Source organism: Pararhizobium qamdonense, from assembly GCF_029277445.1.
In the GTDB taxonomy this organism is placed as follows: domain Bacteria; phylum Pseudomonadota; class Alphaproteobacteria; order Rhizobiales; family Rhizobiaceae; genus Pararhizobium; species Pararhizobium qamdonense.
The window spans coordinates 435,050-548,550 of the sequence record NZ_CP119568.1; the positions used below are offsets into that span (position 1 = coordinate 435,050).

At 57.8% G+C, this 113,501-nt stretch carries 108 protein-coding genes and 12 pseudogenes (1 of these 120 cut by a window edge); 74 read left to right on the top strand and 46 right to left on the bottom strand.

Translation table 11 applies throughout. The features are described from left to right. The 4 genes and pseudogenes from PYR65_RS27535 to PYR65_RS27550 form a co-directional block, all read left to right on the top strand. On the top strand, window positions 1-248 hold the 3' portion of the coding sequence (locus PYR65_RS27535) for a DMT family transporter (RefSeq protein WP_276121953.1). It extends 697 nt beyond the left edge of the window; 248 of the gene's 945 nt are visible here — the last part of the coding sequence; the start codon falls outside the window, past its left edge; the stop codon is at window positions 246-248. A 1,459-nt stretch (window positions 249-1,707) separates the two neighbouring features. Continuing rightward, window positions 1,708-1,905: pseudogene (locus PYR65_RS30645) on the top strand (hypothetical protein); the annotation flags it as partial. Continuing rightward, a complete protein-coding gene (locus PYR65_RS27545) occupies window positions 1,894-2,091 on the top strand; it encodes a hypothetical protein (RefSeq protein ID WP_276122345.1) in 198 nt (65 codons plus the stop codon). The pseudogene PYR65_RS30645 and the gene PYR65_RS27545, both read left to right, overlap by 12 nt. Window positions 2,092-2,720: 629 nt before the next feature. Further along, window positions 2,721-2,897, top strand: coding sequence for a hypothetical protein (locus PYR65_RS27550; RefSeq protein ID WP_276121955.1), 177 nt, complete (start codon window positions 2,721-2,723; stop codon window positions 2,895-2,897). A 77-nt stretch (window positions 2,898-2,974) separates the two neighbouring features. Here the strand turns inward: PYR65_RS27550 and PYR65_RS27555 are convergent, their stop codons facing one another. The 6 genes and pseudogenes from PYR65_RS27555 to ku (PYR65_RS27580) all read right to left on the bottom strand — a co-directional run bounded on the left by PYR65_RS27555 (window position 2,975) and on the right by ku (PYR65_RS27580) (window position 7,476). Then, window positions 2,975-3,346, bottom strand: a complete 372-nt coding sequence (locus PYR65_RS27555; RefSeq protein WP_276121956.1) for a response regulator — start codon at window positions 3,344-3,346, stop codon at window positions 2,975-2,977. Between the two features lie 198 nt (window positions 3,347-3,544). Then, a complete protein-coding gene (locus PYR65_RS27560; protein WP_276121957.1) occupies window positions 3,545-3,703 on the bottom strand; it encodes a DUF6894 family protein in 159 nt (52 codons plus the stop codon). Window positions 3,704-4,645: 942 nt separating this feature from the next. Continuing rightward, window positions 4,646-4,858: pseudogene (locus PYR65_RS27565) on the bottom strand (UvrD-helicase domain-containing protein); the annotation flags it as partial. Between the two features lie 526 nt (window positions 4,859-5,384). Further along, window positions 5,385-5,624 (bottom strand): DUF6894 family protein, encoded by a 240-nt coding sequence (locus tag PYR65_RS27570; protein WP_276121958.1) that lies wholly within the window; start codon window positions 5,622-5,624, stop codon window positions 5,385-5,387. 139 nt (window positions 5,625-5,763) lie between these two features. Beyond that, window positions 5,764-6,585, bottom strand: coding sequence for a non-homologous end joining protein Ku (ku, locus tag PYR65_RS27575; protein WP_276121959.1), 822 nt, complete (start codon window positions 6,583-6,585; stop codon window positions 5,764-5,766). A 3-nt stretch (window positions 6,586-6,588) separates the two neighbouring features. Further along, a complete protein-coding gene (gene ku, locus PYR65_RS27580; protein WP_276121960.1) occupies window positions 6,589-7,476 on the bottom strand; it encodes a non-homologous end joining protein Ku in 888 nt (295 codons plus the stop codon). A 214-nt stretch (window positions 7,477-7,690) separates the two neighbouring features. Between ku (PYR65_RS27580) and PYR65_RS27585 the strand changes: the two genes are divergently transcribed. The 4 genes and pseudogenes from PYR65_RS27585 (at window position 7,691) to tnpA (ending at window position 11,373) form a co-directional block, all read left to right on the top strand. After that, window positions 7,691-7,999 carry a hypothetical protein gene (locus tag PYR65_RS27585; RefSeq protein ID WP_082546863.1) on the top strand — a complete coding sequence of 103 codons (309 nt, stop codon included), beginning with the start codon at window positions 7,691-7,693 and terminating at the stop codon, window positions 7,997-7,999. Between the two features lie 58 nt (window positions 8,000-8,057). Next, a complete protein-coding gene (gene ligD / locus PYR65_RS27590) occupies window positions 8,058-10,712 on the top strand; it encodes a DNA ligase D (RefSeq protein WP_276121961.1) in 2,655 nt (884 codons plus the stop codon). A 27-nt stretch (window positions 10,713-10,739) separates the two neighbouring features. Beyond that, window positions 10,740-11,087, top strand: a pseudogene (locus tag PYR65_RS27595) (DUF4334 domain-containing protein); the annotation flags it as partial. Between the two features lie 76 nt (window positions 11,088-11,163). Next, window positions 11,164-11,373, top strand: coding sequence for an IS66 family insertion sequence element accessory protein TnpA (gene tnpA / locus PYR65_RS30650; protein WP_407951371.1), 210 nt, complete (start codon window positions 11,164-11,166; stop codon window positions 11,371-11,373). A 213-nt stretch (window positions 11,374-11,586) separates the two neighbouring features. Here tnpA and PYR65_RS27600 read toward each other — a convergent pair whose 3' ends face one another. Further along, window positions 11,587-12,510 carry a LysR family transcriptional regulator gene (locus PYR65_RS27600; protein WP_276121962.1) on the bottom strand — a complete coding sequence of 308 codons (924 nt, stop codon included), beginning with the start codon at window positions 12,508-12,510 and terminating at the stop codon, window positions 11,587-11,589. 136 nt (window positions 12,511-12,646) lie between these two features. Between PYR65_RS27600 and PYR65_RS27605 the strand changes: the two genes are divergently transcribed. Both PYR65_RS27605 and PYR65_RS27610 read left to right on the top strand, forming a co-directional pair. Continuing rightward, window positions 12,647-12,976, top strand: a complete 330-nt coding sequence (locus PYR65_RS27605) for a nuclear transport factor 2 family protein (RefSeq protein ID WP_276121963.1) — start codon at window positions 12,647-12,649, stop codon at window positions 12,974-12,976. Continuing rightward, entirely contained in the window at window positions 12,973-13,752 is a 780-nt protein-coding gene (locus PYR65_RS27610; protein WP_276121964.1) for an SDR family oxidoreductase, read from the top strand. Before PYR65_RS27605 ends, PYR65_RS27610 begins: the two co-directional genes overlap by 4 nt. Window positions 13,753-13,780: 28 nt before the next feature. Here the strand turns inward: PYR65_RS27610 and PYR65_RS27615 are convergent, their stop codons facing one another. Continuing rightward, on the bottom strand, window positions 13,781-14,248 hold the full coding sequence (locus PYR65_RS27615; protein ID WP_060640072.1) for a MarR family winged helix-turn-helix transcriptional regulator: 468 nt from the start codon (window positions 14,246-14,248) through the stop codon (window positions 13,781-13,783). A 144-nt stretch (window positions 14,249-14,392) separates the two neighbouring features. On the opposite strand from PYR65_RS27615, the gene PYR65_RS27620 reads away from it, so the two are divergent. Both PYR65_RS27620 and PYR65_RS27625 read left to right on the top strand, forming a co-directional pair. Then, window positions 14,393-15,181 carry an alpha/beta fold hydrolase gene (locus PYR65_RS27620; RefSeq protein ID WP_276121965.1) on the top strand — a complete coding sequence of 263 codons (789 nt, stop codon included), beginning with the start codon at window positions 14,393-14,395 and terminating at the stop codon, window positions 15,179-15,181. 198 nt (window positions 15,182-15,379) lie between these two features. After that, window positions 15,380-17,010 (top strand): annotated as a pseudogene (locus PYR65_RS27625) (GMC family oxidoreductase). Between the two features lie 852 nt (window positions 17,011-17,862). On the opposite strand, the gene PYR65_RS27630 reads toward PYR65_RS27625, so the two are convergent. Then, window positions 17,863-18,882, bottom strand: a complete 1,020-nt coding sequence (locus PYR65_RS27630) for a LacI family DNA-binding transcriptional regulator (RefSeq protein WP_276121966.1) — start codon at window positions 18,880-18,882, stop codon at window positions 17,863-17,865. 295 nt (window positions 18,883-19,177) lie between these two features. Here PYR65_RS27630 and PYR65_RS27635 point away from each other — a divergent pair, with 295 nt between their 5' ends. The 11 genes from PYR65_RS27635 (at window position 19,178) to PYR65_RS27685 (ending at window position 31,265) form a co-directional block, all read left to right on the top strand. Further along, a complete protein-coding gene (locus PYR65_RS27635; protein ID WP_276121967.1) occupies window positions 19,178-20,794 on the top strand; it encodes an extracellular solute-binding protein in 1,617 nt (538 codons plus the stop codon). Between the two features lie 79 nt (window positions 20,795-20,873). Continuing rightward, window positions 20,874-21,734 carry a carbohydrate ABC transporter permease gene (locus PYR65_RS27640; RefSeq protein ID WP_276121968.1) on the top strand — a complete coding sequence of 287 codons (861 nt, stop codon included), beginning with the start codon at window positions 20,874-20,876 and terminating at the stop codon, window positions 21,732-21,734. Then, entirely contained in the window at window positions 21,731-22,702 is a 972-nt protein-coding gene (locus tag PYR65_RS27645; RefSeq protein ID WP_276121969.1) for a carbohydrate ABC transporter permease, read from the top strand. The genes PYR65_RS27640 and PYR65_RS27645 overlap by 4 nt, the downstream gene beginning before the upstream one ends. A gap of 3 nt (window positions 22,703-22,705) precedes the next feature. After that, complete coding sequence (locus PYR65_RS27650; RefSeq protein WP_060641043.1) at window positions 22,706-23,800, top strand: ABC transporter ATP-binding protein; 1,095 nt, start codon at window positions 22,706-22,708, stop codon at window positions 23,798-23,800. 1 nt (window position 23,801) lies between these two features. Then, the gene (locus tag PYR65_RS27655; protein WP_276121970.1) at window positions 23,802-24,860 is read left to right on the top strand and encodes an ABC transporter ATP-binding protein; all 1,059 of its coding nucleotides are present in this window, start codon (window positions 23,802-23,804) and stop codon (window positions 24,858-24,860) included. Between the two features lie 26 nt (window positions 24,861-24,886). Then, window positions 24,887-25,981: a Gfo/Idh/MocA family protein gene (locus PYR65_RS27660; protein WP_276121971.1), complete on the top strand. Its 1,095-nt coding sequence runs from the start codon at window positions 24,887-24,889 to the stop codon at window positions 25,979-25,981. A 22-nt stretch (window positions 25,982-26,003) separates the two neighbouring features. Continuing rightward, the gene (locus tag PYR65_RS27665) at window positions 26,004-26,918 is read left to right on the top strand and encodes a sugar phosphate isomerase/epimerase family protein (protein WP_060641041.1); all 915 of its coding nucleotides are present in this window, start codon (window positions 26,004-26,006) and stop codon (window positions 26,916-26,918) included. A gap of 78 nt (window positions 26,919-26,996) precedes the next feature. Continuing rightward, complete coding sequence (locus PYR65_RS27670; RefSeq protein ID WP_276121972.1) at window positions 26,997-28,175, top strand: aldose 1-epimerase family protein; 1,179 nt, start codon at window positions 26,997-26,999, stop codon at window positions 28,173-28,175. Next, entirely contained in the window at window positions 28,175-28,972 is a 798-nt protein-coding gene (locus tag PYR65_RS27675; protein ID WP_060641039.1) for an SDR family NAD(P)-dependent oxidoreductase, read from the top strand. The genes PYR65_RS27670 and PYR65_RS27675 overlap by 1 nt, the downstream gene beginning before the upstream one ends. Before the next feature lie 158 nt (window positions 28,973-29,130). Beyond that, entirely contained in the window at window positions 29,131-30,222 is a 1,092-nt protein-coding gene (locus PYR65_RS27680; protein ID WP_060641038.1) for a lactonase family protein, read from the top strand. A 53-nt stretch (window positions 30,223-30,275) separates the two neighbouring features. Further along, window positions 30,276-31,265 (top strand): LacI family DNA-binding transcriptional regulator, encoded by a 990-nt coding sequence (locus tag PYR65_RS27685; RefSeq protein ID WP_244490289.1) that lies wholly within the window; start codon window positions 30,276-30,278, stop codon window positions 31,263-31,265. On the opposite strand, the gene PYR65_RS27690 is transcribed toward PYR65_RS27685, so the two are convergent. The 6 genes from PYR65_RS27690 to PYR65_RS27715 form a co-directional block, all read right to left on the bottom strand. Beyond that, the gene (locus PYR65_RS27690; RefSeq protein ID WP_060641036.1) at window positions 31,266-32,384 is read right to left on the bottom strand and encodes a M24 family metallopeptidase; all 1,119 of its coding nucleotides are present in this window, start codon (window positions 32,382-32,384) and stop codon (window positions 31,266-31,268) included. It abuts the gene before it with no gap. A 10-nt stretch (window positions 32,385-32,394) separates the two neighbouring features. Further along, complete coding sequence (locus PYR65_RS27695; RefSeq protein ID WP_276121973.1) at window positions 32,395-33,351, bottom strand: ABC transporter permease; 957 nt, start codon at window positions 33,349-33,351, stop codon at window positions 32,395-32,397. Then, the gene (locus tag PYR65_RS27700) at window positions 33,348-34,325 is read right to left on the bottom strand and encodes an ABC transporter permease (RefSeq protein ID WP_060641034.1); all 978 of its coding nucleotides are present in this window, start codon (window positions 34,323-34,325) and stop codon (window positions 33,348-33,350) included. Before PYR65_RS27700 ends, PYR65_RS27695 begins: the two co-directional genes overlap by 4 nt. Continuing rightward, a complete protein-coding gene (locus PYR65_RS27705; protein WP_276121974.1) occupies window positions 34,322-35,083 on the bottom strand; it encodes an ATP-binding cassette domain-containing protein in 762 nt (253 codons plus the stop codon). The genes PYR65_RS27700 and PYR65_RS27705 overlap by 4 nt, the downstream gene beginning before the upstream one ends. Next, window positions 35,073-35,903, bottom strand: coding sequence for an ATP-binding cassette domain-containing protein (locus PYR65_RS27710; RefSeq protein ID WP_276121975.1), 831 nt, complete (start codon window positions 35,901-35,903; stop codon window positions 35,073-35,075). The genes PYR65_RS27705 and PYR65_RS27710 overlap by 11 nt, the downstream gene beginning before the upstream one ends. Before the next feature lie 80 nt (window positions 35,904-35,983). Beyond that, window positions 35,984-37,180, bottom strand: a complete 1,197-nt coding sequence (locus PYR65_RS27715) for a substrate-binding domain-containing protein (protein WP_276121976.1) — start codon at window positions 37,178-37,180, stop codon at window positions 35,984-35,986. A 236-nt stretch (window positions 37,181-37,416) separates the two neighbouring features. On the opposite strand from PYR65_RS27715, the gene PYR65_RS27720 reads away from it, so the two are divergent. The 6 genes from PYR65_RS27720 (at window position 37,417) to vapC (ending at window position 42,709) form a co-directional block, all read left to right on the top strand. Beyond that, complete coding sequence (locus PYR65_RS27720) at window positions 37,417-38,610, top strand: CaiB/BaiF CoA transferase family protein (RefSeq protein WP_060641031.1); 1,194 nt, start codon at window positions 37,417-37,419, stop codon at window positions 38,608-38,610. 2 nt (window positions 38,611-38,612) lie between these two features. Further along, a complete protein-coding gene (locus PYR65_RS27725; protein ID WP_276121977.1) occupies window positions 38,613-39,761 on the top strand; it encodes an ABC transporter substrate-binding protein in 1,149 nt (382 codons plus the stop codon). A 9-nt stretch (window positions 39,762-39,770) separates the two neighbouring features. Further along, on the top strand, window positions 39,771-40,541 hold the full coding sequence (locus PYR65_RS27730; RefSeq protein ID WP_276121978.1) for an enoyl-CoA hydratase/isomerase family protein: 771 nt from the start codon (window positions 39,771-39,773) through the stop codon (window positions 40,539-40,541). Window positions 40,542-40,643: 102 nt separating this feature from the next. Then, window positions 40,644-41,789: a fumarylacetoacetate hydrolase family protein gene (locus tag PYR65_RS27735; RefSeq protein ID WP_060641028.1), complete on the top strand. Its 1,146-nt coding sequence runs from the start codon at window positions 40,644-40,646 to the stop codon at window positions 41,787-41,789. A gap of 288 nt (window positions 41,790-42,077) precedes the next feature. Then, window positions 42,078-42,308: a type II toxin-antitoxin system VapB family antitoxin gene (gene vapB / locus PYR65_RS27740; RefSeq protein WP_276121979.1), complete on the top strand. Its 231-nt coding sequence runs from the start codon at window positions 42,078-42,080 to the stop codon at window positions 42,306-42,308. Then, a complete protein-coding gene (vapC, locus tag PYR65_RS27745; RefSeq protein WP_060637099.1) occupies window positions 42,308-42,709 on the top strand; it encodes a type II toxin-antitoxin system tRNA(fMet)-specific endonuclease VapC in 402 nt (133 codons plus the stop codon). The genes vapB and vapC overlap by 1 nt, the downstream gene beginning before the upstream one ends. 307 nt (window positions 42,710-43,016) lie before the next feature. On the opposite strand, the gene PYR65_RS27750 is transcribed toward vapC, so the two are convergent. Further along, complete coding sequence (locus tag PYR65_RS27750; RefSeq protein ID WP_276121980.1) at window positions 43,017-43,661, bottom strand: BA14K family protein; 645 nt, start codon at window positions 43,659-43,661, stop codon at window positions 43,017-43,019. Between the two features lie 308 nt (window positions 43,662-43,969). Further along, the gene (locus tag PYR65_RS27755; protein ID WP_276121981.1) at window positions 43,970-44,779 is read right to left on the bottom strand and encodes a DUF1206 domain-containing protein; all 810 of its coding nucleotides are present in this window, start codon (window positions 44,777-44,779) and stop codon (window positions 43,970-43,972) included. A gap of 446 nt (window positions 44,780-45,225) precedes the next feature. Between PYR65_RS27755 and PYR65_RS27760 the strand changes: the two genes are divergently transcribed. Next, window positions 45,226-47,397 (top strand): putative bifunctional diguanylate cyclase/phosphodiesterase, encoded by a 2,172-nt coding sequence (locus PYR65_RS27760; protein ID WP_276121982.1) that lies wholly within the window; start codon window positions 45,226-45,228, stop codon window positions 47,395-47,397. Between the two features lie 590 nt (window positions 47,398-47,987). After that, window positions 47,988-49,184, top strand: coding sequence for an IS256 family transposase (locus PYR65_RS27765; RefSeq protein ID WP_276121983.1), 1,197 nt, complete (start codon window positions 47,988-47,990; stop codon window positions 49,182-49,184). Window positions 49,185-50,159: 975 nt separating this feature from the next. Here PYR65_RS27765 and PYR65_RS27770 read toward each other — a convergent pair. Both PYR65_RS27770 and PYR65_RS27775 read right to left on the bottom strand, forming a co-directional pair. Beyond that, a complete protein-coding gene (locus PYR65_RS27770; RefSeq protein WP_276121984.1) occupies window positions 50,160-50,987 on the bottom strand; it encodes a Hint domain-containing protein in 828 nt (275 codons plus the stop codon). Between the two features lie 356 nt (window positions 50,988-51,343). Further along, complete coding sequence (locus tag PYR65_RS27775) at window positions 51,344-51,595, bottom strand: hypothetical protein (RefSeq protein ID WP_276121985.1); 252 nt, start codon at window positions 51,593-51,595, stop codon at window positions 51,344-51,346. Between the two features lie 869 nt (window positions 51,596-52,464). On the opposite strand from PYR65_RS27775, the gene PYR65_RS27780 reads away from it, so the two are divergent. Then, the gene (locus tag PYR65_RS27780; RefSeq protein ID WP_276121986.1) at window positions 52,465-52,896 is read left to right on the top strand and encodes a hypothetical protein; all 432 of its coding nucleotides are present in this window, start codon (window positions 52,465-52,467) and stop codon (window positions 52,894-52,896) included. Window positions 52,897-53,589: 693 nt separating this feature from the next. Here the strand turns inward: PYR65_RS27780 and PYR65_RS27785 are convergent. The 3 genes from PYR65_RS27785 to PYR65_RS27795 all read right to left on the bottom strand — a co-directional run bounded on the left by PYR65_RS27785 (window position 53,590) and on the right by PYR65_RS27795 (window position 56,350). Next, window positions 53,590-53,991 (bottom strand): DUF1236 domain-containing protein, encoded by a 402-nt coding sequence (locus tag PYR65_RS27785; RefSeq protein ID WP_276121987.1) that lies wholly within the window; start codon window positions 53,989-53,991, stop codon window positions 53,590-53,592. 314 nt (window positions 53,992-54,305) lie between these two features. Further along, window positions 54,306-54,953, bottom strand: coding sequence for a response regulator (locus PYR65_RS27790; RefSeq protein WP_276121988.1), 648 nt, complete (start codon window positions 54,951-54,953; stop codon window positions 54,306-54,308). Beyond that, window positions 54,950-56,350, bottom strand: coding sequence for a sensor histidine kinase (locus tag PYR65_RS27795; RefSeq protein ID WP_276121989.1), 1,401 nt, complete (start codon window positions 56,348-56,350; stop codon window positions 54,950-54,952). The genes PYR65_RS27790 and PYR65_RS27795 overlap by 4 nt, the downstream gene beginning before the upstream one ends. 421 nt (window positions 56,351-56,771) lie before the next feature. Between PYR65_RS27795 and PYR65_RS27800 the strand changes: the two genes are divergently transcribed. Further along, window positions 56,772-57,200: a hypothetical protein gene (locus PYR65_RS27800; protein WP_276121990.1), complete on the top strand. Its 429-nt coding sequence runs from the start codon at window positions 56,772-56,774 to the stop codon at window positions 57,198-57,200. Window positions 57,201-57,203: 3 nt separating this feature from the next. Here PYR65_RS27800 and PYR65_RS30655 read toward each other — a convergent pair. From PYR65_RS30655 to PYR65_RS27830, 6 genes and pseudogenes are all read right to left on the bottom strand, one after another. After that, window positions 57,204-58,121: pseudogene (locus PYR65_RS30655) on the bottom strand (ATP-binding cassette domain-containing protein); the annotation flags it as partial. A gap of 317 nt (window positions 58,122-58,438) precedes the next feature. Continuing rightward, window positions 58,439-59,110, bottom strand: a complete 672-nt coding sequence (locus PYR65_RS27810; RefSeq protein WP_276121991.1) for a hypothetical protein — start codon at window positions 59,108-59,110, stop codon at window positions 58,439-58,441. Between the two features lie 987 nt (window positions 59,111-60,097). After that, window positions 60,098-60,346 (bottom strand): DUF982 domain-containing protein, encoded by a 249-nt coding sequence (locus PYR65_RS27815; protein WP_060640604.1) that lies wholly within the window; start codon window positions 60,344-60,346, stop codon window positions 60,098-60,100. Between the two features lie 201 nt (window positions 60,347-60,547). Next, a complete protein-coding gene (locus tag PYR65_RS27820; protein ID WP_276121992.1) occupies window positions 60,548-60,883 on the bottom strand; it encodes a hypothetical protein in 336 nt (111 codons plus the stop codon). 160 nt (window positions 60,884-61,043) lie between these two features. Next, entirely contained in the window at window positions 61,044-63,017 is a 1,974-nt protein-coding gene (locus PYR65_RS27825; RefSeq protein ID WP_276121993.1) for an OmpA family protein, read from the bottom strand. 294 nt (window positions 63,018-63,311) lie between these two features. Beyond that, on the bottom strand, window positions 63,312-63,761 hold the full coding sequence (locus PYR65_RS27830) for a BA14K family protein (protein WP_276122346.1): 450 nt from the start codon (window positions 63,759-63,761) through the stop codon (window positions 63,312-63,314). Window positions 63,762-64,254: 493 nt separating this feature from the next. On the opposite strand from PYR65_RS27830, the pseudogene PYR65_RS27835 reads away from it, so the two are divergent. The 5 genes and pseudogenes from PYR65_RS27835 to PYR65_RS27845 all read left to right on the top strand — a co-directional run. Then, a pseudogene (locus PYR65_RS27835) lies at window positions 64,255-65,050 on the top strand (transglycosylase domain-containing protein); the annotation flags it as partial. Then, complete coding sequence (locus PYR65_RS30530; protein WP_328518521.1) at window positions 64,972-65,598, top strand: IS66 family transposase; 627 nt, start codon at window positions 64,972-64,974, stop codon at window positions 65,596-65,598. The pseudogene PYR65_RS27835 and the gene PYR65_RS30530, both read left to right, overlap by 79 nt. Then, a pseudogene (locus PYR65_RS30535) lies at window positions 65,559-65,842 on the top strand (IS66 family transposase); the annotation flags it as partial. The gene PYR65_RS30530 and the pseudogene PYR65_RS30535, both read left to right, overlap by 40 nt. Before the next feature lie 72 nt (window positions 65,843-65,914). After that, on the top strand, window positions 65,915-66,073 hold the full coding sequence (locus PYR65_RS30540; protein WP_328518528.1) for a transposase domain-containing protein: 159 nt from the start codon (window positions 65,915-65,917) through the stop codon (window positions 66,071-66,073). A 15-nt stretch (window positions 66,074-66,088) separates the two neighbouring features. Continuing rightward, window positions 66,089-66,316 (top strand): hypothetical protein, encoded by a 228-nt coding sequence (locus PYR65_RS27845; protein ID WP_037103395.1) that lies wholly within the window; start codon window positions 66,089-66,091, stop codon window positions 66,314-66,316. 323 nt (window positions 66,317-66,639) lie between these two features. Here the strand turns inward: PYR65_RS27845 and PYR65_RS27850 are convergent, their stop codons facing one another. Next, a complete protein-coding gene (locus PYR65_RS27850) occupies window positions 66,640-67,755 on the bottom strand; it encodes an IS110 family RNA-guided transposase (protein ID WP_276121994.1) in 1,116 nt (371 codons plus the stop codon). Window positions 67,756-68,238: 483 nt separating this feature from the next. Then, window positions 68,239-68,541: a hypothetical protein gene (locus tag PYR65_RS27860; protein WP_276121995.1), complete on the bottom strand. Its 303-nt coding sequence runs from the start codon at window positions 68,539-68,541 to the stop codon at window positions 68,239-68,241. Window positions 68,542-69,353: 812 nt separating this feature from the next. Here PYR65_RS27860 and PYR65_RS27865 point away from each other — a divergent pair. The 3 genes from PYR65_RS27865 to PYR65_RS27875 all read left to right on the top strand — a co-directional run bounded on the left by PYR65_RS27865 (window position 69,354) and on the right by PYR65_RS27875 (window position 70,774). Then, window positions 69,354-69,662: a PepSY domain-containing protein gene (locus PYR65_RS27865; protein ID WP_276121996.1), complete on the top strand. Its 309-nt coding sequence runs from the start codon at window positions 69,354-69,356 to the stop codon at window positions 69,660-69,662. Window positions 69,663-69,695: 33 nt separating this feature from the next. Then, window positions 69,696-70,316: a general stress protein gene (locus PYR65_RS27870; RefSeq protein WP_276121997.1), complete on the top strand. Its 621-nt coding sequence runs from the start codon at window positions 69,696-69,698 to the stop codon at window positions 70,314-70,316. A 257-nt stretch (window positions 70,317-70,573) separates the two neighbouring features. Beyond that, the gene (locus PYR65_RS27875) at window positions 70,574-70,774 is read left to right on the top strand and encodes a hypothetical protein (protein WP_276121998.1); all 201 of its coding nucleotides are present in this window, start codon (window positions 70,574-70,576) and stop codon (window positions 70,772-70,774) included. Window positions 70,775-71,244: 470 nt separating this feature from the next. Here PYR65_RS27875 and PYR65_RS27880 read toward each other — a convergent pair. Continuing rightward, a pseudogene (locus PYR65_RS27880) lies at window positions 71,245-71,587 on the bottom strand (class I SAM-dependent methyltransferase); the annotation flags it as partial. A gap of 679 nt (window positions 71,588-72,266) precedes the next feature. On the opposite strand from PYR65_RS27880, the gene PYR65_RS27885 reads away from it, so the two are divergent. Further along, entirely contained in the window at window positions 72,267-72,815 is a 549-nt protein-coding gene (locus tag PYR65_RS27885; RefSeq protein WP_328518522.1) for a cytochrome c oxidase assembly protein, read from the top strand. After that, a complete protein-coding gene (locus PYR65_RS27890; protein WP_276122000.1) occupies window positions 72,812-73,321 on the top strand; it encodes a CopD family protein in 510 nt (169 codons plus the stop codon). Before PYR65_RS27885 ends, PYR65_RS27890 begins: the two co-directional genes overlap by 4 nt. Here the strand turns inward: PYR65_RS27890 and PYR65_RS27895 are convergent. After that, window positions 73,291-73,800 carry a DUF2231 domain-containing protein gene (locus PYR65_RS27895; RefSeq protein ID WP_276122347.1) on the bottom strand — a complete coding sequence of 170 codons (510 nt, stop codon included), beginning with the start codon at window positions 73,798-73,800 and terminating at the stop codon, window positions 73,291-73,293. The genes PYR65_RS27890 and PYR65_RS27895 overlap by 31 nt on opposite strands. 45 nt (window positions 73,801-73,845) lie before the next feature. Here PYR65_RS27895 and PYR65_RS27900 point away from each other — a divergent pair, with 45 nt between their 5' ends. From PYR65_RS27900 to PYR65_RS27910, 3 genes are read left to right on the top strand one after another with little or no spacing between them, the layout of a single operon-like run. Beyond that, entirely contained in the window at window positions 73,846-74,505 is a 660-nt protein-coding gene (locus PYR65_RS27900; protein WP_276122001.1) for a cytochrome c oxidase subunit II, read from the top strand. Then, entirely contained in the window at window positions 74,502-77,024 is a 2,523-nt protein-coding gene (locus tag PYR65_RS27905; protein ID WP_276122002.1) for a cbb3-type cytochrome c oxidase subunit I, read from the top strand. The genes PYR65_RS27900 and PYR65_RS27905 overlap by 4 nt, the downstream gene beginning before the upstream one ends. Further along, the gene (locus tag PYR65_RS27910; protein ID WP_276122003.1) at window positions 77,021-77,323 is read left to right on the top strand and encodes a hypothetical protein; all 303 of its coding nucleotides are present in this window, start codon (window positions 77,021-77,023) and stop codon (window positions 77,321-77,323) included. The genes PYR65_RS27905 and PYR65_RS27910 overlap by 4 nt, the downstream gene beginning before the upstream one ends. Before the next feature lie 609 nt (window positions 77,324-77,932). Here PYR65_RS27910 and PYR65_RS27915 read toward each other — a convergent pair. Next, complete coding sequence (locus PYR65_RS27915) at window positions 77,933-78,595, bottom strand: TetR/AcrR family transcriptional regulator (RefSeq protein ID WP_276122004.1); 663 nt, start codon at window positions 78,593-78,595, stop codon at window positions 77,933-77,935. A gap of 242 nt (window positions 78,596-78,837) precedes the next feature. Between PYR65_RS27915 and PYR65_RS27920 the strand changes: the two genes are divergently transcribed. The 4 genes and pseudogenes from PYR65_RS27920 (at window position 78,838) to dctP (PYR65_RS27935) (ending at window position 83,555) form a co-directional block, all read left to right on the top strand. Continuing rightward, window positions 78,838-79,734 carry a shikimate dehydrogenase gene (locus PYR65_RS27920; protein WP_276122005.1) on the top strand — a complete coding sequence of 299 codons (897 nt, stop codon included), beginning with the start codon at window positions 78,838-78,840 and terminating at the stop codon, window positions 79,732-79,734. Then, window positions 79,731-81,623 carry a bifunctional sugar phosphate isomerase/epimerase/4-hydroxyphenylpyruvate dioxygenase family protein gene (locus PYR65_RS27925; RefSeq protein WP_276122006.1) on the top strand — a complete coding sequence of 631 codons (1,893 nt, stop codon included), beginning with the start codon at window positions 79,731-79,733 and terminating at the stop codon, window positions 81,621-81,623. Before PYR65_RS27920 ends, PYR65_RS27925 begins: the two co-directional genes overlap by 4 nt. Continuing rightward, window positions 81,623-82,525: pseudogene (locus PYR65_RS27930) on the top strand (SMP-30/gluconolactonase/LRE family protein). The gene PYR65_RS27925 and the pseudogene PYR65_RS27930 overlap by 1 nt, the downstream one beginning before the upstream one ends. 46 nt (window positions 82,526-82,571) lie before the next feature. Continuing rightward, window positions 82,572-83,555, top strand: a complete 984-nt coding sequence (dctP, locus tag PYR65_RS27935; RefSeq protein ID WP_276122007.1) for a TRAP transporter substrate-binding protein DctP — start codon at window positions 82,572-82,574, stop codon at window positions 83,553-83,555. Window positions 83,556-83,576: 21 nt separating this feature from the next. Here the strand turns inward: dctP (PYR65_RS27935) and PYR65_RS27940 are convergent, their stop codons facing one another. Continuing rightward, window positions 83,577-84,251: a GntR family transcriptional regulator gene (locus PYR65_RS27940; RefSeq protein ID WP_276122008.1), complete on the bottom strand. Its 675-nt coding sequence runs from the start codon at window positions 84,249-84,251 to the stop codon at window positions 83,577-83,579. Between the two features lie 228 nt (window positions 84,252-84,479). On the opposite strand from PYR65_RS27940, the gene dctP (PYR65_RS27945) reads away from it, so the two are divergent. The 4 genes from dctP (PYR65_RS27945) to PYR65_RS27960 all read left to right on the top strand — a co-directional run bounded on the left by dctP (PYR65_RS27945) (window position 84,480) and on the right by PYR65_RS27960 (window position 87,852). Next, window positions 84,480-85,466 (top strand): TRAP transporter substrate-binding protein DctP, encoded by a 987-nt coding sequence (gene dctP, locus PYR65_RS27945; RefSeq protein ID WP_276122009.1) that lies wholly within the window; start codon window positions 84,480-84,482, stop codon window positions 85,464-85,466. A 105-nt stretch (window positions 85,467-85,571) separates the two neighbouring features. Beyond that, complete coding sequence (locus tag PYR65_RS27950) at window positions 85,572-86,090, top strand: TRAP transporter small permease (protein WP_276122010.1); 519 nt, start codon at window positions 85,572-85,574, stop codon at window positions 86,088-86,090. Continuing rightward, window positions 86,087-87,388: a TRAP transporter large permease gene (locus PYR65_RS27955; protein ID WP_276122011.1), complete on the top strand. Its 1,302-nt coding sequence runs from the start codon at window positions 86,087-86,089 to the stop codon at window positions 87,386-87,388. Before PYR65_RS27950 ends, PYR65_RS27955 begins: the two co-directional genes overlap by 4 nt. Before the next feature lie 14 nt (window positions 87,389-87,402). Continuing rightward, on the top strand, window positions 87,403-87,852 hold the full coding sequence (locus PYR65_RS27960; protein WP_276122012.1) for a type II 3-dehydroquinate dehydratase: 450 nt from the start codon (window positions 87,403-87,405) through the stop codon (window positions 87,850-87,852). Between the two features lie 398 nt (window positions 87,853-88,250). Here the strand turns inward: PYR65_RS27960 and PYR65_RS27965 are convergent, their stop codons facing one another. After that, a complete protein-coding gene (locus tag PYR65_RS27965) occupies window positions 88,251-88,625 on the bottom strand; it encodes a winged helix-turn-helix transcriptional regulator (RefSeq protein ID WP_276122013.1) in 375 nt (124 codons plus the stop codon). 95 nt (window positions 88,626-88,720) lie between these two features. On the opposite strand from PYR65_RS27965, the gene PYR65_RS27970 reads away from it, so the two are divergent. Then, on the top strand, window positions 88,721-89,782 hold the full coding sequence (locus PYR65_RS27970) for an SDR family oxidoreductase (RefSeq protein WP_276122014.1): 1,062 nt from the start codon (window positions 88,721-88,723) through the stop codon (window positions 89,780-89,782). A 291-nt stretch (window positions 89,783-90,073) separates the two neighbouring features. On the opposite strand, the gene PYR65_RS27975 is transcribed toward PYR65_RS27970, so the two are convergent. After that, on the bottom strand, window positions 90,074-90,463 hold the full coding sequence (locus PYR65_RS27975) for a RidA family protein (protein WP_276122015.1): 390 nt from the start codon (window positions 90,461-90,463) through the stop codon (window positions 90,074-90,076). A gap of 131 nt (window positions 90,464-90,594) precedes the next feature. On the opposite strand from PYR65_RS27975, the gene PYR65_RS27980 reads away from it, so the two are divergent. The 5 genes from PYR65_RS27980 to PYR65_RS28000 all read left to right on the top strand — a co-directional run bounded on the left by PYR65_RS27980 (window position 90,595) and on the right by PYR65_RS28000 (window position 95,390). Continuing rightward, window positions 90,595-91,206, top strand: a complete 612-nt coding sequence (locus tag PYR65_RS27980; RefSeq protein ID WP_456238697.1) for a TetR/AcrR family transcriptional regulator — start codon at window positions 90,595-90,597, stop codon at window positions 91,204-91,206. 71 nt (window positions 91,207-91,277) lie between these two features. Continuing rightward, entirely contained in the window at window positions 91,278-92,708 is a 1,431-nt protein-coding gene (locus PYR65_RS27985; RefSeq protein ID WP_407951364.1) for an MFS transporter, read from the top strand. A 121-nt stretch (window positions 92,709-92,829) separates the two neighbouring features. Beyond that, a complete protein-coding gene (locus PYR65_RS27990) occupies window positions 92,830-93,585 on the top strand; it encodes an SDR family oxidoreductase (protein ID WP_276122018.1) in 756 nt (251 codons plus the stop codon). Window positions 93,586-93,650: 65 nt separating this feature from the next. Further along, window positions 93,651-94,634: an aldo/keto reductase gene (locus PYR65_RS27995; RefSeq protein ID WP_276122019.1), complete on the top strand. Its 984-nt coding sequence runs from the start codon at window positions 93,651-93,653 to the stop codon at window positions 94,632-94,634. A gap of 66 nt (window positions 94,635-94,700) precedes the next feature. After that, window positions 94,701-95,390 (top strand): aspartate/glutamate racemase family protein, encoded by a 690-nt coding sequence (locus PYR65_RS28000; protein WP_276122020.1) that lies wholly within the window; start codon window positions 94,701-94,703, stop codon window positions 95,388-95,390. A gap of 49 nt (window positions 95,391-95,439) precedes the next feature. Here PYR65_RS28000 and PYR65_RS28005 read toward each other — a convergent pair whose 3' ends face one another. Next, entirely contained in the window at window positions 95,440-96,351 is a 912-nt protein-coding gene (locus PYR65_RS28005) for an AraC family transcriptional regulator (protein ID WP_276122021.1), read from the bottom strand. A gap of 91 nt (window positions 96,352-96,442) precedes the next feature. Here PYR65_RS28005 and PYR65_RS28010 point away from each other — a divergent pair, with 91 nt between their 5' ends. The 7 genes from PYR65_RS28010 (at window position 96,443) to PYR65_RS28040 (ending at window position 101,350) form a co-directional block, all read left to right on the top strand. Next, a complete protein-coding gene (locus tag PYR65_RS28010) occupies window positions 96,443-97,270 on the top strand; it encodes an oxidoreductase (RefSeq protein ID WP_276122022.1) in 828 nt (275 codons plus the stop codon). A gap of 57 nt (window positions 97,271-97,327) precedes the next feature. Further along, window positions 97,328-97,918, top strand: coding sequence for a TetR/AcrR family transcriptional regulator (locus PYR65_RS28015; protein WP_276122023.1), 591 nt, complete (start codon window positions 97,328-97,330; stop codon window positions 97,916-97,918). A gap of 68 nt (window positions 97,919-97,986) precedes the next feature. Beyond that, window positions 97,987-98,613, top strand: coding sequence for a hypothetical protein (locus PYR65_RS28020; RefSeq protein WP_276122024.1), 627 nt, complete (start codon window positions 97,987-97,989; stop codon window positions 98,611-98,613). Between the two features lie 109 nt (window positions 98,614-98,722). Continuing rightward, on the top strand, window positions 98,723-99,577 hold the full coding sequence (locus tag PYR65_RS28025) for a cytochrome b/b6 domain-containing protein (protein WP_276122025.1): 855 nt from the start codon (window positions 98,723-98,725) through the stop codon (window positions 99,575-99,577). After that, window positions 99,574-100,350: a molybdopterin-binding protein gene (locus PYR65_RS28030; RefSeq protein WP_276122026.1), complete on the top strand. Its 777-nt coding sequence runs from the start codon at window positions 99,574-99,576 to the stop codon at window positions 100,348-100,350. Before PYR65_RS28025 ends, PYR65_RS28030 begins: the two co-directional genes overlap by 4 nt. 34 nt (window positions 100,351-100,384) lie before the next feature. After that, entirely contained in the window at window positions 100,385-100,714 is a 330-nt protein-coding gene (locus PYR65_RS28035; protein WP_276122027.1) for a hypothetical protein, read from the top strand. 48 nt (window positions 100,715-100,762) lie between these two features. After that, on the top strand, window positions 100,763-101,350 hold the full coding sequence (locus PYR65_RS28040; RefSeq protein ID WP_276122028.1) for a DUF308 domain-containing protein: 588 nt from the start codon (window positions 100,763-100,765) through the stop codon (window positions 101,348-101,350). A gap of 165 nt (window positions 101,351-101,515) precedes the next feature. Here the strand turns inward: PYR65_RS28040 and PYR65_RS28045 are convergent. Next, a pseudogene (locus PYR65_RS28045) lies at window positions 101,516-102,414 on the bottom strand (AraC family transcriptional regulator N-terminal domain-containing protein). Window positions 102,415-102,559: 145 nt separating this feature from the next. Between PYR65_RS28045 and PYR65_RS28050 the strand changes: the two are divergent. Both PYR65_RS28050 and PYR65_RS28055 read left to right on the top strand, forming a co-directional pair. Beyond that, window positions 102,560-103,316: pseudogene (locus tag PYR65_RS28050) on the top strand (SDR family NAD(P)-dependent oxidoreductase). 42 nt (window positions 103,317-103,358) lie between these two features. Continuing rightward, window positions 103,359-104,033: a glutathione S-transferase family protein gene (locus PYR65_RS28055; protein ID WP_276122029.1), complete on the top strand. Its 675-nt coding sequence runs from the start codon at window positions 103,359-103,361 to the stop codon at window positions 104,031-104,033. Here the strand turns inward: PYR65_RS28055 and PYR65_RS28060 are convergent. After that, window positions 103,990-104,907 carry an AraC family transcriptional regulator gene (locus tag PYR65_RS28060; protein WP_276122030.1) on the bottom strand — a complete coding sequence of 306 codons (918 nt, stop codon included), beginning with the start codon at window positions 104,905-104,907 and terminating at the stop codon, window positions 103,990-103,992. The two genes, PYR65_RS28055 and PYR65_RS28060, sit on opposite strands and share 44 nt — an antisense overlap. Before the next feature lie 156 nt (window positions 104,908-105,063). On the opposite strand from PYR65_RS28060, the gene PYR65_RS28065 reads away from it, so the two are divergent. Further along, entirely contained in the window at window positions 105,064-105,450 is a 387-nt protein-coding gene (locus PYR65_RS28065) for a limonene-1,2-epoxide hydrolase (RefSeq protein ID WP_276122031.1), read from the top strand. 129 nt (window positions 105,451-105,579) lie between these two features. Here PYR65_RS28065 and PYR65_RS28070 read toward each other — a convergent pair whose 3' ends face one another. Next, window positions 105,580-106,476 (bottom strand): LysR family transcriptional regulator, encoded by an 897-nt coding sequence (locus tag PYR65_RS28070; protein ID WP_276122032.1) that lies wholly within the window; start codon window positions 106,474-106,476, stop codon window positions 105,580-105,582. Between the two features lie 120 nt (window positions 106,477-106,596). On the opposite strand from PYR65_RS28070, the gene PYR65_RS28075 reads away from it, so the two are divergent. Then, window positions 106,597-107,280, top strand: coding sequence for an SGNH/GDSL hydrolase family protein (locus tag PYR65_RS28075; protein WP_276122033.1), 684 nt, complete (start codon window positions 106,597-106,599; stop codon window positions 107,278-107,280). 204 nt (window positions 107,281-107,484) lie between these two features. Here the strand turns inward: PYR65_RS28075 and PYR65_RS28080 are convergent, their stop codons facing one another. Further along, window positions 107,485-108,411, bottom strand: a complete 927-nt coding sequence (locus PYR65_RS28080; protein ID WP_276122348.1) for a LysR family transcriptional regulator — start codon at window positions 108,409-108,411, stop codon at window positions 107,485-107,487. A 109-nt stretch (window positions 108,412-108,520) separates the two neighbouring features. Between PYR65_RS28080 and PYR65_RS28085 the strand changes: the two genes are divergently transcribed. Genes PYR65_RS28085 through PYR65_RS28095 form a run of 3 tightly spaced genes read left to right on the top strand, consistent with a single transcriptional unit; the run spans window position 108,521 to window position 110,351 of the window. Then, entirely contained in the window at window positions 108,521-109,279 is a 759-nt protein-coding gene (locus PYR65_RS28085) for an SDR family oxidoreductase (protein ID WP_276122034.1), read from the top strand. A 29-nt stretch (window positions 109,280-109,308) separates the two neighbouring features. Beyond that, on the top strand, window positions 109,309-109,911 hold the full coding sequence (locus tag PYR65_RS28090) for an NADPH-dependent F420 reductase (RefSeq protein WP_276122035.1): 603 nt from the start codon (window positions 109,309-109,311) through the stop codon (window positions 109,909-109,911). Window positions 109,912-109,961: 50 nt separating this feature from the next. Further along, the gene (locus tag PYR65_RS28095; RefSeq protein WP_276122036.1) at window positions 109,962-110,351 is read left to right on the top strand and encodes a limonene-1,2-epoxide hydrolase family protein; all 390 of its coding nucleotides are present in this window, start codon (window positions 109,962-109,964) and stop codon (window positions 110,349-110,351) included. A 237-nt stretch (window positions 110,352-110,588) separates the two neighbouring features. On the opposite strand, the gene PYR65_RS28100 is transcribed toward PYR65_RS28095, so the two are convergent. From PYR65_RS28100 to PYR65_RS28120, 5 genes and pseudogenes are all read right to left on the bottom strand, one after another. Next, window positions 110,589-111,056, bottom strand: coding sequence for a group III truncated hemoglobin (locus PYR65_RS28100; protein ID WP_276122037.1), 468 nt, complete (start codon window positions 111,054-111,056; stop codon window positions 110,589-110,591). A gap of 111 nt (window positions 111,057-111,167) precedes the next feature. Further along, window positions 111,168-111,860 (bottom strand): MOSC domain-containing protein, encoded by a 693-nt coding sequence (locus PYR65_RS28105; protein ID WP_276122038.1) that lies wholly within the window; start codon window positions 111,858-111,860, stop codon window positions 111,168-111,170. Next, window positions 111,857-112,276 carry a type 1 glutamine amidotransferase family protein gene (locus tag PYR65_RS28110; protein ID WP_276122039.1) on the bottom strand — a complete coding sequence of 140 codons (420 nt, stop codon included), beginning with the start codon at window positions 112,274-112,276 and terminating at the stop codon, window positions 111,857-111,859. The genes PYR65_RS28105 and PYR65_RS28110 overlap by 4 nt, the downstream gene beginning before the upstream one ends. A gap of 7 nt (window positions 112,277-112,283) precedes the next feature. Beyond that, window positions 112,284-112,853 carry a thioredoxin domain-containing protein gene (locus PYR65_RS28115; protein WP_328518523.1) on the bottom strand — a complete coding sequence of 190 codons (570 nt, stop codon included), beginning with the start codon at window positions 112,851-112,853 and terminating at the stop codon, window positions 112,284-112,286. Between the two features lie 58 nt (window positions 112,854-112,911). After that, window positions 112,912-113,459 (bottom strand): annotated as a pseudogene (locus PYR65_RS28120) (carboxymuconolactone decarboxylase family protein). Window positions 113,460-113,501: the final 42 nt, after the last annotated feature.

Sequence of the window (113,501 nt, forward strand, 5' to 3'; positions counted from 1 at the left end):
CCTTCCTCGTCATCTTCGGTTCGCTCATCGGCTATACCACCTACATGCGGCTGCTGAGGGATATCGGCGCATCGCGTGCCGGCAGCTATGCCTTCGTGTCGCCAGTGATCGCCGTCGCACTCGGCGCGCTCTTCTTTTCCGAGCAGGTTACCGTCTTAGACGTGGTCGGCATTATCGTCATGCTAATTGGCGCATATTTGGCAATGGCGGAAACGTCAGTCACGAAACCCACAGCGCTTGAAATGTGAGAACGAAACGTAAATCAGACGGCAACAGAATGTAATTCCTGCAGGCGACAGCGGAGGGAGGTGACGTCCTGATCAGGTAATATCTGGCCATATGGGACATTAACGGCACACCTGCTGACGATTTCGATGAGCCTGCGAAAAAGTCGGTCGGTTTCGGCGAAGATGGAAGGGACGTCGAGAGCCCGCCACTTTCATCTCGATGGATGGCAACACGGCAGGCTCGGTTTCATGCCAAGTGCCGCCTTGTTGCGTTTGGGACAGGTCGGCCGATCGGTGCGCATGCGTCAATCGTCTCAGCCCGGCCGTCGTATTATTGCAATTTCGGGAAGCGCGGAGCTCGGCATGCTTTCGATCCAGAGACGACCAGGGCCCTGTTCGTCTATTGAACGACCAGCACAACGCGTTCATCCATGGAAGAATGTTTGACTTTATTGCGCGACCCTGCTCGGGCGTTTAAAATGTCCCTATGGCGGTAACATTAATTGCCTGATCATCAGCCAAAGATAGTTGAGAAGGACCGATCCAACGGAGCATTGAGCTACATAATTGGCGCCGTCGGCGTCCTTATACCTGAGCTCTTTGGTGTCAAACGTCCATAGTCCCGCATTGCCATCTTTCTCCGAGGGAAAAAGACCCCGCTGGAGCGCGGCCAGCCACCTGATGGCGCTGGAGGGAGGCACAGGGGTGTCGTTCCAGCGGCTGAGGAACTTGCTGGCTGTAATTTTGTGACTCTATCGGTGACTACTCGTTGCACGGTGTCGGTAGAATGCCTTTGGCCGCCATCAAGATGTCAAGGTCGTTCTCGGATGGCCCAGAAACCTCGAAAAGCCTGCGTGCGTCTTCTGATGATAACCCGTACTTCAACGCAAACTCATCAATTGTCAGCGACCTGCCTCTCGTCGGGCGGTTTTTTAGTGATTTGTTTTGCATTTTTTTACCTCTCGACCGAGAGATGTTGCAGAGCTGAAGCCAGTCAATACAGCTCGTGTAGATTTTTTGCACCAAACCGAATTGACTTCAGTACGTGTTGAGTGACCCGCAAAATTCAGGACTGGTGGATGTGCCAGATCGTCATATTGCTTCCGTCTTGGCATGGCCCCTCTCAACCGATGATGAGGAGCCAATCTGCCAGAACGGCGCTTGCGAAAATCGACCTTAAGTCCACGTCCAAGACTGTCCTGGAATTGGCGGAATCGCTGTCCCGTTCCGCGAATCACCGGAATTCCTGTCCCGAAATTAGTGAAACACGCAACCAGAGATTTCTGGGTGCTTTGGAAACGTCGCTGATGGCCGGTCGAGGTCTGATGAAGGTTGGAGTATCCTGGCCTAGCTGAAAATAGTTGGTGATGCCTACAGCAGTTCCGCAACCGTCTTCATTCGACCAAGCTGTGGCCAAGCGAGTTTGACAAGGAACTTCTGCCCTCCTGACTGGTTCCCCTCCATTCAAAGGAGAAAGACCATGGGCAGTACTACACCGACAGATGGCGCACCCGGAACAACCGATCAGTCCCCACGTTGGGAAGGTCCGGAGGCAACGAGGCCACGGGGCTATCTTCCCGCGAAAGATAATCCCGACGTGGATCGGGATGCTTTGGGCGAAAACAATCAGGACCCCGAGCGCAATACCCCTTCCGATGCCCTCAAGATCAAGGAAGACGCCAAGGGCCAATACGCGAAATCTCGCGCTGATGGAGATAGCACGGGAGTTGCCAGTGCCAAGCCGACTGTGGTGACAGGATCAGAAGACGTAACCGGCCATCGCACTCCGCCGGGCGAAACGGCACCAGACAAGGATTGGGACGCCAATTTCGACGAAACGGAAAGAGATCGCTCCCGCGAGTAGTCGATGGCGGCCACGACATCGGGTCCGGAAGAGCCTTACCTAACGAACGAGATCCGGGCAGTCAGACCGGGACCGATCTCTTGGTCAAGGCTAGCGGCCAGAATCGAACAGCTCCGACCATGACATAAGTGCGCGATCTGATGGGACAGCGACCTGACGCTTAGTGATTTCACCTCGCTGCCCAGTCAACCTTCGTCCAAGTCAGCGACCATTCATACTCGCTGCCCTCGGTGTGGGTATAGAGGCCGTGGTCGTGCACTTTGGCCTCCAGAGTGGTAAATTCGGGCGGGGCCATGCCGGGCAAATCCATACGCGCGAATAGTCTCGAAGCTCATCCAAAGTGGTGACGTGCTGAACGTCCTGGCGCCCACGCACGCTAATCGTCCAAGCGTAGATGGTCTCGGATTCTCCTTGCCTACGCGCTCGTGAATAAAGGCGGTCTCTTCATTACTGTCTTTCGGGTCGTCATGCGCATGGGCGTACACACCCGCAGATTTCTCAAAACCTCTGATTGTTTCAAGCGTTTCCCAGCCGTGTCGGGTCGCTTCCTCCAAGATCATTTGCAAAGGACCGTCAACTTCTTCTGGCAGACCAGATGACGGTCCTTGTTAGATACTGGATATTTCAGTTTGTCGATCATCGCAGGCTCCTCCAACATGGAGACCCTGACCGGGTTTGGATTGTTCCGGCTATCTCTTTGGCGGAGAATCTGGCTTCTCGGCCATGCGCAACTCCCGCAGGCGCTGAGTTTTCCGCTGATCGGCTTCGCGACGCTCCCTAATCGCTTCCTGGGCTACAGCCTTTGATTGGTCGAAGTTTCCGAGTGCCGATGGTCCGCGCTTGCGTCTCTGTCTCGATTCTTCCATTTCATGCCTCCTGTGCTTTATTTGGCCACCTTCGCTTTGGCCTGTGTGAGTGCGGTGAATAGTTCTTCTGGGATGCAGGGCTTTGGCAACCAGATACCATCGTGGAAGTTGGGATCGGCGTCCTTGTTGCCTGAGCCAGAACAAATGACGAACGGCACACCTTTGTTCCTCAGAAGCGTTGCCACACTTGAAGACGGTCCGTCCTTTAACTGAATATCTAAAAGGGCAACGGCGGGGGTTTGCGATTGAAGCCATTCCTCAGCGGCGGCACGGCTTGATATAACTGTAATCTGCGTAAACCCAGCCCGCTCAGCGTAATGCTCATGGTCCATCGCGATGAGCGGCTCGTCTTCGAGTATGAGGATTGATTTACTTACGCTGGTGCTCATAGCGCCTCCTTCCAACACCCTAGGATGTATCGCAGGAGACTATCGAACTACCGGATCTGATTTTTGGCAATAAAATATTTAAATAGGTTGGGAATCGTCGCCAGGTTGGCCGTCCAAATGAATGCGGTCAGTTAACGGAGTTGTTGACGTTCACCTTGGCGACAGCGTTGCCTTGGCTGTCGGCAATCTCAACGCCCTTTACTTGGTGGCACGACCGCCGGCCATATCGTCAGACGCCATTTCCGAAAGGCTTGACTGTGCGTCGGCCTTCGCTTTTTCCAGATCGGGGAAGTTTATGCCTTCATCATCCCGTTCAGTGCCGTCGGCAGTAATTAGGTGGAAAAAGTAGTGCGGCATGCAGTGCCTCCAACCGGTCGAAATGACCGCGCACCGCGGGGCCAAGTTGGCTTGTGCTGGCTGGGGATTGGCAACAGTGCCAGCAGCGGTCAACTTGAACGGCGCATGTTTGTTCCGGGCGATTTTCTGGTCATTCGATGGATTAGATTCCGGTAGCGTCGCCTTATCTCTCGCCCTCTAAAAAGAGGCGTGTCTTAGCTTCCCGTCATTCGTCCAAGCGCTAAACTCGATCTCCGCAAATTTCCAAGTTTGAGGCAGCTGCTCCGAAAGAACTCCGTCTCGCGTTGAGGATGGCGTTTTGGACCGGACAGCGCCAGGGCGCTCCTGCACGCCTTATGGAACGCCTATGATGGTGAGAAGCTGAAGCTGCGACCAGACAAGACTGGCGTGAGGGTAGCAGTGCCATCGGGCAGCCACTTCGTGAGCCATTGGCCAGGACAGTTAGAGTCGCCCCGACTATCTTGGTAAATGCGCGTGGGAAGCCGTGGGCCTTAGAAGGGTTCAGAGCATCTTGGCGGATTGCCAAAAGGCCGACATCGTCGGGCTCACATTTCATAATCTAAGAGGAACTGCAGTAACTCGGACAGGCCTCACTGGCTGCACTACAGCTGAGATCGGTTCTCTAACAGACCTTAAGCTTTCCGACGTGGACGCAGTTCTCGACGCCCACTATTTTGTATATAGGGCTTACCTAGCCGCAAACACCATGAGGAAACTAGAAGGTTACGTGACTATGACGTGACATGGCCGTGACATCATGCTCGCAGAGGCCAAGAGCCCAGTATTAGTACTTGCAAAACCCCTAAATTAGTAGTGGTATGTGAACACTCTTGGGAGAGTGAGGCAGTGCATTCCATATTGCAGGTTTTATATTGTGAGCCATATTACGCCGCCATCTCCTGCCGGGAGTGGCGGCATTTTTTTTGGCTAGCTGGCCGGCTTACGCCGTGAAAACGTCATCAGCAAGATGCGGCGCGGATCGGCGCCGTTGACGATCAGATGCGCGACCCGGTGAGCCAGCGTGTTGGTCTTGCCGGATCCGGCGCCGGCGATGATCACCAAAGGTCCCGCCGTCTGTCCGTCTGCCAGTCCAACGCCGTGTTCCACAGCCTGCCGCTGCTGCTCGTTCAGTTTTTGCAGATAGGCAACCGTCATGCTGTGATCCCCGATAAGTACTTGTCTGTTCTGGCTGTTTTGGTATGTATGCCCGTCGCTTGCGCGTCGCGTTCCGCCATCCCGCCTTTAGCCCCGGCCAGAATCAGCATTGACTCATTTGGAGGGATAAGAACAAATAATGAACATATCAGCCGCGATCGCCGCTGAAAAGCCCTGAACAGCATGAGGAAGATATCCGCAGCCTGTCCTTAACTTCGCCTTCAATCTGACTGCTGCAGACTTCGCGAGCGCATCCAGTGCCCTCGAAGGGATACTTGTGCGCAAAGGGCAAGGTTCTTTCATCCGGTCGTTAGATCAGGGAACGGAAGGGCTTCCGCGCTAATCTAAACAGCCAGCCTCTTCTCCCGGAACGTTGGCGATCTACGGAGTTTTCAATATCAACCATCACTAAAGTAAATCAAGTTCCCTTGTAGAGGGTGCCGGAGGGTTCAATCCACTTTTCCGGCCGCACCCGCGAAAGTACGGCTCCCTGCCGCGGTTGTACGGGAGGTGAATCTTCAAATTGTCAGGACGAGCGGCGGAAGACGTCAAGACTTAAGCGCACTTCGGCCCGAGTTATTCCTTCAGCATCTTGAATTTCGATAGCAATCATATTTACAGGACTGATGGGGAGAAAATCTGGCGCCAACTCACAAATGGCGACACGGGCCTGCCCAATTGCCTGCTCTAGATCGTCAAATTCAATTTCATCATCGGAATTTGGTGCGGCGAGGTCATACGGGCTCCTAAAAAAAAAGATCGGCAAACTGGCCTCCTGTTAACGACAGCTTGGGTTGGTTGAAGCTCCTGTTTCGCCGGCTAGCTGCAGGCCCAGGAACTCTTATTTTCCGATGCTTGCGCGAAGTAATTTAGGCGCTTATCTAGTCCGTATGCGGCAAAAGAGGTTACCCGCTTTTGCGGGATTTCAGCTCCTTTGCAACCGACTTCTTCAATGCGTCCATAATGTTCACAATGTTGCTCTTTTCCTCGTCATCATTCTTCGTGGATTTCGCAGTCATGGCCTTCGACGGCTTTTTGGATTTCTTCTTATCGGCTATCAGCTTCAGCAAGCTTTCCTGGATCGGGTCGGACGCCATTTCCGGCGACCAGTCCTTCAGCCGTTTTTTAATCACTGCCTCAAGTGCGGAAACGCCTTTGGGATCTGACTTTTTATCTATGCCTGTGAAATATTCGCTTTCCGGCCGCACTTCATCTCCGAAGCGAAGGGTCCAGACGACGATGCCTTCGCCGCGCGCCTCCAGCACGACAGCCCGTTCCCGACGACTGAGGACAACGCGAGATATGCCGACGACATCCTCCGACGCCATAGCTTGCCGTATGACCGCGAAAGCTTCGTCGCCGATTTTGTCGTTTGCGGTGAGGTAGTATGGAGTTTCGAGATAGACCCACTCGATGCTTCCACGCGGAACGAACTTTTCGATGTCAATTGTCCGGACCGTCTCCAATTCGACGGAGTCCAGATCCTCGTCGGTCAGGAGCACATAATCGTTCTCACCGCGCTCGTAGCCCTTTGCTTCGTGTTCATCATCGACGGGCTTGCCGGTCAGGCTATCCACGTACTGGGAGACCACCCGGTTCCCGGTATCTTTGTTCAGCGTATGAAAGCGGACTTTTTCGGAGTCAGAAGTGGCTGGGGTCATTACCACAGGGCAGGTGACGAGCGAGAGCTTGAGGTAGCCTCTCCAATATGGGCGGCGCGGTGCCATCGATCAGCTCGCCTTCTTTTGTGCGGGTTTCGCCCGGCTTTTGGTGGATTTGGAAACTGTGGCCTTCTTGCCCGAATTGGCATTGGCGGCCTTCGGCTTGCTTGCCGCCGGCTTATCCATACCGGCGCTCTCGCGCAGAGCCTTGAGCAGGTCGTTCGGCTTGGAAACCTTGATGGGCTTGGGCTTCGGCAGGGTCTTGCCCTCCGCCTTCGCCTTCACCAGCGCGGCGAGGGCATCCTCGTAGCGATCATCGAATTTCGCGGGGTCGAAGTCCCCCTTCTTGGTAGTGATAATGTGCTTGGCCAGATCGAGCATCTCCGCTTCGACCTTGACCTTGGCCACGTCTTTGAAGATTTCATCGGAAGAGCGGACTTCGTAATCGTAGTTGAGGGTCGTTGCGATCATGCCCTTGCCGTGCGCCCGGATGAGGACAGTTCGCATCCGGCGGAAAAGCACAGTGCGAGCAATCGCCGTGGCACTGGTCCTGCTCAGGGCATCCCGGATGCTGGTAAAAGCATCGTGGTCGGCTTCGTCGACCGGTACCAAATAGTAGGGCTTATCGAAATAGATGTCGTCGATCTTGCCGCAGGGGACGAATGCTTCGGCTTCCAACATTTTGTCAGAGTCTGGCACAACCGCTGCCACTTCATCGGGATCAATCATGATGTAATCACCGTTGCCCGTCTCGAAGCCCTTCACCTGTTGGTCGCGTTCCACGACTTCCTCAGTCTCACTGTCGATGAACTCGCGCTTCAGGCGGTTTCCAGTGCTCTCGTTGATCATATGGAAGCTGATCCGCTCGGATGTCGAGGCTGCCGTGTAGAGGCCCACGGCACAACTGATTTCACCAATCTTCAGGTGACCTTTCCACTGAGCGCGATGTGCAGCCATTTCCGTCCCTTCCAGTCCGTTCCGGAGGAAACTCAACGCCGCCTAGTTAGTTCCGGCGTTTTCGTTGGATGGATCATCGTCATTCAGGGCGAAGGGTCAATGTTGAGGTTTCAGTGCAATGGCCGAAAAACCTGTGGCCGAACAGGATGGCAATGAAACCACTGGGGGACTAACAGCGTTTGAACAGGCGATAGAACATAAAGGACAAGTTGCCATGGCAGACGACAGCACTACGACAATACGAGCAACGTTCGAAACACGTGCGGCAGCTGATCTCGCCGTCGAACACCTTGTTCAGCAACACGGTATTTCCAGGCCCGACATTTTCGTCCAGTCCGCAAGTCGTGAAAATACCGCCGGCTCCAAGCCATCCGGTGGTGATGCCTCGCATGAAGGTGGCGCTCGCCAAGATGGGGCATTTGAAGGCGAAATCGAGGTCTCTGCGGATATCGCCGCTGATCAGGTCGCCGCCGTCCAACGAAGCTTCGGAGATGCCGGAGCGGTCCGCGTTTCGGGCAAATAGCAGTTTACGGGGCCGACTTGAGATCGGCCCCGTTTCTCTTGCGTCAGGATTATAAACCATGGCCTACAATCTCTCGACGTACCGCGGCAAGCGCGATTTTAAAAAGACCGCCGAGCCCAGTGGAGAGGCGAAGGTCAGTGCGTCCGACCGTCGTCGGTTCGTGATCCAGAAGCATGACGCGACGCGCCTTCACTACGATCTTCGGCTGGAGCTGGACGGAGTGTTTAAGTCCTGGGCGGTGACAAGAGGTCCCTCACTCGATCCCGGCGACAAGCGCCTCGCGGTTGAAGTGGAAGATCATCCGCTCGACTACGGAGATTTTGAAGGTACAATCCCCAAAGGTCAGTACGGTGGCGGGACAGTTATGCTGTGGGATCGCGGCTATTGGGAGCCGGAGGGAAAAAAGACACCGGAAGAGGCGCTCGCCAAGGGTGATTTCAAGTTCACGCTTGAAGGCGATCGCCTGCATGGCAGTTTCGTGCTCGTCCGCATGCGGCATGATCGCGATGGCGGCAAACGCACCAATTGGCTGCTGATCAAGCATCATGACGATTATTCTGTCGAGGAGAACGGCGCAGCCGTGCTTGAGGAGAACCATACATCGGTTGCATCCGGCCGGACGATGGAGGCTATCGCATCCGGCAAAGGTAAAAAACCCAAACCGTTCATGCTGCAAGGCGGCGCGGTGGAAGCGGATGCGGTGTGGGACAGCAATCATGGTCTTGCCGCCGAAGAGCGCAAGGCCGGGTCAAAGACAGCCACCAAGTCAGCGAAGAAGCCGGCGGCCAAACGCGCGAAATCTTCGATGCCGGACTTTGTCGCTCCCCAGCTTTGCGAGACCCTGGCGCGACCGCCAACTGCACATGGCTGGTTCCACGAGATCAAGTTCGACGGCTATCGCATCCAGATGCGAGTCGAGAACGGTGAGGTCACCCTGAAGACCCGCAAGGGCCTGGACTGGACGGCGAAATGGTCTGCCATCGCTGCGTCGGCGTCCAAGCTTCCCGACTGCATCATCGATGGTGAGATCTGTGCCCTCGATGAAAACGGCGCTCCCGATTTTGCTGCGCTGCAGGCTTCGCTTTCGGAAGCCAAGACGGACGACCTGGTCTTTTTCGCCTTCGATCTCCTGTTCATTGGGGACGAGGATCTGCGTGAATTGCCGCTCACCGCGCGAAAGGACAGGCTTGCTGCGTTCTTGTCCGACGCTGGCGACGATCCCAGGCTTCGCTTCGTTGAGCATTTTGAAACCGGCGGCGATGCGGTGTTGAAGTCTGCCTGCCGCCTGTCCCTGGAGGGTATCGTCTCGAAAAAGGCTGATGCGCCCTACCGGTCCGGTCGCACGGAGACCTGGGCGAAATCGAAATGCTGGGCGGGTCACGAAGTGGTCATCGGCGCCTATGCCACGACCAATGGCAAGTTCCGCTCGTTGCTTGTCGGCGTCAACCGCGGCAGCCACTTCGTCTATGTTGGTCGCGTCGGAATAGGCTATGGCGCAAAAGTCGTCGAGACATTGTTGCCGAAGCTGCAAGAGATGGAGACCTCGAAGTCACCGTTTACAGGCATCGGTGCGCCGAAGAAATCTTCAGACATTGTCTGGCTGAAACCCGAACTGGTCGCCGAGATTGAATTTGCCGGCTGGACGGGTGATGGCCAGGTTCGGCAGGCGGCGTTCAAGGGTTTGCGCGAAGACAAGCCGGCCGAGGAGGTGGAAGCCGAGACGCCCGCGTCTCCAGTCGAAAACGAAGTGCCCGATCCAGAAACTGACAAGCCGGCGCCCAGGAAGTTTCGCAAGGGCGCGAAGGTGGAGGTGATGGGCGTTATGATCTCGAGCCCCGACAAGCCGCTGTGGCCGGATGCCGGCGACAACGAGCCGGTCACGAAGCTCGACCTGGCGCGCTATCACGAAGCGGTTGGGCCTTGGCTGGTCGATCATATCAAGGGCCGACCCTGCTCGATCATTCGCACGCCCGATGGAATTGGTGGCGAGCAGTTCTTCCAGCGCCATGCCATGCCGGGGACGTCCAACCTGCTTGAGCTTGTCACCGTCTTCGGCGATAAGAAGCCCTATCTGCAAATTGATCGGGTCGAGGGACTGGCTGCGATTGCCCAGATCGGCGGCGTCGAGCTTCACCCCTGGAACTGCGAGCCCAACCAGCCGGAAGTGCCGGGACGGTTGGTGTTCGATCTCGATCCAGATGTTGAATTCTCCACCGTCGTCGAGGCCGCACGAGAAATCCGAGACCGCCTCGAAGACCTGGGACTTGTCAGCTTCTGCAAGACGACCGGAGGCAAGGGCCTGCATGTCGTCACGCCCTTGGGCTTGCCGAAGGGCAAGAAACTCAACTGGGATGAGGCGAAAGGCTTCGCGCACGACGTCTGTCAGGATATGGCGCGCGACAATCCAGAGCTCTACCTCATCAAGATGGCCAAGAACCAGCGCGAGGGCCGCATCTTCCTCGACTATTTGCGCAACGACCGGATGGCGACGGCAGTCGCGCCATTGTCGCCGCGCGCACGTCCGAGCGCAACCGTATCGATGCCCCTCAACTGGAGCCAGGTGAAAACGGACCTGGATCCCAAGCGATTCACCGTCAGGACCGTACCGGAGCTGTTGAAGAAGAGCACCGCGTGGCAGGACTATTGCGACGGACAGCGGCCGCTGGAACAGGCCATCAAGCGGTTGGCAAAATCGCGAAAGGCGGCGGCTTGAGTATGGCTACAAGTGATTGAGCGATGGATGCGTGCCGACGCGCTGTTGTTCCGCGGAGGGGAGAAGCGCCTCGTCGCCACCGATCCGGCCTGGATTCCACTCCGTCTGGCACTCCGTTTCCACAAGATCGGCAGGAGCAGAGCCGCAAGCAACCTGTTTTCCTATCTGCTGCGCCGGCTGAGAGCCAAAGGTCCGGTAGCATCATTGAAAGCGGTGCCGTTCCAAGGGGTGACAAGTGCTGCGATGGTCTACGACACCCAGCCCATCGTCGATCATTTCCGCAAGGTCGACGATAATCGCCTCATGGGAGCCATGGTGATCGAAGGTGACGAGCGCATCTATTTCTTCGAGCTCGAGCGCGTTAAAGATGTGTGAACTGATGCGGCAGGCTCGGCCTGCCGCGTCAAGCTAGTTTCGCCGCCGCAAATGGAGCGACGAGGAGAAGCTTCAGATTGTCGCCGAAAGTCATAGCGACGAGATGTCGGTCAGTGCTGTTGCGCGGCGGCAAGGTTTGTCGCCTGGTCAGTTGTTCACCTGGCGGCGGAAGTCGCGGAAACAATCGGAGCAGACGTCAACGCCGATGTTCGTGCCAGCAGTGATGGATAAGCCTGCAGAGATGCCTTTGAGAGCAACGGTAGTTAGAGAGCGTAAAGTTGGATGAGATCCCGCAGGGACGATTGGCTGTAGCCCAGATGCGTCCTCCGTGGGCCTCCACGATGGAGCGGCAGATAGAAAGTCCCATACCAATGCCATCAGATTTCGTGGTGGAAAGCGCGCAAATAAGTGAGAACGCTCTAAATGTCCGTAACGTTCATTTGCCGGGCAGATCGTTGCGCGCCTCGACCCTCGCAAAACAATACTGCGGTAGGGCACTTTAGTCTGCATGTTGTGGTTGTTTTGTTTGCTTCTTCGCGAAATCCCGGGCAGCCTGAATAAATGCGCTAAAGGCGGCTGGCGGATTTTTCCTGCCGGGATAGTATAAAGCCAGTGGCGCCAGCGATGGAGTCCAATCCTCGAGAACGCGCACCAGTCGGCCGGCCGCAAGATCATCACGCACGTCCGCTTCCATAACGTATCCGAGCCCGACGCCATTTTGTGCCGCTATTCTGACAAGGCTCGATTCGTCGAGAGTGATCGAGCCTTGTACATCGATCTGGACAGCCTCCCCGTCCTTTTCAAATTTCCACCGAAACAAGGCGTTGTCGGGAAGCCGAGCGCGGATGCAACGAAACCGGTAAAGGTCGGCTGGGACGATTGGCTTTCCGTGAGTGCGCAGGAAGTCTGGCGATGCAACAACTGCATTGCTGCGCTTCAAACCGAGCGGTACGGCGATCATGTCGGCCGGCACCAGATCAGCCGGCCTCAAGCCCAGGTCGAAGCCCGCGGCAACGATGTCAACGATCCGTCCCTCCGTGACCAGATCAATATGCACCTGAGGGTAGCGCTGCATGAACGACATTATGAGCGGTTCCATGACCTCGCGCGCTGCTGTCGCGAAGGCGTTGATGCGCAATGTGCCCGCCGGAGTGTCCTGAAGCGATTGGACCGTGAGCATAGCATCGTGGATGTCCTTCATTGCGGGGCCAACCCGCTCGGCAAAAGTTTTTCCAGCGTCGGTGAGCGAGACGCTACGCGTTGTACGGTTGAACAGGCGAACGCCAAGACGCTGCTCAAGCTTTGCAACGGCGTTGCTTAATGCTGTTGTGGACATGCCGAGCTCAAGCGCGGCCGCTCGAAACGAGCCCAGGCGCGAGATGCTGAGAACGGCGTCCAGATCGACTAAAACAGAGCGCGTCATTATTCCTCTTTTCGTAATTCCACATCCTTCTTTATCCCAGTTATCGTGTCAACCGCCCTGCCTTAGATTGTGCTTATCGAACTCAAACGGGAACGAGGCCTCCAGCGCGCGATGCTGGAATTGATGGAGGATCATAATGACAATCAAACTTCCCAAGGCGATCGAAGCGTATTTCGAAGCCGACCGGACTGGCAGCCCGGACGCGATCGCTGCCACTTTCACTGCAGACGGCATCGTGAAGGATAAGGGCAAGACCCACCGCGGTGGTGATGCCATCCGCGCCTGGATGGCTGATGAAGCTCAGCAATACAGCTACACGGTGGAACCCTTCTTGATTGCCACCGACAACGGGAAAAGCCAGGTAACGGCCCATGCCGTCGGCGACTTCCCGGGCAGCCCGATCGATCTGCGTTTCTTCTTCGTCCTCGCGGGCGACAAGGTCGCCGAACTGGAGATCACAGTATGACACAGTTCCTCACCTTGCAGGGCCGTCGCGCCCTCATCACTGGCGGCACTTCGGGGGCCGGCGCTGCAGCCGTTGCGCTGTTCAAGGAGCTCGGTGCCAGCGTATTGACCACCGCTCGTAAGAAGCCTGTTGACCTCGCGGGAGCGACGTTCGTCGAGGCCGATCTGACCACCACGGCAGGGGTACAGACCGTCGTCGATGCGGTGCATAGGGAACTCGGCGGCCTTGATATCCTTGTGAACATGCTGGGCGGCTCTTCGGCCCCTTCAGGCGGCTTCGCGGCGCTCACCGACGAGGAATGGGAGAAGGAGTTCGCCCTTAACTTCCTTCCGGCGGTCAGACTGGATCGCGCTTTGATCCCTGGCATGGTCGCCCAGGGAAGTGGTGTCGTCATCCACGTCACCTCTATCCAGAGAAACCTTCCGCTACCCGAGGCGACGACCGGCTACGCTTCAGCCAAAGGAGCCCTTAACACCTACAGCAAAAGCATCTCCAAAGAGGTTTCTCCGAAGGGTGTGCGGGTGGTACGGGTCTCTCCGGGCTGGATCGCCGACCCGGGGGCCAACGGCCTGGCCCTGCGCATCGCCGCGGAAGCCGGCATCGAGTACGACGCCGCGGTGCAGGTGATCATGAACTCGCTCGGTGGCATACCGCTTGGGCGACCGGCCAAACCGGAAGAGGTCGCCGATCTGATCGCATTTCTTGCATCGGATCGGGCAGCATCGATTACAGGGACCGAGCACGTCATCGACGGCGGGACCGTCCCGACCGCTTGATCTTTCAGTCAGCTCAAACTCTTGCAGGTCAGGCGGGTGCGTCCCACCCGCCGATCTGGGAGTAGATCGCGTCACGAAGATGCCGCACGTCGCGGTTCAGGGCTGCAAGTTCCGGGGGTGTCTGGGTCGAGGCTGCCAGCAAAGTATCGCTGAGGCAGCCTGCCCTGTGCTGCAATGCACGACCTTGGTCTGTCAGCGCAACCAGGACCTGCCGTTCGTTGTTCAGGTTGCGCGTACGACTTAAGTGTCCGGCTGTTTCAAGACGCTTTAAAAGCGGGGTGAGCGTGCTGGATTCCAAGGCGAGCTGATCTGCGATGGACACTACAGTCTGCTCGTCTTTTGCCCAAAGAACGTTCAGGACGAGATATTGCGGATAGGTCAGTCCCAGCTCGTCGAGAAGGGGCTTGTAAGCGCGCTGGATGGCAATGCCGGCGGTGTAAATCGCATAGCACAGCTGGTGGCGCAGGGGCGGGGGGTCGTTATGGCGTTGGGTCATTTTGAACTCCTGTAGCCATCCATATAATCCAACTTATCACGAAAACCAATATCGCGATAAGATTCATGTTGACGCGCGGCTGGAGATGTGAAAACTTATAGTTATCGCGATAACAGTTATCGCATGCATACAAAGGAGATGACCATGACACGCAAGTCCACAACCACCGTTGCCGCGATTGCAGTTGCTACCGCTTTGTCCGCCGCACTATCGGCAAACGCTGCTGACACAATTCCTCAGAACCAGTCCGTAAAGAACGTCGTGCTCGTCCATGGCGCCTTTGCCGACGGGTCGGGCTGGAAGGGTGTTTACGACAATCTGACGAAGCGCGGCTATCACGTTACCATCCTGCAGAACCCGTTGACGTCCCTGGCAGACGATGTCGCCGCCACCAAGCGTGCGCTTGAGCGGCAGGATGGTCCGGTCATTCTCGTTGGGCATTCCTGGGGCGGCACGGTCATCACGGAAGCTGGCATCGATCCAAAGGTTTCGGGCCTCGTCTATGTCTCCGCACTCTCCCCGGATGCCGGCGAGACGACGGCTCAGCAGTATCAAGGGTTTGCTCCTGCATCTGAGTTCGTCATCGAGACGACCAAGGATGGTTTTGGATATGTCAGCCCGGCAAAGTTCAAGGCTGGTTTCGCGCATGACGTCAGCGATGCCGAGGCCGCGTTCATGAGCGCTTCGCAGGTGCCGATCAACATGTCGGCGTTCGGCACCAAGCTCGAGAATGCCGCCTGGCGGACCAAGCCGAGCTGGGCCGTCATCGCCACAGAAGATAAGGCATTCGATCAGGCCATGCTGATCCACATGGCCGAGCGCATCAAGGCGAAGATCACTAAAGTGTCGGCAAGCCACGCCCTGTTCATGACACAGCCGACGGTCGTCGCGGATACGATTGACCAGGCAGCCAAGGCCGTTTCGGCAATGTAGAAATGATAGATACTGCGTTGTCGGGACATCCCACACTGTCCCGGTAACGACCTTCAAGGTCTGTCCAAACAGGCGCGGCAGGGTCAGAGCGAGCACGCAAGCGCCAACTATCTTTGGCTGAGTTTCATTGCCCGGCTTCGCACTCTAGCAACTCCACATCACCCGCAATATCCCTAAATCATTCACGGAGGTAGTCACGTGAAGCTGAATACTCATGACCAAAATGCATCCGAAAATCCGCGCCTTTCTCAGAGCGAGGTCGGTGATGTCTTCGACTTCATTGTCTGCGGCGCCGGCTCGAGCGGCTCGGTCGTCGCAGCACGGCTGGCAGAAAATGGCAGCGCGAGCGTACTGCTACTCGAAGGGGCGGAGATGATAAATCCGAAACGGTATCGAACCCTGCTCAGTGGCCGCTCAACCTTGGCTCCAGCCGGGATTGGGGCTTTGTCGGGCAACCGACGCCTGGTCTGGCTGGGCGGCGGCTTCCTCTTAGCATGGGCAAGGGGCTTGGCGGCGGCTCAAGCATTAACGTCATGGTCTGGGCGAGAGGGCATCGGGAAGACTGGAATCATTTTGCCGAAGAGGCAGGTGATGCCGCCTGGGGATATGAGTCCGCCCTTCGCTACTATCGCCGTATCGAGGACTGGCAGGGCGCGCCGGACCCGGTGCGTCGCGGCGTGGGAGGGCCGGCTTATGTCGCGCAGCCCCAATCTCCGCAACCAGTGGCGGAAGCTCTTTTGAGCGCGGCTTCGGCTATCGGCGTTCCGGTGTTCGATTCGACGAACGGCGAGATGATGGAAGCCGAAGGTGGCGCGTCAATCGCCGAACTGCGGATCCGCGATGGCAAGCGAGAATCCGTATTTGGTTCCTATGTTCGTCCCATGCAGCCGCGCCCAAATTTGACGGTAATGACCGAGGCGGTGGTCACGCGCCTCATCTATGATGGTAAGCGAGTGCGGGGAGTAGAGGCGCTCATCGATGGTCAACGGCGCCGGTTGATGGCGCATTGTGAAACCGTGCTGTCGCTGGGGGCGATCAATACACCAAAGGTCCTGATGCAGTCCGGTATCGGCCCGGAAGACGAGTTAAGGCTGCATGGTCTTCCGGTTGTCCAGCATTTGCCCGGTGTCGGTCGCCATCATCAGGATCATCTCGCTTTCGGCTGCACATGGGCCTATCGAAAGCCGCAAGCTGTCGGCGGTAGCGGATGTGAGGCAAACATCTACTGGAAGAGTAATGCGCGTCTATCCCAGCCAGACATCCTCCAGTGCCAGTTGGAGTTCGCAGTTCCGTCGCCCCTTGAGACCGGTCTTGAAACGCCGGAGCACGGCTGGACAATTTTTAATGGTCTCGCACAGCCGAAAAGCCGTGGTCGTTTGCGGCTCTCTGGTCCGAACATAAACGATCCTATCCTGATCGACCCGAACTCCCTGAGCGAGCCGGAAGACATGGCTGCCGCATTGGCCGCCGTCGAGTTGTGTCGCGAACTCGGTAATAGCGAGGGCCTTTCCCCGTTGGTGGCAGCAGAAACAGCTCCAGGTGCGCGCGACAGATCAGGCATGATCGATTTCGTCCGACGCTCGGCCGTCACCTACTGGCATCAAACCTCCACCGCCAAGATGGGACGCGATAACATGTCGGTCGTCGACAATGAGCTCAAGGTCTATGGCATTGAGGGTCTTCGCATTGCGGATGCCTCGATTATGCCCCGGATCACGACCGGCAACACAATGGCGCCCTGTGTTGTCATCGGTGAGCGAGCGGCCGATCTGATCGGAATTTCACATGGACTGGGCGCTCAGCGCGATCTTGTCGCTCCGTTTGTCTGATCCTGAAAGTTAGAACTTAGCGCTCACCATTACATGGCGCTAAGTTCTCAGCGGACTGTCATGGAGTCCAATGTCTTAAAGTGCGTTCGGCGCTCGGTTTTTTATCCATGATAAACGGATGCTCTCTTTAAAAACTTGAAGGTTGCAAGTTCGTATCCGTTCAAGAGCACTTATCAGCTAATCACGCAGCCATTTCAGAACACTCGATTTCCGCACATATTTCCGAACAGCGAAACTGTCACAGAGCGGCCGCGTTCAACGGCTGACGCTCGAAGTCCGGAAAACCCTCGTTGTTCGAACTTTTTCTGGGCCGACTTAGACACACCAAGCGCTAAAGACCCGAGAGCATAGGCCGTTGCCTGTGTGATTTTACACCTTCGAGGACGGTTTAGGGTCTCCTCCACAAGCAGCGCGTTGACGAACTGGTCGGGCTGGAGATGGTGTAGCGCTTCGACGCCCAATTCCATCGTGGTCGCAGCTAACGTCTTTGGCCAATGATCAAATTTTCACGGGTTGGCGCAAATAGATGTTGATTTCCACTGAGAGCTGACCCGGCAGAGCTTGATAGGGGGTCAGCTCTCAGTGGAAATCAACACCCAGTTAATCTCAAGCGCCGTCGCTGCGAGCTTGAGTTCGAGCATGCAATTATGTTCTATAATTATGGCCATGCCGTTGACGTAGCTATTTCAATGACCTTCCCGCTTTTAAAGTATGGGTCGCGAGTTCATATCTCTTGAACTTTGTCCGAGCCAACATTGTGCGCCGATTGCCACCTAGCAATCCATCACCTCCACATTTTGGCGAGCGCAGTGATTTGCCGGATTTGGAGGTGGCGTCAGCTGGCTTCTCTGCCTAAAATTCGGGTATGTTTTCTCGGAAGATAACCTGCAGCCGTGGGGGATGGTAATCAACCTTTCCTCCCAGAACTGCGGTCTTGAGCATGGTAAGCGCTTCTCGTGCTTCCACCCGTGGGTTCTGGTCGATGACGGCGTCCATCGTGCCGTCGAGCAGAAAACGCTTGGTGCTTTCAGTCACCTCATGACCCACAAAGATAACGGACTGGGCAAGACCTGCTTCCTGCAGGGCTTGCCCGATGCCGGCATTGCCGGCGCCGATATTGTAGATGCCCGACAGGTCGGGATGCCGCTTCAGCAGCGACACGGTTTCCTCGAAAGCCCGCTGCCGATCGTCGCGGATTTCCCGAAGCTCGACGATCTCCAGATTGTGGAAATCTTCCGCAATGACATGGCGAAATCCCATCTCCCGTTCTTCATGGCCCCGGTAGGATAGTGAGCCCGCAAACAGCGCGATCTTGCGTTTCTCTCCGCGACTCAACAGTCTCCCGAGCAGATAACCGGCCAGCCGTCCGGCGGCGCGGTTGTCGATGCCGATATATCCAAGCCTCGGAACATGCAGAATATCTGAAACCAGTGTGACGATGGGGGCACCGGAGGCTGCCAGTCTGCGCATGGCCTCCCGTACCGTTGGATGATCCAGCGCAATGACGCCAACCCCTTGCGTGGTCGCAATCAGGGCATCGAGCTGCCTTGCCAGGCTGTCGGGATTGAAGCCTTCGATCGAATGCACGCGAACATCGATGTCGTCTTGAAGCTCACCCTGTTTGACGATCTGCTGAAGAAGATTGGCGATGAAAGTATTGGTGCCTGCTGGCAACACGAAGTCCAGCCGCAGCACCGTGCCGTTGGCTTCCTGCGTCCCGTCTGGTTCGGACGCATAGCCCAGCTTACGCGCAGTTTCGAGCACGGCCTTTCGGGTGCGCTCGCGCACGCCGTCACGATTGTTGAGGACCCTGTCTACCGTTGCCGGAGAAACCCCGGCTTCCCGTGCAATGTCCATCAAAGTCGAGCGCAAAATCTTTCCTTTCGAGAAATGATGGAAAATGATGTATTTCGACCGGCGTCAAATACAAGGCCCCAAACGGTATTTACTCCGCTTTATCCTCAGAAACTCCATCGCGGTTTTACAAGAAAATCCATCATAATACGTCATTCTGGCAGTCTCCCCAGCCTATCGACAAAGAAAAGCTTAAGCGGCTCCTATTGAAGATGTAATATGATGTATTATGATGTTGACATCGATCATTTGCGACGTCATTACTCCTCAAGTTGACAGGTGTGGAGGCCAGTCAGCTTGGGAGGAGAAACCAATGAGCGACATCTTTACGGTCTCGCGCCGCGGCTTGCTGGCCGCTGGTGCAAAAACCTTTGCATTGACGGCTGCAGTCGGTATTGCGCCGCAAATAATTCGGCCCGGCCGAGCATTTGCGGCCGATGCCCTGGCGCCGGGAATGGTCGGAGGGCCGACCGGATTTGATGGTGCCGAGCGTTATCAATACGGCCCTCAAACACCCGAGGGCCGTGCCATAGAAGCGGCGAAGGCGCTGAAGGCGGCCGGCAAGGCGCCGGAGCGGATCGTGCTGGGCCTTTCCGATGGATCGATCGGCCAGTTGACCCAGCCTTTCCCGGCCGGTGCGCCCTCAATCAAGGATCTTTGGGAAAAGGAAGCCGGTATCAAGCTTGATATCGTAGGTGTTCCCAACGGCCAGGAATTCACCAAAACGATGCAGGATATCTCCACCAAAGGCGGAGCCTTCGACATCTACGCGGTTGAATGGAACCGCCTGGGCGATCTCGCCGAAACCGCCGGCATCATCAAGCTTGACGAATATGTCGCGGCTCACAAGCCGGAATGGGACGATCCCGAGCGTGGTTACGTGAACGGTGCCAAGGGCGTCTCGCTGCTGAACCAGTATCGCGGCTCCACCTACGGGGTCTCGCTCGATGGCGATTTTCAGACCTGGAATTACCGTACCGACCTCTTCAATGACGAAGCCGAGAAGAAGGCTTTCGCCGATAAGTACGGTTATGCGCTTGCGCCGCCGCGCACCTGGAAGGAGCATTCCGATATCGCGGCCTTCTTCCATCGCCCGGACAAGGGCCTGTTCGGCTCCACCGACTTGCGCAATCAGGGCTGGGGCTATACCAACTGGTATCAGCGTTTCGTGTCCATGGGCTCGCCCAACCAATTCCTGTTCGGTGACGATGGTAAGCCGCTGATCAATTCCGACGCCGGCTATCTGGCGACACAGGAATATGTCGATAGTCTCAGCCATCATTCGCCGGATGCGATTTCCTGGGGCTGGCCTGAGCAATACGGCAACTTCGCCGGCGGTGGTGCCGCGATGACCTGCGCCTTCTCGAATCTGCCGAAGTTTCTCGACAACAAGGCGAACGAAGGCTCAAAGGTCACCGGCAAGATAGGTTCGATGCTGTCGCCCGGCCGCGAAGTCGATGGTAAGCTTGTGAGCCGTTCGGTGCTCTGGCTGAACCTTTCGGCCTGCGTTTCGGCCCAGAGCAAAAACCCGGAGGCGTGCTACCTCCTGCTGCAATGGCTGGGTTCGAGCCGCATCTATTCCTGGATGACGGCGAACCCCGGCGGATATTTCGATCCGTTCCAGCTCGCGAATTTCTCTGACCCCTTGGTGCGGCAGACTTACCACGATTACCACATGGACGTCGTCCGTGAGACCGTTGCCCGCACGGTGCCGACCATCAACTATCCCGGCGCGACGGCATTCCACAATGCGCTGGACGAAAACCTGATGGCGGCGCTGACCAAGTCGAAAACGCCGGAGCAGGCCATGGCGGATACAGAACGCCAGTGGCAGCGCATCGCGCGGCGAACCGGCGAAGAAAAGCTGCTTGAAGCCATCAAGACGAACAAGCAAGCCTGGCCGACGGTGCTCGATCCGCTGGCGGGTTGACGCGCGCCGCTGACATGATTGCCGGGCGCAGATCCCGCCCGGCAATCATCCCGTTTTCGAGAATGAAGTTTTTCCTGTCATGAAGCGCTCATTACCCTTTGAGGTTTTCCGTTACGCCGCCATCCTCCTGGCGCTCGCCGTGACGCTCGTCCCGACGCTCTGGATGGCCTCGATGGCCTTCAAGCCGATCGCTGAATGGTCTGCCACCGGCGCCGATCTGACCTGGTGGCCAAAAGCCCCCACGCTCGACAATTTCCGCTTTATCTTGGGTACATCCACCTCCGACCTCATCGTCGCGCTCGAAAGCACCGCCGGCAAGCCGATCCTGGCGTCGCTGCTCTCGGCCGTTTTTGGCACGCTGATCGCTATGACGGCGGGCACGGCCGGCGCCTATGGCTTGTCGCGCTTCGGCTCGGGGCAAAACCTGCCGCTGGCGCTGATCCAGCTCCGACTGTTTCCGCCGATGGCGGTGATGATCCCGGTGATGATCATGTGGGCTTTCTTCGGTCTTGTCGATACGTGGTGGGGGCTCGCCCTGATCTATGGCATCGTCACCCTGCCGTTCGCCTTCTGGCTGATGAAGACGTTCTTTGATGATATGCCGCGCGAAATCGAGGATGCGGCTCTGGTCGAGGGCTGCTCGCGCATGCGCGTCTTCATCAAGATCACGCTGCCGATGATGCGTCCGGCGCTTGCAAGCTCCGCCCTCTTCGTGTTCATCCTCAACTGGTCGGACTATCTCATCGCCCTGCTTTTGACGACGCGCGAATGGGTGACGATCCCGGTCTATATGGCATCGCTGTCATCCTCGATGACCGGCCAGCTTTACGGCGCCAAGGCCGCGCTTGGCCTGATCGCAGCCGTGCCCCCCGTCATCATGGGTATCGCCATCCAGAAGCATCTGGTTCGCGGCCTTACCTTTGGAGCGCTCAAGCAATGAGCAGCTTTGCAACCGAGGAGAAGCGCTCCGTGCCTGGCGATCTCACCCCATCCGACACGCGCACCGAGGATGCCCGTATTGAAGACGGTGGCCGCCGTCTCGGCTTTTTGTTGACGCTGCCGGCGCAGCTTCTCGTGCTGTTCATCGCGGTCTTCCCGCTGCTGATGCAGCTCTATATCAGCCTCACCGACTGGTCGCCGCTCGATGGTACCGGCTGGTGGCAGGCCTATGAGGTGTGGAACGGTTTTGCCAACTATACCGACCTTGCCATCGATAGCCGCTTCTGGGATGCGCTCGGCCGGACAGCGCTCGTCATGCTGATCTGCGTGCCGGTCGAATTCCTGCTGGGTCTTGGGCTTGCGATCCTGTTCATGGACAATTTCGCCGGCAAGCGGGTGTTCTATTCGTTCATGCTGATCCCGATGATGGTCGTGCCTGCCGTCGCCGGCTACATGTTCTTCATGCTGTTCCAATCGGGTGGCCCGGTCAACGACATCATCTCGACGCTGATCGGCCGGCCTTTCGTGCTCGCCTGGCTCTCGAGCCCCGGAACCGCACTGGCGGCGGTTATGATCGCCGATATCTGGCAATGGACGCCGCTGATGTTCCTTATCCTGCTCGCCGGCCTCGTTGGCGTGCCGGAAGACCAGATGCGCGCGGCGACCTTGCTGGGCGCCAGCTGGTGGCAGCGATTTTATACGATCGCGCTGCCGAAGATGAAGACGATCATGATCATCGCCCTGTCGATCCGCATCATCGAGAACTTCAAGATCTTCGATACTCTCTTCATCATGACCGGGGGCGGGCCGGGCGTCGCGACCGAAACAATCTCTGTCTACATCTACAAGGTGACGCAGCAGGATTTGATCTGGGGCTACGTTGCGGCGATCGCGCTGGTCATTCTCGTGGTTCTGTCCATCGTCGTATCGCTTGCCATCAGTCGCATGAATGCCGTGAAGGAGGCCTGAGCCATGACTGCGATCCACCTTCAAAATCTGGTGAAACGCTTTGGCGCTTTCACCGCGCTGAAGACCATGGACCTCGAAATCCGCGATGGCGAATTCATGGCGCTGCTGGGGCCATCCGGCTGCGGCAAATCGACAACCATGAACATGATCGCCGGCATGGAAAGCCCCAGCGAAGGCCGCATAACCTTCGATGGCGCCGATATGAACGGCATCGCCATGGGCAAGCGCGGCGTGGGTTTCGTGTTCCAGAACTACGCGATCTTCACTCACATGAATGTCTACGACAATCTTGCCTACGGGCTAAAGGTGCGCGGCACGCCGGCAAGCGAGCTGGATCGGCGGGTTAAGGCGATGGCCGATTTCCTTCAGCTGACACAGATGCTCGACAAGCCATCGGCCAAACTCTCGGTCAACATCCTGCAGCGGTTGGCGATCGGCCGTTCGGCGATCGTCGAACCGGCGATCTTCCTGCTCGACGAGCCGCTCTCCAATGTCGATGCCGCATTCCGTGCGGTTATGCGCACGGAGCTGAAACATCTCCAGCGCCAGTTCAAGCAGACTATGGTCTATGTCACCCACGATCAGCTGGAAGCGATGACCATGGCGGACCGTATTGCCGTCATGGACCATGGCGTGCTGCAGCAGGTCGGCACGCCGCTTGAGGTTTATAATGATCCCGTCAATCGCTTTGTCGCCGATTTTATCGGCTCGCCGGGCATGAACCTTTTGAGCGGCACGCTTGCCGAGAGCGACCGCGGCATGGTAGTCGATCTGGACGTCCTTGGTATCACCTCCCCACTGGAGCCCGCGCTCTCAGCCGCCGCCCGCGCGCAACCGGCAAGAGATGTGGTCTACGGCTTCCGGCCGGAACGCGTCGTGCTGGCGGCATCGGCGTCGGGTCTGTCCCTGCCGGTAACCTTCGTGGAGCGCATCGGCGCGCGGACGGTGGTTCATTTCGGCGATGGCGACAGGCGGGTGAAGGCAGTCTTCGATAATGATATCGCCATTCGCACCGGCGAGACCGTCCATCTTGCCATCGAACCGGGAGCCGCGCGTCTGTTCGATGCGGCAACCGGCAATGCGATCCGGGGAGCGTGATATGGCTGGCATTTCCTTCCGCAACGTCACCAAGCGCTTCGGCAAGACAATCGCGTTGAAAAACGCGAGCTTCGACATCCAGCCCGGTGAATTCTTCTGCTTCTTCGGCCCGCCATTGTCGGGAAAATCGACGGTCCTGAAGCTGATCCTCGGTCTGGAAACGCCGGATGAAGGCGAAATCCTGATCGGCGGCAGGCCCGTCAACAACGTCTCGCCGGCCGATCGCAACGTGGCGATGGTGTTTCAGAACCTGGCGCTCTTTCCGCATATGACGGCGGGGGAGAATGTGCGCTTCCCGCTCACCGAGCGGAAGATTCCGGAAGACAAGATCCGGGCGCGCGTCGAAGCGGTATCCGCCAAACTGCATATTGCCCATCTGCTGCACAAGCCGCCGGCACAGCTTTCCGGCGGCGAGCGGCAGCGGGTGGCGATTGCCCGCGCCCTCGTGCGCGATCCGGTCGCCTATCTGATGGATGATCCGATCTCGGCGCTCGATGCCCGGTTGCGCGAAGAGACGCGTGTCGAACTCAAGCGCATCCAGCGCGACCTCGGCCAGACCCTGATCTACGTCACCCACGATCAGGAAGAGGCGATGTCCGTCGCCGATCGCATTGCCATCATGGAGCACGGCGAAATCCGCCAGATCGGGGCACCGGGCGAGATCTACGATACGCCCGTCAGCCGATACGTCGCGCTGCTTCTGGGTGCGCCGATGATGAACATCATGTCTGCCGTTCGTGTCGACGGGATAAAGGCTGCCGATGGCACGATCACGCTGCCGATCGACGCCGTTCCGGCGGATGTCTCGGAAATCGGCGTCCGCCCGGAGGATCTGAAGGTCGAGCCATGGAGTGCGGCGCATGCGGGACGTGCAGCCAAGGTCTATGAAGTCGAACCGCTCGGCGGCTATACGGTCGTGACTGTCGATACTGGCGCGGACAAGCTTAAGGCGCTGATGCGCGGGCAGCCGGATATTCGCATCGACAGCGCCGTGGCGCTCAGTTGCAATCCGGCGAGAGCCCATTTCTTCAATCAGGCGGGGGAGGCGCTCGGCCTGTGAACGAACATATCAAACGGGAGGTCATTATGAGCGAAGCCAAGGGTTTTGCGCCGGATCCGCAGGTGCGGGTTCGGGATGTCAGGATCGGCTGCATCGGTGCCGGCATGATCATGGCGGAGTGCCATCTGGCGGCCTACAAGGAAGCGGGCTTCCCGGTCGTCGCCATCGCGTCGCGCACGCGGGAAAAGGCTGCGGCCGTTGCAGAGCGCTGGGATATTCCGACGGTGCATGACACGCCGGATTCGCTGATCAACGATCCGAACATCGAAATCCTCGATATCGCCTTTCCCCCGGACCGGCAGCCTGCGCTCATTCGCAAGGCGCTGGCCCAGCCGCACATCAAGGGTATCCTGGCGCAGAAGCCGCTTGCTCTGACGCTGGACGAAGCGATCGAACTGCGGGACGCCGCCGCCAAGGCCGGCAAGGTTCTCTCCGTCAATCAGAACATGCGCTACGACCAATCCATGCGCGTGCTGAAGCAGATCCTCGACGGAGCAGAGCTGGGTACGCCCATTCTCGCCACCATCGAGATGCGGGCGATCCCCCATTGGCAGGCGTTTCTTGAGGACTACGACCGGCTGACGCTTTCCAACATGAGCGTGCATCATCTCGACGTGCTGCGCTTCCTGTTCGGCGATCCCGATACGATCACGACGCTGACGCGCAAGGATCCGCGCACCACGTTCGAGCACAAGGACGGCATTACCGTTTCGACGCTCAGTTTCCCGGACGGCGTAATGGCCGTTTCGATGGAAGACGTGTGGTCAGGCCCGCGGGAAGAGGGGTTCGACAGCGACATCTATATCAAGTGGCGCGTCGAAGGCACCGACGGCGTGGCCCAGGGCACGATCGGCTGGCCGGACGGCTCGCCGTCTACGCTCACTTACGCCTCCAAAAAGACGACAGGCGGCAAGTGGGTTTCGCCGACATGGGAAACGATGTGGTTCCCGCATGCCTTCATCGGCGTGATGGAGCAGCTGCAATATGCCGTGAAGACCGGCGAGGCGCCAGCGCTTTCGGTTGCTGACAACGTCAAGACCGTGGCGTTGATCGAAGCCGGCTACAAGTCGATTGCCGAGGGCCGGACGGTCAGGCTTTCCGAAATTTCGATCCATTCATGAAAAACGAGGGAGGATTCTCATCATGATGCAAACCGGTATTTTCACGGGTTATTTCCCGTATGCGCTGGAGGAAACGGCGCGAAAGATCCGTGCGCTCGATTTCAACACGGTGCAGCTCGATATGCACTTCAAGGACATCGATCTCTCGGCGGGCCAGATCACTAAGGATAAGTGCGTGAAGATCCGCGAGACCTTTCGCGATCACAACCTGCCGATCTCCTGCGTTTCCGGCTACACCAACATCATCCACCCGGACAAGGCCGAGCGAGATCGCCGCGTCGGCTACCTCAAGGAAATCATCAAACACGCCCAGTATTTGGGCACGCCCTATGTGATCTCGGAGACTGGCACGTACAACACGGAATCGGACTGGGTCCATCACCCCAAAAACAAGACCGAGGAAGGCTTCGAAGAATGCCGCAAGGTCATCGCCGACCTGTCGCAATATGCCTATGATCACGGCGCGGTCTTCCTTCTCGAAACCTACGTCAACAACGTTGTCGGTTCGGTCGAGGAAACGGTGAAGATGTTTGCGCAGGTCGATCATCCGGGCCTCGGCCTGCTGATGGACCCGACCAACTACTTCGAGACCCACAACATCGATCGCATGGATCAGATCCTGAACCAAGTCTTCGATACGCTGTCCGACAAGATCAAGATCGGCCATGCCAAGGATGTGAAGCGTTCGGGTGACGACAAGTCGGAAAAGCATGCCGACATCGGCGATTCCGATGCGCTCGAAAGCCATACGTTCCGTGGCGTCGGTGAAATCGAACTGCCGGCGCCCGGTCTCGGCTCGCTGAACTACGATCTCTATCTCAAGCGTCTGGCGCAGAAGCATCCGAACATTCCGATGATCATCGAACATCTGGATGAGAGCGATGTGCCGCGCGCCAAGAAGTTCCTCGATGGAAAGCTGCGGGCGCAGGGCCTTTGATGACATCGCGGCCGGGCTGGCCCCGGCCGCTCCTCAGACAGCATGGCCTGCCTTCGGCAGGTGAGAAGGAACACGACGATGGTTGAACTTTACGGGGAAGCGAAGTCGCGGCGCGACCTCGCCGCCAGTGCAGGATCGTTTTCGCAATTTGCCGGCGTCCGGCTGATGACGCTCGGTGACGGGCTGGAGCGCGGCATCCGCCTGCTTGAGTTCAGAAGCGGCACGGGGCTGCGCTTCACCGTGCTGGTGGATCGCGCACTCGACATCGCGGACTGTGAGTATCGGGGCATGGCGATCGGCTGGCATTCTCCGTCCGGCTTCCGCCACCCCGGGCTTAGCGAGTACGAAGGCGAGGGCGGTCTCGGCTGGATGCGGTCTTTCTCGGGCCTGATGATCACCTGCGGCCTCGATCATATCCTATTCATGTATGACGAGCAGGCCGATCATTATAATTACAAGCCGAAGGAAACCGTCCGCCACTCGATCCACGGCCGTATCGGCACCATTCCGGGCAAGCTCAATGGTTACGGGGAACGGTGGGATGGAGACGAGTGTTATCTCTGGTGCGAAGGCACGGTCACACAGGGCACGGTTTTCGGCGAACATCTGGAATTGAAACGCCGCATCGAGATCAAGGTCGGCACCAATGACATCCGTCTCTCGGACAGGGTGGTCAATCGCGGCTTTTACCGCACGCCCCACATGTATTGCTATCATATCAATGTCGGGCATCCGGTTCTGAGCGAAGGGTCGCGGTATCTCGCGCCGCTCCGCGATGTCGTCTGGGCCGCCCATGCGGGTGACGATTACCGCAGGCAGGATGTCGGCTACCGCACCATGCCTGCGCCGCAACTCGGCTTTCACGAGCAGGTTTGGCAACATGAGATGGCGTCCGACGCGAATGGCGAGGTTCCCGTCGCGCTCGTCAACGACCGTCTGGGGCTAGGCTTCGAAGTGGTGACGCGCAAGGACCAGTTCCCCTGCATGTTCGAGTGGCAGAACCTGCAGGCTGGGCAATATGCGCTCGGCATCGAGCCTTCGACCAACCATGTCCTCGGTCACGGCGCGGCGCGCGATCGCGGCGAGCTGATCTGGCTGGAACACGGTGAGGAGCGCCGCTACGAAACCACCTTGCGTATTCTCGGCGATGCCGCTGCCATTGCGGCAAGCGAAGCGCGGATCACGGCGATCGCGCGGCAGCCGAGCGAAGACTATCCGGCCCCGTCCGGCAATCACGTTGCGCTGGGGGGACGCTGATGAACGTTCAGATAACTGCCGTTGCAGAAGAAGGAAAATCCGCGATGTCCGTTGCCGGCAAAGTTATTCTCTATACCGGTGCCGCCGGCGGTCTCGGCATCGAGACGACGCTCGCGTTTCTGAGGGCTGGCGCCAGGGTGGTGGCGATCGATAACGACCCGGCGAAGAATGCCACGCTCGAAGCCGCGGCATTCGCCGAGGGCTTGAACGGGCTTGGTCTGAAGGCGCTTGATCTGTCGGATCTCGCCACGCTGCGCAGTTCGCTGGAAGGTCTCGCAAAGGAAGTCGGCGGATTCGACGTGGTTATCAACAATGCCGCGATCTATCCGTCCAAACCGTTCGAAGACTATTCGATCGAGGAAATGCAGCGTGTCCAGCGCATCAATGTCGATGCGGGGATCGTCTGTGTGCAAGTCGCCTTGCCGTATATGCGTCAAAAAGGCTGGGGGCGCATCATCAACATCGCAAGCGTCACTGCCTTCGGCGGCTGGGCAAATCTTTCGCCTTACGTCCAGTCCAAAGGGGCGCTCATCGGTCTCGCCCGCGCCTGGGCGCGCGAGTTCGGGGCCTATGGTATTACCGTCAATGCCGTCGCGCCCGGCGCATTCCCGACGGATGCGGAAAAGATCCATCCCGATCCCGAAGGTTATACACGCTTCGTGCTCGATCATCAGGCGATCAAGCGTCGCGGCAGCGCCGCCGACATCGCTAACGCACTGATGTTTCTGGCATCGGACGCGGCGGGTTTCATCACCGGCCAGACGCTCAATGTCGATGGCGGCTGGGTTATGAACTGAGCATGTCTCCTGAAAGTGCACAGCGGTTTCGGGAAAAAGACATGCGCAAACAAATACCTATAGCACGTCGCGTGAATCCCGAATCACTCGATGTGCTATAGCCTCATCACTGCGAATGTGCCATTCGTCCGTCTCATTCGCCAACAGGGGAGTTCTGGGTGGCTCAGCAGGTCTATCTCGCCGTCGGTTCGCTCAACAGGGAAGCGCCGTATTTTCAGGGCGCACGCGGCGAAGGACTGACCATATTCGCGTTCGACGAAACAACGCTCGAATGCGAACGCCTCACTGCCACGAACAGCGTCGACAACCCAACTTTCCTCGCGGTCGATGCTGCTGATGGTGTGGTCTATGCCAATTCCGAAGTTTTCGGCTGGCACGAAGGCACAGTGAGTGCCTTCCGGTTTTCCCAAGAGACGAACACGCTCTCCTATCTCAACAAGCAGCCGACCCTCGGCAGCATTGCCGCCCACAACATCGTCACGCGCGACCGGCGTTTCGTGCTGGTCGCCAATTATGCGATGGGCTCGGGCGGTCCGGACAAATCGATCGCCGTGTTTCCAATCCTTGCCGATGGCGCTCTTGGCCCTGCCGTCGCATCGCTGCGGCTAGATGGCGAACCTGGCCCGGTCGCGGACCGGCAGGAGCGTCCACATGCGCATATGGTCACGGAGACCGCCGAAGGCGGCAGCGTTCTCATACCGGATCTCGGTCTGGACCGTGTCGCGGAATACAGGCTGGAAGAGGATGGCAGCTTGTCGTTCGTATCGGACGTCGCGCTTCCCGCCGGCGCAGGCCCTCGGCACATAGCGCAGCATGCAAACGGGCGTTTCGTCTATATCTCGAACGAACTTGGTTCGAGCGTCTCCTTCATCTCAAGGAAACCCGGCGCGCTGGCGGTAGAGCAAACACTGTCGACTGTCCTCCCCGGCGTCGAATCCCACGCTGCGGATATCCATCTATCCTCTGATGGCCGTTTTCTCTACTGTTCCAACAGAGGTGACGATAGCATCGCCTGCTTCATCGTGGATCAGGAGACTGGTATGCTGACCCTTCAGGAGATCGTCCCATCCGGCGGCGCAACGCCGCGAAACTTCGCGCTGTCTCCCAGTGGCCGACATCTGCTGGTCGCAAACCAGAATGGCGATGCGATCGTCATCTTCAGGCGCGATGAAAAAACGGGTGCGCTCACCGACAGCGGCAAGCGTATCGAAATCGGCACCCCCGTCTGCGTGAGGCCCTTTATCCTGTGACGGACGAGAAGCACTCTCCGCGAAAAGGCCGTCGCAAGGGTGGCGGGGTGACGATGGCGGATGTCGCGGCGGCTGCGGGCGTCTCCATGCAGACGGTTTCGCGGGCGTTGCGTTTTCCCGACACCGTGACGGCCGAAAACCGCAAGACGATCGATGATGCGATCCGGAAAACGCACTACGTCCACAATCTCGCGGCAAGCCATCTGGCATCGCATAAGAGCAATACGGTTGCCGCAGTCATCCCGACACTTTCGGCTTCGGTGTTTGCCGAGACCATTCAGCACTTTTCAGACGTGCTGCATCGGGAGGGCTACCAGATCTTCTTTGGAAATACCGACTACCAGCCGGATCGGGAAGAAGCGGTTATCCGCAGCCTGCTCGGCCGGCGGCCGGATGGTCTGTTTGTTATAGGCGCACATCACACGCGCGCGAGCATCGCCCTGTTGAAACGTGCCGGGATCCCCATTGTCGAAGGCTGGGACATGACGGACAAGCCGATCGACCGGCTCGTCGGTTTCTCGAACGCTGCGGCCATTGCGGAAATGGCCACTCACCTCGCACGTTCCGGCAGGACGAACATTGTTTTCGCCGGTGTTTTGCGCAAGGGCGATAGCCGTGCGGCCGAGCGGCGGGACGGTTTTGCCTCCGCTATGCAGGAGCTTTTCCCGGGCAAGACGCCGCGCATCGTGGTTTCACGCGATCTGCCGCTGACCATGGCCTCTGGCGCCGACGTGCTGCGCAAGGCGCTTGCCCGGTATCCGGAGGCGGATGCAGTGATGTTTTCGTCCGATATCATCGCTTCGGGCGCTTTGCAGGAAAGCATCCGCATCGGGCTCAAAGTCCCGCAACGGCTGGCGATCACCGGCTTCGGCGATTTCGAACTTGCCCGCCACCTGATCCCGTCTCTGACGACGGTGGCGGTACCCTCAGCCGAAATCGGCCGCGAAGCCGGGCGCCTGCTGCTGGAGGGCATGCGGGGCATCCAATCCGAGCAGACACTGATCGACATGGGCTTCAAGCTGATGATCCGCGATAGCGGCTGATCAGGTTTCAAAGACCGGCCGATGCTCGAAATCTGTCAGGATTTCACAGCCTGTGGCGGTCACATGCAGCATATATTCCAGCCTCACACCGCCGACATTCGGGTCGAAAGCCGTCGGCTCGACCATGATCACCATGTCTTCCTTCAGCGTCTCGCGCTCGTGACCGACGATGCGCGGCCATTCGTGTACGCCGGTGCCGATTGAGTGGCCGGAATGATGCGCATAGCCGTAACCATTACGGATGATGACAGATTGAAGCACGGCATCAAAATCACCGATGATTAGGCCGGGCCGAACCGTCTCGATCGCCAGATCCAATGCAGAACGGGCGGTCGAAAACAACTTTGCGAAGCTCTCGGACGGTTGCCCGATCATGGCTGAGGCACAACTGTCGCCCCAGTAGCCGGCCACACGCGGCGCCAGATCGCAGATGACCGGGTCGCCTGCCTCGATGACCCGGTTGTCTGGCCAGCCCATGAAGCGGGACGTGCGCTCCCGCCCGGAGATCAGATCGCCGGTCACCGGCAGGCGCGCGCCCGCACGGGTTTCCATCGCCAGACGGATGGCCGTAAAGACTTCAAGCTCGCGCATGCCGGCACGGGTGCTGGCGAGAAACGCCTTTTGCCCGGCCGATGCCGTCAGGGCTGCCTCGCGCAGCAGGCCGATTTCGGTTGCGGTCTTGATGGCCCGTTGCCGGCGAAAGGCGGGTTCGATCGGAAGCGTGACGCTTCCGTCGAGCAGACCGGCGATCGAGGCGGGCAAAGCGTGCCGTTCGACGGCAATGCGTCCACCTACGCCGAGACGGGCAAAGAGCACCTTCGCTTCCGTCAGGTAATTCTCGAAGATGTCGGTCGGCTCCTGATACGAGAAGCCGGTGTAGGTGACGATCGTTTCCGCCCAGCTTGCCGTGTCCGTCTCAAGGTTGGTGACGAGCAGCGCGGTTTCGCCATTCTTGCCGACAACGCCGAGGCTGGGGCCACCGGCAAAGGGCGAAGGCCCAGCCTCAATACCGCAGACATGGCCAAGCGCGTATGCGATACCGTCCGGGCTGGTGAAGAGCCCCCAGTCGGCTCCCGATTCCTGGATGGCGGCAATGGTTTTTGCGAGCCTTTCCTCCACGGGTCTCTCCTCAGATCAGGTTGCGGATATGCTGATCGCGGCCATAGGCGGCCACGAGAGCCAGGATCAGAAGACCAAGCGCCGACTGGACGAGCGCTTCGGAAAGGCCGAGGCCGATCAGTAGCGTGCGCAACTCCACCAGCACGATGGCGCCCGCGACGGTACCGGGGAAACCGCCGCGTCCGCCGATCAACGCCGTGCCGCCGATCACGACCGCCGAGACCGTCTGGAAGAGATAAGGCGTGCCGACGGTGGCGCTGGAGGAGCCGGTGAAACCGAGAAGCAAAATCCCGGCGATTGCCGCAAATACCGCACTGAGGGCGAAAGTCGTCATCCACATGGCGACGGGCCGTACGAGGGCGAGTTCTGCGGCTTTCAGATTGGAGCCCAGAGCATAGAGGCGGCGGCCATAAACCGTTCGCTGCAACACGAAAAAGCAGCCAAGCGTCAGCACCATTGTAAAGGGGATGAGCCAAGGGAAGGGCAATGGCCCGATCGTGCCGCCCAGCGACACGAACTCGTTGACGAAGGGCGGAGCCGAACCGGTCGGCAGGCCGCGCGTCCACATCTGAACGCCGGCCTGAACCACGGTGCCGACACCGAGTGTAACGATCAGAGGGTGGATCGACAAGGCCGCCGACAAGCCACCGGAAATGGCGCCGATGCAGGCGGCAAGCACGATCACGATCAGCAACGCTACGAGAGCCGGCGTGCCGCTGCCGTAAAGGCTGGCGAAGACGACATTGGCGAAGCCGATAACGAACGGGATCGACAGGTCGATACCGCCAAGGATCATGACCAGTGTCTGGCCGAGCGCGGCAATGGCGAGAAGCGACGCCAGAATGAGCATGGCGCGGACGGAAAACACGCTGCCGAAACCGGGAATGATCAACGTGCCGAGCACAAAAACCAGAGCCACGCCAAGGAAGGCGATCAGGGCGCGATTGGATGTCAGGGAGGTTTTCATCGGCTTTCCATCCAGATCTGGAACCGCTGCTTGAGCTTTTCGGAGTTGAGGCACACAGCAAGCACGAGCACGATACCGTAGGCTGCCTGCAGCACGAACGTGGAGACGTTGAACGATGTCAGCATGTTCTGCAGCAGGAAGATATCCGCCGCGCCGATAAAGGCCGCCGCTAGTCCACCAACGCCGCCGGCGAGGCTGACGCCACCCAGAGCCGCAGCCGCAACAGCAATCAGCGTATAGCCCGGCCCGATATTGGGATCTCCCGAACCGATCAGTGCCGTCAGCGCCAAGGCCGCCATGCCGGCAATCAGGCCACCGAAGACATAGGAAAGGAAACGCACCGCCGGCACATTGACGCCGGCCGTGTAGGCTGCCCGGTCATCGCTCCCGACCGCCATCAGAAGGTCATAGAGCGGCAGGCGCTTGAACAGGAGCCAGGCGATAATGATCAGGCCGACGGGAATGAGGGACAGCGGCCCCGCAAAGTCCGCGAGCCACGCGGGCACGCTGCCGGAGGGCGAGGGCAGGATCGACAGGGCAAGACCGCTATAGATCAGATAGGTCGCCAACGTTGCCACGATCGGCTGGATGCGCAGGACGGCCGCGAGAAGCCCGTTGATAATGCCCGAGGCAATCCCCAGCAGTAAGGCGGCAGGGATTACGATCCATGGAGATGAAATGCCGGCATCGCCGATGATCACCTTGATTATGATCACGTTGATAAGCCCCATCAAGGGGCCGACCGAGACATCGATCGAGCCGCGCCCGGCCAGAAAGGGCAGGGTGGTTGCAAGTGTCGCCAGCAGTAGAGGGGCTGCAAGTCCGAGGACCGTCAGCCAGTTGCCGGGCGAGAAACGCACGGGATTCAAAAAGACGTTGACCACGAGGAGCACGACGAACAGGATCGCGGCAAGCCGCGTTTCCCTTCTCGCCCAGAAGGCCGGTTTGCGAAAGGTCTTCGGGTGGGCACTCATGGGTGGCCTCCTTCCTGCCCGAACATGGCGGCCATAACCCGGTCCATCGTCATCGATGAGCGATCAAGCACGGTGCTGCATTCGAAATCCCGGAAGATCGAAACGGTGTGGCAGAGCTGCAGGATTTCCTCGATTTCGCTTGAGAGGATGACGAGGGCGATACCGCTTTCTGAGGCCAGCGTGCGAAATGCTTCGTAGAACTTGAGGCGCGTATTGAGATCCACACCTCGGGTAGGGTCGTTCAACAGCATGACGCGCGGTTTCAGGGCCAGCAGCCGGGCGAGAAGAACTTTCTGCTGATTGCCGCCGCTCAGCGCCGAAATGGGAGCATCGACCGAGGGGTAACGGATCGACAGGAAGTCGGTATAGGACGCAAGCTCCTGCTTCAGGCGTTTGCGGTCGAGAATGCCGGCAAAGGAAAACCGTGGCATGGAGGGGATCGCGAAATTGTCGAGCACGGAGAGCACCGGAAAGATGCCAGTGGCCCGCCGGTCTCGCGGCAGATAGACGACGCCGTTGCGCGCTGCCTCGTAGTGGTCCTTGTACTTGGCTGGACCCGCGGTGCCGCCTTCGACGGTGACCGAGCTATCGCGCCAGCGGCCGAGCCCCGCCAGGGCCAGCAGAAACTGTTCCTGACCATGACCTTCGAGGCCTGCGACACCGGCGATTTCTCCCGCGCGGATAGCGCCGGATAGCGGCTTCCTGCCGGGAGCGAGCACGAGATTATCGTAGCGCAGCACAATGTTCTTATCCGGCATGTAGTGCGGCCTCCGGAGCCATGAGTTTGAGGAGGCGCTGGGCAGTGATATCGTCGCGTTCGAGCGTCTCGATAACTTTTCCGCTGCGAAGGACCGTTACGCGGTTCGACAGGCGACGGACCTCTTCGAGGCGATGGGAAATGAAGATGACGATGTTGCCGGCGCCGGCATAATCCTCGATGGCATCGAAAACGAGGTCGCGGTCGGCATAGTCCAGCGCCGCCGTCGCCTCATCGAGCAGCAGGATCGACGGCAGGCGCAAAAACGCCCGCGCCAAAACGACAAGCTGCTGGCTCGCAAGCGGCAATTCACCGGCGGCTGCGTAAAGCGGAATGGGAAAGCGGGAAATCTGCGCCAGCAGAGCGTCGGCGAGAGCCGCACGCTTCGCCTTCGGAATACGCCAGCTCAGAGGGCCGTCGTAGCCCAGAAATATGTTTTCCAGCACGGTGCGTTGCGGCGCAATCAGCACCTCCTGGAACACGGTGGAAAGACCGAGATCGTGCATGTCGCGCGGGCTGCGGGGTGAGACCGCTCGATCGTTCAGGAGCACACTACCCTCGGTCTGCGTCACCACGCCGGAGAGGATTTTCAACATGGTGCTTTTGCCGGAGCCGTTTTCACCGAGGATGGTGTGAATTCCCGGGCGGAAATCGACGGAGGCATCGCTTAAAGCAAGTGTTTCTCCGTACCGCTTGGTCAGGCCAACGGTCTTCAGTCCGACCGGCTCTTTCCGGAACGGAGGAACTGCGCCGCCGTTTTCCATCACGACGCGGTGGATGCACGACGGGCCAGCCGTCTTTTCATCCTGCGTCTTTGTCATCTCATGCATTCATTTCAGCCTTCTGGCAGGCACCTCGATTGATAAACCGCTGCCGATTGTCGGCAGCGGTTGTCTCCGGCTTACTTGGTGCAGGATGCCGGTACCTTGGAGAAGTCGTAAAGCGGAGTTGCTTCGCCGTTCGAGAAATAAGCGCTGAGCAATTCTTCCGGGAACGGGTCTTGTGGCGGGATCGGGAAGATCGCGGCAGAGTCCGGCTTCATGCAGTCCTTGTACCACGTCGGCAGATCGGCTTGCGTGATCGTCGGCATCGGCGCGATGATCGTGTTGACGATCGGCTTCTGGCCGCTGACGACGCGAAGGGCAACGCGGAAGGCGTTCTGTGCGGCGACATGAGGCGAAACCTCGCCGCCGTAGAAGTTGAACGCATCCTGGTTCTCGTGCCAGTAGCCCAGCGCATCACCCGAGATGGACGCTGCGATCAGCGGCAGAGGCCTGCCCGCCTGCTGAAAAGCCTCTGCAATGAAGCGGGCTTCCGAGCCGGTGGACCATACGGCATCGATCTGCTGTGGTGTCGTGGCGAGCGCCTGAAGAACAACCGATTTCGTCGTGGTGCCTGTCCATTCGCCGCTGACCTTGCGGGCGATCGTCAGGTTGCCGCTTTCGGCAACAGCCTTCTCCAGTCCCGCATTTTCCTGCTGTACCAGCGGATGGCCGGAGATGCCTTCGACCTGCAGGATGGTGCCGCCGTTCGGCAATGCCTGCGCGATACCCTTGCCCATCTGGTAGCCCCAGAGGTTCTGGTTGTGCATCACGTTGATGGCGGTCGGTGTTGTGACCGCGCCAGCCGACGTAATGACCGGGATGCCAGCCTTATAGGCGTCATCGATGACGGCATTGAGCGCCGTCGACGAGCCGGCGATGGTGGTGATGACCGAGCAACCCTTTTCGATAAACGAGCGAATCTGCGAGATCTGCTGGGTGGTATCGCCATTCGAGTCCGAAACGATGAATTCCGAGACGTCGCCGGCTTCCTTGGCACCGTTGACGAGACGGGCGAGTTCGTCGTTGAAGGTCACGCGCCACGGATTACCCATATAGGATTCCGAATGGCACCAGCGCCATGGCTTGGCCGGCGCCTTGAAGTCTGCAAATTGCGCAGCGCCCACATCGACAGCATCCGTATAAAGGGCGCGCGCATTCTCCGGCAGCGCCTGGAGCTCGTCTGAGCGGGCGTCTGCATAGGCCGGAAACGCTGCCGATGAAAGCAGGGCAGCCGCAAGCAGGGTCAGGCCGAGGCCCGATTCGAGTCTGTTCATGATTTTCTCCTCCGCGGCCTCCCGTGCCGCTATGGTTTACCAGTGAATTTCTTATTCACCGATTTTGTCGTGGTCAACGTAAAAGTTAGCGCTAATCCATAAATAGAATAAATCACACCATGCGGCTTTATTATAGCGCAATGCAGCAATAAAATAGTTAGCGCTAACTCTGGACAGACCGAATTTTGTCGATATGTTCGCGGCCAACGTGAACGGACATTCGAAGGACGATTTCTATGGGTATCTTGTCGGGTATCAGGGTGCTGGATTGCTCAATTGCCATGGCCGGCCCCTTTGCAGCCCAAAGGCTCGGGGATCTCGGCGCAGACGTGATCAAGGTCGAGCCGACAACCGGGGAATGGCAGCGCCATGTCGCTGCCGGCGGTGCCACAGGCAATCGGGTGAACGTCTCCTTCCTCTCGCTGAACCGCAACAAGCGCTCGCTTGCCGTCGATCTGAAGTCCGAGGCTGGCAAGCAAGTCCTGCTCGATCTGGTGAAATCGGCCGATGTCTTCCTTCAGAATTACCGCCCCGGCGTCGCAAAACGTCTCGGTGTCGATTACGAAAGTCTCTCAAAGATCAATCCGCGCCTGATCTATGTGTCCATGTCCGGCTATGGCGAGGATGGCCCGTATGTAAATCGCCCGGGACAGGATCTCGTGCTGCAGGGCCTCTCCGGCGCCATGCTATCGGCGGGACGTGAGGGCGAGGCGCCAACGGCTGCGGGCCAGTATCTGGTCGACGCGATCACGGCATACACCGCCTTCGAGGGTGCACTGGCGGCCCTGTTTCACCGCGAGCGCACCGGGGAGGGTCAGCTCGTGCAGGTCAACATGCTGGACGCGATCACCACGATCCAGATGCAGGAACTTTCGGTCTTTACCGTCGGCAAGAAGCCGCAGCAGCGCTCCGCCGAGCCGCATGCCCATGTCTATATCCGCGCGCCCTACGGGGCTTTCGCAACCAGCGACGGCTTCATCATTGTCGCCTTCCCGAAGCTGAAGACGCTCGGCGAGGTCATCGGCGAAGACAGCTTCCTGACGATGGACGACGAGATCGATACCTGGAAACGGCGCGATGAAATCTTCGCCAAGACCCGCGACAGGCTGAAGGTCAAGACATCGGCGGAATGGCTGGAGTTGCTGCGGGCGGCCGATATCTGGTGCGGCCCGGTCTATGGCTATGCTGACCTCGTCGAAGACGAGCAGGTGAAGCACAACGGCACCTTCGTCGAATACGAGCACCCGACGGAAGGCAAGGTGAAGACCCCCGGTTTCCCGATCAAGTTCTCAAAGACGCCCTCCACGGTCGAGCGCGGTGCGCCTATCACCGGCCAGCATACGGAAGAAGTGTTGCGGGAAGCGGGTTACGACGAAGCGACGATTTCATCGCTGATCGCCACTGGGGCCATCGCCAAGGGAAGTCTCTGATCATGACGACGATCAAGGCGCTGACCTGGGACCATCCGCGCGGTTACAACGCGCTTGCCGCCGCCGCAAGGCGCGAGGATGTACTCGCCGCCGGTCTCGATATCCAGTGGGACAAGCAGCCGCTCGAAGGTTTCGAATCCCATCCGATCGCGGATCTGTGTGCCCGCTACGACCTCGTCGTGCTGGATCATCCGCATATCGGCGAAGCCGTCGGCGGCGATTGCCTGCGCTCGCTCGAAAGCGTGTTCGGCGCGGATGTCTTGCAGGCGCTCAGTGCCGACAGCATTGGGCCTTCGCTATCGAGCTATCGTTACGCCGGAAAACATTGGGCGCTTCCGCTCGATGCCGCGACCCAGGTCATGGCGCTGCGCGCCGATCATCTCGAGGATGGCGCACCGGAAACCTGGGATGCCGTGCTCGATGTCTCGCGCAAAAGCGGCAAAGTTGCGCTGTCGCTCGCCGGGCCGCATGCGGCGCTGAGCTTCCTGTCGATCGCGGCTGCGTTCGGCGAACGACCGGCCGAGGCCGATCCGGACGTGCTGGTTTCCGCAGACAACGGCCGAGCTGTCTATGCGCTCATGGCCGAGCTTGCATCCCATAGCCCGCGTTCGGTCCTCGCCAAAAACCCGATCGGTATTCTCGTGCATATGGCGCAGGAAGCCGATGTCGTTCTCTGCCCGCTCGTCTACGGCTACGTGAACTATGCGGCACCGGCGGAAGGGCATGCCATCACGTTCGCAAATGCGCCACGCCGCATCGGAGGCGGTCGTCCGGGCTCGACGCTTGGCGGAACCGGGATCGGCATCTCCAAACGTTGCGAACCGACGCCGGAACTGAAGGCGCATCTGCTCTGGCTGATGGGCCGCGAGGCGCAGATCGGGTTCATTCCCGCCCATGAGGGGCAGCCATCCCGCCGCGAAGCCTGGCACGATGCTGGCGTGAACGCCCGCTGGGGCAGCTTTTACGCAAACACCGCCGACACTCTGGAGCAGGCGTATGTGCGCCCGCGCCACGATGGCTACATCGTCTTTCAGGGCAAAGCGTCTGCGCTTTTGCGTGAGGCATTCGAAACCCGCGCCGATGCGTCCAGCGTGCTGAGCCGCCTGCAGGACCTCTATCAGGCCCACCGTCGGGCCGGCGAAGAGCGATAGGAGAAGATGATGACGGAAGAGATCACCTTCGAGGTGGATGGCGCGATCGCGACGATCACCTTGAACCGCCCCGGCAAGCTCAATGCCGTGACGCCGGAAATGGCCGATGCCATCGTGAAGGCGGTCAAGGAGTGCAACGACAGCGATACGATCCGCTGCGTCATTCTGACGGGAGCAGGGGAGCGCGCGTTTTGTGCAGGCTCCGACATTCGTGAACTCGATACCTATGAGACGCCATGGCAGTTTCGCAATCGTCCGGACTATTGCGATGCGATCCATGCTTTGCTGAAGCCGACGATCGCCGCCGTGAACGGCTATGCTTTTGGTGGCGGACTTGAAACGGCCATGGCCTGCGATATCCGCATCGCCTCTGAAAACGCGCAGTTCGCGGCCCCGGAGATCAAGCTCGGCTGGATCGGCGGCGGTGGCATGGCAGCGGGGCTTGCCCATTCCATCGGCATGTCGAATGCCGCGATGATGATCATGACCGGGGATCCAATCTCTGCGGAAAAGGCGCTTCACTGGGGTCTCGTCAGCGAGGTCGTCGGTATTGAGAAGCTTCTGCCCCGCGCGCGCGCCATCGCCGAAACGATTGCTGCCCGAGCGCCGATTGCAGCCGAAACCGCCAAGCTCAACCTAAAAGCCGCCGTCTCGATGCCGCACGACAAGGCCGTCGAATACGAACGGGATCTCCAGACGATCTGCTTTGCGACGGCGGATGCGAGGGAGGGTCGCCAGGCCTTCAAGGAAAAGCGTCCACCAGTCTTCCTTCGACGTTAGGAGTGAGCATGACAGCAAGGAACAACCTGTGGGTACGCTCGACCGCCAAGACATGACCCAAGACAAGATACTGATAACGGCTTTCAGGAAGAATTGATAAAGATGAGCGGAATTTCGAGTTTTGAGACGGGGACCTTCGTTGGAAGGGCATGGTCGGTGGAGGCAAAAGGCCCGGTCGTGGTCACGATCCGCGGTGGCCGTGTCTATGACATTACCTCCCAGGAAAACGCGACGATTCGTGACCTGCTCGAGCGCGAAAATCCCGCGTTCTTCGTCCGCGGCGTTAAAGGTGCGGAGATTGGTTCGCTCGAAGAGATGCTGGCCATCCGCGAAGCAGACCTTTCCCAATCGCATCTTCTTGCTCCCATCGATCTTCAGGCTATCAAAGCTTGTGGCGTCACCTTCGCCCGGTCGATGATCGAGCGCGTGATCGAAGAACGCGCCGCAGGAAGTCCGGAGCGGGCTGCGGAAATCCGGGGAAAGGTCTCCCAGATCATTGGTGCGAGCCTTCGTGACCTGAAAGCGGGTTCCGAGGCCGCCCAGAAGGTCAAGGCAGCGCTGATCGAGGAGGGATTGTGGTCGCAGTACCTTGAAGTCGGTATCGGCCCTGATGCTGAGGTCTTCACGAAGTCCCAGGTGATGTCCTCGGTCGGCGTCGGGGCTGCAGTGGGACTTCACCCCATTTCGAAATGGAACAATCCCGAGCCAGAGATCGTGCTTGCGGTTGACAGCCAAGGCCAGGTGAAGGGCGCGACGCTCGGCAACGATGTCAATCTTCGCGACGTGGAGGGACGATCCGCGCTTCTACTGGGCAAAGCCAAGGACAACAATGCATCCTGCTCGATCGGCCCCTTCATCCGTCTGTTCGACGAGACGTATTCGATCGATGACGTTCGTAACGCAGAACTCGACCTCGTCGTCGAGGGCGAGGATGGATTCGTGTTGCGCGGCAAGAGCTCGATGAAGGAAATCAGCCGCGATCCTCTCGATCTGGTGGCGCAGACGCGTGGCCGGCATCATCAATATCCGGACGGCTTCGTGCTTTTCCTGGGCACGCTTTTCGCCCCGGTTGAAGACCGCAATGCTCCTGGGCAGGGGTTCACGCATAAGGTGGGTGATGTGGTAACGATCTCGAACGGCCAGTTAGGAGTTCTCGTCAATCGGGTGAGACTTTCCACCGACTGCCCGCCTTGGGTCTTCGGAGCATCACATCTGATGCGAAACTTGGCGACTCGTAAGTTGATTTAAATTTTTCGATGTAGGAATGGTTGTAAGCCAGTGACGTGGCCTCTGCCGCAGCCAAGAAATTCTGACGCGAATGCTCAGTGAAGTTCCATAAATATGCTTACGCCGAAAACCGAGCTAAAAATATGTGGATTTTTCTTCGTAGCGGCGGCAGTGGTTCCCTTCCGTACGAAGACGTTGGACTACGGCGCGTATCGAAGATTTGGGGCGCGGCCTCATGTATATCCCATTGACATATCCCAGACGGAGATGTACATCTTATACTCGGTGATGCAATCCGGAGGGACTTAGGTGGAGCAGGGTGCAGTATTCCAGAATAATCGAAGCCAAGCTATCCGTCTTCCAAAGGCAGTCGCTTTGCCCGATGATGTAAAGCGCGTCGATATTGTCGCCGTCGGACGCACTCGCATTATCGCGCCTGCTGGCGAGGTCTGGGACAGCTGGTTTGAAGGAGCAGCGGCCACGTCCGACTTCATGAGTGAGCGTGATCAGGCCGCCTCGCAGGAGCGCGAGGCGTTTTGATGCTGAAGTACATGTTAGACACCAACATTTGCATTTTCACGATCAAAAATCGACCGCAGCAGGTGCGCGAGGCGTTCAATCGTTTCCATGATCAATTGTGCATCAGTTCGGTTAGCTTGATGGAACTGATTTACGGAGCGGAAAAGTCAGCCAGTCCTGAAAAGAACCTTCCGGTTGTGGAGGGCTTCGCGGCGCGCCTTGAAGTTCTAGCGTACGACGAACCGGCAGCAAGCCATACGGGACAACTGCGGGCCGAACTAGCGCGCAGCGGTACTCCAATCGGTCCATATGATCAATTGATTGCAGGACACGCTCGCTCGCGAGGCTTGATTGTGGTTACGAATAATCGCAGGGAATTTGATCGCGTTCCCGGGTTACGGGTGGAAGACTGGACGGGCTAATCTCAAACGTTTCACTATAGCCATCGATAGCCCCGGATACCGCCTCCGTCGGTACCCGCTGAAGGGTCGCAGGTTCGTATTGCTTCAAGGCGTCGGAAGGGTTCGTTGCGAAAAGCGACACGAGGCCGCCGCCGACAAGAAACTGCCGGGCAAGCGAGAGGTGCTTGCGGCCGATGGGCCTCACGAAGACAGCATGATCGTTTGATTCTCAATAAGCCCGCATTATTGAACTACGAACCGATTGTCACAAACTATGGCGCGAAGGTGGAGGTAATTACGCGACGCGACACACTGTCGCCGTTTGCTGTCAAATGTAAGGAGAAACGCAAGCGCGAATTTCCCCGCTGAACGCCCGGTAAGTATTGTTGTCCGGGTCATAGGAGCGATAGCGCGCGAAGCACCATTGAGAATGGGTGTCTCCGGTGTATCTGAGGTCACTGATGTCAGCGGCGTGGTCGACCTCAGCGTTTGTCGCAGGGTTATGAACCGAAGCTGCAAAAGGAGGCTCACATTCACGGCGTACACCTATGTAGGGCTGATATGTGTTGTCTGAGGCGCGATACGACCTGTAACGCTCTGCGCACCATGCCGCCACTTCCGTGTCGGCTTGGTAATTTGAGGTCAGCCCAACGCCTGCCATTTCGCCCTCGTCGGTTGAGCCGAGTCGTACATCGCGCATCGAAGGTTGGATCTCCTTTGCGACGATGTTGTCCGCGCTGAAACTCATCACCGCCGACTTCGGCAGTTCAACGACGAGAGCGGGAAGGCGCTCAAAATCCTGCTTGCTGGGATCGACTGACATGGGACGGGATGTCCAAAGTGATGTTATGTCAATATTCCCCAGCTTTTCGATTTCACGCTCCGGAAGGTAATTAGGGATGGCCATGACACTCCCGGCAATTGCGGTCAGCGAGAGTGCGATGCCCAACACGGGCGCGATTGGATAGCTCATCGTTTAGCTCCTGCGTTCCGGCTGGTGCCTAGTAGAGGGAGAACGGTCATGCTGGTAAGGCTTTAGAATGTCTCAAAACGAACTGCCGCATCCTGATAGCGTTGTCATTGGGCTATCAAACGCAACTGCTGTAATGGAGTTCCGCCTTGGAGTGTCGATACCGCGTCTGTTGGTCCTTTGCTGCGGCAAAGCAGGACTAAAGTCCTAGATCGAACGGACCATAAGGGCTCGATGTGTTTGACAACGAGTGTCAACCTGGGACGGGCTGTTCCATGACGGATTGACGATCGGAGTCAGGCAATAGACCGCTAATAAGATATCGCCATCGCCGATACGGCGTGTGGCCGGATACGTCTGTAGGCTGCCTCTACGAAGCCGTAGATGCCGAACGTAAGGAGACCAACTGCAGCGATGGCGTAAAGGCCAGCACCGAAGGGAAGTTGGCGGACCCATGACAAGGCCTCCGAAATGCCGCCTGCCTGGCCTGGATCTACTGTGAAGGCCGCATAGATGAAGAACACCCCGGTGATGATAAATACGACGCCGCGGGCCGCAAGGCCGTAGAGGCAAATCCAATCTACGGCAGTTCTGGCGGTATCGGGGATGTCTAGGTATTTCCGGTATCCGTGGCCTACCCCTTTAACGATCTGTGTCGCTCCTGCGCCGACAATAGCCAAGCCCACGCCCGTCACCAAATATCGACCAAAGGGTTGTTCAAACAGCCAGGCAGCGAGGGTCGCCTCGCTTTCAGAACCTCCTCGTTTGTCGAAAGCAAGGGCCAAACTCGCTGCATAAATTGCTAAGCTGCTGTAGGTCACTGCGCTGATCAGTAGGGCTACTCGTATGCCATACCCTTTGAGGGTCGCGGGGTGACCATCAGAGTTGGCTAATGACTGTGCGAAACGCCACGCGATGAAGCCCAGCAGCCCTACTGTGATCACCCCGAGCCAGACACGTCCAAATGGCTGTCCAAGCAATACATTGAGAGCGGATTTCGAGTTTGGCTCACCGCCACCGATTGATGAAGACAGCGCGAGCCCGGCAACGAGCACGTAGACGAGGCCGCGTGCGGCATAGCCGGATCGGGAAAGCCATAGGAACGGTGACTGGGTTTGCATGGGACCTCACTGGGTTAATCAATCAATACGGCAATGCATCGCTACACCCCGACAACTCTTGTGCTGTACCCAGGTTCCACCGTTCTAGATTACCCTACAGGCCAGTGACGGTAACTCGCCTCGTCCAAAATTGGTCTATGCCGTCAGCTTAAAGAATTCAGTGTAACGGTGTTCATTGAGGTTTCATGCGCCGAGGATTATCCTTGCAAGACGCGGAGCAAAGCGCTTGCGACAGGAGATGATGACGTCGCCGCTGAAGAAGATCCATCGGTGAGCCATGTCGGGGCAAAGCTCATTCGTGAGTGACTAACCAGCACCAGTACCGCCGCCGCAATTCACTGTGTAACACGTAAAGTGACTAATTATTTTTATTAACCGTATCCATTCCCGCCGGTTTAACTCAGAGGCTCTAGGTTCCTGCCCAATGAAAAGGCAGATAGCGCATCATGAAGCAGTCGCAGTTGTTGTTGAAATGGATTGTTCCCGCAAGCGTATCGGCATTGGTAGGGGCGATGCTACTCGGCACTTTATACTGGGCGGCAGCCAGAACGGATGAAGTGGCCGCGGCGCGGCAGAAAGATCTCGTCACGCTCATTGTGTCGAAGTTGCAGTCATCGGTCGCCCATGATCAAGAGAGCGCTACCGTCTGGGACGACGCGGTGATCAAGACGAGGGAGCGTGATCTCGAGTGGCTTGACGTTAACCTCGGACAATGGATGAACACCTACTTCGGCCATGACGCTGCTTTCGTACTCTCAGCGGATGGAAAGCCAATCTACGAGTTCATTGCGAAGCCATTCGGCGTCTCCACGGCGACCGACTTTTATCGGGCTTATAGTCCATTGGCCAGTCGTCTGCATGGACGACTTGCTGCCGCAGATCAGGAGGGCATATCGGACAGGGTTCTTTCGATCGGCGAAAGCGATCTGACATTCGTGGGTGGACGACCTGCTGTGATCAGCGTCAAACCGATTGTTTCCGACACTGGCGAGATCAAGCAGCGGGCCGGCGAAGAAAACCTTCATATAGCCGTACGGTTCCTTGATCGCGATCTCCCGATCCAGATCGGTGGCGAATATCAATTCGCCGAAATGCAGTTCATGACCACAATGCCTCACGACAAGAGTCACTCGCAGATCGCCCTCAGGTCGAAATCGGGGGAGATCATCGGGTATTTCAACTGGCATCCATTTGAACCCGGAACAAACGTGTTGGACGCGACCTTGCCGGTCATAGGTCTTTCCGTCATTGCTATATTTATCGCGGCAAGTTTGGCCGGCCATGCTATCTGGAGGCGCTCGGTCAAACTCAATTCCAACCGCCAGGAACTTCAGAGCTTAGCGCTTCGTGACACTCTAACGGGACTTGCAAACAGGGCTCATTTCCAAAACGAACTTGTCGTGCGGCTCCAGCGTTCAAAGCCCGAAGATGTCCGTAGCGTGCTTTTCATAGACCTTGACCGGTTTAAAGCAGTGAATGACACGTACGGACATCCGATAGGTGACAAGTTGATTGCTCTCGTTGCAGAGAGAATGAGAGATATTCTACCGAACGCCCTGGTCGGACGGATCGGTGGCGATGAATTCACTGTCTTACTCGAAATGATAGGGAGCAGTGAAGTTGCCGACACAGCCAATCGAATAGTGGCGAGCCTGCGCGAGCCGTTTGAGATAGAAGGCGTTTATATTACGATAGGGGCGAGCGTCGGTGTAGCGACTGCAACCGGTCCGGGCGCCGAGGCGAACGAACTAACGCGCCAGGCCGATATAGCACTTTATCATGCCAAGGCTGCCGGGCGAAACGCATATGCCGTGTTTGGCGATCATATGGACGAACTTCTTCGTACGCGACGAAAACTTGAGCATAGTCTTCGTGACGCACTCGCGGGGGGGACACAGATTGAGGTGGCTTATCAACCTGTCTACCTAGCAGACAGTTCGGGACCTTGCTCAGTTGAAGCGCTCGCACGGTGGATACACCCGGAGTTGGGCCCAATCGGTCCTGACGTTTTCATTCCGCTCGCTGAGGAAATTGGCCTCATCCACAAAATCGGCAGTCTGGTGCTTGAAGATGCGTGCAGCCTGATTGCGCGTATGCCGTCAATCAGTGCTGCCGTAAACGCTTCCGCAGCGGAACTAAGCTCGCCCGGCTACCCGCTTCGCGTTCTCTCCACGCTGGCAAAATGGGGGGTCGAACCGAGTCGACTCGAGATCGAAATCACAGAGAGCCTTGCCATTAATGGCGAACAGGAAACTGAGCGAAACATTACCATGTTGAGAACTGCGGGAGTAAAGTTTGCCATCGATGACTTTGGTACAGGATATTCTTCCTTCTCCCGGGTTCAGAACGTCACCGTGGACAGGCTCAAGATCGACAAATCCTTCATAGAAGGGATAAGCGGAGGTCAAAACAGCGCGATTGTGGAAGCGATTATTAATATGGCACGGGCGCATGGCCTTCAGACAACGGCAGAAGGGGTCGAGACGAACGAACAGAGGGAGGCACTAAAGTCGTTGGGCTGCAACAACGTTCAGGGATTTCTGATGTCTCGCCCAATAGCTCGTGAAGAGGTCATGGCGCTTGTTAATACAGGCAACGCGAACTATGGGCGGGTTTGACTGGAATATACCGTTCATCCGGGGTTAACTGTCGTGCAGATTTTATGACGCGTCCGTCGGCAGGGGTGGCTTCCAGGAAATTTCGTCGAGCGCGCGGCTGACGATCCGGGACGAGCGAAAAAACACCCTGCAAGAAAATCTTGCCTTTCCATGGAAAGCAGGGGCCAACGGCTTGATATTGGGAGCCAGCTTTCAGTAGAGCCGCCGCTGACCACCAACATCCTGTAGGACCACCGGTATCGTCGCGTCTCTTGTTTCGGTGATCCAATGGCTGAGCGCGTCCCAACATTGCCTATATCGCGGGGAGTTCCTGCTTGCGCTCAAGGCCATCCCAATCCTTGGCTTCGCTGTTCGGGAACGGTAGACATCTTGCCCCACGCGCGCACGTGCCGAGCAGTGTTCTGGTCCTGAGGCTCTGGTCGGCCGCAGCAATTTTTTGGCGCGATTGCCGGGGACGGATTGTCTTATTGGTCACTAGTATCATCGTGAAATTCGATCGTGTCCCAGGGAGTGGTGTAGCTGGATTTCATAGCCATCGGTGATTTCCGGTAGGGTCGGGTTGCTTAGAACCAACCTGAGGGACACCACCGATGACCGACGATATGATGAACCTGCGCTCACTCGTTGAGAAGAGCGCTGATGCCGATTTGCTGCGCGAGATGATCGGCTTTGCTGCTGAGAAGCTGATGGCGCTGGAGGTTGGCACGAAGACCGGCGCGGGCTATGGCGAGAAGAACGGCTTCCGACTTGCCCAGCGCAACGGCTACCGCGATCGAGACTGGGAAACGCGAGCGGGAACCGTCGAGCTGCGCATTCCCAAGCTCCGCACAGGCAACTGCTTCCCAAGTTTCCTGGAGCCGCGCCGGATGGCGGAGAAGGCCCTGACGGCGGTCATTCAGGAGGCCTACATCCAGGGCGTCTCGACGCGCTCCGTCGATGATCTTGTGAAAGCCATGGGCATGTTAGGCATCTCCAAGAGCCAGTTGTCACGGCTTTGCGAGGAGATCGACGAGAAGGTGAAGGCTTTTCTCGACCGGCCTATCGAGGGCGAATCGCCTTATCTATGGATCGATGCCACCTACCTGAAGGTCCGACGCGGCGGTCGCATCCTCTCTGTTGCAGTCATCATCGCCGTTGGCGTCAACACCGACGGTCGACGCGAAGTGCTCGGCATGGAAATCGGCACGTCCGAGGCCGAGGCGATCTGGACGGAATTCCTGCGAAAGCTGACCGGGCGGGGGCTGCGCGGCGTCAAACTCGTCGTCTCCGATGCCCATGAGGGCATCAAGGCAGCCGTATCGAAGGTGCTTTCCGCCACTTGGCAGCGTTGCAGAGTGCACTTCATGCGTAATGCATTGGCTCATGCGGGCAAGAGCGGACGGCGCGTCGTATCCGCGTTCATTGCCACGGCCTTCGCTCAGGACACACCGGAGGCCGCAAGCACTCAGTGGCGCAGCGTCGCCGACCAGATCAGGCCAAAGGTCCCGAAGCTTGCCAGTCTGATGGACAATGCCGAGCACGACGTACTCGCCTACGAGACCTTTCCCAAGCAGCATTGGGCGAAACTTCACTCGACCTACCCGATTGAGCGATTGAACGGCGAAATCAAGCGGCGGACTGAGGTCGTCGGCATCTTCCCCAACGACGACGCCATCGTGCGCCTGGTCGGTGCCCTGCTGCTCGAACAGATCGATGAATGGGCCGTCCAGCGATCTCGCTACATGACCCTTGAGATAATCGCCACAATGAGCGATGATCCCCTCATCAGCCTGCCAGCAGCAAGCTGACACTCATCCGGCCCTCTGGGATGAGCCGTGGCTGTCTAAGCTACACCACTCCCTGGGACACGATCTGAAATTCTCGGCGTGGGCCGCTATCCGGATATTGTCGCGCGCAGCGCGGCTTTCTTTATCAAGTTCTGCGCCTTAGCCGCACAATAGACATCGATTGGATCGAATTAACCTTTGAGGAACCTTCTATCTAGCCCGGGGTTTCCATGCGAAGGAGACCAGCATGCAAATCCCCCCACCGACTCATGAACTTGGCGAAATGCAGCGTACGATGGAGTGCGAAGAGCTTGTCCACCCCCTTGTAGACGCGATCGTATCTGCAGCCACATCATCTGGCTGGACCGTAGAGGAGGCTCTGATGGCGGTCGAAGAAGTAGTAAAGGATATCAGGACAAACAAACCCAGCGGGTAGACACGGACAGTGAGGTGCCTCCTCGGTGCCTGACGGTGTGGGGCAGACTCTATGTAAATCCTTTGTCTTAGGAGTTTCAGACATTTATTTTGGAGAAAATCAATCGTGCACAGCGATGACAAACGATTTAAGCGGGTCCTTTCGAAGGGTGAAAACGAGATCGACGAATACTTCGCAGAATTGAAGAGCGAGGCCCTGAATACTGGCCATGTCTCTCAACCGGTTCAAGGCAAGATTGGTCTCTCCGATATCGAAGAGACTCGCCGGCTGATAGCTAACGTCGCCCGTCTTCGATAAATAGTCTCGGGTAAGCCCGCGATCTCCTTGCACGCGAACCAGAAGCACTATTCTGTCAATGCGCTCATTGGCTTTACAGGAAGATTGGAGTGTTTATGGTTTTCGGTCTTATAGCCCGACGTCTTCTGCGACATAGGTAAACTTGAATTTTCAAAAGCAAGAATGAATGTCGCAGGACCAACTGCAGCCAATAGATTAATTTTTCCTCCAGTCTTGCCAACAAACAAATCCACGGCGAAAGAGGCCAACTCGTTCGAAAGAGTTCAGCGCTGGTCAACCGAATACGCACGAGCCGCGATTTTTTCGTAGTTATCCCATGTTACTCGACGTCCCCCGACTAGGCTAGCCGCAATACGTAAGAGCGCCGTCAGATGCTCCTTCCCTCCGTAGCCAACGATCGGCGCTACAGACTTCATTGGAGTATTCAAAATCCCCGGAATCAGGTGCCGCAGTTCAGCGAAGTTGGCAAAGTGTTCGTCATTTTGCCCGTCTAAAAGCAGAGTTTCGGTTGGAGCACCCTGAGCAAGGATTACCTGATGACCATCGAGTAAAATATGGAAGTATTCGATGGTGGTTATGCCCTCGGGAAGAGCGGGGGCGATGGACACCCCATTAACGAGGTCCATCACCCGGATCAAAACCCCGTCAACGAGCAAAGCATGCCCCGGTGACAAATAGAGGTCGCAATGAGGGACCTGTCCGTCCAAGGCATGCCGTCGGACCCGAATTGGCATCACGGTTTCGGTCTCAGGGTGACGGGTTGGCTTGTAGGTCTGACGACCAATCCACCGGATGGGCATCGTGTCCCCAGTCACCGTCGTTAGCATATCGCCGATGGCAAGCTCTTCGACATTTACCTCGCCAGTCGGCGTGGAGAGGGTGGTCCCGCGCAGAAAGCAATTTGACCCGTGGTGTCCTTTTCCCCCACGCTTGCCCCAGTTTCTCCCCATGCTGTGGGCGCTTGAAGGTGATAGAATCGCACCTGCCGCACCTGTTGCTGCGGTAAACCTGGCGCCTGCGGCTGCAGCAATGCCCAAGAAATGGCGCCGTGCCAGCTGCGTTTTGAGTGAGCGATCGCTGGGAGTAGGCATTTTTTCCTCCATCGTTGATGTTCGAGAACGATAGATGCCTCACCTCTGGAATTTAACCTCTTAAAAGTGCGTACGTTTATCATCCGACTGAGCGATTGGATGACCCCTTGGGCGATATAGCAAACTCTGACATCCAAAAGGTGGCTTAAAGGGGCGGACCAAAGTCCATCCTGGACTGGCAAAGGTCCTGTGCGTCGCTCACTCAGGAATCGAGTCGTAAGTCCCTGTTTCAACCTTCGCCGGTGGATTGCACAGACACGGCGGCACTGCCACCCCCAGCCAGATCCGGCGTTCCTTTCGAGCGGCGGGTCATCCTGTATGATAAAGCCGATGCGATTTCGTAAACAGCGTCACTCTTAGGCAACGTCACCGGGCCCGTAATAGACTTTTGTCCAGACAACAGACCATTCATCTGAGCCACCTTCATCATAGACGTAGCGGCCATCCCCGGAAAGCTCTTCGCGCCAAGGATCCATAGTCAGCCATGCCGGCGGCGCTATTCCCGGTAGCTTCAACAACTGAAGAACGTCGTGAAGCTCCGGCAGGGTGGTGACCTTTTGTAAGTCTTGCAAACCGCTGCTTCGAATTGTCCATGCATAATGCGTCATCGTGCAGTTTCCTTCCATTCATGTCGATGCGGGAATGGAGTATTGGGCTGGCGTTGGGTGAAGAACTTCAACTGTTTTGGACCGCCGAGATGCGACAGGCCAACCGCTCGCCGATACTCTCCCTGGAGGCAACCACCTTCGCGTCCCTGTGTGGACGGTCTGGGCCTGAAATATGCTCAACAACGAAAATGTGATGCATGATCAAAAGACCTCCCCAACCGGCTCTATGGTGTCCACTAACCTCTCAACCGCGCACCCTCCGTCATTCAGAAGGCCGAGGAGGGCTCCAATCTCGAACGGGTGAAGCAAAACCCTATCGACAGTCGTAGACGCCGGAAAGTTTCGACTAGGATCTTCGAGAAGGAAGAGACACTGACGACGCGTTTCATAATCCCGAGCTTCGTCCGACAAGGAACTCCCAGCTTTCAAGGTGTAATCGTAAATCGTATATTCTTCGGGCATTTCAGACCTCGTTAACACCCAGCGATTTATTCAGCGTTAGCGGGTTCGCAAGACAGGAATAATATCGATATAGCTCTTGTGGATCATTCCGCCATCCGGCTTCGGCCCTCTAACGAACCAAGACCTTTGGAACGAAATCAGAGCAACGGTCCTACCGAGGCTGCGAACAGAAAGTTTTAAGCCCAAATCCGTGTAATCGACAGGTGCCATTATTGTCGCCCGACAATCCACACAAACAGAAACCGCTTATGCCTGGGCGAGATGGAGAAGTGGTAGGGAGGACGACAACGATCTCATTGAGTTAACGATCTGAGTGATCAAATTCAGAGTATACGGTACTATCACACGCATGCCTGCGTGCTTTTAGGCGATGGACGCTAGATAGATTCGCTTTCAAGGAGTCCCACATGACGACGGGCCGAAAAATTGTTCACTCTCAACTCGGCATACTCTTGAGTGTATTGCTTGCGGCAACCCCCTACACAATGAAGGTTTCGGATTTTACCCCGGAGCTTGTCTCCCATTCTGTTTTTGCAAAAGATGGCAATAACGGCAATGGAAATGGCGGCGGCAATGGAAACGGTGGGGGCAACGGGAACGGCGGCGGCAATGGCAATTCTGGCGCGGGCAAAAGCGAGACTCGGGGAAACTCTCAAGGCGCGAAGGGTCAGGGTTCGCAAGGCAAGACCGGTTCTGCCGGACTATCTGTTCGCCATAGCGACGGGATCAGCGAGGTCGTGCGCGATGGCCGATATATCATGAAGGATTCGAAAGGTCGCACTATCGTGAACCGTCAGGCCACCCTCGCAGATGAGATCCGTCTGAGATTTCTGCATTAAAAACTGATGGCGTGCGTCTCGAAGACATTCGGCCCGGAACGTGGGGAATTGCAGCAAGTTGGATTACTGTTTGCCGCCCGCGCCTTCAAATTTTCACTGGAGTAATCCCGACAGATCTTTGATAGTGGGCGGCCCCCAGACATTAGAATCCGCGTGATTTGGGGTTTGTACACCGGATAAATGACAGTCAGCTGACTAACGTTCATGTATATATTTTTATGGGTTTTAAATGTCAGCTCAAGCCACAGTGCAGTGCTGCTAGGTCATGTCTTGTTAGAACCACTGTCAACCGGGCGCTGGATTACGCGAAGACGAGCTGTCAATGGTGCATACTATTTCTTCTGGTCCAAGTGAGTGCTGTCGACCGGCAAGACCACCGTTACCTGCCGTTGAGACCGTCCGGCCATGCTCGTGGAGAACACTGTGAGGGTCAATCCAGCCATGGCCAGAAAAACAAAGATGAAAACCCCGCTTAGTGGGGCACCGGACTTCGGCGTGTGTTGATAAGACATTTTTTGGGTCTCATTGGGGCGGGAAGGCAGGGCGGTACGTTGTGTATCGCCCTGCCAAGATTTTACGCGAACCCGATAAACGACAGGATTGCGCCGACGATCACAATTGCTCCAATGAGCCAGATCAAACTGTTCATTGCTTCACTCCTTCAAGATGACCGTGGGACTGGGGTGGCCACAGTTACTGAATCACCTGGACGACGGTGCGTGTCTGCGGATCGACGATGACACGTTGCTCATTGACAATAGTGTAGGAGTAGCGCGGATCTTCAGTGATTGGCATTAGAACGACCTCTTGGGGGACCGGCTTACCAACGACGATCGGTTGTTTGACCACGACCGAATTTTGTACAGGCTGCTCCTGAACATAGGTGACTACGCGGGCTGGTGGCGGATCAATAGCCGTGCCGGCGATTGCACCGGCCACACCGCCGACAGCAGCGCCCACGGGGCCACCGACAATCGCACCGGTGATGGCACCACCGGCGGCGCCTGTGACTGTTCCGTTTGCGTCCTCGGCGAGGACCGTGCCAGTAAGCGCGACTGTGACGAGGGTTGATAAGAGAATGAGTTTCGATTTCATGACAGTCTCCTTTTTCCGTTTACACCAGCACAACGCCATTTTTAGAAAGCTGTTCCCACTTAGGGCTACAGTCCGAATTCTCTGAGACGATCGGCGGAAACTGGTAGGGCTAAAGTCCTGTAGCAACACAGTAAGAGTGGGTTGCACGCCATCTTGGGGAGCACCTTCTGGCGCGTTGGACTCACGCTGGATTGGACATAGGAGGCGACGATGGACACGAGTTTGCATGAAGTTCGATGGTTTCTGATGCCGGTCATAGGCCTGATTTTTACGATGTTGGCAACCGGGCTGCTCGCAGGTTGAACCGCAGCTCTTTAAACGAGAGTGCGATTGCGCAGAACCATCGCGGCTTCCGTTCTATTGCTTGTCCCGAGCTTTGCGAAAATATGGGTCATATGCTGTTTGATGGTCTTCTCATGGACCCCAAGCCGGAGCGCTATCCGCTTGTTGCTAAGCCCTTCCGCAACTAGGTTCAGGACCTCGTGTTCTCGGCTCGTCAGCTCATTGATTGGATTGGGCTGCTTTGCCAAGGCGGCCGCCAATGACATGTCGGAGAGGAGCCGAGCTGACAGAGTCGGGGAAACATATGTCTCTCCCGCGGCGACCGATTTAATTATGTCCGCCAGCACCCGTGATCCGACGCCCTTCAAAACATAGGCCTTCGCCCCCTTGTCTAGGGCGCTCATGACGTCGTCGCTTGTTTCCGAGACTGTCAGCATCATTATCTTTTGATCGGAGTTGATTTCCAGGATAGGCAGGATCGCATTCAGCCCACCGCCTGGCATTGAGATATCCATGAGCAGGATATCGGGCTTCAGGGTGGCGCAGATCTCAAGCGCGTCCTCCCTTGTTGAGCCTTCACCAAGTATTTTGAAACCTTGGATGTCCGAAAGAATCCGCATGACGCCTTCACGGAAAAGCGGGTGATCGTCGATGACTGCGATTGTAATTTCTCCCATCATGAGGGCTCCATTTCATCTAGGTTTAAGGACATGCACAGCTCGGTTCCCCGTTCAGACGTCTTCAATTCAAATATTCCCCCAAGGCTTTCAACCCGTTCTCGCAGACCCGACAAGCCCAGGCTTGAATGCTTGATTTTAGTTGGGTCAAAACCCGGACCGCTATCGCCGACTGTAACCGAGACAATTCGACCGTCGTAGGTCTGGATGACATATTGCTCAGCGCCACCGCCGTGACGATACCCATTGTTGAGCGCCTCCTGCAAAAACCGAAACACGCAGATTTTCGTTGAGATCGGGAGTTGAGGAGACGCGGGTGATAGGGAAAGCTCGACCAGTGCGCCTGTTCGCTCAGTATGGGCTTTGAGGGCGCGTTCAACTACTTCCCGCAAATCGGCGCCTTCGATCCGCGGCAGGACGAGACCGCTGCAGATTGTGCGGATCTCCTGCATCGCGTCATCCAGACTGGATTTGATTGACGCGATCTCGCCATCTCGTACCTTACGCGAAGTTCGAGGATTGCTGATAGCCTCGCTGTCGACCTTCAGTGCGGCCAAGGCGACTAGCTGCGCCGGGCCATCGTGGAGTTCGGCTCCAAGGCGTCTGAGGTACCGTTCATTGAGCGCTGTTGTGCGCTGGCTTGCTCGCTGGAGCTTCGCGCTAAGCTCGCCGTTCTGCAATAGAAGTTCAGACAGTTCTCGAATTCGCTGCTTTAACGCTTTGTCTTGACTGTCTATCGTCCTACTGCCTTTAAAGACGAGAACCGATAGAATTGCGAAAAAGGACATCGTGAATGCCACAACCGCGAGCCAGCTCTGTAGGCGGGCGTGGTTCAGACTGTGCTGAAGGTCGGTGGCGATTTCATAAAACTCGAGGACGCCGACGACTTCACCGGACCACGGCTGTAGGACCGGATTGTAAATTTCAAGCACCGGAAAGCCGCTATCACGAACAGTTTCACTGCCGACATCGTCGGAATGGTCGTACTTAGCAACCATCGTCCCAGATAGTGCCATTTGTAGCCCATCGCTGATCGGTAGTTTTCTTCCGATCAGAGCTTTTTCGTTTGAATAGAGAATGGTGCCGTCGGGGCGCCAAAGACGAAACGACAACAGCCGTTTCCCCAGTGTTCCTTGGCCCAAAGTCTCGTCGAGTGCTCGTTGCACCGATTCGTTGAGATCGTCGTTGGTTTGCATGTCGGGTAGGAGGGGCGCAATGACACTGTCGACGTATAGAGCGGTCGCAGCCCCGGTATTCCTGGTGACTGCAGCTTCAATCAGACTGGTAACGAACGCTCCAACTATGATCGTCGCCCCAAGCGACACCAAACCTCCGATGAGGAGAAACTGTTGGGCCAGACTGGGGGTATTCCAGCGGTAACGCTCCGCGAACAACCGCATGATCGATTCAGCTCCCAAACGCACTCTCTTATTCCGGCGCGCTATCAACCGTCAAAAATAAGGCGTCGAGGCTATTCGTCAATAATGCCGGACCGACAGAAAAAAATATACGTCGCAACGTCGAAGGGGGGAATTGCTGGCGAGGCTGCCTTCCTAAACTTGTGTACCGTTTCCGGGTCGCTCCAGAGAGACGATCTGAACTTTTAGCATGTTAAAGACGGTTGCATATCTTCCAGGTCATCGCTGTGAGCACACACCTTCGAGACTGCAACATCCGCTGACACTTTCGTGTCAGCGGGACCGGGCGCACCGCGAGCTCGATCCCTGGACTAATGTCACCGCCCGCACACGGCCAAAGCCTGAGGCGCGCTGGTTGGATATCGGCCAATATACCTCGAATGGCAAGAAACCGGAGCAAGTCATGCTGATGAAAGCCGATCTATCCTGGTGCCTCGTCCTGGAGCGCATCCATCCAACGTCTCTCGATGGGGAGTTTACTGCGATCGAATTCGAACTGGCTTTTGCCATCAACATCCGGGCGGCCTTGCGACTGGTGAAGGTCTCGCCTGTTTGTCGCCGTTTTGCCGATATCGCGATAAGCAACGCGGTCACCTATAGCTGCTTACGCTACAGCGGAAGAAGCGCCAGGGTTCTGGCCGATGCGCAACGCCCAATCGACGAGGCGTTGTGGCGTTTCATAACGGAGCTGGGAAGTTGTAAAGTCAAAGCGAAGGCCGACCCGGAACGCACCTCTATCTACTCGATCCCGATAACCGACCGCCGGCATGCCAAGCCTACGCTTCTGCGACGGGGAAGCCATATCGTCTCGCGCTCGGGCGAACAGTTCTAAAACCTAAGGACGCTGGTCGCCCCGCGTGCTCGTCCGCTGATCCGTGCCCGTGAGCCATTCGGCGAAAGGAGCGGTGTTAGCTTCGCAGCCTTCATCGAGAATGAAGACGTCGTCGCAGAACGAGATCCTGCAATGGTGGTAGCTGATCACGATGGCCGTGCGGCAGGCTACCCTTGATCTCATCGTGTCGATGATGGCTTCTTCCGACGGACCATCCGTGGCGTTTGTCGCTTCGTCAATACGATCTCGGGATCCCGAACCAGGCTCTTGTAAACATTATCCGCTTGCGCTGACCGGCCGATAGAGCGGCCCCACGGTACCCGACAATCGTTTCGCTCTCTTGCGGCGGTTCTTTCGATAAATTCCTGCGCTCGCAAGGCCGGCAGCACGCTTTGCATCCCGAATCGAAGCGCTTTCACCATAGGTGATCTTTTCCAGAATGGTTCGATCCACCAGTTCAAGATCCTGTCTGGCAAGGGCAGTCTGGCGCCGCCACTCCTTGGGGTCGATTCTGTCCAGCGGTATCCGTCAACGAGAATATGTTCCTGATCGGGCTCAACAGCCGACACAGAAGTTTGACGATCATCGTTTTCCCCGTACCTGATCGACTGATGATCGCAGTCGATCAATCCGGACGGATGTCAAATGTGGCGGCGTGCAGCACCACCGGCTGTTCACTGAGCAGGGATATTTGAACGTCGCACCGTCAAATTTGATCTGCTGTGTAAGTCCCGGGCCGACTCTTGGCCTGCCGGCGGCGGCGGCTTGTCGGAGGGATCCAACAGCCATTGGACTCTTTTCCAAAGAGCCGCTCCAACCATGCATTTGGCTCCATGCCAGCTGCATGGCACGCACGTGCGGCTGCCACCGGTAGAGCAGGACGACGAAAGCGATGACCGAAAAGCTCACCTCCAACAACCATCACGACCGCGGCCAGAAGGAGAGCCGAGCGCAGCAGCGTAAAAATGTGCGTATAGCACTACCGTGACGGTAATGGTCCGAACCCCATCCAACTGCCGGTCCCGTGTATTCAGCATAGACACCCCTCGGCGATCAGCTTCTATCAGACGCTCTCCTCGACAGTGCCCACCCGCCAGTGCTGTTCTGGCCGCCCATTGCATTTTCCGTCTTCTGTGTCGTGGTGACATGTAGAGCGTTGAGGCGGGCCCTGAGACCGTCGGGCGAATTCGGCCGAACTTTGTCCTAAGCAGCTTGATCAGCGTCTGGTCACATTAGTTTTAGTTCCCAGTATTCGGTTCGGCATAGGGCGCCGGCTCCGGAAGTGTGTTGCGGATTTGATCGATCTTGCCAAACTCGGGTCCGACACCGAGGATATCCTTGGCCCTATACAGAGTGTAGTCGGTTACAACACCGTCTTTCGTGAAGGTGGCAAGCGCGTCGCGCAATGCCTCGTCGCTCAAGGCCGGATCAGTCGGAACAACGTCGGTGCCATTCTCGGCTTCAAACTCCGCATAGGCGATTGCATAGGCTGAAACGGCCGACATGCGAGGATCATTCGAATTCAGATATGCGTGATAGTTGCGGTTGAGCGAGTTTATTCCGGCAGTCTTGGAGTGGGCTGCATTCACGTTGACCGTATTCACCGATTTTTCCGCCTCGATTGCTTTGTCGGATTTCTTTCCGAATGTGAAAAACGACTTAAGCGTCGGAGTGCGGTCGGTGCGGTCGGCCTTTCCTTGTTTTTCTGAGCGGGTGTCACCCGATTTACCGTGGTCGGAGCTTGCGCTACTGCCGCGCCCTCCACCGTTGCCGTTGCCACGTCCGCCTCCGCCGCCGGTACCATCTTTTGCGTAGGCTACGCCTGTGCCGCCAAATGTAGCGACTGCGGCTGGGGCCAGCGCGATGGTCAAAGCGACGACGCTACGGCCGATTATTTTCGTGATAGACATAAGTCTCTCCATTCAGGTTTCGCGAACCATTCTGTAAGGACGGGACACCTTCACCGGGAGACTAGTTGGTGCGGGGGATTGCTTCTACCGGCCCCAGACCATTACTGTTGTGTCTAGGGCTTAGGTCTGGTCGATTTTCCGCGAAAGGTCCGACGCATTCAAAGGAAAATGCCGGCCGCTGATCATCCACCGGGCACCGGTGCTTTCGATGCGCACCCGGAAGAGATCGTCCCGTATATGTCCTCCTCGCATCGCCACGATGTTTCGGCTATGTCACCGGCGAATTGGTACGAGTCATCGACGGTTACTGAACGTCATCGCCTACCATTATCAAGATGGTCTGATACAGCTATTCCTTGGCATGGCGTGTCTGAGCATCATCGCACCCGGTCGCAACATCAATAGGAGAGGCCTCCCAGCAACCGGCAAAGGCGATGTTGCCGCGTCAGCAACCGGGCTAGGGCGGTTAGGGATTTCCCGCTGATGCTACCTCGTAACTACATGCTGAAGAATACTTCGCGATTAGCTTTGTTTACCCATCAGCGAAGCTGATGGCCAGTGGGGGTCGAGGGTGTCTCATCCTAGGCCATGGTGCGGACCAGCGGCGTCGGGCGACGGATGGTCTACCGACGGCTCTGGAGTTTGGCCTTCGTGTCCGGACCTTGAGGAAGCGCTGCTATAAACTTGGTTTTTCTCGCCGGGGTGAAGGCGGCGATCCCCGCTACATGCGTTGACGCTGTCAGCATCGATCGCGGAAATATCGTCGCAGACTTAAATTCACCGAAGTGTACCGACGGCTCCAGTCGAGTTCAGGCGGGCTCGATGTCTGCAGGACCGGCGCCAACAGGGGTTCTATTTTTCGGTGAACGGCGCCCGCCGTCTTCCGATCGAACGCCCCCCAATCGTTCGCTAGTTTAAGCGGCACTTTAGCCGAGAAATCGTAGTGAGCAGACACGGCCGTCACACACGCGGACAAGAGGCCCGCCTTCAGTTCCGCCGGAGAATGCCGGCTTCACGCGCAGCGAATTCAAATGCAGCTCGAGCTTCGGCGTTCGTGTTTGTTCCCGCCAGAGCACCCAAGCACGCCCGCTTGGCATTGGCATGGCTAGCTCCTTTGCCTTCTGGCCACTGCGACAACAAGTAGGCGAGTGCCTCGCGCGGATTCCGAATAACGTCAAAATGATCCACGCACTCCTTTTTTACCTCGACGTTTGCGTCCCAAATCGTTGTGTTCATAAAACACTCCTGTGGCGAGTTACTTCAAGCATGTTTGGCTCGGCGTCTCACGAGGCTCGTAAAGCGTGTTTCGTCGTCGCCTTGACGGCTAATTTCGGAATCTGCGGACAACATACATTTCATGGACAAAACTACTCGGTAGTCGCTTCGAGACTGCCAGCTTTCTGGATTGACTCTAGGTCTACGATGCGAACCTCGCTTTCAGGTTAGAGGGAGATCTTGCTGACGCCTCAAGGCAGGTTTGCGGAGATGGTAACCCGATAATTGACGACCCGGTGGAAGGGTCGAAGGTTCGATTTGGTCATCATAGTATGGCTGGGGCGCCAGGTTCAGTGGATCTTCCGGATCAAGACCTCCGGCAAAGCCGAGACGCAATCTCATAAGTACTTCTTGCATGGCCTGCACCGTCTCGACCGACTCCCACCCCTGTCTTGTCGCTTCGGCGATGATCTCCTGCACAATGCCTTCTATGCAGTCTTGACATTGCAGGTCACGATCAGGATGGTTTTCGCGTAGGTTCGGGGCTTCGATATGCATGTGTTCTTCCTTGAATTCTGAGGGGAATTACGGTTGCCTTGCCGACTGGTTAAAATACGTTTGGTGAACGGTGCCTGTCCCGCAGCGCAGGTATCGGACACCGCGCTGCCCATCCACCGCAGGGAATGTTTCGCGGGTGTGTCCGGTTGAAATGCCTTCCCTAATTCTGGGCTACGGGACGCACAAGCGGCGTGACGCGACGGACAGTCACCCGGCGGTTCTGTTGTTCGGCTTCCTCTGTGCGGACCTTGAGGAAGCGCTCGCCATAACCTTGCGTCACCAGGTTTTCAGCCGGGATGTCGTAGACTTCGGTCAGCAGAGAAGCGACCGATTCAGCACGTTCGTCCGAGAGTACGAGGTTCGGCTCGTTGCCACCGACCGCATCGGTATGACCTTCGATGAAAAAGGTTTCTCCGGGGTCTTTCTTGATCACCTGCAGCATCGCGTCTGCAACTTTCCGCAGGGTATTCGCCTGCGACATCGGCACTTCCGCGCTGCCCGTGGCAAAGGTGATTATATCGAGATCGATACGACGCACTTTATCACGGATACGAGCGGAGTTCCTCACCTCGTCGATTGAGTAAGTGCGCTCGACTTGTTCCACCGGCGGCTCCGCAAGGAAGTCATAGTAGTCACGATCTGGCTCGCTCGACGTGTCGATGATGTAGTCGCGAACCGGCACGCGCAGGCGCATCGGGGGCAGGTCCTGGCCGACATCGTAAAGTGGCGGACGTGGATCGTTGTCGGTCTCGGCCGCATAGATCATCAAATATTCGCGCCCGTCCTGGGCGATGCGCGTACGCTGAATGATATCGCCGTAGCGATTATAGATCGTCACGATGCGAATACCGTTCGGCCGTTGGATGACCTCGCGGGACCGCCCGCCTGAGAGTTCTTCATAATAGGTTTCGCGGGCGTTGAGGCGCAGGCGCGGACGGTCGTCGCCCCGCACGATGAGCTGGTTGTCAAAATCGAGAACCAACCTGTTGTCGCGGCTGTCGTCAATCCGCGGCCGACGGCCGTCGTTGCCGGTAAAAGCATCAATCAAGTCTTTGGCGTTGAATTCGGGAACGCCATCGACACGGCGACCTTGTTCCTTGATGTTTGCGTCCAATTTCTCGCGGCTTGGACTACGTTCGTTGAGGCTCGACTGAGCTTCCTCATCCGATTTCGGAACCTCCACATTCTCTTCTTTGGCGCGGGCACGCTCACGCTGCTTGCGGCGCGTTTCGCGGGCATCGCCGTCGGCGTTGTCGGCATCCTTGTCGCTGTCCAGAACGGCGGCACCGTTGTCGACGGGCAGCGCAATCGTATCGTTGGAAGCTGCGGGATCGCGGGCAACTTTCTGATTTTCTCCATTGCTGCGCGTATCTACGATGTCCGGGATAGCCTTGGGTCGAGTCTCACTCGCATCGGCGTCAATTGCCGGGCGCAGATCGCCTTCAGCCACCGGCTGCTGTCCGTCTTCTTGTTTGGCCGGGGCTTTCTGCTGGGCGCGAATACGTCGATTTTCTTGGGCAGTCTTCTGAGCAGCCTCATTCTCACTGGAAGGCTGAGCATCCTTCTGTTGCTGGCCTTCTGCATCCTGGCGCTTCTGGCGTTCGGGACGTGCCGTCGCCCGTTCCTTTGCAGTCTCGGCCGCCTCGTCATCGGGGGCGGGCCGGGGTTCCTCCTGCTGTTGCTGGTCGGCATTTTGAGACTTCTCGCGTTTAGCACGCGCCTTGGCCTTCTTATCAGCTGCCTTGCCTACGTCGTTCTCGCCGGAGGACTGGATTTCTTCCTGCTGTTGCTGTTCCGCCCGCTGGCGCTTGTTCCGCTCGGCACGACTCGGTTGTTCTTCTTTAGGCGGCTGTGCTTCCTGCTGCTGCTCGGGCCGCTGGCGCTTTTTGGGCTCAGCGCGGCTCGGCTCAACGTCCTCGGCAGCCGGCTCCTCTTGGGAATGTTCGGCACCTTGCTTGCGCTTCTTGCGCGATGGTTCCTCCGGTGCCTGTTGGCCGCCGTCCTTTGAGATGCCGCCTTCCTGCGCGACCTCAAACGGCTTCATCAGGCTGTCTGCTAGAGCAGGCTCGACCGCGACAACCATCGTCAGCAGCGGAAATGCGACGGTCGCAAAAAGTCTGGATCGAATGGTCATTATATTCCTTCTTCGGGGTTTGGGTAAACCGCAGGCCCTCAGCCCTCTTGGTTGGTGATGCTTGATAGAGTCTCCCCCCCCCCGCAACTGCGTTTCCAACGCTCGCGATTAGTCTCGTGGTGACGTGAAACACGCAGGTGTGTCGATAACCGCGCGCCGAGTTTGAGGCTAAATGTCGGAGAAGACGATGACCGAATAACGCGTCAGCAGCACGGGGTCCGGGATGTCTTTGTTACGCATTCCACGGCCGGAATCTATCCCCGGCCGTTCCTCATGTTTTGCGATTGATGCTGTTCAATATGGGGAATTACACAGGCGCCTCGGCCCGTTGTAGGGCTGATAAGTATTGTCATATGCCCGGTAGCTGCGGTAACGGTTGGCGCACCACTCCACATGGCTCCCTCCGTATCGAACCGGCCGATCTGCAACCGCGCCCCCAATAATCGCGCCGGCGGCAAACGCACCCAACGGAAACCATACGCCGTTATATCGACGATACCCGCGGCGACGCTCGTAATATCCACGGTGGCCATTATAGTAAGCCTCATTCCCACGACGGTAAAATCCGTCCCGTCGGCGCCAGTCACCATCGCGTCGGCGATATTGTACAACTTCAACATCTTGCCCGAGTTGAGCGATTTGAGTATGCCGAGGTCCCGTAAAAGCTCCTGCGGGCGAGAATGAGGTCGCGAACAATGCTACCGAAAGCGCGAGGGGTGCGATATTCAAACCTAATATTTGCATCGTATTAGCCTTTCTATATGCCGTTTGCTTCACCGCCACTTGAACGACCCACTTCCGCCTATGTTCCTTAATTCCAGCGTCCGGGACCTTTGCGCTTCCGGCACAAGACCTTAGTCCGGTGCAGCATCGACCGATGCCCGCGACCTGTTAGTCGCCGGGCTCGACCCGAGCCGAAACGGATCCCACGTTGGTTACGAAAAAAATCATTGCAGAACTGCATGCCTTCCCAGACGCGCATTAGGCACTAGATTGGATGTAGAGACATGAAAGCGATATGAATGCCCGGCACCGAGGACGATTCAAAGCCAAAATGTGGTCGCGGAGGGCCCGACTCCGGGAAGTCGGGTACACCGCAAACAGGTCCTGACGAAGCCGAAAAGTCGCAGCCCTCGAGCGTTGAGGTATCTGCGCAATCAACCGATACAGTCATCCTTTCCACCGCGAAAGAGGATCTGTGGCCACCCTTTGGACAAAGCCGGCCAGCAGTTCAGCAAAGCGCGCCCTCGATGAAGAGGGAGAGACACGCGGTGTATCGCAGGCCGCGTTGGTCGCAATGACGCCCGATGGTGCAGTTGTCGCGATGGTGGGCGGACGCGACTATAAAGCCAGCCAGTTTAACCGCGCTGTCGCCGCCATGCGGCAGCCAGGGTTTACGTTCAAGCTGTTCGTATTCTATGCAGCCTTGAAAAAGGGCTTCACTCTTGGTGACCGGATTGACGATCGCTCAATCGAGATCGATGGCTGGTCGCCGGAAAACTCGAGCGGTAGATACCGTGGCCGTGTAACCCTTGCGGAAGCCTTCGCCCATTCCCTCAACGCCGCCACCGTTGCCTTGGCACAAGAGGTCGGAATCGAAAACGTCGCTGCCGCAGCCAGGGAACTTGGAATTTGATGCAGTTCTGACCAAAGGTCCAGCACTCGCCCTGGGCGAGTCAGAGGTCAATCTACTTGATTTGACAGGAGCGTACGCATCGGTGCGCTCCGGACGTTCGCCGATTGAGCCTTGGGGTGTTATCGATTTTCAGGGAGAAGCGCAGCCGCGCGCTTTCCGTATTGGACCGCGGATTGAACCTTTGGTGGATATTTCCGAGTACCAGCAGGACCTGATGACTTTGCTCCAGTTGGTCGTAGAACAAGGCACGGGGCGTGCGACATCCCTCGGCTTCTTTGGAGCTGGCAAGACAGGCACCAGTCAGAACAACAGGGATGCGTGGTTCGTGGGTTTCACAGAGCCTTTGGTTGCAGGTGTTTGGGTGGGCAACGACGATGGTACGCCAATGAGGGGCGTCGAATTGGCGAAGACGTCAGCGAAAAGCTCGACATTGTCCCCGCCCGGTTCCGTGTGCTGGTCGTGCGCCGCCCGAAGTATGCCTGTCGGGCCTGCGAGGATGTCGTGGTTCAGGCTCCGGCTCCCTCCCGGCTGATCGAAGGCGGTATTCCGACCGAAGCAACCGTCGCCCAGGTTCTGGTCTCCAAGTATGCCGATCAGCTGCCATTGTACCGCCAAGCGCAAATCTGCAAGCGGCAAGGGGTCGATCTCGACCGCTCGACGCTTGCCGATTGGGGCGGCCGAGCCGCCTGGCACCTGCGGCCCGTTCATCAACGGCTGCTCGACCTTTTGAAGACATCATCCAAGCTCTTCGCCGACGAACGACGGCCCCGGTTCTTGATCCGGGACGGGGCAAAACCAAGACCGGCCAGCTCTGGGCGTATGCCCGCGATGACAGGCCTTAGCAGGGAACCGATCCGCCCGGCGTCGTCTATGTCTACGCGCCGGATCGCAAAGCCGAGCGTCCGATGGCCCATCTCGACGGCTTCGTCGGCATTCTTCAGGTAGACGGCTATAACGGCTATCGCCCGTTGGCTGCCAAGAACACCGTATCGCTGGCTTTCTGCTGGTTTCACGTTCGTCGGCGCTTTTACGAACTGGCGGCCGCCGGTCCCGCGCCTATTGCCACCGAGGTACTCAGACGCATTGCCGAATTCTACAAGATCGAAGACGAGATACGTGGCCGCACGCACACAGAGCGCAGCACCGCTCGGCAAGTAAAAAGCCGTCCGATCATGTCGAGCGATCCATCAGGGCGATTGCCCTCAATCGCAAGAACGCGCTGTTTGCAGGCTCCGATGCGGGGGCCGAGCACTGGGCGACCATCGCCTCGCTCGTCGAAACCGCAAAACTCAATGACGTTGTACCGCTTGGTTATCTCGCCGACGTGCTCACCAAAATAGTCAATGGCCATCCCAACAGCCAGCTCGAAGAGTTGTTGCCGTGGTCATATAGGACCGATAAAATGGTCCCAATAGAATAAGACGTGGAGTGCACCGTGACAGAGCAGAACATCTCATGGGAGCAGGACGGCATCGACACGGGCTGGTTCTTTGCGAAGAATATCGGATCAGTGAGAAGCAGCACCAGTTATCGATCTGGAGGCTGGTGGTTCCTTGCGAAGTGGCTGCCTGACACGGAAGAAAACGATATCGGTCCTTTTAAAAGCAAAACTGCCGCATTGGCAGAAGCGGAAAGGCTAGCTGCTCAGCAGCGCACAAAATAGCTGGACACGCTGACGTCAGCTCCCGTGGCCCCAGAACAGCGCTCTGATGTCCGTTGTCAATGCTTTGAGCGCGAGGAAACTACCGTTCCGGAGAAACGGCCGTTCATGTTGATGATCGCACATGGGTGGAGGCGGAACTCAAGGACGTCGGTGATCAAGCTCTGATGCGCGGGTTGGCTACCGCATTCCCGATTGTGCGTCCGGGGCTATTCCGATCTTACTGCGGGCGTCGGTCGAATGCCGGCCACAAAGCGTCTGACGGGTGTTCCCCTGCCGGTGTTCCGCCCCCGCCCATGCGCGAGGTGCAAGTTCAATGCTGCGATCTACGATCTGATCGACTGCGCCTCCCTTGCAACGGCCCACATGAAGCCACTGAGCTCGCGGGCAATGGCGGTACAAACCACCGTCGTTCGCTTTCCCCGTCCGGTCAACGTTCGGTAACGAGCCGTCAACCGGCTCTGAGCCTTCCATGCTATCTCCCGCACTTTCGGAGGCGCTTGCTCCAGATGGTACAGCTTCCTCGCGCCAACCTTCGGCGGATGGCGATATGTCCAAGCGCTTTCGACCAGCATGTGCCGAACCCGACCGTTGCCTGCCTTGGTGATTGAGCCCCGCCTGACCGTCTCACCCGTTGATCGCTCACCAGGAACCAAGCCGAGATAGCCCATCAATTGGCGCGGACTTTCAAATCGGGTCACGTCGCCAACCTCCGTGGCGAAGGTGACCGCGACGATCAAATCGACCCCTCGCAACGTCTGCAGAGCTCGAACGACTGGGGCCAGCGACCAGGTCGGAATGAATTCCTCGATCACCTTTTCCATCCGTTCGACGCGCTCTTTCGAGACGCGCACGGCCTCGACCATTTCCTGAAGTGCTATTTGATGCGCCGGATGGTCGAACTGCTGCTCCTGCAGCCAACGCAGGTAGCGCATCGTCCAGCCCTTCTTGCGTGGATAGATGCGACTATGCTTGAGCATGAAGGCACTTATCTGTTGCCGGTGAACCCGTAATGTCTCGACAGCAGCAGCCCGAGCACGAACAAGATCACGCATAGCTTCATGGCCCTCGTCGGGAACCCACACCGCTGTGAGCTCGCCGGCCCTCAATAGCCGGGCGAGCGCGAGTGCATCTCGACGGTTCGTCTTCACCCTGTCGCCAGGTTTCCTCGGAATCAATGACGGGGCGACAACCACGCATTCATGGCCAAGGGATTGGATCAGCCGATGGAGGCCATAACCCGTCGGGCCCGCTTCATAGCAGAAATGCACGTAATCAAACTTCGCGGCTATTCGCTGAATTATGCGGCGCATGCTGACATCAGATGCATCAACCTCGCCGAAATAGCGAACCTCTCCGTCCCGTCCAGATTCGGCAACAGCAATCGCATTCTTCAATTTGGCAACATCGATTCCGACAAAAGCTTCTCTATACTCTGCCACGGCTCGTCCTCCTGTGATGAGGATCGGCTCGGCCCGTCCGAGCAACCCTCGGAAGACCAGTGTAGGACGAGCCACCCCAGGCGCGAAGACGGACATACGGTCTTACCCCAGTTCACCTGGATGCTCGCGCTATCGTGGCCCTCAATGGATGTCTCTGACGATGTATGCTGGAGCATGATGGAAGCACCGGAAGTCAGGAGTTCGTGAGCTCATCTTTATCTATCGGGGAGATTCCGACGCCATAGTCGAGATTGGCACAAATCGTCTGCTGCCTCGAATGTCGGTGACCTGCCACTGAACTTTAACTAGCCGCGGTTAGAGCCTTGGCGGCTTTGAATACGCCAAATGGCGCGGTGAGAACAACCGGTGGAAATGCGAATCTTTCATTTTGCATAGCGTTGGAGCCGGTTGCGGCGATGGTCACGGCATAGTCTGCTGGGTCTGATAGCCGTGCTGCACGGAAAGGCAGCGAGCTTAAGGGCATCACCTTTCCTCAATGGCTTGTGTGATCCGCGCGATTTCAGGCAACAGGTCATTAGTCGACGATGGCGGTTCCTTCACCGAGGGGGAAACCGCGCTTGCACTGTCCGCACCACCCCACTTTCGTCGACGCCGTTCATCCCGAACACCCTGATACAGCCTACGCATTTCCTTCATGTCGATTTCGCGGTGGATCCAACGTTCCGCCAGCGATAAGAAGTCCGCATCATCCTCGATCGGGCGTCCAGCGATGCCCTCGCTGATGATCAGCTTTCGGATCGTTGATCGTCGGCTCTCTAAGCTCATGGATACCTCATAGACAAAAAAGCCCGCCGGGGCGGGCCCGCGCTTCCCTTGTCCGAGAAAGTATCAGACGAACCTCCGTTTTGCACCTTTTAGGATCGCAGAGTCTTTGCCCAGCGGGGTGAAGGTTGCATTTGCAGTAACTTAGGCGTGCCTAGTGTCGTGCAGCGCAACGGTTTCTGTGTACCCAAACTGTTCAGCCTAAGACTTGGAGGGCAACTTAATGGACGATCTCGTCGCGCTCAACAGGCTATGCCGAGGAAGTCAGGTCAGCATCGAGCGCGACGGTGCTTCCCTGACCTCATCACCCTCGGCGATGATGCCTGGATCGCGTCGCTGGTTTTAACGCGTATTGCCCGATTGTCCGCGCAGCTTGGATAATCATGTCGGCCCTGCAATTGATTGCCCTAATCAATGCTCCAGGCGAAGTTCTAATGCGATGCTCTGTCGCTCACGCCGCCGCCGTAACATATTAAGAAAGGCATCATCATATCGAGGCGAAAGACGCCGCCATCCCCATAGTCACTCCCTCCAATGTTGAAGCGACACCGACCTCCTCAGATATTGGCCCTATGCATAACCTTTATGGCGACGGGTTTGTTGCCGACCCATTCAGCTTACGCGCTCGGTCTGTTCAGTTCCAAGGACTTCTTGTCAGATCTTTGGAACGATCCGACTCTAATGTAGGACTTTGGTCTACGACACGTAAGGCATAGGTCTCGGTGGCGGTTCGACGGCCTGTTGTACTGGAACTATATAATATCAGGCGTGTTGTGATCGCCAGGATCAACCAACGATCCCAACAGGAGAACCTCATGAAAAAACTTCTCATCGCAACAGCGGCCATCGCCTTTTCCGCGACCTCGCTATTTGCACAGGAAACCAAGCCGGACGGCGATAACCCGGTCGTCGCCACACCTTCCGAGCAGAACGCAAGCGCACCCGTCGAAGGGGCGAACAGCTTCACGGAAGATCAGGCAAAAGAGCGCATTACCGAAGCCGGTTATGCCGGCGTCACCGAGCTGAAGCTCGACGACAAGGGAGTTTGGCAGGGCAAGGCGACCAAGGACGGCAAGGCCATAGTGGTGTCATTGGACTACCAGGGCAACGTCGTCGCCAAGTAAGCGCGATCAAGAACAATAACGAGGAGAAACACCATGACGAAAACAGTGACAGGTCTTTTCGACAACTACTCTGATGCGACCTCAGCAGTGGATCAGCTCAAGGCGGCAGGTATTTCCGACAGTGACATCAGCATCGTCTCTAACAATTCGGACGGACGCTACAACGACGACGACAATGACAATGATGTCGCCGAGGATGCAGGAACAGGGGCAGGGATCGGCGCTGCCGTTGGCGGCGTAGGCGGTCTTCTGACTGGTCTTGGCATTATGGCCATCCCAGGCGTCGGCCCGGTCGTTGCCGCAGGTTGGCTTGCCGCCACGGCTGCCGGCGCTGTTGCCGGCGCGGTCGTCGGTGGTGCGGCGGGCGGCATCGTAGGAGCTCTGACGGAGTCCGGCGTCGACGAACGAGACGCCCATGTTTACGCTGAAGGTGTGCGTCGTGGCGGTACCCTCGTCACGGCTAAGGTCAATGATGCCCGTGCCACCGAGGCAGAAGCCATTCTCAAGCGTTCGAACTGGGTCGATCTTTCGGCGCGGCGTACTGCTTATGAAGGTCAGGGTTGGACAGCCTTCGACGACAGCGCCAATCCTTACTCAAAGGCGGAAATCGATGAGGAGCGCGCGCGTTATGCGGGCCGCGCATCATCTGTTTAATCCAGATTGTTTGAAGTTTAAGCGAATGGGGCCTGATCGGCCCCGTTCGTGCGCACGGAGGTTTTCCTCCCATAAAGAACGCCACCAATGTAGCGCCTTTCAGCATTGTTCAAAGCACGCGGCTGGCACAATGAGGCCTGTTTAGGTGGCTGGCGAAGCTTCCTGCAATATTCGCTGATCTTTGATTGCAAACAATATTCACCTCGTCATATGGCCAGTTTCGCCTATCTCCCGTCTTGGAGAATCGGTGACGGCGCTTGATCCGAAATGCATACTTTCTGCCGCGTTGGTTCGACGGCGGCAAGACTTCTAAGCAGGCTTGCGTGAAATTCGGGACAATGTGGGGGTTGACGAGCTGGAAACTGGCGCCGGCAGAGGCGAAAAAAATAAGAATTTTTCTGGCGGCGCTCTTGGATATGAAATTGTCGAAAACCAAATCGATTGACGCCAGCCGCTGAAGACGCTTAGTCACCGCACTCGGCGCTAGGGGTAGATCTTTGGCTTCTTGCTCGAAGCACCCAGAAGCGGGCAGTCTGCCACCAGCCCCAAACTAGACATTCTAGAGAGGCATGTTTTCGGCTTGTCATGAATTTAGTTGCGAGGGATTACTTGGACATCGGTGAGCATGGCATTTGATTGAGGTGTGCAAATGCCATAACCATGGACGTGGGCACACCCACCACGGCTGCGATCCAGATCGCGGCAGCCGTAATTTTGCGGGACCGCGCTCGTCTTGCGCGTTTGTCATTCCACTCATAACCCATCGGTATCTCCGCCACCTGCGGGAAATCACACTGTCACTTGAGAGAGTCGAGTTTGCCATAGTTCCCAAAGGGATCTCGAACAGGCCACGTCGCAAATTTCGAAGCTGTCTGCTTCGGGTGAAAAACGATCGGTACGGCATGATGTGTGCGTGAATGCTAATATAATTTAATGTGTAAGTATCTTTCTCACAGGTGATGTTATAAGGGGAATGCCGGCGGCTTCGAAGCGCTCGATCACACTGGCTTCCACGCCCCAGGTCATCGGACTGACGAAGCCTTCCGGTGGCGGCGGTGAGTAGGCAGAGCTGATCCTGAGTATCTGCGCCACGAGGGTGGGATCGCCGGGGCTACATCGCCTGGCCTGGTTGCGGACATGGCGCCGAAGATCGAGACGACGACGTCAAATTCCCCATCTTCGAGGTTGACCAGATCGCTCGCGTCGCCCTCTTCGAAGCGAATGCTGGAATGCTGTAGGACCTTGGCACGGTCATTGCCGGCGGCGACAAGCTTGACCATGTTCTGGACATACGCTGGTCGAAGGCCTTGTCTCGGCGAGCAATGAGGGTCCATCATGCGCAACGGCGTGAGCGTACCGCGCCGGTGCGGACGACGAAGCAAGGGTCACCTTCGTCCTGGATTGCAGCACCGGGCAACTATTGTTCCTCGTTGAGGAGCGCGCCGTGCGGCTAGCGAGGCGGAGGGCAAGCTACTGTCGCCAGCGCTGCCTTTGCCGATGTGCTTGTGGCGACCATAATCACACGACGCTGCCGGAGCTTTGGACGCTGACCGACGCACTTCCCGTTGGCTCTATACCCCGCCGTCTGTTCAAGGTAGGTTCCTGTGGTGCGCGACCGCAGAGGCAAACAATTGGGGCGGTGCGGCAGTCGATCCGTGCACCGACATGTTGTAGTAGTCTGGGGGCGTTGGAGGTAAATTCGATCCTAAAGCCGCAGGTAGACGATGAGATGGCTGCCGACAGCCTTCCGCACAGGAGTAAAGAAATGAGTGTCGCAACACCCGCTTTTCCGGCTTCGACGTGAGCAATTGGCAGGGCAGCTATTGTGGCCCTGCGCCGATACCGGCGGATCTCTTATCACGCTGGAATATCGAGCCTTGGGCACTTGCAATCTTGGTCACGTTGTCACTTTGGGCGGGGCGGAACCGCCCCGGTGCTGCGGCCATAATCGTGTTAGCATTTGCGTTCCTATCGCCGCTTTGCGCTCTGTCCTCGGCGCTGTTTTCAGCGCGGGTTGTGCATCATGTTCTTCTGGTGGCGGTTGCAGCCCCGCTTTTTGCACTCTCGCGCCCCGCCCGGCGGACAACGGGGGTGGGTCTGCCATTTCTTCAGGCCACGGTCGCGCTGTGGCTGTGGCATGCGCCTGTGGCTTATGACGCGGCTCTGGGGCATATGGCGGTTTTCTGGGCCATGCAGGCGACCCTGTTTGGGTCTGCATATCTCTTCTGGCGTGCAGTGTTTTCGCAACCCGGAGGGTCGGGCGTGGGGTGGGTATTTCTGGCCTATCTTGCGATGGGACTGTTGGGCGCGATCCTGACCCTTGCGCCGAATGCGGTCTATGCAACCCACGCAACGGCACCGCTGCTTTGGGGGCTGTCGCCGCTGTCTGACCAGCAGCTTGGCGGGCTCGTGATGTGGATGCCAGCGGGCCTGCCCTTTGCTGTGTGGGGGTGGATGCTGGCACGACGGGCGTGGCGCGAGATGGGAGAACTCCAGTGATCTGCATTGAAGGACTGGTTCCACATCTCAAGGCGCTGCACCTGAGTTTCGTCGCGGTCTGGGTTGCCGGGCTGATCGCCTTGCCCCGCATGTTAGCCCGCCACGACCGCGCGATCGTGCAGGCCGAATTCGCGCAAATCCGCCGCGCCACGCATTTCGGATATGTCTGGATCATCACGCCAGTGGCGGTTTTGGCAATTGTCACAGGATCAACCCTGATCTTCATTCGTGAGGTTTTCACCGTGTGGATTTTTGGAAAACTCATCCTTGTCACAGGGCTTGTTGGAATGCACGCATGGGTGGGGCATACGATCGTTGCCGTGGCCGAAACGGAAGGCGAGCACGAACCTCCCGAGCCTCTGGTTCCAACCATTTTTATTTTCGGTCTGGTGGTCGGCGTTCTGTTTCTTGTTCTGGCCAAGCCCGAACTGGGCGAAATGCCGATGCCGTCGTGGCTTTTGCAACCTTTGGGTCGTCAGTTGCCCTTTGATACCCCCAAACCATAGTCGAAAACGAGCTTACCGCCATGCCACCCCGTTGCCGCCACGACAATGACCGCAAAGCTGGACATGAGGATACCCCAAGGCAGAATGGCGGACTCGTATCCGTTCAGCCGCCACCCCCAGTTCAGCCCCAGCAGGGACAGCAGCATGACGGCGATGACGAAATGCGTCCAGGCTGCAGCGCGAATTCGGATGCCGGGGACCATCAGCAATTCCATCGTGCCGCTGGCCCCTGCCAGCAGGCCGAAAAGAAAGGCGGTGCCTGTAGCCCAAAGCGCCGCCCAAGCCCAACGTTCCTGCCCCGACCACCAGTAAAGCACGTCGGCCCCAAAGGCACAAAACGTCAGCGCCACCGGGAAGGCCACGGTCATGGCATGCAACGGATGACCCCAGATCGCGACGCGGCTTTCGGTTTGCTGAAATGCGGGATCGCTGGTGATCGGGTCTTCCAACGGGGCAATATCCTCTGCCACTTGCTTCATCTTTTGTGTCACCAGAGACTCCTTCGCGGTGCTGCATTTGTGACAATGCTTCAGATCGCAACTGGTTGCCAAGCACGGCTTTCGATGCTGCATCCTGCGGGACCGGCAGCACATACTATTGCAGATTTGTGGTGGGTCATGCTGGCTTGCGGGTTGGCAATCTTTCTTTTGGTTATGGCGTTGTTAATTGCCGCCTCTTATCGCCCTGCCAATCCGTCAGTTGATGGCAAGGACGAGAGCGGAACCCGTGTCTGGATTTGGGGTTTTGGGCTTGGCTTTCCGCTGGTAACGCTGGCTGCGCTGACAGGATATGGTCTTTCCATCGGTGAGCGATTGCTACCACGCGAGGCGCTCGATCTAGTGACCGTTCAGGCCGAGGCGCGGCAATGGGCGTGGACGTTTCGCTATGGCGAGGACCAAGTAATTGCAACCGAAGGCGTGCTGCACATTCCTGCGGGCCGCCCCGTGAATGTCGAGATCACCAGCACTGATGTGATCCATTCGTTCTGGGTGCCACGTCTGGCGGGCAAGCTTGATGCGTTACCTGGCCATGTGAACGTCCTGCGTATCGAGGCCGCACGCCCGGGCACATATGACGGTCAAAGTGCCGAGTTCAGCGGACGCGGATACCGGGAGCATGTGTTTAAGGTTGAGGCGCATGATGCGGCGTCCTGGGCCACATTCCTGGTAGGAGGCACACAATGACCGATGACCGTCCTTCATCCGTCTCACAGCCGCGTGGGAAGGCGCTACGCCTACACAGGGGCCTTGCGCGCATATGGGGGTCCGATCAGCGTTTTCGGGGCTGGTTTACCACCAGCAACAACAATGACATCGGCACCTTGTTCCTGATTGTCGCCACTTCGTTCTTTGTCATTGGCGGCATCCTTGCCATGTTGATCCGCACACAGCTTGCGACACCGGACTCGGCCTTCATGGAGCCGCAGGTCTACAGCCAGATCTTTACGATGCATGGCACTGTGATGATGTTCCTGTTCGCGATCCCGTTCTTCGAGGCGATGTCGATGCTACTGCTGCCGGGCATGCTGGGCACCCGCGATTTGGCGTTCCCGCGCCTTGGGGCCTACGGACTTTGGGTTTATATCTTTGGCGGCAGTGCGGTAATTATCGCCATGCTGATGGGCCTTGCCCCCGATGGTGGCTGGTTCATGTATCCGCCGCTGTCCTCGGCGGCATTTTCGCCGGGGATTGGGGCCGATGTCTGGTTGCTGGGTATTACATCGATCGAGGTCTCGGCTATCGCGACGGCGATTGAGGTGATCGTGACTGTGCTGCGCTACCGCGCGGCGGGGATGAGTCTGTCGCGAATGCCGATCTTTGCGTGGTATATTCTGGTCGTGTCGGTGATGATTCTGACGGCGTTTCCGCCGATGATCCTTGGCTCGCTACTGCTGGAGGTGGAACGCGCGCTGAACTGGCCGTTCTTTAAGGTGGAAAACGGCGGCGACCCCCTGCTGTGGCAGCACCTGTTCTGGCTGTTCGGTCACCCTGAGGTTTACATCATCTTTCTGCCCGCTGCGGGCATGATAGCCACCATCTTGCCGGTGATGGCGCGCACCAACTTGCTGGGCTACGGCTGGGTTGTGGCGGCGGCTGTGTCGCTGGCCGTGCTTAGCTTTGGCCTCTGGGTCCACCACATGTTCACGACCGGTATTCCGCATATGGGGCTCGCGTTCTTTTCAGCGGCGTCCACGCTCGTCGCGGTGCCAACTTCGGTCATGATTTTTTCGTGGATTGGAACTTTGTGGAAGGGCCGCGCCCGGATGGAATTGCCGATGCTGTGGATCATGGGATTCTTTGCAACCTTCGTAATAGGCGGGCTGACAGGGGTGATGCTGGCTGTGGTGCCGTTCAACTGGCAGGTCCACGACACACATTTCGTGGTGGCGCATCTGCATTATGTGCTGATCGGCGGCTATGTCTTTCCGATGGTCGCGGCGATCTATTACTTCATGCCTCTGCTCACCGGGCGGACGCGGTTTTTCAAACTGGGAGAGGTGGCGTTCTGGTTGGTGGTGCCGTCGTTCCACATCACATTTCTTTCGATTCACATGGCGGGGTTGCTGGGTCAACGAAGGCGGACCTGGACCTATGACGCGGATCAGGGATGGACGGCATTGAACCTCGTCGCCTCCATCGCATCCTTCGTGATGGCCATCGGATTTGCGCTGATCATCCTTGATGTGGCGGTGAATGCGTTTGTCGCCGTGCGGGGGCGGCGCAACCCGTGGGGGGCGGGAACGCTGGAATGGGCGGCGGCAATCCCGTCGCCTGCTTACGGCTTTGCGTCAATCCCCATCGTGCAAGGCCGCTACCCGCTGCACGACGACCCGGACCTTGCGCTGCACATCGCGAGGGGCGAGGGCTATCTTGGCGATGCATCCCGGAACCGGCGCGAGACGCTGATCGTGTCAACTGCGCGCGGTGAGCCATCGCAAGTGGTGGTGCTGCCAGGCAATTCGGTGCTGCCTTTCCTTCTGGCCGTGGTCACCAGCACATCCTTTCTGGCCCCCTTGTTCGACGCCTATATCGTCGCGGGTCTTGCGCTTGTGGGCGTGGTCGCGCTTGCGCTTGTCTGGGCATGGGGTCTGGGCGCGCGTGCGGACGAAGGGCACGTTGACGCGGGACATGGAGCGAAGCTGCCGCTGGCATCCGAAAGTCCCGACCCGCCGGGGTGGTGGGGATCGGTGTTCCTGTTGCTTGCGGACGGCGTACATTTCGGATCACTGCTGTTTGGCTACGCGTTCCTGTGGACCGTTGCCCCGAACTGGCCTCCACACTCCTATCTTCAGCCGCAGCTCTGGGCCGTCATCCTTGCGCTGACGGGTGCGTTGGCGCTGACCGCGGGGCCGCGCCTTGCGGTGCGTGCGATTGCTAGGGGCGGCGCTGTGTGGCCCACGATCGCCCTTGGAATTGTCGGCGCCTTGGCACTGGCCATAGCTGCGGCGAGCGTGATACTGGATCGGCCCGACCCTGCCAGCCATGCCTATGATGCCACGCTGTGGTTACTGGCGGGCCATGTGGGGCTGCACACATTCCTGTCCTCAATCATGCTGTTCTATCTGGCTGCGAGGGGGGCTGCGGGATATGCCTCGCCCGCTCGCATTGGCGAGGCACGGATCGTGAGGCTCTGGGCGGATTTTACCGTCGCCACCGGGCTTGTAGCGCTGGCGGCGGCGTGGTTGCCAGGAGCGTTTGCATGATCGAAATCCTGCGCCTTTCGCTGCCGATTACAGTTTGGCTTACCGGCTTTAGCGCAGTCTACGCGCTGCAGGGGCTGTCTTGTTCGCGCCATTGGCCCGCGGACCTCGAGGCGCGCCCCGTTCTGCTTGCCGCCTGGGCTATTGCGATTGTCCTTCAGCTTATAGCACTGATTGCAGTCCTCTACGCTCCGTCCCCTGCCCGTTTTGTGCAGACGACGGCCACAGCACTTGCTTCGACCGCCCTTGTCGCGGCGTTGTGGACCATAATGCCGGTACTTGCCGCCTCGGCTTGCCTTTGATCGCCTAGCTTTGGGCAATTTCGATCGCTTAATGTAGGCCCGGCTCAAGAAGATCGGGAAATAGCTGCGTTTGCGACGCTACGGAATGCGCAATTCGACGGTACCCCCGAGGATGAAGAGATGCTCGTCACGCTCTTGACCCTCTTAGGACACATGAAAACCGGAGCTCCCCAATCCTGATCAATGATGACGGCTGACACCTCGCCCGGCTTGCGCCAGCGGGTCGGACAAGGTCGTGAACTCGGGGCGCTGATCGACCTCGGGGAAGCCGCCGCATTGGAGCAAATGTAATCCGGATAAAATACACGAGAGCCAGTGGTGAGCGCGCCCGGAGGGCCATTCGATCACGCGTGAAGATTTGGCATGCTTCAAAACATTAAACGCTGCCAAGCTGTGGTTATTGAAACCAGATCAGGCCTGTGTGTCTGAATGATAAACGAGCATTGAGGGTCGGCGGTAGTAATAATACGAAATACAGATATTTAGTTGATCTCTGGAACGGGGCGATTGTTCAAATCCGTTCAAGGCGTACAGAGGCCCTTACAGTCCCGAGCCCGCGTCCGCAGTCGCCTCGCTTTCACTGATATCGAACTAAGGGTGCAAACCGTTTCACTGCCTATCGTGAGGAGGAGGCGGCGTGCATAAGTAGCTCAGAACGGCATCCGAGATCAATTTCTTGTGGCGATCATATAGCGTCGGGTCCGATAGGTCTCGGCGGAAAATAGTGCCAAAGGTGTGCCGGTTGGATACGCGAAAGAAACAGAACGCGCTGATTAGCATGTGTAGGTCGATAGGGTCGATGTCGCGCCTGAAGCTTCCATCCTCCTTACCACGCTGTAGGATCTCCTCGAGGGTGCGAATGATTGAGACGTTAAGGTCTTTGATCTCGCCAGACCTTCGCATATGCGCTGCCCGGTGGATGTTTTCGATGCTGACCAGCCGGACGAAATCCGGGTTGCGCTCGTCGTGGTCGAAAGTGCTGGCCACGAGAGTCCTGAGTGCAGCGACCGGCGCCATATCACTAAGTTCCAGGTCAGCTTCGAGGGAGCGTATCTTTCGATACGCTCTCTCCAAGACGGCAAGGTAAAGATCCTCCTTGCTGCCAAAATAATAATAGATCATTCGTTTGGACGTGCGCGTGCGCTCTGCGATCGCATCGACCCGGCCACCGGCCAGGCCGTGGGCTGCAAATTCTTCAGTGGCGACGTTCAGAATGTCCTTTTTCGTTTTTTCGGGGTCATTCTTACGCGCGCTGCGCTCTAGGTTTGGCATTTTCTACAGCATCCAGATCGGGCGTTCGGTGAGCAGCCCGCATACTCTACCTCCCGGGCATGCGAACCTGTTCACTGTTCATAGGCGGATCAGGGTTTCGTTTCAACGGCGCCTGTTTGACACGTACTAGTTAGTACAATATCTTTGCTGCCGTAGTGAGAATCCGGTCTTGGCCGGAACGACGGGAAGGGCCGCACGATGCGTCGGAGCGTACGCTGGCCGCGCAATGCGCGGTGGTAAAGATGAGCAACTCTTCCACGATCATGCGGGCTGGACTAATTGGCTCTGGTATTCAAGCATCGCTGACGCCCGCCATGCATATGGCAGAAGCGCACAGTCAGGGCTTTACCTATCGTTACGACCTGCTCGACCTCGATCTCTTGGGCGCAGGGGCCGAGCGCCTTTCCGAACTGATCAAACAGGCGGAGGCTAAGGGGTTTATCGGCCTCAATATCACACATCCCTTTAAACAGGCCGTCATTCCGCTGCTAGACACCCTTTCGGAGGATGCCGCGACCCTTGGCGCCGTCAACACCGTGGTGCTGCGCGACGGCAAGCGCCATGGCCACAACACCGATTGGTGGGGTTTCGCGGAGGCCTTCCGCCGTCGTCTACTCGACGTCGAGCTTCGCCATGTCGTCCAGCTCGGTGCCGGTGGGGCAGGGGCCGCGACGGTTTATGCGATCCTAATGCTGGGTGCGGACGCGGTGACCATCTTCGACCCAGATGACGGCCGGGTTTCCAAACTCGTCGCTGCCATGGAGGCGCGTTTTCCATCGGCGCGGATTGCCGCCGGGAGCGATCTATCTGCTGCAATGTCGGATGCTTCTGGCCTAATCCACTCGACCCCCACGGGCATGGCGAACTATCCCGGACTGCCGCTCGATGCCAATCTTTTGACTGCGCGCCAATGGGTTGCCGAGATCGTCTATTTCCCGCTTGAGACGACACTTCTCGCCGAGGCGCGGCAGCGCGGTTGCCGTGTGGTCGATGGCGGCGGGATGGCGGTGTTTCAGGCTGTCGGCGCTTTCCGTCTTTTCACCGGCCACGAGGCAGATGCCTCGAGAATGATGCGCCACTTCATGGAAATGACCGGCACAGGCGATCTGGGCCAAAACCTCCTGGGAGCGCTTGGATGAAGACATCAATCGCCACCGTCTCGATCAGCGGAGAACTGCCTGACAAGCTGGCGGCGATTGCAGCGGCAGGCTTCAATGGCGTTGAGATCTTCGAGAACGACTTTCTTGCCTTTGACGGCAGCCCGACCGATGTCGGGAAGATGGTTCGCGACCACGGGCTAGAGATCACGCTATTCCAGCCGTTCCGCGATTTCGAGGGGATGCCTGAGCCGCATCGCTCCGGCACCTTCGACCGCGCCGAACGCAAGTTCGACATCATGCAGCAGCTCGGAACCGATCTGGTGCTGGTGTGCTCGAACGTTTCGCCGGTCTCGCTCGGCGGCATTGACCGGGCAGCTGCCGACTTCCACGAATTGGGCGAACGGGCGGCGAAACGAGGGCTGAGGGTCGGCTACGAGGCATTGGCCTGGGGGCGGCATATCTCCGATCACCGCGACGCCTGGGAGATTGTGCGCCGGGCGCAACACCCGAACGTCGGCATCATCCTCGACAGCTTCCATTCGCTTGCGCGCAAGATCGATATTAATTCGATCCGATCGATCCCGAAGGAGAGCATATTCATCGTGCAATTGGCTGACGCACCGCTGATTGACATGGACCTGCTCTACTGGAGCCGGCATTTTCGCAATATGCCGGGCGAGGGTGACCTTGCCGTCACGGATTTCACCGCGGCGATCGCCGAGACCGGCTATGATGGCTACTTCTCGCTCGAAATCTTCAACGACCAGTTTCGCGGCGGCTCGGCCACGGCGATCGCAGCGGACGGCCAGCGGTCGCTGGTCTATCTCGGCGACCAAGTGCGTCGGCGCCCAGCGTCCGCCGGCCTAACGCTGGCACCCATGCCGGAACGCGTTCCCCTTACGGGCATCGGCTTCATCGAGTTTTCCGCCGATGCGGACGATGCGGCGGAGCTCACCGCGATCTTGCAGACGTTGGGCTTCCGCCGGACGGCGCGGCATCGCTCCAAGCAGGTCGATCTCTACGAACAGGGCACCATCCGTATCGTCGTAAACACGGAGGACGTCGGTTTCGCCAACGCTGCGTATGCCGTGCATGGCACGTCAGCTTATGCGATGGGGTTGCTGTTGGACGACGCTTCGCAAGCGATGGCGCGGGCGGTGGCGCTTGGCGCGGAACCGTTCAGCCAGTCTGTCGACCAGGGCGAAGTCGAGGTTCCCGCCATCCGCGGTGTCGGCGGCGGGCTGCTTTATCTTCTCGACGGCAAGGCCGATCTCGGTCGCGTCTGGGACATCGATTTTGTATCCGTCGACGACAGCAGCGACATCGCACCAGCGAGGCTTTCCCGTATCGACCACATCGCGCAGACGGTTGCTTATGAGGAAATGCTAACCTGGCTGCTCTTCTACACCTCGATTTTCGAACTGGAGAAGTCGCCAGTCGTCGACATTATCGACCCATCAGGTGTCGTACGCAGCCAGGTGATCCAGAACAGCGCGGGGTCTCTCCGCATCACGATGAACGGCGCCGAGAACCGCCGCACGCTCGCCGGTCACTTCATTGCAGAGAATTTCGGTTCTGGCGTCCAACACATCGCCTTTTCCACAGACGACATCTTTGCGACCGCTGCGGCACTCCGGGCAAACGGCTTTCATCCGCTTCACATCTCGCCCAACTACTACGGCGACGTCGAGGCGCGCTTTGGGCTCGATCCGGACCTAACCGAGACGCTAAAGGCGGAGAATATCCTCTATGATCGCGACGAGCACGGCGAGTATTTCCAGCTCTACAGCCCGACGTATGGCGAAGGCTTCTTCTTTGAGATCGTCGAGCGGCGCGATTATCGCGGTTATGGCGCGGCGAACGCGATTTTCCGCATCGCGGCGCTGAAGAAGAACCTGCGCCCTGCCGGCCTACCGAGAACTGAGTGATGGATGGCAGGGCGACGAGGACGATCGGAAGCGAACGGGTCGAATGCATCCTGCGCCCCGCCGACCAGCTCGGCGAGACGCCCCTGTGGTGCGACCGCACACACAAACTCTGGTGGATCGACATCGAGAAACCCAAACTCCAGAGCTTCGATCCGTTTTTTCAGTTCCACGAGATTTTTCCGGATCGCGAGGCAACGTTTCTCGGCAGCCAGGCGCTGACACAATCCGGCGGTCACCTCCTGGCGCGAGATCTTTCGCTTGTCGCGCGCGCTCCGGACGGTACGCTCGCACCTTTTGCTTAGGTCGAGGCCGGGCTGGACAACCGGCTGAACGACGGTCGGGTCGATCCCTGGGGCCGGCTGTGGATTGGAACGATGGATAACCAGTTACACAGGCCTAACGGTGCGCTCTACCGGGTCGATCCCGACCGGACCGTCGAGCGTGTTCTCGGCGATGTCATCGTCAGCAACGGGATCGCCTTTTCGCCGGACCGCCGGCGGTTCCACTTCACTGACACGCGGCGATATCAAAGCTGGGTCTTCGACATGGATGCGGCAGATGGAACGATCGCGAACCGGCGTCTCTTCGCCGACTACTCGACGACGGGCGAGCGACCGGACGGCGCCTGCTTCGACGTGGACGGCGGGCTCTGGACGGCGTTTTTTGCCGGCGGCCGGGTGGTTCGCTATGCACCGGACGGGCACATCGACACCGTTATTCTGCTGCCCGTCAGCAATCCGACCTGCGTCTGTTTCGGTGGCGCCAACTTTCGCACCCTCTACATCACGACGGCTGCAAAATTTCTGACGCCGGAGCAGCGCGAAGCTCAACCGCTGGCGGGCGGGTTGTTCGCCGTCGAAGGCATCGCGCAGGGCTTCGCGGAAAACCGATTTGCGATCTGAGAATGACTGAGGAAGAGCGCGACACGCGCCATCTGGGAGGATGATGATGCTGATAACCACACGGAATTTTCTGGCGCGCTCTGCAGCGGCATTTTCGCTTGTGGCTATGCCAGTGCCAGCTTTCGCGGCGACGCGGCTGCGCTTTGCCGACGTGACGACGGCGGATGCGCCGCGCTCGGTGGCACTCGTCGAGATCTTCGCCAAGGAAATCGGTGCGAACTACGAATTCCAACCCTACTTCAATTCGACGCTGTTCAAGCAGGGCACGGAACTCGTCGCCGTGCAGCGTGGCAATCTGGAAATGGCGATGCTGCCCCCATCTGATTTTGCCAAGCAAGCACCCGAGTTTGATATTCTTGGCGCGGCCTATGTCGTCCGTGACGCGGCGCACCTCAATGCGATCTTCGGTAGCGACATCGGCGAGGAATTCCGCCAGATTGCCGGCGAGAAGCTGCGCGTGGAAATCCTGGCGCCGGCCTACTACGGTGCCCGCCACGTGAACCTGAAGGGCGACCGCAAGATCATGAAGCCGGAAGATCTGGCGGGCGTTAAGCTGCGAATGCCTGGCGGCGAGAGCTGGCAGTTCCTCGGGAAGTCGATTGGTGCCAACCCGATCGCCATGGACTATGCCGAGACCTATACGAGCCTGCAAACCGGCGCGATCGACGCGCAGGACAATCCGCTGCCGAACAACAAGCTGATGAAGTTCCATGAGGTAACAAATCAAATTGTGCTCACCGGGCACAATATCGGTTTCGGCCTGCTACTGATGGGCTCCAAGGTATTCGACGCACTTTCGCCGGAGGCACAGCAGAGCATGCGAGACGCGGCGAAGAAGGGTTTTGCCTGGAGCACGTCAGAATACCTAAAGCAGGAGGCCGAACTTGTCGGTTTCTTTCAGGAGCAGGGGCTCGTTGTCTATGAGCCGGATGTAGCATCCTTCCGAGCTTATGCGCAGGCGCAGTATTTACAGTCGCCGCTTTCGGCCTCCTGGCCCAGGGGAATGCTAGAGCGCATCAATGCACTTTAGTGGCCGTGCGCTTTTCCCGGTTCAGTGAATGCGGCCAGTCTTCAAGACATGGTCAATGCCGCTCCGGACGTGGTGTTTCAGCTTGGCGCGAGCACCGTGCACGTCACGTTGCATTGCCAGTTCGAAGAGTTGTCGGTGATCGTCGGTCACGGGCTTGCCACGAAAGCTCTGTGCCAAGAGGTGGTAGCGAAGGAAGCGATCGAAGGTGGATGAGAGTGCGTCCATGAGGACGGCGGAACCGCAGGCGGAGGCAAGTGCCTGGTGAAACTCCCAGTCATAGCGAACCCAGTCTACGGTACGGTGCTGATCGCCTTCCAGAAGGCGCCGCTCAACAGCGGACAATTTGTGGTGGGCGGCGACGACGCGCGCCTCCCAGTCGAGGTCGCCGGCCGCGAAAGACAGGCTGACGGCGTGGGCCTCGAGCAGCAGGCGAAGGTCGCCGAGGTTCTCCAATTCCCCAACCGAGACCGGCGCCACCTCAAAGCCGCGCTGCCCCTCAGCAACGACGAGGTTTTCGGAGGCGAGGCGCGACAGCGTTTCGCGCAGGGTGGAGACGCTGACGGCGTAGCGGTCCTTCAACTGCTCCAGCTTCAGTTTCTGACCGGGAGCAAGGGAGCCGGCAATAATGTCTTGGCGGATCAGGCGGAAAGCTACTTCGCCGGCGGTCTCCTGACGGTCAATTTCATAGCGGGTCATGGCATCTCCTCCCTGCGATTTATATCCGATAGAAAAAGAAATCTATGATAAAAGTTATTTGACAGGGCATATTTGAAGAGAGACATTCCTAGCAGAATAGACAGAGAGCTGGCCATTTGACATAAACGAACCATTTCGTACAATATTAGTGATGCCGAGTTCCGGGAGGGAAATCGGTTTTGGAGGAGAGCCGACGGCAGAGCCGGTCGGCAAGCGGAGGACAATCATATGACGTTCGAACTCACACGGCGCTATTTCCTTGGGGCGACGGTCGCTGCCTCTATGGTGTTGGGCCTGCCGGCCTTCGCGCAGGATAAGCCCGCCTTAAAATTCTCAGCGGTTTTTTCAGAGCAGGACATTCGCGCGGAGATGACAAAGTCCTTCGCCGAAGCGATCAAGGACAGTTTCACGCTTGAGCCCTATTACGGCGGTACGCTCTTCAAGCAGGGCACAGAGCTCGTCGCGCTGCAGCGTGGCAACCTGCAAATGGGCAACATCGCGCCGCAGGACATTTCCAATCAGATCCCGGAATGGTCGGTGCTGACATCGGCCTATCTTTTCCGCGATGCAGCCCATGTGACGGCGTTCTTCGACAGCGATACTGGCGCGGAATTCAAGAAGATGGCCGAAGATAAGCTCGGCGTCCACATTCTCGGCCCTACCTATTTCGGTGCCCGCCAAGTCGGTCTGAAAACGGACAAGAAGATTTCCACCCCGGCAGACATGGCCGGCATCAAGCTGCGCATGCCAGGTGGCGATGCCTGGCAGTTTCTTGGCACGGCACTCGGCGCGAATCCGACACCGATGGCCTATGCAGAAGTCTACACCGGTCTACAGACAGGCGCGATCGACGGGCAGGACAACCCGCTTCCGAACGTCAAAAACATGAAGTTCTATGAAGTCATGTCGCAGGTCGTGCTGACGTCGCACCTCATCGGCTACGACCTTCTGACGGTTTCTAGCAAGGTCTGGAACGATATGACGCCGGAACAGCAGACTGCATTCCAAGCCGCCGCCGATAAGGCGATGGCCTGGAGCCAGGAACAGCACCTTGCACAGGAAAAGAAGCTGATGGACGAATTCAAGGCTGCCGGTCTTGAGATCTACGAGCCGGATGTCGCCGCTTTCCGCAAGTTCGCCCAGGAAAAGTACCTGGCCTCCGACCTTGCCAAGTCCTGGCCCAAGGGCATTCTTGAAAAGGTCGCCGGTCTTTAGACTGGACAAATGCCCTGCTGCGAGGAGCAATAAGGCACAACCACAGCTTTGTGCCCGATCGCGTGTGCGGCCGGGCAGCGCCATGCGAACTAGCGGGGGGATCCTATGTCCGAAAAATACAATGCGCTTGGCGAATGGTTGCGGGATCGAGCGGAGAACATTCTTGCCTTCATGCTTTTCGGCATGTTTGCGGTGTTCCTGCTTCAGATCGTCTTTCGCTACGGCCTCAACCTGTCGATCGGCTGGACGCATGAAGTCAGCGTGGCGCTCTGGATCTGGATAGTGCTCTTCGGCTCGGCCTTTGTCGTACGCGAAAGCGAGGAAATTCGTTTCGACTTTTTCTGGGCAGGCGCCTCTGACCAGGCACGCCGCGTCATGACAATCATCATGGCAGCTGCACTAATTGTGGCGTTCGGCGTCTCGCTGCCGGCCATCATCGACTATGTGAGCTTCATGAAGGTCGAAAAGACGGCCTACCTGAAGATCCGCTTCGACTACCTTTATTCCATCTACGTCGTTTTCGCCGTGGCGATGATCGTTCGCTACATGTGGCTCGGCATACAGTCCATCCGTGGTAAGGCTCCCGAAGCCTTTGATCCCACCAAGGCGAGCTCCGGCGTATGAACCTTACCAGTCCTTTCTCACTCGCCATCGTCGCCATCACGGCGCTGGCATTTCTTGGCCTGCCCATCGGGCTGTCAATGATGGTCGGCTCTATCTTTTATCTCTTCATGACCGGCGCGGACATGGGCACGGTTGCAGAGCAATTTCTGAACGGGATGTATTCGAACTACATCATCCTCGCCGTTCCCCTTTTTGTGCTAGCTGCAGAGTTCATGAACATCGGCTCTATGACCGAAAGGCTGCTGACCTTCTGCAACGTGTTAGTCGGCCGGTTCCGTGGCGGCCTCGCCCAGGTGAATGTGGTGCAGAGCATTGTTTTTGCCGGCATGTCCGGCTCGGCAATCGCCGATGCAGCCGGAAGCGGCAAGATGATGCAGAACATGATGACCAGGGATGGCCGCTACACACCGAGCTACGCGGCAGCGCTGACGGCGGTAACATCCGTCATCGGGCCGATCATCCCCCCATCAATTCCTATGGTCATCTATGCGCTCGTATCCGATGCCTCGATCGGATACCTCTTCCTCGCCGGCATGGTACCCGGTCTTCTGATGGCTGCATTGCAAATGATGCAGGTGGCGATCACGGCGCGCCGCAAGAACTTCCCCGTCGAGGAAGCGGTTCCGCTGCGCGAGATCCCGATGATCACCTGGCGGGCATTTCCGGCACTGATGATGCCGGTGGTGCTGCTCGGCTGCATTTACAGCGGCATTACCACACCGACTGAGGCGGCCGCCCTAGCGGCAGCCTATGCGCTGGTGATCTCCATCGTCATCTATCGCAGCATTTCGTTTGCCGCCTTCTATGATGCGCTGAAGGTAAGTTCGAAGACCACCGCGTCCATCGGCATGCTGATCGCTGGCTCACTGGTCTTCAACTACGTCGTGACTGTGGAGAACATTCCCGACAGCCTGCGCTTGGTCATGACGAGCTGGGATCTGTCGCCGACTGGCTTTCTGATCCTTGTCAACGTCATCCTGCTGCTGCTCGGCTGCGTGCTCGAAGGCACCGCGATCCTGCTTATTATCGTTCCGGTCTTCATCCCGACCGCACAGGCGCTGGGCATAGACATGGTCCATTTCGGGGTCATGGTCGTCGTCAACATCATGCTCGGGCTGGTGACCCCGCCTTACGGACTATTGCTCTTCATCATGACAAACATCTCGGGCGCGCCGGTAAAAGACATCATCCGCGACGCACTGCCGTTTCTATTCTGGATGATTGTCTGCCTGCTTCTCATCACCTTTATCCCAGACATGGTCCTTTGGTTACCGAGAATGTTCGGATACCAGGGCTGAGAAACGAGAACATTATGAGCGATCTGAAGCCAATCTACATCCTCAACGGGCCGAACCTTAACCGATTGGGAAAGCGCGAACCGGAAATCTACGGGAGCACCACACTGTCCGAAATAGAGGAATGGTGCCGCGAGGCCGCCGGAGAGCGGCCGGTAGAGTTCCGCCAGACAAATAGTGAAGAACGTCTGATCGAGTGGGTCCATGAGGCAATCGATGAAGGTGCGGCGATCATCATTAATCCCGCTGCGTTCACCTTCACCTCGATTGCACTTCTCGACGCGCTGAAAATGTTCGACGGGCCGATAATCGAGTTTCATATTTCAAATGTGCACAAGCGGGAGCCAATCTATCATCGTTCCTACGTCTCGATGACGGCGACCTCTGTCATGGCGGGCCTCGGTGCCAAGGGCTACCCTGTGGCCGTGAGGGCAATTGAGATGTTGATCGAGCAGAATTCGAACTGATAATTGCAGCAGCAGGCATTGCAATTGGCCTGGCCTGGCATGCGACGCTGGCCGTAACACGACGTCTCGGTCAAGGTGGAGGGCAAGGGTAGTCGGACGATCAACGGGGCATCACAATCATCGTCCGCGCGATTGAGACGCCTCCAATGGAAAAACGCGTAACCCTCGAGCGAAGTCGCCGTCACCGACGAGGGAACTAGAAAATTGCCTCGCGAAACCACAACGCGCAGGCCCGCGCTTTCCCGTGTGACTAGCTCAATATTTTAACGGCTTCCAGCTTGGTACGACCGCCATTCTAGGTTCTGGAAATCCTTGTTATCCACTGCGATCGGAACAGCGTCCCCCTCGGTTCAGATCTGTTCAAACTAAGAATTTCCTGGGATTGAGTTGACAGGTGATCAATCCGCCGTTCGATTGTTTGCAAGCTGGTCTAAAGCGTCAGAGTTAGCTCGACCCCAGCCGTAGAGCAGCTCCAACGGTTCTACGAAGCGCTTCCCAAGTGGAGTCAGGGTATAATCGACAGCCGGCGGTACCGTCCCAAAGACACGCCGCGTCACAAGTCCGTCCGACGCCATGTCGCGCAACGTCTGAATCAGCATCTTCTTCGAAATCCCTGGAAGGCTTCGTTGGAGTACGCCTGTGCGGGCACAGCCTCCTAGCCGCGTGTCAAGAACATGCAGGATCATGCTCGTCCATTTGCTTGAAAAGATCTCGAGCACCCGCCTTGGCGCGCAGTCCTCACGCCATTCTCGGTCCGGCGATCCAGCTCGCATTGTGGTTACCTCAAGGTGTCTATGTCCCGCTAGGGTGCCTTCTGGCACATCTTGGCCTCACAAACTAGATCAGGCACAGATGCAAAGGAGCAAATATGACAAAGAAAGCACTAATCGTCGGAGCAAGCGGCATCATCGGCAGCGCGACGGCGGACGTTCTGCACAATGACGGCTGGAGGGTTTGGGGTTTGGCACGCAAGCCATCGCGACAAGGCACCGCTATTCCCGTCGCGGCAGACCTGCTGGATCCTGCCAGTCTTGCAGGAGCGCTCGCGGGTCTTGATCCATCACACGTGTTCATTTCCAGCTGGCTTCGGCAGCCAACCGAAGCGGAAAACATCCGGGTCAACTCGGCGATGGTGCGAAACCTCCTCGACGCCCTGCGCCCCGCGAGATCGGTGCGGCATGTCGCGCTTGTCACCGGCCTGAAACATTACCTCGGCCCGTTCGAGGCCTACGGGAAAGGCATGCTACCTCAAACCCCGTTCCGGGAAGAGCAGGGCAGGCTCGATGTCGATAACTTTTACTACGCTCAGGAAGACGAGGTATTTGCGGCTGCGGATAAAGATGGCTTCAACTGGAGTATCCATCGTCCACATACAGTCGTGGGCAAAGCGGTCGGCAACGCCATGAACATGGGTACCACCCTCGCCGTCTATGCAGCGATATGCAAGGAGACAGGCCGGCCTTTTCAGTTTCCGGGCGTGGCGGCACAGTGGGAGAGTCTTACGGACATGACCGACGCGCGTCTTCTGGGACGACATATGGTCTGGGCATCAACGAACGAGCAGGCGGCAAATGAGGATTTTAATGTCGTGAACGGCGATGTTTTCCGTTGGAGCTGGATGTGGACCCGTCTTGCGCAGTGGTTCGGGATTGAGCCAGTACATTTTGATGGCGAGGTTAGACCGCTTCAAGTGCAGATGGCCGAGGATGCCCCCATCTGGCGCGACATTGCCGACCGCTACCGTCTTGTGGAACACGATCTTTCCCGTCTTGCCTCGCCGTGGCACACGGATGCCGATCTCGGACGACCGATCGAGGTGGTGACGGATATGTCGAAGAGCCGGAAGCTCGGATTTCTCGACTACCAGTCAACAGATGACGCTTTCTTCAATCTGTTCGAACGACTGCGCGCTGACAAGATCATTCCGTAATTCAGGTTTGGATAAGGTACGAAGAGGCTGGCGATGAGCCGGCCTTCTTTATTGCAGCGCCACCGGTAAAATGAGCGGTTTGCCAGTGGCAGCGATTGTCCAGCTTGCTTCGCCGATCATCCTGTCGTGCGTGTTTTGGGTGAAAGCGAAAACACGGACTTGCGAAATACCACGTTAAGATCACGGGTCGATGGTTCGGTTCCTGTCAAGAGCTTGGTACTCTGTTCCATGCGGTAACGCTCTCCGGTCGAGGGCGCATTGCCCGCTCACCGATCGGTGTGAACCTGACCGCTATCGCTTCACCGCGACGCATTTCACCTCCGCGAGCAAGCCAGGATGTGCCAGTTCAGATACGCCGATACGAGTCCATGCGTAGGTTCCTTTTGGAAAGACTTCGTTCTTTGCCGTCCGGAAAATATCCATGTGCTTCGACATCTCCACGTGATAGCTGGTCATCTCCACCACGTCGTCGAAGGTGCAGTTTGCGGCCTCAAGGACGATGCGGAGGTTCTCCCACATGGCCCTGAACTGTTCTCGTGGGTCCTCAATCACCTGCAAGTCCTTCGTGCGGCCGACTTGCCCGACGACGTAGATTGTATCGCCAACCTTAACCGCCGGGGCATATCCTGCGCGGACGACGATTTCGCGCATTTCCTCTGGAATAATGACTTCTCGATCCATTGGCCTGAACTTTCCTGTTAAAATAGGCGGCCCAGGCATTGAAGAGCGGCGCCGCCTTGGAACCACGAACGATTACCTAATGCGAGAGAATATGACTTGCAATAGAAACCGAACGGTTCCATATTGCCTCCATGGTTAGACGCACTAAGACATCCCCCTCCGTTGGACGCCCTCGCGAATTCGAACTCGACGACGCAGTTCGCAAGGCGATGGGCGTGTTCTGGGACCGTGGATATTACGATGCGTCTTTGCCCGACCTTCTCGAAGGCATGGAGCTATCGAGAGGTAGCTTTTATAAGGCGTTCGTGGACAAGCGGGGCGTCTATCTCCGCGCACTTGATGTCTATATCGAAGACGCCATTCGTAAGCTTGGCGAAATCCTGCATGCCAACCCGTCGCCAAAAGCCGCAATTCGAGAAGCCTTTTCGCGGCAGGTTGACGAGTCCTCAGGCAAGGGAGGCCTGCGCGGATGCTTTGTCGTATTGTCGGCCGTCGAAATGCTTCCCGCGGACGACGAGGTTTCCGCTCGAATTGCACGACTGTTCCGGCGACTGCAGGATCTTTATGCGGCCGCCATCATAAGGGCTCAAGCCCTCGGTGAGATTGATCGTGGGCTGGACGAGCGAACTTTGGCGAGATTCCTCGTGTGTCAGATCCAGGGAATGAGAGTTCTAGGGAAAACAGGGGCCGATCGCGACGCCACTAGGGCGATGGTTGACTTCGCACTGAAGCCGGTTGGCTGACTTCAATTAGGAACCAGTCGGTTCCTAATTTACGCATCTTGCAAACCGCTTGAGCGGTTCCGCTTCTCGATATGGAGAGAAAGTTGATACAATCCCATGGCGCCAAGGACAGTCTCGATCCGCGCAGGTGGACGGCGCTGGCCATCTTGTTGACCGGGGCTTTTCTGCCACCGCTGGATTTCTTCATCGTCAACGTGGCGCTGCCCTCGATCCGGGAGGACTTTCAGGCCTCGGCCTCGACGATGCAGCTGATTATTTCAGGATATGCCACCACCTACGCAGTCATGCTGATCAGCGGTGGTAGGCTTGGCGACCTATACGGTCGGCGAAACGTCTTTCTGGCTGGAATGGTCGCATTCGCCGCCGCATCTGCCTTGTGCGGCTTCGCCTGGTCCCCCTCGGTCTTGATCACCGGTCGTATTCTCCAGGGGTTTGCCGCAGCAATCATGGCGCCGCAAGCTTTGGCGTCAATCAATGCGATATTTCCCGAACACGAAAAGTCAAAGGCACTCAGCTTTTATGCCCTGACATTTGGGGTGGCATCAATGGCTGGCCTGTTTCTTGGTGGGGCGCTGATTGCACTGAATGTCTTTGGCCTCGGATGGAGAGCCATTTTCCTTATCAACCTCCCCGTGATCGCAATAGCCGCGCCGGCCGCGCTGGTCATGTTGCGCGAGACCCGATCGGAGCATGCAAGGAAGCTGGATATGGGTGGAGCGACGCTGCTCGCAGTTGCGTTGTTTGCGCTGATCTCGCCGCTCATTGAGGGCCGTGAACAAGGGTGGCCGATCTGGTCGATCTTGATGCTATCGGCTTCCCTGCCACTTCTTCTGCTGTTTTGGCGTTACGAGCTAAGGGTAGGGGCCGTGGGGGGAGATCCGATTGTCGAACCTCGCATGCTCCAGGTCCCTGGACTGACGCGCGGGCTGCTCTCAGCCTTGTTTTTCTACGCCTTTGCGGCTTTCTGGCTGACATTTTCGGTCTACCAACAGGGCGGCCTTGGCCGCACACCATTCGAGGCCGGAGTTGCAATCCTTCCCGCGGCCCTCGGGTTCGTTTTGGGACCATTCGCGAGCGGGAGCATCCTGCGCGTCTTCGGGAGATATTCTGCCGCCGCAGGCATGACCCTGGAAGCGGCTGGATTGTTCGGGACCGCGGCCCTGATCTCTTTCGGGGCACCACAGTTCCTATTCGTTGCCCTGTTCTTTGTTGGCGCCGGTCAGGGAATTGCGCTCCCAAACCTGGTGAAGACTGTCGTTCAGCGGGTTGACCCGGCGCGGTCAGGTTTGGCCTCAGGGCTGATCAATTCTATGCTTCAGATAGGCGGCGCTTTGGCAACAGCGCTTATCGGCGGATTGTTTTTCTCAATCCTGGGTCCAGCATCCGATGAGAGATCCATCGGCCATGCCTACAGCATCGCAGCCGTCGCGATTGGTATTTGTCTCCTCATTGCAGGTTGGCTTTCCGTTGGTCTGCCATCGGACAAAGAAGTTCACCGATGAGTGCGAACGTTGAGCCATCGGCTCTTCCTTTAAAGGTTTGACCATTCCCACTCCCAGTCGGCCACCCTCGGATAATCCATTTCTCGGCCGATCGACATGCAACATTTTGAGGTAAAATTCCATGAACAACATTCCCACTCCTCCGCTTGCGGGAAGGCGAGCTCTTGTGACCGGTGCGGCACGCGGTATCGGTGCAGCCATCGCTTTAAAACTGGCCGAAGATGGTGCCGACGTTGCGATCACCTATGAAAAGTCGGCCGAGAAAGCCGAAGCTATCGCTGCGGAGATCCGAGTGATGGGCCGCAAAGCCATTGCCATTCAAGCTGATGCCGCGAGCCCAGACGCTGCTAAAGCTGCGGTTGAGCGGACGGTCGCTGACCTCGGCGGCCTCGACATCCTGGTCAACAATGCCGGCGTCCTGTTTGCCGGTGATTTCTCCACACAGCCACTGTACGAGATAGATCTTCAACTGAACGTTAATGTGCGAGGCGTCTTTCTGATCACACAGGCAGCGCTGAAGCACATCCCGGACGGAGGCCGCATCATCAATACTGGCAGCAATGCGGGACTGGCAGTGCCTTTCGCGGGAATTGCTGTCTATGCAGCGACCAAGTCCGCTCTGGAAAGTTTTACACGTGGTCTAGCGCGCGAACTGGGTCCCCGGGAAATTACCGTCAACCTGGTCCGGCCTGGCCCGATCGACACCGATATGAACCCTGCCGATGGCGCTCTGGCACCTGCGATCTTGCCGAGCCTGTCTATTGCCCGATACGGTCGGACCCGAGAGGTCGCAGAGGCCGTCGCATTCCTTGCAGGCCCGGGCGCTGGCTACATCACCGGCTCGGGCATCCTCGTCGATGGCGGCATAAGCGCTTGAACATTAAGCAAGGCGGGAGCTGCCGATCGGCAAGCCAGGTTTCCGCTGCAAAATTGGAGATAGACATGGAATATACGCGCCTTGGAAATACCGGCCTCGAGGTTTCCCGGCTCTGCCTTGGGTGCATGAGCTATGGCGAGCCCGATCGCGGAAGCCACCCCTGGACGCTAGCGGAAGAACAAAGCCGCCCCTTTATCCGCAAAGCGATCGAATTGGGGATCAACTTCTTCGATACCGCCAACGTCTACTCGGATGGAACGAGCGAAGAAATCCTCGGCCGCGCTATAAGGGACTACTCGACGAGAGACGACTTGGTCATCGCCACAAAGGTCAACGGTCGGATGAAGCCCGGACCAAATGGGGCCGGCCTGTCGCGAAAAGCCATTCTTTCGCAGATCGATGCCAGCCTAAAACGTTTGGGGACTGACTATGTCGATCTCTATCAGATCCATCGGTTCGACCATCATACGCCGATCGAGGAGACTCTGGAAGCGTTGCATGATGTCGTTAAGGCGGGCAAAGCCCGCTACATCGGTGCGTCTTCGATGTATGCGTGGCAATTCTCGAAAATGCTCGCTGTCTCGCAGGCGAACGGATGGTCACGGTTCGTCTCCATGCAGAACCACCTGAACCTGCTCTATCGTGAAGAGGAGAGAGAGATGCTCCCGCTTTGCAAAGGCGAAGGTATCGGCGTTATCCCGTGGAGCCCGCTCGCACGTGGCCGTCTAACCCGCGACTGGAGCGCGCAGAGCGATCGCTCCGAAACCGACGAGATCGGAAAGGGCCTTTACACCCTAACCACGGAGGACGCCGACAAACGCGTAGTGGAGGCGGTTGCCAGGATTGCGCAGGAGAGGGAAGTGCCCAGAGCTCAGATTGCGCTGGCATGGGTTCTGTCTAAATCCGAAGTGTCGGCTCCCATCATCGGCGCAACCAAGTTGCAGCACTTGGACGACGCTGTCGCTGCGCTTTCCATCAGGCTCACCGACGCTGAAATACAAGCTCTTGAGATCAACTACATTCCCCACTCTGTCGTTGGGTTTTCCTGACGACAGAGTGTTGGTTCGACTGGTCTGGCGGCAACAGGCTGAAACACTTGAATATGGAGAGAGCATTTGAAGACAATCGGTATACTTGGCGGAATGTCCGCAGCCTCGACCCAGATTTATTATCGGGAACTCTGCAGGCTGACACGCGAGAGCCTTGGAGGACTTCATTCTCCTGAGCTGCTCATACGATCGGTCGACTTCGACGAAATCGAAAAGTTACAGGCATCCTCCGAGTGGGACGCGGCGGCAGATATCCTGAATGAAAAAGCCATTGCTCTGGAGCGCGGAGGTGCCGACTTGCTTATCATGGCGACGAATACCATGCATAAGGTGGCGGACAAGATCCTGAGCGGGGTGTCGATCCCGTTGGTACACATCGCGGATGCAACTGCGACAGCTATCCTTGATAGCGGTTTCCGTAGGCCGGGGTTAATGGCAACCGCTTTCACGATGGAACAGAATTTCTACATCGATCGCCTGACCGCCCGAGGACTGTCGCCAACAATTCCTGACGCCGATGATCGAGCGGAAACCCACCGCATCATCTATGACGAGTTGTGTCGCGATGTGGTTCGTGAGGCAAGTCGCTTGACGTATGAGCGGATCGCGCAGGGACTGATTGATCAAGGCAGTGATTGTCTTATCCTTGGTTGCACCGAGGTAGGGATGCTGTTGAGTCAGGATAATGTCGGCGTCCCCGTCTTCGATACGACCCTGGTCCACTGTGAAGCCGCCCTTCGAGCTGCTTTGCAGTGACATGCTGCCTATCTGGCGACTGGTTTGCGGGAGTGTGCCAGAGCATCGGTTAGCCCTCCTCACCAAGATGCTGGTGGACCCACTTCGCCTCTTCCGACGCCGTGCGTCCAAAATGCCTTCTGAAATCGCGGCTGAATTGGGCAGGGCTGACATAGCCGACCGACGCAGCTACGTCTGCAATGGTCCCGCTCTGGCGGGCGATCATAAGTCGCGCCTCATGGAGCCGCATCGCCTTTACATATTGCATCGGACTTGAGCCGGTCAGGTTCTTGAAATGGACGTGATAGGAAGGAACGCTCATGCCCACCTCTTCGGCCAGATCCGCCACGGCAATTTCGTTAGCGTAATTTTCCCGCAGCCACGCCACGCTCTCGAGCAGTCTTCCCGATGTTCCTTTGCGCTGAATGGCCGCGATCACCGCGTCACCCTGCGGCCCTGACATGACCCGGTAATGCAGTTCACGAAGGATGGAATTCCCGAGCACGGCGACATCGACCGCGTTGCCGAGTACAGTCAGCAGGCGATACAGGACGTCTCCGATATTGCGATCCATTTTGCTCGAGAGCAGCCCTCGCGGTTTGGCGCCTGAGGGACCTGCGAGTTCTTCCACCTGCAGAGCAATCTCGGCCGCCATCCGCATATCGAACTCCAGATAGACGGCAAGCAATGGCCGTTGTGGACTTGCCTTTGAAGTCATCCGGAATGGAACGGGTACCGAAACAGCGAGATAATGGTCCTCGTCATAGAGGTAGACTTCGCCTTCCAGGATGCCTTGCTTGCTCCCCTGCAAAACGAACACTGCCCCCGGCTTATAGAGAACCGGAACGTCATCTAGTACCGCTTCAGTGCGCAGGATACGGAGACAACTGATCCCGGTCTGATTGTAACCGAGGCGAGGAGTCAGTTGTTCGGCCACGGCGACAAGCCGGTCATGGGCGACGAACTGTTCTTCAATAATCATAGGATTAGGCAAAACATTTAGAAAATCCGCAATCGAGTTCAGGTCGTCATCAGATTATCTGTCATCCACGGTTAATCAAGGAGTTTCAGAAATGTCGATCAAAACGTTTTTCATAACAGGGGCGAACTCGGGCTTTGGATTGGCGATCGCCACTGCCGCAATGGAAGCCGGTCACACCGTCATCGGGACCGTCCGCTCCGAAGGCTCGCGCGAAGCGCTGGTAAAGACCCTCCGGGAACTGCGTCCGGTCCTTTGCGACGTCACCGATTTCGATCGCATCCCTGACGTTGTCCAGCAAGCCGAGGACGAACACGGGCCAGTCGACGTGCTGATCAACAATGCCGGATATGGCCACGAGGGCGTGCTCGAGGAATCGCCACTTGAAGAGATGCGACGTCAGTTTGATGTGAACGTGTTCGGCGCCGTCGCTGTGGCCAAGGCGTTCCTTCCAAGGTTCCGTTTGCGCCGCCGTGGTTTTATTGTGAACGTCACATCGATGGGCGGTATGATCACCATGCCCGGCATCGCATATTACTGCGGCAGCAAGTTTGCGCTTCAGGGCATTTCCGAGGTCATGCGCTCGGAAATGGCGCCGTTTGGAGTTCACGTGACAACGCTTTGCCCTGGCTCGTTCCGGACAGACTGGGCTGGGCGTTCGATGGTCCGCACAGACAGGTCGATTGCGGATTACGACAGCCTGTTCGATCCGATCCGCGAGGCGCGTCAGGCCGTAAGCGGCAAGCAGCTCGGTGATCCTCAAAAACTGGCCGCCGCTGTGCTTACTCTCATCGGGTTGGACTATCCTCCGCCGCAGCTCCTTCTTGGCAGTGATGCCCTCAGCCACGTGACGGCGCGGATCGAGGGTTTGCAGCAGGAACTCGCATCGTGGAAAGCTCTTACGGTTTCCACAGACGGTTAGATGCAAGACGAGCTTTTGGCTATTGACAATCTGCCTACTAGAAGGTAGATTCATTCCATGAGCAATCTTTCGAACACTTCCGACGAAATCCTGGCCTCTGCGCGCAACCTCATCATGAGTGGGGGTTACAACGGGTTCAGCTACGCAGATATCTCGGAAGTGGTCGGCATCCGCAAGGCCAGCATCCACCACCACTTCCCCAGCAAGGTCGATCTGGTGCGTGAGCTGGTCAAGCGTTACCGGGAAGACGGGCAGGCGAGTGTTGTCACTCTTGAACAGAATGTTCCAGACGCATTGGACGTCCTTAAAGTCTATGCGAACCACTGGGCCAAATGCATCGAGGATGCCAGCAGGCCCTATTGTGTGTGTGCTTTGCTTGCCAGTGAACTGCCATCCCTTCCGCCGGAAGTCGCAACCGAGGTGACGAATTTCTTTCGCTTCATTTCATCGTGGCTGACGACGGTCATGGAGCGTGGAGGAAAAAATGGGGCGCTCAATCTCACGAGCGAACCGCATGTTGAAGCCGAAGCTTTTCTAGCGACGGTGTACGGGGCGATGCTTTCGGCGAGAGCCTACGGGAAACCGGAGGTGTTTTCGACAATACTTGCACCGGCCCTTGACCGCCTTACGCCGACTCTCTCTCACTAATCCTGAGTTGCCAAGGCCGCTCAGGTAAATCGCGTCCATCGAGACTACCAACTAGTAGGAAGATAAAAATGAAAAACGTATTCCCCGCTCTGGCCCTCGGGCTGACCAGCATCCTTTCGGTAACAGTCCTTTCAACACCCGCATCTGCCGAAGATAAGAAAGCCGCGCCGATCCATGTCCGCGGCAGCATCGTTGACTATCAAGGTTCAACGCTCAAAGTGAAGACGCGCGAAGGCGAGACAATTGATGTCGCGCTTGCTGACGACTGGAAGTTGGCTGGCGTCGCGGATGCGAAGGTCACCGACATCAAACCGGGCGATTTTGTAGGTATCGCATCCATGCCAAAGGCCGACGGCGGCGATGGAGCGCTTGAGGTCCTCATTTTCCCGCCGGCAATGAAAGGCACAGGCGAGGGTAGCTACGGTTGGGATCTGAAGCCCGAAAGCAGCATGACCAATGCGACGGTCGCGGATGCCGTTAAGGGCGTCGATGGCCGGACCGTCACGGTCACCTATCATGGCAAGGAAAAGAAGATCGCCATTCCGGATGGGACACCTGTCGTCACCATCGCTGGAGCCACCAAGGATGATCTCGTTCCCGGCGCCGTTGTCTTCATCACCGCCGAAAAGGCTGCAACAGGCCCGATCGCCCACCAGGTGGTCGTCGGCAAGAACGGCGTGGTTCCACCCATGTGAAGACCACGCCGTCACTGGCCGGAGCAGCCGCCATACTGCTTCGGCCGGTGACTAAAGGTCGAGGTTGTTTGAACCGCAGCCGTAAATGCCAAAGATGAAAGACGCTGAGATGAGCGCAAACTCTTCTAATGACAATGCAGACTATCCTCGTACGATTTTCATCCGCCGCCACTCCGTTGTGACCCGGCTTACGCACTGGCTGAACGTGCTTTGCCTGAGCTTCCTTCTTTTGAGCGGGCTGCAGATCTTCAATGCCCACCCGGAGCTTTATTGGGGTCACTACGGCGCGAACGGCGACCCCGCCGTTCTGATAATCGGCTCCGACGACGATGGAGGTACGCCAAGCGGCTTCGTGCGTGTCGCAGGGCTACAGATCTCTACAACCGGCGTCCTCGGTGTTTCCAATGTTGATGGGGAGCCGACTGAGCGAGCTTTCCCGTCCTGGGCAACAATCCCCTCGTTCCAGGATCTCGCGGCTGGACGTCGCTGGCATTTCTTCTTTGCCTGGCTGTTTGTGATCAATGGTATCCTCTATCTTGGCTTCAGCCTGCTGAGCGGACATTTCAGGCGAGAACTGGCGCCGAAGGTGCACGAACTCTCGCCTCGCCATCTCGGCCGCGAGGTTCTCGACCACGCTCGTCTCCGCTTCCCCGAAGGCGAAGAGGCCAGGCATTACAACGCGCTTCAAAAGCTCACCTATCTGGCGGTCATTGTCGTCCTCCTGCCTCTGATGGTTTTGACCGGCCTGACCATGTCGCCGGGCGTCGATGCCGCTCTGCCGTCCCTTGTCGATGTTTTCGGCGGACGCCAGTCCGCGCGCACGATCCATTTCATCACAGCGTCGGCGCTTGTCATCTTCGTGATCGTGCATGTGGCAATGGTGATCCTGTCCGGGACCTGGAACAACATCCGCTCGATGATCACCGGACGCTATGCGATCCAGGAAAAAGGCCCGAAATCATGAGCAAGCTCTTTACTCGACGCCGCTTTCTGATTGGCGGCTCACTTGGCGCTAGCGCCTTGACCCTTTCCGGATGTGATTTGCTGGACCAAAACGCAGACGTCGCCGATGTCCTCCGTTCAGCCGAGCGCCTGACGCTGAAGGCGCAGAGACTGCTTCAGGGGCGTGATGCTCTGGCGCGTGAGTTTGACGAAAAGGACATTTCTCCCTCTTTCCGTGTCAATGGAACGAGCGCGCCCGACAGCGAGGAATATGCGGAGCTGTTGGAAGGCAAGTTTGCAAACTGGCGACTGAAGATCGACGGTCTTGTTGATCGGCCTCAGATGTTTTCGCTTGCCGATCTGAAGGCGCTCCCGTCCCGCACCCAGATCACCCGCCATGACTGCGTGGAGGGGTGGAGCGCCATCGGCAAATGGACAGGCGTTCCGCTCGGCAGTCTTTTGCGGCTGACCGGGTTGAAGCCCACGGCGCGCTATGTCGTGCTTCATTGTGCCGACGAACTCGAAAAGACTCTCGACGGGAGCGGCCGCTATTACGAGAGCATCGATCTCATCGACGCGGTACATTCTCAAACCATCCTCGCCTACCAAATGAACGGCCAGGATCTGAGCACCGGGCACGGCGCTCCCTTGCGTCTTAGGGTGGAGCGGCAGCTGGGTTACAAGCAGGCAAAATATATCATGCGCATCGAGCTGGTCGATAGCTTCGCCGGCCTGTGGGGCGGGAACGGCGGCTATTGGGAAGACCGCGGGTACGAATGGTACGCCGGCATCTGAGGCAGTCAAACAGCAAACCACAGGATCAAAGCTCATGAGCAGACGCCCAGTTCAAATAGTAATGGCCATCTCAGCGGTCGCCTCCTCGCCACCGGTTGAGATCGGCCAAACCAACTCGATCCTTTCTGATCCCGACGGCCAATGGGTCGCAAAGCGGCAGGGGGCGATTAACGAGGCATTCGAGAAGCGCATGCGCTTGGAGAGCGAACACGGCACTGATTCAGTGCCTCCGTCGCACGACAGCGCACAGAACGTCGAGCTCTTAGAGAGGCCAGCTGCGAAACTCTCCGGCGAAAGCGATCGAATTGGTCGATTTGAGTGGGATCAGAATACCGCATCTGGAAAACAGGTCGGTTTCTTCTGACCGGTTCACCTTAGTAAATCTCATCACTCAATGAAGTGGAAAAAAACAATGGCAAACAATCAGACCTCCCTTGGCGCGAGCGCCAACGAGCAATGGCTTAAGCAGTATTACTTTACGCGTGCGGCGTTCTCGGTGTTGTGGGTCACAGCTGCCTTGACCATCGGGCAGCAATCAGTTGCGATAACGGCCGCACTGCTGATCGCCTATCCGGCTTGGGACGCCGCCGCGAACGTTGTTGACGCGGCCAGGAGCGGCGGCTTGGCAGTCAACCGCAGCCAGGCGATCAACGTCACTGCAAGTTCGATCATGACAATTGCCGTGATCATCGCCTTGACGATGAGCATGAACTGGGTTCTGGGCACCTTTGGACTATGGGCGATTTTTTCAGGGCTGCTGCAGCTTGGCACTGCTATCAGGCGTTGGAGAACGAGCGGAGGTCAGTGGGCTATGGTTCTAAGTGGCTGCCAATCGGCATTAGCAGGCGCTGTCTTCATGTATCGAGCGCACATGCCGCTGGTACCTTCGATCTCCACGGTCGTCGGTTATGCGGGCTTCGGAGCATTCTACTTTCTTGTTTCGGCAATATGGTTGAGTATGAGTCTGTCGCGTCGTGGTATGAGCGGAGCAGAACATTAAGCTCTTTTGCAGCTCCAGTTAGACGGCAGCTGCTTCAGTCTTGGCTGACAATGAGCGGCGCAGGATTTTAATGCCAACTGGCATTCGCAGCTCGAGCAATAAGAGCGCTTTCAATTTGTTAGTGCAGGGGTAGGGGTAGGTTCGATTCCCTTCAAGACGAAGAAGCTAGGCCACCCTCGGGTGTTCAATCGCTTGACGCATCTCCTGGACATGCCGCGCAGGCGGTGCGCCAAATTGCCGAAGATATTCACGGCTGAACTGCGACGCGCTCTCGTATCCTACCGCGAACGCGGCATCCGACGCACTATAGCCGCCGCCCAGCAACAGTTGGCGGGCTTCCTGCAATCTGAGATGCTTTTGATACTGAAGAGGACTAAAACCGGTTATCGCCAGAAAATGGCGATGCAGGCTTGCACGGCTCATGCCGCTGGCATCGCAAAGGGCATCAATGCGGAGCTGCGTGTCGGGGTGATCCCTGATCCACGTGACGGCGCGCCGGACGCGGTCCAAGGCACCTTCAGCCGTGCGATCTGGCGCAGCAATCGTCCCTGTGGACCTTGTAGCAACCGATAGAGCAGTTCGCGCTCGATCATCGGGACGAGAACGGGAATGTCTGCCGGGCTATCCAACAAGGACAGCAACCGGAGCAATGTATCTCGAAGCGGCGTGGTCATCGGATTGATCGCGACGCCCATGCCTTTTTGATCGCTTTCGCGCACTAAGGACATGGTCGCAGCCAGCTCCGCCAACAGCGCCGGGTCCAGGACGAGTGAGACCGCGACATAGGGGCGGTCCTCTCCGTCATCGAGAATTTCCCCGGTCAGCGGCAGGTCGAGAGCGCTGATGAAATACTGCGCGCTGTCGTAACTCAGAAGGGTCTCGTTGATCGCAACACGCTTGGATCCCTGCAGAACGAAGCAAATCATCGAGCGATATAGGCAAGGCGCCGTGCCCGTGGAGCTCTCTCCCACGAAGATATCGAGGCGGGGTATCAGTGTCTCCGTCATGCCGGTCGCGGCATGACGCATAACGATGTCCAGGTGCTGCGTCAGATCGTGTTTCATGTCTCCACTGTGCCATGTGCCTGCCGAAAAGCAAAGGCGCTGAGACGATTGGGCAAGATGTTGAGCCGATCAGGCGTATCCCCGACCGGGCTTTAGCCTATTTTGGATCAAGCGCCCGATGGCGCTACGATCCAGAAAGGCGTTCATGACCCACCCTATCGCACTCATCACCGGCGCAAGCCGCGGCCTTGGCCGCAACATGGCGCTTCACCTTGCCAAACGCGGTGTCCACATCATCGGCACCTACCGCACGGGCGCGGACGAAGCCGACACCTTGCGTCAGGAAGTCGAAGCACTGGGCGGTAAGGCGTCGATGCTGCCGCTTGATGTGACCGAAACAGCGAGCTTTCCGTCATTCCACGGCGCGGTGATCGAGACGCTCAAGTCGGACTTCCACCGGGATCGTTTCGACTATCTCGTCAACAACACCGGCAACGGCCTGTTCTCGAACTTTGTCGATGCGACCGAGAAGCAGTTTTCGTCCCTGGTTTCGACCCATCTGCAGGGTCCCGTTTTCCTGACCCAAAAGCTCTGCCGCTGATCTCGGACGGTGGGCGCATCCTGAACGTCTCGTCCGGCTCGTGCGCTTTACCTTGCCGGGGTACAGCCTCTACGCAGCCATGAAGGCGGCGGTCGAGGTCCTCTCACGCTATCTGGCAGTTGAGCTGGGTGAACGCAGGATTCGCGTCAACGCTATCGCGCCGGGTGCCATCGCAACCGATTTCGGCGGCGGCGCATTACGCGACAACGAGGGTGTCAACGCCTACGTTGCTCAGGGCATCGCGCTTGGCCGCGTCGGACTGCCTGATGATGTGGGGCGCGCCGTCGCCGCGATCCTGTCCGACGACATGGCCTGGGCCAATGGCACCACGTTCGACATCTCGGGCGGACAGCTGCTTTAGACGAGGCGAGCCCTCCAGAGTGCCGATTAGCGAGAGGCCATTATGACGACCAGCAAACTTACCCTCATTAGCCATCCCCTATGCCCGTTCGTTCAGCGTGCGGCCATCGTTCTCTTGGAGAAAGGCGTCGCCTTCGACAGGATCGATGTCGATCTGGCCGACAAACCGGATTGGTTCATGGCGCTGTCTCCGACGGGAAAGGTGCCCTTACTGAAAGTAGAGCGGCAGGATGGCAGGGACGCCATCCTGTTCGAAAGCATGGTGATATGCGAATATCTCGAAGAAACGCAAGGAGGCGGCAAGCTCTACCCGGAGGATGCGCTGTCGCGCGCTCGGCAGCGCGCTTGGATCGAGTACGGCACGGCGACACTGGCAGATGCCTGGCAATTCCTCAACGCCAAGGATCGCGCGACCGCAGACGCCAAGCGTGCCGCCTTTCACGGTCGGCTAGAGAGGCTCGAGGAAGCGTTGGAACAGGGGCCGTATTTCGCCGGTCCAACGTTCAGCATGGTCGATGCGGTGTTCGCGCCTCTGTTCCGGTATTTCGATCTCATCGACCCGGGTGTGACGCAGACGATATTTCAGGGTTTGCCGCGCGTCAGGCGATGGCGGCACGCTTTGGCACTACGCGAGAGCGTTCTGGCAGCTGTGGGTCAGGACTACGGTCATCGGTTCAAGCAACATCTGGCCGGGCACCAGGCGCTTTTGGCGGGTTGATGTCCCCAAAGCCAGCCTTCACTCGTTTGGTGTCCTGACCCGGGGGCGCTCCGAAGAGACGCCTATACTCGCGGCTGAACTGCGAGGCGCTCTCGTAGCCGACCGCGAACGCAACTTCGGCTGCACCTGCCTGGTTTGCGATCATGCGTCGGCGGGCCTCGTGGAGCCGGATGTACTTCTGATACTGCAGCGGGCTGACGGCGGCGACGGCTTTAAAGCGGTCGTAAAAAACGGATACGCTCATGCCTGCCAGTGTCGCGACCGCCTTGAAATCGAGATGCTCGGTGTAGTGGTCGCGGATCCAGGCCATGGCCTTTCGTATGTGCATGAGGCGCGAGTCAGACCCGGCAATCTGACGGAGCAGGGCGCCGTGCGGCCCCACCAGCAGCCGAAACATCAGCTCATGCTCCAGAGACTGAGCCATGACCGGGATTTCGGCTGGGCGATCGAGGAGTTCTACCAATCTCCCCCAAGCACCGAGAAGCGACGCACTCGCGGTGCTGACGCCGTATCCCGATGCCATCGGCAACTCTTGAATCGCCGACATCTCAAGCACGAGGTCGGACAGGAGAGCCGGGTCCAGATACAGACCGATGGCGACAAACGGTCTATCTGGCGACGCTTCACAGACCTGTCCCAACGCGGCGATCTCCGCCGCTACGATCATGCTTTGACCGGGTCCGTACTCGAACATCTTGTCGCCGATAAACATGCGCTGCGTGCCTTGGATCACCAGGGACGCCGCAGGATCGTAGATCAGCGGATCGACCTCGGTCGTATGGTCGAGGGTGTAGGCGAACAGTCTCGGCAGTTTAAGACTCGGACGGCCAGCGTGGCGCATTGCGATGGCGCGTAATGTGTCGAGCTCGCTCATGGTGCCACCCTAACGTGATTGCCCAGTTCTATCAAGCGTTCCGGAAGATCAGGCAAGAGTATCGGAAGTTTCGGCATCGTGGCATTGGGGTTCAGATCCTACTATCGGGCCAAGACAGAGGCCATCGGGGCTTCTGATGGCCCAGGAGATACTGCTATGCCGACCCCAATCGAAACCGTTTCGGCTTTCTGCGCCGCGTTCGTTGAAGACGGCGGAAGGCCCGCCGTCCGTCGCTGGTTCACGCCCAAGACGCGCTGGGTCAACGAAGGCGTCTCAGTCACGACGGGCGCCGACGAGGCCATTGCGATGATCGACGGGCTGGAGACGTCGATGGGCATCTCGACAGTCCATATCGACATGCTCGCGATTGCCGTCGATGGATCCCGCGTTCTCACGGACAGGCTCGACCGGTTCGAGCGTGCCGACGGCAGTGAAATCGGGCGCGTGATGGTCATGGGGATTTTCGAGCTTGAAGGCGACAAGATTGTCGAGTGGCGTGACTATTTCGACGTTACCGCTGTTCAGAAGTTCTCTGCGGGCTGAGACGCCGCCTTCAATCACAGCGCGGGCTCCCCGCTTGCGCTGTGATGAAAACAGCTTGAGGGTTGATGGTTCACATACCTTCAAGGCGAGCGGGCTGTGTCCAACATACGAATTTCGATCACATAGGGCTCAGACGCGAAATCGCATGGCATCCACAAAAGCAGAGAACGCTGGCGATTTCTGTTTTCTGCTGGGATAAAACAAGTGATATCCCTCGTATATCGGGCACCATTCAGACAGGCATTCGATAAGCCGTCCGTCAGATATGTAGCCGGCTGCAAGCTCTTGTGGCACCCAAGTGAGCCCAATATCATCCAAGGCAGCTTGGAGGGCAGCGCCCGACGTCGAGAACGTCGCTTGGCCCTCAACCCGAAGATTGATGTCCCGACCTTCGGGAGACTTAAATTCCCAACGAAGAAATCCGCCTGAACCCGCCAGCCGAAGATTGATGCAATTGTGGTCTCGTAAATCCTGCGGTGACTTTGGGAGCGCGCGCTGCTCGAAATAGCCTGGTGATCCCACCACGCAAAATCTCCAGTCCGGGCCGATCCTTGTCGCAACCATGTCCTTCTCGAGCGCTTCGCCGATTCGCACGCCTGCGTCGAAGCGGTCGGCGACGATATCGACCAACGCATAGTTCATATCAAGCTCCACTTTAATCTCCGGGTACTGCCGTAGAAATGGGCCCAGCTTCGAGCGGAACACTGTCTCTATGACGGTGTCCGTGCATGTGATGCGGATGGAGCCAGCGGGCTTGTCCCGCAGCGAACCGATCTCGTCCAGTTCGAAAGCGATCTGTTCGAAAAGAGGGCCCACCTGCTGTTGCAGCCGATCCCCAGCCTCTGTCGGGGCGACCGTGCGCGTCGTTCGCGAGAGCAGGCGCACCCCAAGCCGGTCTTCAAGTCCCTTAATTGTATGGCTAAGCGCCGAGGGCGTCACGCCCAGCTCAGCCGCTGCCTTCGTGAAGCTGCGCTCACGGGCAACGGCAAGGAAAGCGGTCATTTCATTGATGTGGTCACGGGGCATTATTCATGAGCTTATTTCACAGATGCATCAAGTTTACACGCTCTAATCACAAGCGGCAATGAATGTTAGTTTTCAGATCATCGGACACCCAATCATAGCCATTTCATGGAGGCAGTACAAATGGCAGAAAAGCGTTCAATCCTATGCTTCGGCGACTCCCTGACATGGGGCTGGATCCCGGTTTCGGAATCCGCTCCGACCTATCGCTACCCGTTCGAGCAGCGCTGGACAGGGGCGATGTCGGCAAGGCTCGGAGACGGTTATCAGATTATCGAGGAGGGCTTGAGCGCCCGCACCACCAGTGTCGATGATCCCAACGATCTCCGGCTGAATGGCAGCGCCTATCTTCCGTCGGCAATTGCCAGCCATCTGCCGCTCGACCTCGTGATCCTACTTTTGGGAACCAACGATACGAAGTCCTATTTTCACCGTACCCCGTATGAAATCGCCAATGGCATGAGCAAACTGGTCGGACAGGTCCTAACGAGCGCTGGTGGTGTTGGAACACCGTATCCGGCTCCCAAGGTTCTGGTGGTCGCGCCGCCGCCGCTCGCCCCTATGCCGGATCCGTGGTTTGAGGGGATGTTTGCTGGCGGATACGAGAAATCGAAGGAACTTGCTAAGCACTACCAAGCACTGGCCGCCTTCGTTAAGGTCGATTTCCTAGACGCCGGGCAGTTCGTGAGAACGGACGGTGTGGACGGAATTCACTTTTCCGCAGAGACCAACATTACGCTGGGCAACGCCATTGCAGAAAAAGTGGAGGCGATATTCTCCTCCGATTTGGCAAAGAGCGCGGCATAACGTCAACCACTTCGCCCGCAGAACGCAATTTCAGCGGGCGAAGTGGTTCATTGGAGTTCGGGGTAGCGTAAATGACTATCCCAATTTCGCACTTGTTTCGGTAGATTTGCGCCTTCTTGTCGGCCATGGAGGTCGTCGCCGTACTTGCCCAGAAGCAGACATCGTCTCGGGGGCGACGTCATGTCCCCATTGCGCCGAATGCGGTTACCCGAGACTGCCGGCAAACTGCTCTGGCCACTGATTGCGCTCTGCCAGAGCCGTCACAAAATCGATAAAGACACGGGTCTTTGCAGGGAGCTGTGATCTGCTTGCGAAGTACACCGAAATCGCGCCGGCATCGGAATACCACTGCGGCAACAGCCGGACCAGACGCCCGGCCTCCAGATGGGGTTGGGCGTCTGCTTTCGGAGCTAGGGCGACGCCCACCCCAAGAACGGCAGCACTGAGCATGGCGGCGGGATCGTTGACGACCAGAGTTTCGGATAACTCCGCAGCCGCCTGACGGCCAGCCGCATCGCGCATCGTCCATTGGCGGATGCGTCCGCTCTGCCTCAAACGCATCACGATGCTATCCAGCGCCTTCAACCCCGCCGGGTCGAACGGCGGCACGCGGCCTGCCATGTAGCTCGGCGCAGCCACCGCAATGATGTGCACCGGAGCCAGCGTTCGGGCGACAATGCCCGGGTTCAGATCGAAGCCTCCGCCGATCGCTGCATCATAGCCATCGGCCACAAGGTCGACGGGTCTGGCATCGAAATGACATTCCGGCTTCACACCCGGATAAAGCCTTAGAAACTCCGGCAGATGAGGAAGGATATGCAGCACGCCAAGGGTGGGCGGCAGGCTGACCTTGAGTATCCCCTTTGGCTCACCTTGAACGGCTGCACCCCCGATCGCAGTCTGGATAGTGTCCAAGCTATCGGCAACAGCCAATCGGAAGCTTTCGCCCGCCTCAGTGAGGACGAGTCTCCGTGTCGAGCGATGGAACAGCCTTATTCCAAGGTTGCGCTCCAGCATGGCGACGTTGCGGCTGACGGCGGCCGGAGTGAGCGACATGCGTCTGGCCGCTTCGGAGAAGCTGCCATGCTCGGCGCTGCGGACGAAGGATTCAAGATTTGCCAGTGTCTCCATCGCCGCGCCCTTCAAGTGATCGTTGAAGATATAACAAGTCAATTCCAGCTAATCAAAGGGAATTGGATCGTCCATATCTGGGTCATCAGACATCGCAAGGAGCAAACAGATGACACGGAATTCTCAGCCTATCCACGGCAAGGTGGCTCTCGTTACAGGCGGGTCGCGGGGCATCGGCGCAGCCATCGTCAAGCGCCTGGCCAATGACGGAGCGGATGTGGTGTTCAGCTACTCAACCTCTGGCGACAAGGCAGAGGAGATCGTGCGCGTGGTAGAAGCCCTTGGGCGTCGGTCTCTGGCAATCAAGGCGGATCAGGCCAATGCGTCCGAGGTCGCAGACCTTGTGCGACAGGCGCACGAAGCGTTCGGCCGGCTGGATATCCTGGTCAATTCGGCCGGTGTCTTCGTCACCGGCGGGGTGGACGATCCGAACGCAGAAATCGCGGCGTTCGATCGACAGATCGACATCAACGTCAAGGGTGTCGCAGCCGCAGTCCGCGCTGCTGTTCCTCTGATGTCAGACGGCGGACGGATCGTCTCGATCGGGACAACGGGCGCGGTTCACATTCCCTTTCCGGGTGCGGCCGACTACATCGCAACAAAGGCTGCAGTGGGCGCCTATACGCGCGGCTGGTCCCGTGATCTCGGCCCTCGCAACATTACGGTCAACCTGGTTCAGCCCGGTGCGATCGACACCGACATGAACCCGGCAGACGGCCCCTTTGCAGACACTTTGAAGGGACTTGCGGCGCTTGGGCGCTACGGCATGCCCGAAGACATTGCCGCGGCGGTCGCCTTCCTCGCCGGCCCTGACGCCAGCTACATCACCGGAGCAACACTCAACGTCGACGGCGGACAGACAGCCTGATCGACCATTCTCAACAAGGAGACAAATCCATGACATCCATCGGAATTATTGGCGCTGGAAACATTGGTCGCGCCATCGCGACAACTCTCGCAAGGAAGGGCATCGCAGCCACGCTTTCCAACAGCCGCGGCCCTGAAACGCTTGCCGAACTCGTCGCCTCGCTCGGCCCATCGATTACCGCCGGCTCGCGTGAGCAAGCCGCATCAAAAGACATCGTCTTCATCGCCGTCAATTGGTCGAAGCTTCCTGCGGCGATGGCCGGTCTGCCCAACTGGAACGGTCGGATCGTCGTCGACACCAACAACCCGATCGAAGCGCCGCTGTTCCAGCCCGTAGACCTCGGCGGCCGGACGTCGTCGGATGTGTTCGTCGAGATGGTTCCTGGTGCTCGGGTCGTAAAGGCGTTCAACCATCTGTCAGCCGCTGTGCTCACCGGTGACCCGGCCAGCGAAGGCGGTAGACGGGTGCTGTTTTATTCCGGCGATGATGCATCGGCCAAAGCGGAGATCGGCGCGCTGATCGATCGTGTCGGCTTCTTCGGCATCGACCTCGGCGACCTTTCCGTCGGGGGCCGGCTGGTCCAGTTCCCCGGCGGGCCGCTGCCAGCGCACAACCTCGTGAAATTCAACTGAAGTCTTTTAACCTTCCGCGCCGCCAATATTCAGCAATTCAGGAGCCCGCTATGTCCGCCACAGCCATCCAAATAGCACAGACGTTTTTCGACCACTGGAGCGCCAATCGGATCGACGAGGCCATCGCCATGCTCGCCGAAGACGTCCTCTACGACAACGTGCCCTTTCCCGATATCACCGGTCGCGAGAACGTTCGAAAATTCCACCGCGATTTCGGCATCGGCAACAAGTTTACTGTCGACTGGAAGGTGGTGCACATCGCGGCGACAATAAACGTCGTGCTGAACGAGCGGATCGACATTTTCCTCCACGAAAACGGCGGACGGATCACGCTGCCCGTCATGGGAACAGTGACCGTCGAAAACGGTATGATCACGGTTTGGCGTGATTATTTCGATCCGGCGGAATTCGACCGGCAATTGAACCAGATCGGAAGGTAAACGGATCACGGCCTCTGACATGAGGCCGCCTCCGGGTCACACTCGGACAGCCGCACCAACAGATGCTTGGATGTCCGCTATCGCCTTTCGACACCCCAGCATCGGACAGTCGGCTCCCGGCCCTCCCAAAGTGACATTAACGAAGGCCAAGCTTACGTACGGCTCATGAACTTGGACAGATTGATATCGTTTTATGAAAACCGTTGAGTTCACTCCCCCCGAGTGCATCAAGTAAAGTTATAGGCGCTTGTGCTTCGGGTCATCAAGCGCCGGGTTGTAGAAGAGTGACAGCGCGAGACTTTTCGCAATGCGCTCGGCTGTTGCCATGAACCATGCCTCCGCCTCATTGTTGGGTGAGATGTCGCGTAGTGTCGCGGCAAAAAGCTCCAGCCATTGTGAAAAGAGCTGTGGCGTCATGTTCGCGACGCCAAGGTGCGCCTGCACCGGCTTACCCTGGTAGGCACCGTTGCGAAATGCAACGGCCGACCAGAAGCTTTTCATCTTTTCCATATGTTCGGGCCAGCGGCCGGACAACTTGGTATCGAAGACGACGCCAAGTTGGGGGTGAGCGTGAACCCTTCCATAGAACGTTTCCACGAGCCGGCTGATAAAGGCGTCATCAATTCCGATGGCCTTCATCTCAGTTTCCGCCCGCGCGCGCACCAACGCAGCAGACGTCCCTAGGTTCGGCAGTTCATTATCCATATCAATCTCTTTCGAAGTGGCTTGTTTCAGACCCTAGGACTAAATGGTGGGTGATGTGGTCTGTAGAAACTATGTTTCCCGAACCGCGACCCTTTGTCAGCCAAGTGCTTATCAGGGCGATCTGCCGGTTAGTCGCTGCGTCCAGTCTTCGACGGTGTTTGTCTGCAGTCGCTTGACGGCGTGCGTACGCCAACTTTCGGCCAGGCGTGATAGTTCAGATAGCTGCGCCAGCTCGTCCCGGTTGAGCACATCGACGTAGAACGCTCGCCAGATTCTGGCGATCGTCCAGTCCGGCGAGCGGCGTTCAATCCGATCAATGCTGTCGTCCGGAGCGACAATGCCGCTTTGGAGTACACGATAGTACCAGCCTGTGCGCCCTGTCGATTGAACGCGTTTGGCGATGGATGGGTCACCGAAGGGTTCATTGAGCTTCCAGCAAGGTTGTCGACCTTGACTGACCTCTATGACGGCCGTTCCGGCGCGGAACACATCGCCGATGGAGACTGTGTTTTCGGTTAGGCCAATCGTGGAGACGTTCTCTCCGAATGCAACGGGCATCCCCAGAAGGCGGTGAACACCTATCTCGCCCCGCCAGGCGAGATAGTGATCGAGAGGATAGTGATGCACCGCCTTCTCCCTGCCGCCATGCCGAACGAGATCGCCTTGCGCGTCGCCTTCAAATCCTGTCTCGGTCAGTTTTGTGGGGACCGTGACCTGTGTTTTGTCAATCCCGCTGGCTGCCGCGCGGGTGCCAAGAGGTTTAACGAAGCCGGTCAGGAGAGCCTCAATAGCGACGCTGGTCATCCTTCGTACCGAAGTTGAGCAAGCCATTCGCCAAGCACCAGGATTGCGACCTCGCGAAGAAGCGGACCCCGCTCCTTCGCCTCCCGTCTCAGGACGGACACATTGATCGCGGCGGATGCCAGCTCGACAGCATGGCCGACAAGCCAGCGCTCGAATGTTTCCTCCCCCTCGGCCTCAAGATGGAACTGAAGGCCGAGGATGTTGGACCCCATCGAGAACGCCTGTCGTTCCACCAACGCGGATGACGCAAGGTTCGTCGCCCCAAGCGGGAGGGAATAGGTATCGCCATGCCAGTGCAGCACCGCGATATCGTCGAGGTATCGCAAGGGGCTGGAGCGCCCCTCCTCCAGGGGCTGCGCGAAGGATCCGAGATCCTCAAAATGAACGTGCCGGAGTACGAGTGCAGTCTTGTCCATGGTTGCCTCACGCGGCGCTCGTCGATGGACGGGTTACCTCGCACCGGCCGTCGGCGCAGCCGCTTTCATCTTGTGCGGGCGAGGTCGCGGCGACTTCCGGAATGCTGGCGGATAGCGCCATGGCAATCCTTGCTCCGACAGCGAGGTCTTCTTCGACACCGAACGTCTGATGCAGGATGGTGCCATCTCTACCGATCAAAATCGATGACGGCGTGCCGCGAAGGGAGAACCGTTGCATGGTGATGGGCGTGTCGAAACGTTCATCCGCAAGGTCGACGCCCACGGGATGCCTGATCCGGTATTCGTGAAGGAAGGCCTTCAGCGTAACCGGTGTCATCGCCTGATGGTGCTCGAACACGGTATGAATACCGATGATCTGAAGATCGGTGTGGCCGAAGATGCGCTCGATGCGCTGCACCTGCGGGATCGATTCAGAAACGCAGCCGGGGCACAGAAGCTGGAAGCTGTGAAGGAATACAGGGCGTCCACGCAGTCCGACAAGGGTTAGCCGAGCAGGCGTGTTGAACCATTCGCTCACCGCCAGTTCGGGCGCGAGCGTCGTCAATGTCGTAGACATGATTTCATCCTTGTGTTGCGGGCGGACCGGAGGGGAGGTCGGTCCGCCCCCAGGTGGCTCAAGCGGCGGCGGCTCGCGTGAGTTTCACACCTGGAAAGTCGACCGGCACGTCGAGGGCGACGTTCAGGTAGTTGGTGAACAGGTTGAGAGCGATATGGGCGACGATCTCGACAATTTCCTCATCATCGAAGCCTGCCGAGTGAAGTGCATCGACATCGGCGGTTTCGATCCCGGCCCGTTCGTCAACGACGGCGAGAGCAAAGGTGAGGGCGGCTGCCGTGCGCGGATCGGTGGAACGGCCTACCTGGGCATCCGCCATTTCCTGCGCTGTAGCACCAGCCTTTCGACCAAGGCCCGTGTGGGCGGTCAAGCAATAATTGCAATCGTTGCGGTCGGCGATGGCGACGGCGATCTGTTCGCCGAGCTTAGCGCCGAGGCGGCCGCTACCGAGCGCGCCGAATGCGCCCCATAGGCTGCTCAGGGCGGCAGGCGAGTTCGCCGCTGCCTTGAACATGTTCGGCACCATGCCGAACGCTCCCTTGATCTGGGCAAGCTGCTCCGATGGCCTGTTGCACTGGCCGGGTCGATAAGTGTAATTCTGGACATGTTCTTTCTCTCTATTAGCCTGGAGGGGGGAATAGGCGGGTT

Coding starts and splice junctions, on each gene's coding strand:
- PYR65_RS27710 (WP_276121975.1), bottom strand. CDS start 35,903: ATGACAAAGACGCAGGATGAAAAGACGGCTGGCCCGTCGTGCATCCAC.
- PYR65_RS27960 (WP_276122012.1), top strand. CDS start 87,403: ATGAGCGATCTGAAGCCAATCTACATCCTCAACGGGCCGAACCTTAAC.
- PYR65_RS27895 (WP_276122347.1), bottom strand. CDS start 73,800: ATGAAGCAAGTGGCAGAGGATATTGCCCCGTTGGAAGACCCGATCACC.
- PYR65_RS27950 (WP_276122010.1), top strand. CDS start 85,572: ATGTCCGAAAAATACAATGCGCTTGGCGAATGGTTGCGGGATCGAGCG.
- PYR65_RS27940 (WP_276122008.1), bottom strand. CDS start 84,251: ATGACCCGCTATGAAATTGACCGTCAGGAGACCGCCGGCGAAGTAGCT.
- PYR65_RS27605 (WP_276121963.1), top strand. CDS start 12,647: ATGACAATCAAACTTCCCAAGGCGATCGAAGCGTATTTCGAAGCCGAC.
- PYR65_RS28085 (WP_276122034.1), top strand. CDS start 108,521: ATGACACGGAATTCTCAGCCTATCCACGGCAAGGTGGCTCTCGTTACA.
- PYR65_RS27600 (WP_276121962.1), bottom strand. CDS start 12,510: ATGACGCGCTCTGTTTTAGTCGATCTGGACGCCGTTCTCAGCATCTCG.
- PYR65_RS27610 (WP_276121964.1), top strand. CDS start 12,973: ATGACACAGTTCCTCACCTTGCAGGGCCGTCGCGCCCTCATCACTGGC.
- PYR65_RS27685 (WP_244490289.1), top strand. CDS start 30,276: ATGGCGGATGTCGCGGCGGCTGCGGGCGTCTCCATGCAGACGGTTTCG.
- PYR65_RS27925 (WP_276122006.1), top strand. CDS start 79,731: ATGAAGACATCAATCGCCACCGTCTCGATCAGCGGAGAACTGCCTGAC.
- PYR65_RS27905 (WP_276122002.1), top strand. CDS start 74,502: ATGACCGATGACCGTCCTTCATCCGTCTCACAGCCGCGTGGGAAGGCG.
- PYR65_RS28060 (WP_276122030.1), bottom strand. CDS start 104,907: ATGAGCGAGCTCGACACATTACGCGCCATCGCAATGCGCCACGCTGGC.
- ku (WP_276121959.1), bottom strand. CDS start 6,585: ATGGCACCGCGCCGCCCATATTGGAGAGGCTACCTCAAGCTCTCGCTC.
- PYR65_RS28110 (WP_276122039.1), bottom strand. CDS start 112,276: ATGGACAAGACTGCACTCGTACTCCGGCACGTTCATTTTGAGGATCTC.
- PYR65_RS27795 (WP_276121989.1), bottom strand. CDS start 56,350: ATGCGGTTGTTCGCGGAGCGTTACCGCTGGAATACCCCCAGTCTGGCC.
- PYR65_RS27735 (WP_060641028.1), top strand. CDS start 40,644: ATGAGCGGAATTTCGAGTTTTGAGACGGGGACCTTCGTTGGAAGGGCA.
- PYR65_RS27560 (WP_276121957.1), bottom strand. CDS start 3,703: ATGCCGCACTACTTTTTCCACCTAATTACTGCCGACGGCACTGAACGG.
- PYR65_RS27975 (WP_276122015.1), bottom strand. CDS start 90,463: ATGGATCGAGAAGTCATTATTCCAGAGGAAATGCGCGAAATCGTCGTC.
- PYR65_RS27650 (WP_060641043.1), top strand. CDS start 22,706: ATGACTGCGATCCACCTTCAAAATCTGGTGAAACGCTTTGGCGCTTTC.
- PYR65_RS27770 (WP_276121984.1), bottom strand. CDS start 50,987: ATGCCTACTCCCAGCGATCGCTCACTCAAAACGCAGCTGGCACGGCGC.
- PYR65_RS27635 (WP_276121967.1), top strand. CDS start 19,178: ATGAGCGACATCTTTACGGTCTCGCGCCGCGGCTTGCTGGCCGCTGGT.
- PYR65_RS28010 (WP_276122022.1), top strand. CDS start 96,443: ATGTCGATCAAAACGTTTTTCATAACAGGGGCGAACTCGGGCTTTGGA.
- PYR65_RS27675 (WP_060641039.1), top strand. CDS start 28,175: ATGAACGTTCAGATAACTGCCGTTGCAGAAGAAGGAAAATCCGCGATG.
- PYR65_RS27980 (WP_456238697.1), top strand. CDS start 90,595: ATGGTTAGACGCACTAAGACATCCCCCTCCGTTGGACGCCCTCGCGAA.
- PYR65_RS28005 (WP_276122021.1), bottom strand. CDS start 96,351: ATGATTATTGAAGAACAGTTCGTCGCCCATGACCGGCTTGTCGCCGTG.
- dctP (WP_276122009.1), top strand. CDS start 84,480: ATGACGTTCGAACTCACACGGCGCTATTTCCTTGGGGCGACGGTCGCT.
- PYR65_RS27670 (WP_276121972.1), top strand. CDS start 26,997: ATGGTTGAACTTTACGGGGAAGCGAAGTCGCGGCGCGACCTCGCCGCC.
- PYR65_RS27705 (WP_276121974.1), bottom strand. CDS start 35,083: ATGCCGGATAAGAACATTGTGCTGCGCTACGATAATCTCGTGCTCGCT.
- PYR65_RS28025 (WP_276122025.1), top strand. CDS start 98,723: ATGAGCGCAAACTCTTCTAATGACAATGCAGACTATCCTCGTACGATT.
- PYR65_RS28075 (WP_276122033.1), top strand. CDS start 106,597: ATGGCAGAAAAGCGTTCAATCCTATGCTTCGGCGACTCCCTGACATGG.
- PYR65_RS28100 (WP_276122037.1), bottom strand. CDS start 111,056: ATGGATAATGAACTGCCGAACCTAGGGACGTCTGCTGCGTTGGTGCGC.
- PYR65_RS27755 (WP_276121981.1), bottom strand. CDS start 44,779: ATGCAAACCCAGTCACCGTTCCTATGGCTTTCCCGATCCGGCTATGCC.
- PYR65_RS27800 (WP_276121990.1), top strand. CDS start 56,772: ATGCTGATGAAAGCCGATCTATCCTGGTGCCTCGTCCTGGAGCGCATC.
- PYR65_RS27780 (WP_276121986.1), top strand. CDS start 52,465: ATGACGACGGGCCGAAAAATTGTTCACTCTCAACTCGGCATACTCTTG.
- PYR65_RS27825 (WP_276121993.1), bottom strand. CDS start 63,017: ATGACCATTCGATCCAGACTTTTTGCGACCGTCGCATTTCCGCTGCTG.
- PYR65_RS27695 (WP_276121973.1), bottom strand. CDS start 33,351: ATGAAAACCTCCCTGACATCCAATCGCGCCCTGATCGCCTTCCTTGGC.
- PYR65_RS28065 (WP_276122031.1), top strand. CDS start 105,064: ATGCCGACCCCAATCGAAACCGTTTCGGCTTTCTGCGCCGCGTTCGTT.
- PYR65_RS27700 (WP_060641034.1), bottom strand. CDS start 34,325: ATGAGTGCCCACCCGAAGACCTTTCGCAAACCGGCCTTCTGGGCGAGA.
- PYR65_RS27765 (WP_276121983.1), top strand. CDS start 47,988: ATGACCGACGATATGATGAACCTGCGCTCACTCGTTGAGAAGAGCGCT.
- PYR65_RS27830 (WP_276122346.1), bottom strand. CDS start 63,761: ATGCAAATATTAGGTTTGAATATCGCACCCCTCGCGCTTTCGGTAGCA.
- PYR65_RS27910 (WP_276122003.1), top strand. CDS start 77,021: ATGATCGAAATCCTGCGCCTTTCGCTGCCGATTACAGTTTGGCTTACC.
- PYR65_RS27645 (WP_276121969.1), top strand. CDS start 21,731: ATGAGCAGCTTTGCAACCGAGGAGAAGCGCTCCGTGCCTGGCGATCTC.
- PYR65_RS27665 (WP_060641041.1), top strand. CDS start 26,004: ATGATGCAAACCGGTATTTTCACGGGTTATTTCCCGTATGCGCTGGAG.
- PYR65_RS27990 (WP_276122018.1), top strand. CDS start 92,830: ATGAACAACATTCCCACTCCTCCGCTTGCGGGAAGGCGAGCTCTTGTG.
- PYR65_RS28035 (WP_276122027.1), top strand. CDS start 100,385: ATGAGCAGACGCCCAGTTCAAATAGTAATGGCCATCTCAGCGGTCGCC.
- PYR65_RS27790 (WP_276121988.1), bottom strand. CDS start 54,953: ATGATGGGAGAAATTACAATCGCAGTCATCGACGATCACCCGCTTTTC.
- PYR65_RS27985 (WP_407951364.1), top strand. CDS start 91,278: ATGGAGAGAAAGTTGATACAATCCCATGGCGCCAAGGACAGTCTCGAT.
- PYR65_RS27870 (WP_276121997.1), top strand. CDS start 69,696: ATGACGAAAACAGTGACAGGTCTTTTCGACAACTACTCTGATGCGACC.
- PYR65_RS27785 (WP_276121987.1), bottom strand. CDS start 53,991: ATGAAATCGAAACTCATTCTCTTATCAACCCTCGTCACAGTCGCGCTT.
- PYR65_RS27715 (WP_276121976.1), bottom strand. CDS start 37,180: ATGAACAGACTCGAATCGGGCCTCGGCCTGACCCTGCTTGCGGCTGCC.
- PYR65_RS28030 (WP_276122026.1), top strand. CDS start 99,574: ATGAGCAAGCTCTTTACTCGACGCCGCTTTCTGATTGGCGGCTCACTT.
- PYR65_RS27660 (WP_276121971.1), top strand. CDS start 24,887: ATGAGCGAAGCCAAGGGTTTTGCGCCGGATCCGCAGGTGCGGGTTCGG.
- PYR65_RS27750 (WP_276121980.1), bottom strand. CDS start 43,661: ATGAGCTATCCAATCGCGCCCGTGTTGGGCATCGCACTCTCGCTGACC.
- PYR65_RS27760 (WP_276121982.1), top strand. CDS start 45,226: ATGAAGCAGTCGCAGTTGTTGTTGAAATGGATTGTTCCCGCAAGCGTA.
- PYR65_RS27775 (WP_276121985.1), bottom strand. CDS start 51,595: ATGACGCATTATGCATGGACAATTCGAAGCAGCGGTTTGCAAGACTTA.
- PYR65_RS27970 (WP_276122014.1), top strand. CDS start 88,721: ATGACAAAGAAAGCACTAATCGTCGGAGCAAGCGGCATCATCGGCAGC.
- PYR65_RS27900 (WP_276122001.1), top strand. CDS start 73,846: ATGCTTCAGATCGCAACTGGTTGCCAAGCACGGCTTTCGATGCTGCAT.
- PYR65_RS28070 (WP_276122032.1), bottom strand. CDS start 106,476: ATGCCCCGTGACCACATCAATGAAATGACCGCTTTCCTTGCCGTTGCC.
- PYR65_RS27720 (WP_060641031.1), top strand. CDS start 37,417: ATGGGTATCTTGTCGGGTATCAGGGTGCTGGATTGCTCAATTGCCATG.
- PYR65_RS27730 (WP_276121978.1), top strand. CDS start 39,771: ATGACGGAAGAGATCACCTTCGAGGTGGATGGCGCGATCGCGACGATC.
- PYR65_RS27920 (WP_276122005.1), top strand. CDS start 78,838: ATGAGCAACTCTTCCACGATCATGCGGGCTGGACTAATTGGCTCTGGT.
- PYR65_RS28095 (WP_276122036.1), top strand. CDS start 109,962: ATGTCCGCCACAGCCATCCAAATAGCACAGACGTTTTTCGACCACTGG.
- PYR65_RS27955 (WP_276122011.1), top strand. CDS start 86,087: ATGAACCTTACCAGTCCTTTCTCACTCGCCATCGTCGCCATCACGGCG.
- PYR65_RS27815 (WP_060640604.1), bottom strand. CDS start 60,346: ATGAACACAACGATTTGGGACGCAAACGTCGAGGTAAAAAAGGAGTGC.
- PYR65_RS27860 (WP_276121995.1), bottom strand. CDS start 68,541: ATGAGCTTAGAGAGCCGACGATCAACGATCCGAAAGCTGATCATCAGC.
- PYR65_RS28015 (WP_276122023.1), top strand. CDS start 97,328: ATGAGCAATCTTTCGAACACTTCCGACGAAATCCTGGCCTCTGCGCGC.
- PYR65_RS28115 (WP_328518523.1), bottom strand. CDS start 112,853: ATGTCTACGACATTGACGACGCTCGCGCCCGAACTGGCGGTGAGCGAA.
- PYR65_RS27585 (WP_082546863.1), top strand. CDS start 7,691: ATGGCAGACGACAGCACTACGACAATACGAGCAACGTTCGAAACACGT.
- PYR65_RS27620 (WP_276121965.1), top strand. CDS start 14,393: ATGACACGCAAGTCCACAACCACCGTTGCCGCGATTGCAGTTGCTACC.
- PYR65_RS28055 (WP_276122029.1), top strand. CDS start 103,359: ATGACGACCAGCAAACTTACCCTCATTAGCCATCCCCTATGCCCGTTC.
- PYR65_RS27915 (WP_276122004.1), bottom strand. CDS start 78,595: ATGCCAAACCTAGAGCGCAGCGCGCGTAAGAATGACCCCGAAAAAACG.
- PYR65_RS27725 (WP_276121977.1), top strand. CDS start 38,613: ATGACGACGATCAAGGCGCTGACCTGGGACCATCCGCGCGGTTACAAC.
- PYR65_RS28040 (WP_276122028.1), top strand. CDS start 100,763: ATGGCAAACAATCAGACCTCCCTTGGCGCGAGCGCCAACGAGCAATGG.
- PYR65_RS27965 (WP_276122013.1), bottom strand. CDS start 88,625: ATGCGAGCTGGATCGCCGGACCGAGAATGGCGTGAGGACTGCGCGCCA.
- PYR65_RS27865 (WP_276121996.1), top strand. CDS start 69,354: ATGAAAAAACTTCTCATCGCAACAGCGGCCATCGCCTTTTCCGCGACC.
- dctP (WP_276122007.1), top strand. CDS start 82,572: ATGCTGATAACCACACGGAATTTTCTGGCGCGCTCTGCAGCGGCATTT.
- PYR65_RS28105 (WP_276122038.1), bottom strand. CDS start 111,860: ATGACCAGCGTCGCTATTGAGGCTCTCCTGACCGGCTTCGTTAAACCT.
- PYR65_RS28090 (WP_276122035.1), top strand. CDS start 109,309: ATGACATCCATCGGAATTATTGGCGCTGGAAACATTGGTCGCGCCATC.
- PYR65_RS27995 (WP_276122019.1), top strand. CDS start 93,651: ATGGAATATACGCGCCTTGGAAATACCGGCCTCGAGGTTTCCCGGCTC.
- vapC (WP_060637099.1), top strand. CDS start 42,308: ATGCTGAAGTACATGTTAGACACCAACATTTGCATTTTCACGATCAAA.
- PYR65_RS27810 (WP_276121991.1), bottom strand. CDS start 59,110: ATGTCTATCACGAAAATAATCGGCCGTAGCGTCGTCGCTTTGACCATC.
- ku (WP_276121960.1), bottom strand. CDS start 7,476: ATGGCTGCACATCGCGCTCAGTGGAAAGGTCACCTGAAGATTGGTGAA.
- PYR65_RS27555 (WP_276121956.1), bottom strand. CDS start 3,346: ATGAGCACCAGCGTAAGTAAATCAATCCTCATACTCGAAGACGAGCCG.
- PYR65_RS27820 (WP_276121992.1), bottom strand. CDS start 60,883: ATGCATATCGAAGCCCCGAACCTACGCGAAAACCATCCTGATCGTGAC.
- PYR65_RS28020 (WP_276122024.1), top strand. CDS start 97,987: ATGAAAAACGTATTCCCCGCTCTGGCCCTCGGGCTGACCAGCATCCTT.
- ligD (WP_276121961.1), top strand. CDS start 8,058: ATGGCCTACAATCTCTCGACGTACCGCGGCAAGCGCGATTTTAAAAAG.
- PYR65_RS27640 (WP_276121968.1), top strand. CDS start 20,874: ATGAAGCGCTCATTACCCTTTGAGGTTTTCCGTTACGCCGCCATCCTC.
- PYR65_RS27615 (WP_060640072.1), bottom strand. CDS start 14,248: ATGACCCAACGCCATAACGACCCCCCGCCCCTGCGCCACCAGCTGTGC.
- PYR65_RS27655 (WP_276121970.1), top strand. CDS start 23,802: ATGGCTGGCATTTCCTTCCGCAACGTCACCAAGCGCTTCGGCAAGACA.
- PYR65_RS28080 (WP_276122348.1), bottom strand. CDS start 108,411: ATGGAGACACTGGCAAATCTTGAATCCTTCGTCCGCAGCGCCGAGCAT.